A 115343-nucleotide genomic window follows, 5' to 3' on the forward strand; every position below is an offset into this window, starting at 1 on the left:
TATTTGCATAATAGATTGCTTCAATAGCGCCACTTAAATAAAAAGGCTGAGGAATTTCTATGCGTGCGTTACCTCTGTGTCTGTTGGCCCTTTCGCTGACGGGATGCTCCATGCTTCAATCAAAGCCATCCACCACAGAAACTCCGGTTAAGCAACCACCTCCGGTGACTAAAACCAGCCCAACGGTAGCCCCTCGTCCGGCACCGGTAAAACTTTATAAAAGCGCTGAAGAGCTTGTCGGCAAGCCTTTCCGTGACTTAGGAGAAGTGTCCGGTGAATCTTGCCAATCTACGGTTCAGGACTCTCCACCGAGCATTGCTACTGCCCGTAAAAGAATGCAGACCCGAGCCTCTTATATGAAAGCTAACGCGGTCTTGCTTCATCAGTGTGAAATACAAAGTGGCATTCCTGGCTGCTATCAACAAGCAGTATGCCAAGGCTCAGCACTGAGTGTTTCATCAAAATGAGTGCTTTTTCCTTTAATCAGATCGGTGTGATCCGTTCACCCTATAAAGAGAAGTTTGCCGTGCCGCGGCAACCCGGTCTGATTGAAGATGGCGGGGGCGAGTTACAATTATTAGCGCCCTATAATCAGCCGGAAGCCGTGCGGGGCTTATCTGATTTCAGCCACCTATGGGTAATGTTTGTTTTTCATCAAACCATGGATGGCGGCTGGCGGCCGACTGTTCGCCCGCCACGTCTTGGGGGCAATGCCCGAATGGGCGTCTTTGCTACTCGCTCCACTTTTCGCCCTAACCCTATTGGGATGTCCCTGATTGAGCTGAAAGGGGTGCGTTGCCAAGGTGGCGAGGTGATTTTGGAGTTAGGAAGTCTGGACTTGGTTGATGGCACACCCGTTATTGATATCAAACCCTATCTGCCGTTTGCGGAAAGCCAGCCGCAAGCACGCGCGGGTTTTGCGCAATCGGCACCAGATGCAAACATGCCGGTTTGCTTTTCCACCACCGCCGAACAACAGTTAGCACAGCAGCAACAACGCCATCCGAATTTGCGGCGTTTTATCACTCAGGTTTTAGCGCAGGACCCGCGTCCCGCCTACCGCAAAGAAGATAACGAAAGCCGTGAGTATGCGGTTCTACTGCTGGAATTTAATGTGCGTTGGCGGGTTATTGACCGGCAAACGGAAGTGTTATCCATCGACCCACGTTAAATTTCTCCCTGCTCTCTTTTGGCAACCCGTACTCACTGGTAAACTAAACCACTTTTACTTTTTGGCTGCCTCTATTTGTTGCAGTGCTAATGGAACCAAAACATCATGCGTACTAGCCAATATTTGCTCTCCACTCTAAAGGAGACACCTGCGGATGCTGAAGTCATCAGCCATCAACTGATGCTCCGCGCCGGGATGATCCGTAAACTGGCATCAGGTCTCTATACCTGGTTGCCAACCGGGGTTCGGGTGTTGAAGAAAGTCGAAAACATCGTGCGCGAAGAGATGAATAACGCGGGTGCTATCGAAGTTTCAATGCCCGTCGTGCAACCCGCTGACTTGTGGCAGGAGAGTGGCCGCTGGGAACAGTATGGCCCTGAGCTGTTACGCTTTGTTGATCGCGGCGAGCGTCCGTTCGTACTCGGTCCAACGCATGAAGAAGTGATTACTGACCTGATTCGCGGTGAGATTAACTCTTACAAACAACTCCCGCTGAATTTCTTCCAAATCCAGACCAAATTCCGTGATGAAGTTCGCCCACGTTTTGGCGTGATGCGTGCTCGCGAATTCCTGATGAAGGATGCCTACTCTTTCCATACCACGCAGGAGTCATTGCAGGAAACTTACGACGCGATGTATGCCGCTTACAGTAAGATTTTCGAACGTATGGATTTGAATTTCCGTGCGGTGCTGGCGGATACCGGTTCAATCGGTGGCAGCGCATCCCACGAATTCCAAGTCTTAGCGGAAAGTGGCGAAGACGATATTGTCTTCTCAACTGGTTCTGATTATGCCGCTAACATTGAGTTCGCTGAAGCACTGGCCCCTACTGAACCACGGGGCACGGCAACAGAAGAGCTGCGTATCGTTGATACTCCCAATGCAAAAACCATCGCTGAATTGGTTGAGCAGTTCAAACTGCCCATTGAGAAAACAGTGAAAACCTTATTGGTCCATGCTCATGAAGAGAGTGGGCATAAATTAGTGGCGCTGCTGGTGCGCGGTGACCATGAATTAAACGAAATTAAAGCAGAGAAATTGCCGCAAGTTGCCAAGCCATTGACCTTTGCCAGCGAAGAAGAGATTCGTGCGATCATCGGCGCAGGTCCAGGTTCACTCGGTCCGGTTAACCTACAACTGCCGGTGGTGGCTGACCGCTCCGTGGCAGTGATGAGTGATTTTGGTGCGGGTGCGAATATCGATGATAAACATTACTTTGGCATTAACTGGGAGCGCGATTTGCCGTTGCCACAAGTTGCTGATTTGCGTAATGTGGTTGAGGGCGATATCAGCCCTGATGGTCAAGGCACGCTGCAAATCAAGCGCGGGATCGAAGTGGGTCATATCTTCCAGCTAGGGACCAAATACTCTGAAGCGATGAAAGCGACAGTTCAGGGTGAAGATGGCCGTAACCAAGTGATGACCATGGGTTGTTACGGTATCGGGGTTTCTCGTGTGGTTGCTGCGGCGATTGAACAGAACTATGACGACCGTGGCATTATTTGGCCTGATGCAATCGCGCCATTCCAAGTCGCGATTTTGCCAATGAACATGCACAAATCTTTCCGAGTGAAAGAGTTGGCAGAAGAGCTGTACGCCACTCTGCGTTCACATGGCATTGACGTGATTCTCGACGATCGTAAAGAGCGCCCAGGTGTGATGTTTGCCGATATGGAATTGATTGGTGTGCCGCACAATATCGTCATTGGCGACCGCAATCTTGATAGCGAAGAAGTGGAATACAAACATCGCCGCGCTGGCGAAAAGCAGATGATTAAAACCAGTGAAATCATTGAGTTCTTACTGAGTCAGATCAAACGCTAAGTCAGGTATTTTGCTCGAAAGGCCGCTGGTTAATCACTACCAGCGGCTTTTTTATTTCAGCGACAGACTCATTTTATTGGCTATCGCAGCTTTTATTAGCATTGAACTGAATATCATCACCTGCCGGAATCAGCGTTTTATCTGATTGCCCCTCTTCCATTGAAGGTCGAATATCAAAGTGACCATTGAGGGTCAGAAATACAGGTTCACCTACATTTTTACGGGCTTTCAAATAGCCTTTCTCCAGCGCAATATTATTCTCTACGGGGAAAGTTTTGCCCGTTGCGCAATCAGTAAATACAGCGGCATCCGCAAAGTATTTATACATGCCACTTAATGGCATCGGCGTTTTAGGCAAAGATTGTTCGCTCGGCTCCAGCTGATAATTCAATTTAGAGTGGATGGGTAAACCTTGCTGATCAAGCATCACTAGATTTTTACCCACTGGCTGGAAATAACGTTTTTCCCCCTGCCCGTTGGTCAACACTAATTTATCCGCAGTACGCGCCCACTTACCATATTCGGCAAAGGTTTGATCGCCCTCTTTGCTGCCCCTATAAATTTCTTTCAGGACAAATGTGCCGTCACTATCAAGAAACAGTGAGGTATCCAGCCCGCTGCAATCTGCACAGGGTAATACGCCCTGATAACTTTGCTGCATCGGTTGTAAAACCTGCTCAACCGGCTGATGCCGATTATTACAGCCGAAGAGTGACAGCGCACCTACTGCCACAATCAGCGTTATTGCTAATTTACTCACAGCCATTCTCCCATACTGTGTCCGATATATAAGGTTTGAGGCCATTTCGGCATCATGCCTGATGTATTTTTCCGCGCAGCGCTTTTGTTGCCCCTTTACGGACTTTGCTTTCAACTCGCCTTATTTTTGAGCCTTTGGTGGGTTTCGTCGCCCGACGCGTTTTTTCCACCACCATGGCCTGACGAATTAATGCTACCAGCCGCGCTAATGCCGCCTCGCGATTCATATCCTGGCTGCGGTACTCCTGCGCTTTAATAATGACGACACCTTCAGCCGTCATCAAATGGCTATTTAGCAATAATAACCTTTCTTTATAATACTCTGGCAGGCTTGATGCCTTGATGTCAAAGCGCAAATGGATAGCAGTTGAGGTTTTATTGACATGTTGGCCCCCCGCGCCCTGCGCCCGGATCGCGGTCAACTCAATCTCGCTGTCGGGTAGGCTGACACTATTAGATATAATCAGCACACTTATTGCCCATTGCTTTGCCATTCGGCAAAACTAATTTCCAGATTATTCTTATCATCTGATAACCAGATAGTTCCCTCTTGCAGTGTGGCCTGTAGTGACATGTTTCGATTAGAGAGCGCGGCCAACTTTGCCATCTGCTCATCATCAAGGAAGCGCACTTGAAGATTACGGTGCCCAGATAACTTATCCTGAACTTGTGGCCACCACACTTTAGCCGCCCGCTCGCTGTAGGCATACAGCACCACTTGCTGTGACTGATTACAGGCTTTTCGTAGCCGTTTCTCCTCTGGTAGCCCTAATTCCACCCAGAGTTCGATGCCGTTGTGGTCGTTATGACGCCAAATTTCTGGCTCATCATCGGCGCTCAGCCCCTTGGTAAACTGCAAACGTTCATCTGCATGACAAATCCACGCCAACAAACGCAGCATCATACGCTGATCTGTTTCGGAGGGGTGTTGCGCTATCGTCAGGTTAACATCCTGAAAAAAATTACGATCCATATCAGCAATGTTAATCGCGGCTTTATGGATGGTTGCTTTTAGTGCCATGAGTGACCTCTTAATCATCTGGCGGACAGTGTACTTGATTAGGTCGGCCAGCAGCCAGACAACCCTGCGTAAAGAGAGTTATTAGTGGCGTCAATACTAAAAAGAAACCTTATCTCCCACTCTAATATCTCCATCACTCCTGTGCTATAGTCCTTATAAGTTCAGAGTTTATCTTCGTAGGTTAGCAGTGTGCTGTTTCCAATGAGAATCTACCGAGTTAAACTTTTTCAGGAGGATTACTGTGCAGCAATACTGTGAATTAGTACGCCGTTTTTATGCCGAAATAGGAAGTGGTGACCTTGGCTACGTGCCAGACGCCCTGCGTTGTGTATTGAAAGCATTGGACGAAGTTGCGGCTAACGACGCACTCCCGTCCTCCGTTAGGGAACAGGCGGCCTATGCCGCCGCTAACTTATTGGTGAGCGATTATGTCGATGAGTGAAGAGTATCAACCCATCAATTGTGATGACTACGATAATCTAGAACTCGCCTGCCAACATCACCTGATACTGACGTTGAAGTTGAGAGGCGGTGAGATCGTAGAGGGTAAAGCTAGCGATCTGCTGCTGAGAAAAAAGGTCGAGTACCTGATTATTGAACAAGACGGAGCTATGCGCGAGTTACGTCTGGACCACATTGCCAGTTTCAGTCACCCAGAAATCGGGACTGTGGTGGTGAGTGCATCATAGTTTCAATGCTTTATCTGGGCCGTTGAAGAGCGGCCCAGAGCTTAAGGTTTTAAGCTGGTAAATTAAGGTTTAAGACTGGCATAGTAAGCTGCCAAATCAGAAAAATCCTCGTCAGATAAGTTAGAAACATAAGCCCGCATCACTTCAGCCTGCCCCCCTGTACGCCCACCTTTCTTATATGCGGCCAATGATTGCTCCAAATAGAGCGCATTTTGCCCGGCAAGATTGGGGTACATTGGCACCGAGACTTTGCCATTCATACCATGACAAGCCACACAACTGGCCGACTTCACTCTTCCTGCTTCGATATCATTTTTTGCCAATGCTGGAAAACTGCATAGGCCGAGTATGACCGCCATACTGACGACTAATTTCATCATTGCTCCTCACAAAACCTATTTCCAATTGCAAGTATATTGACGACCTTTGTTAGCCGCCCTCCTGCACCATGAAACCTGTTGAATCTATTTATTATTATTTCGCTTTGGCCCAATTAAGGTGCCAGCACGGCTCGCCCTCTTTCACCTGACCTGCCTGAGTCACGAAAACCCCGGCAGCGGCAATCAATTGCTCGCCAAAATAGAGCAACGGAATACGTTCCCGCTGCCAGGGTGGAATGCCTAACTCCTGCCATAGTTTCTTACCTTGGCGCGAATGGTGCCGCCCGACAATTTTGATATCACCATGCAATCCAAAACCAATACTGATTTCGTCACCGAGATCAGCCACTCTTATTGCTTGCTCACCACTCGCTGTCAAACTTAGCACCCCTAAATTGGCAGGTAGAACCAAGGGTTCTGGTGGTTCTGCTTGATCCTTAACTATCGCCCAAAAGAGGTGATCCACACTGATCTCTTTCAACGCTGGTATTAGATACAAATGTTGCCGGAAACGGCGAACCTGATAAGCACCAAGGGTGAGTTGTGGCTCTGCATCCGGCCGTGCCATCGCGACTTCCAGCCACAATCTTTGCAACTGACTCTGCGATGGCATTGAAGCCCCCTCCCCAGCTAACCATCGACGCAATATCGCCCCACGTTTAGCATCTGTAGCCAGTATTAGCCCCTCAATGGAGAGCGCGCTATGGTGATTTTTCAATTGTTGCAAGCTATCAGCCAGCAACTCATCCAATAACTGCTCCTGTTCAGCACACAAACTTGCACTGCGCGCCGTGGCCTGCGCAAAATGCGGCCAGCGATGGTTAAGTAACGGCAAGACTCTCAAGCGCAGGAAATTACGATCGAAACGATCGTCCTGGTTGCTGTCGTCTTCAATCCACTGTAATTGCTGGGTTCGAGCATAGCTCTCTAGCATTTCGCGGGAGAATGTCAGTAAAGGTCGTAATAACTGGCTGTGAGCAAAGGGCATTCTGGCGGCCATTGCGGATAATCCCGCCGGACCACTGCCTCGTTTTAGCGCTAACAGGAAAGTCTCGCATTGGTCATCCAGATGCTGGGCCGTCAGTAACACTTCATTAGCCGCTAAATGTGAAGAGAATGCCTGATAGCGGGCGGTTCTGGCTGCAGCCTCAATACCATTGTGACGGGGATCAATACTCACCCGAACCACTTCGAGCGGAATTTGCCATCGCTCACATTGCTGTTGGCAATGCTTTACCCAGTCATCTGCCAGCGGATTTAAACCGTGGTGAATATGAATGGCGCGTACTTTCAACTCGGGAATGAGTTGGTCACGTATACAGACCAATAAGTGCAGCAATACACTGGAGTCCAGACCGCCACTGAATCCCACCAAAAAGTCGCGATGCCCCCCCAATTGTGCAAACACGGGGTTGAGTAAAATATTTGGCGTAGCAGGGACTGCGTTCATGTTATTCCGGAATCAATTCATAGAGCTCCAGTGGTAAACCATCTGGGTCATTAAAGAAAGTAAAACGTGATTGAGTATAAGGATCAATGCGAACCGCTTCGCAAATCACCCCAGCGGTGTCGAGTTCATTGACGGCCTGCTCAATATCATCAACCTGAAAAGCCAAATGTCGCAAACCACAAGCTTCTGGGCGACTTGGGCGTGGCGTGGGTGAGGGGAAAGAGAATAATTCGATAGTGTATTGACCCTTTAACGCCAGATCAGCTTTCCACGAGTCGCGCTCTGCACGATAAACCTCACTGATCAGCGTAAAGCCCAGCACCTCACAATAGAATTTTTTACTGGCCAGATAATCTGAGCCAATGATCGCAATATGGTGAATCTGACGTATTGCCAACATGCATCACTCTCCTGTCTCATTCTGAATTACAATGGGTATCTGCCATCAATACCATCAGTTAGCGCATACGACCTTATATTACCCCAGATCATGGGTAATGAATGTGCCCTATGATGAGATTTATCTTCACAGTAATAGCTGATTCTTTATCATTCTTTCTCTTATACAAGAGTTAAACGTCAATCTTCCTGAAAAACAATCCATTTATTGATATAGGGCCAATGGTTTTTATATTAAAAAAAACAAATACCACATGATATTTTGAAAAGTAAATTCAACAACAAGGTGTTAACACACGTAAAGGAAACGCCCGTGTTAAAAAATAAAAATGCATACCTTATTGTTACACTATTTATTGTTAATTATGCTTTTGCTATTAATCAAGTTAATATTGTTTATCGTACTGACTCTCGCCCCCCTGAAGAGATTACTCAGGCAGGAGGCATGTTCCCATTTTCCGATTTACCTCAAGATAACGATTTACTGCATCACTTTGAAGGTGAATCTTTAGACGGATATACCAGCGCTTTTGTTTCCACCACAGCATCATTACGCCACGCTATCGACCATGCTGCTTTTACTGCAAGAATAAGTGATACAGAGCCATTTGATCCTGAATTTGAAACTTATCTCTATGTTATTCGCCCAGCAGAAAACTTCTACAGTATTGATGCATCATTTAATCATGCCAGAGAAGAATCAGCCGAAAATACCCGCTTATATGTGAAGCTAAGCAATTTACTGCGTGACTATGGCGGCATGGAAGAGTGGGTAGCATTTGGTGGTTTTGCGAATACTCGTATTATCGCCTATGCACGACTGAGTGGTCCTCAACTGCAACAGCACTACGACTCCGGGCAGATCTTCTCCGAACTTTTTTGGGCTGGGCGCTGGCAGAATAACTATCAATATAGTTCTGCATGGGATCAAGACAACAGCGCATCAACACCTTATTCGAGGCTGGGTGTACCTCGTGGTTATATTTCCATGGCACAAAATTCGACCGGACAGCAGCTACCTGTATCCATCACCTGCTATGGGAAAGCCAGCGCCAGCACATTAAGAATGAAACGAGAAGTGCCCAATAGTCACTGTCATCGGGAGAAAATCCATGTCTCAAGATATTTTTATAATAATGATCTCATTTGGAAGCTATTCAATATATTCGACTAATAACCTTACCCCATAATTAAATCACTAAAAAATGCGGAGATATAATGATTAAATTAACATTATTAAGTGCGGTGATATTTACCGCTTTAAATTCATTTGCTTCTGAACATTATGAGCTAACAGGAAAAGTAAATGGGATTCGTATTTCTAAAGATAGGTGCTATATCTCCTTTGAAGCAAATAACTCTCCATATTATAGTAACGGGTGGCATTTTTCTGATGGTGATACTATCTGTAAAATAGCACAAATGGCCTATGTTCTTGGCAGCCCAGTCAGCGCTACCGGTGAAGTGAATACCGACAATGCTTCTTATGCCAATACGGTAAAAAGTATCATTATGGGGGAAAAAGATATCCATTGGCCGCCTTATCATCAGCCCGACTAGCCATTATACAAAAAAAATCCGGAGCCTATTCAGCTCCGGATTTTTCAAATACGATGACATCATCGAATGTATAAAATCAGCAATAACCGTAGTTCATCAAACGCTGATAACGACGATTCAATAACTCTTCTTCATTCAAGACATCCAAATCACTGAGATCTGCCAGCAATTGCGCCTTCAGTGAAGCGGCAATCGCTAAGTAATCACGGTGCGCGCCACCTAACGGCTCAGGGATCACTGAGTCAATCATCTTCAGCTCTTTCAGACGATGCGCGGTGATGCCCATAGCTTCTGCGGCTAATGGCGCTTTATCGGCGCTTTTCCACAGAATAGAAGCACAACCCTCAGGGGAGATAACGGAATACGTACTGTATTGCAGCATATTCACTTTATCGCCAACACCGATGGCCAATGCACCACCAGACCCCCCTTCACCGATAACAGTACAAACGATAGGCACGTTCAATCGTGACATCTCACGTAGGTTACGTGCGATGGCTTCAGATTGGCCTCGCTCTTCTGCGCCAACCCCCGGGTAAGCCCCTGGTGTGTCGATGAAAGTAATGATTGGCAGCTTAAAGCGCTCAGCCATTTCCATCAGACGCAGTGCCTTACGATAACCTTCAGGCGCAGGCATACCAAAGTTACGGCGGATCTTCTCTTTGGTTTCGCGACCTTTTTGATGGCCTATGATCATCACTGGGCGGCCCTCTAAACGAGCAATCCCTCCGACGATAGCTTTATCGTCAGCATAAGCGCGATCACCGGCCAGCTCTTCAAAATCGGTAAAGATATTAGCGATATAATCCAGGGTATAAGGACGACGAGGATGGCGTGCCAGTTGGGCAATCTGCCATGCGCCGAGGTCCGAGAAAATCTTCCGCGTCAGCTCGAGACTTTTCTCACGTAGACGCTGGACCTCTTCATCCAGATTAATATCTAATTTTTCGTCTTGACGGCTGACTGCAGTCAGCGAGTCAATTTTCGCTTCCAGCTCTGCAATCGGCTGTTCAAAATCAAGAAAATTCAGACTCATAGCATTCCTATTTTAGTCAAATTCCAGTTCCACCTGCTCATTACCTACCAGCGTTCGCAAATCTATCAATAAACGATCGGTGGGCGTCACGCGCCATGTGGCTCCAAACCGCAGCCGGGCGCGAGCATCTTCCCGTTGGTAATAAAGATGCACTGGGATCGTCCCCGCTCGATGGGGTTCCAACGATTGACGGAGACGGTTCAAAAGCTGGTCATCAATTTGCCTGTCGGTCAGCGATATAGCAAGCCCACGGGCATATTTTTCACGAGCTTCACTGATGTCCATTAACTCACGGGCGGTCATTTTAAGTCCACCACTAAAGTCATCAAAGCTGACCTGTCCGGTGGCTATCAGGATACGGTCTTTTTCCAATAAATGCTGATATTTTTCCAACGCATCGGTGAATAGCATCACCTCCAGACGCCCGGAGCGGTCATCCAAAGTGCAAATACCAATGCGATTCCCACGTTTTGTTACCATAACCCTTGCAGCGATAACCAGCCCCACTGCCGTGGTCATTTTGCCCCGGTCCGTCGGATGCATATCTTTTAAACGCTGCCCGCCGGCATAACGTTCTATCTCCTTGAGATATTGGGTGATCGGGTGACCGGTCAGATATAGCCCCAGCGTTTCCCGCTCTCCGTCTAAGACAATCTGTTCCTGCCACGGCGGCACATTAGCATAAGATTGCTCAACCTGCTCAGGTGCATCAGCTAATACGCCAAACATATCTGCCTGACCAATAGCTTCAGCCTTGGCATGCTGGTCAGCCGCTTTTAATGCTTCGCCCAATGAACTCATCAATGCGGCACGGTGCGGCCCCAAGCGGTCAAAAGCACCGGACATAATCAGTTTTTCTAAGATTCGACGATTGAGCTTTTTGGTGTCCACTCTGGCACACAAATCAAATAATTCTTTGAAGTGGCCGCCCTCTTTACGGGCTTCCAGCATGGCCTCAATTGGCCCCTCGCCCACACCTTTGATGGCTCCTATGCCATAAACGATTTCGCCCTCATCATTGACATGGAAATGATACAGCCCGCTGTTGATGTCAGGAGGCAGAATTTTCAGCCCCATACGCCAGCATTCATCGACCAGACCCACCACTTTATCAGTGTTATCCATATCAGCGGTCATTACCGCCGCCATAAATTCAGCCGGATAATGTGCTTTCAGCCAAAGCGTCTGGTAAGAAACCAATGCGTATGCTGCGGAGTGAGATTTGTTAAAACCGTAACCGGCAAATTTCTCTACTAGGTCAAAAATCTTAATCGCCAGCTCACCGTCAACACCCTGATTTTTCGCCCCATCTTCAAATACCGAGCGCTGTTTAGCCATCTCGGCAGGGTTCTTCTTACCCATCGCACGACGCAACATATCTGCGCCACCGAGTGAATAGCCGGACAGAACCTGCGCAATCTGCATGACCTGTTCTTGGTACAAAATGATGCCATACGTCGGCTCAAGCACCGGTTTTAATGACTCATGTTGCCACTCAATATCCGGATATGATATCGCTTCACGGCCGTGTTTACGGTCGATAAAGTTATCTACCATCCCTGATTGCAGCGGGCCGGGGCGGAACAACGCCACCAATGCGATCATGTCTTCGAAGCAGTCAGGTTTCAGGCGCTTGATAAGATCCTTCATGCCTCTGGATTCAAGCTGGAATACTGCTGTCGTTTCCGAACGTTGCAGCATATCGAAACTTTTTTGATCTTCCAGCGGAATAGAGGCGATATCTATTGGCTCTAGCCCCGTTTTAGCGCGCCGAGCGTTAATCATCTCCAGCGCCCAGTTAATGATAGTAAGTGTTCGCAAACCGAGGAAGTCGAACTTCACCAATCCTGCGTATTCCACATCATTTTTATCGAACTGGGTGACGGGGTTGTTGCCTTCCGCATCACAATAGAGCGGCGCGAAATCCGTAATTTTAGTCGGTGCGATAACCACACCACCAGCATGTTTACCGGCGTTACGTGTTACCCCTTCCAGCTTACGCGCCATATCGATCAGCGCCCTGACTTCCTCATCTGCCTCATAAATTTCAGGCAGTTGAGGTTCTGCTGCGAAAGCTTTTTCCAGTGTCATACCCGGATCTGGTGGGACTAACTTGGATATCCGATCGACAAAACCGTAGGGGTGCCCCAGTACACGGCCCACATCTCGTATGACCGCTTTAGCCGCCATGGTACCAAACGTGATGATCTGGGAAACTGCATCACGGCCATACATATCCGCGACATGCTCAATCACCAGATCACGTTTTTCCATACAGAAGTCAACGTCGAAGTCGGGCATTGAGACACGTTCTGGGTTTAGAAAACGTTCGAACAGCAGGTCAAATGCCAATGGATCGAGGTCAGTAATTTTCAGCGCATACGCAACCAAAGAACCCGCACCCGAACCACGCCCCGGTCCTACAGGTACACCATTATCTTTCGACCACTGGATAAATTCCATTACGATCAAGAAGTAACCAGGAAAACCCATCTGGTTAATGACTTTTAGTTCTATTTCTAGACGCTCGTCGTATTCAGCTCTTTTCTGCGCGCGCTCTTCAGGGTCTGGGAAGAGCAGCTCGAGCCGCTCTTCTAAACCTTGTTTCGACTTCTCAACCAGAAAATCTTCTGTACTCATCTCGCCAGTTGGAAATTGTGGTAAGAAATACTCCCCGAGGCGGATGGTCACATTGCAACGTTTGGCAATCTCAACACTGTTGAGCAGCGCCTCTGGGATATCCGCGAATAGCTCACACATCTGCTCTTCGTCGCGCATAAACTGCTGAGGGCTGTAATTTTTGGGCCGTTTAGGATCAACCAGCGTAAAACCGTCATGGATGGCGACACGGATCTCATGCGCATCAAAATCCGATTCATCGATAAAGCGCACATCATTGGTCGCCACTACTGGCAAGCCACGCTCAGTGGCTAAGGCAACGGCGGCATGTAGATAGTTCTCTTCATCCGGGCGACCGGTACGAATCAATTCTAAATAGTAGCTGTCAGGGAAATGCTCTTGGTAAAACTCAAGGCACTGATCAACTTGAGCCTGATTTCCGCGCAAGATAAATCTGCCGACATCCCCCATCCGACCACCAGACAGCAGAATCAGCCCCTCTTTATGCTTAATTAACCAATCACGATCAATGATAGGACCAGCAGCGCCATAACCACGTTGATAGGCTTCGGAGATCAGTAAAGTTAGGTTTTGATAACCTTCGTTATTGCGAGCCAGTACAGTGAGATGGGCTAATTCATCACCCAGAATTTCGCTTTGTACGTAGAAATCTGCACCGATGATAGGTTTAACCCCGGCACCATGAGCGCTACCGTAGAACTTCACCAAGCCGCAAAGATTGGTGAAATCGGTGATGGCCAGAGCGGGCATACCTAGCGCAGCAGCTCTTTTCACCAAGGGCCCAATCTTGGCTAATCCATCGATCATGGAGTAGTCGCTGTGAACACGCAGGTGGACAAAACGAGGTTCGGCCATATCCAGATACCAGAAATTAGTGGATTGAATCATGCCCTCAGCGATTCATTGCTGAGGAGCCATATCTATACGCTACGGGGGTTGCTTTATTTTGTGAATACCACGAGCGGCTTACACCAAACCAAGCACACGTTTAACCGGGCCGAAGCTACGTCGATGATGCTCTGTCGCGCCGAAGGCGTACAATTTCTCCAGATGGACAGCAGTTGGATAGCCTTTGTGTTGCGCGAAACCATATTCAGGAAAATCGCGATCTAACTCGGTCATTTCACGATCTCGCGTCACTTTAGCCAGAATTGAGGCAGCGCTGATTTCTGCCACTCGGCTGTCACCTTTCACAACGGCCAAGGACGGCATCGCCAGTTTCGGACAGCGGTTACCGTCAATCAAAACATAATCAGGGGTGATGTGCAGCCCTGCAACCGCCCTCTGCATCGCCAGCATGGTCGCGTGCAATATATTCAGGCTATCTATCTCTTCTGGCTCTGCGCGACCAAGGCTCCATGATAATGCTTTGTCAGTAATTTCGTCATAAAGTGACAAACGGCGCTTTTCACTCAATTTTTTCGAATCAGCAAGTCCTACGATGGGTCTTTTCGGATCGAGGATCACGGCCGCAGTAACAACCGCACCGACTAAAGGGCCACGGCCAACTTCATCTACACCGGCAATCAGGTTTGCCTGCGGGTATATAAAAATATCAGTCATCGTCCAGCTAACTCCAATACTGCCTGCACAGCTTGCTCATCTGCGCCACAGCGAATGCTCTGATGTAAAATCAGAAAACGCGCTTTTAATGCCTCAACTGCCTCACCACCTTGTAATAATGGCAATAACGCATCGGCTAATTTTTGCGGCTGACACTCTTGTTGCAACAGTTCCGTCACCAACTCTTCGCCCGCTAACAGATTCGGTAATGAAACATAGGGCGTTTTGACTAGGCGTTCTGCTAACCAGAAGGTAAAAGGCTTCATGCGGTAACCGACCACCATTGGGCATTTAGCCAGCATACACTCTAGCGCCGCCGTGCCAGAGGCCAATAGTGTCGCGTCACTGGCGATCATCGCCGCACGTGCATTACCATCGAGTAAATGAACACATAAGTCAGGAGCGATTTCAGCCTTAATTCGCTCAAATTGCTCACGCCGTTTGCTGTTAACGAGAGGAACCAGAACTTCCAGTTCAGGTAGTTGTTCCCGCAGAAGCGCTGCTGTACGCAGAAAATCACCACTGAGCATTTCAACTTCAGAGTGGCGACTCCCCGGTAATAAGGCTAAGCAAGGTACGCTTGCTGCAATACCCAGCTCTGCTCTTGCGGCTTGTTTATCTGGGGTTAACGGCATGGCGTCGGCCATGGTGTGACCAATAAAGCGGCATGGAACATTAAAACGGTCATAAAACGCTTTTTCAAAAGGGAGAAAAGCAAGCACCATATCAGTCGCTTTACCTATTTTGAAAACACGTTTTTGTCGCCAAGCCCACACTGATGGGCTGACATAATGGATAGTTCGGATACCTCGCTGTTTCAAGCGCCCTTCAAGGGTGATATTGAAATCAGGAGCATCGATGCCCACAAAAACATCCGGGGATAGCTCACTAAAACGTTGAGTCAGCTCTTTTCGGATTTTCAGCAGACGTGGCAGGCGCTCTAATACTTCGACAACGCCCATCACTGCCAACTCTTCCATCTCAAACCAGGCTTCACATCCTTCAGCTTGCATCAGAGGCCCCGCGACACCGACAAAGCGGGCATCAGGCACCTGAGCTTTCAGTGCACGAATTAATCCTGCACCTAAAATGTCGCCAGAGGTTTCTCCGGCGACTAAACCTATCGTTAAAGGACGCCCGCCACTTAACGGACGATCAACAGATAATGGGCTATTTTGCATAGGTCAGCGAATAATGCCGCGAGTCGATCGAGCAAAGAAATCACTGAATGCCTTAACTGCCGGATATTGTTCCGCCAATTCGGCAATTTCGGGTTTCACTTCATCCAACGTCCGGCCACTGCGATACAGTAACTTATACGCATTGCGGATGGCATGAAGTGATTCTTTGTCGAAACCACGGCGTTTCAACCCTTCGATATTAATACCGAATGGTGTCGCATGGTTACCCTGAGCAATGACAAACGGAGGCACATCCTGAGCCACGCCAGAACAACCACCCACCATAACATGCGCACCGATCACGCAGAATTGATGAACAGCTGTCATACCACCGATAATGGCATAATCGTCAATTTCGACATGACCACCCAACGTTGCATTATTCGCAAGAATACAACGATCGCCAATGATACAGTCATGGGCAATATGGGCGTTAATCATCAGTAAATTATCGCTGCCTACTTTGGTCAACCCACCACCTTGCACTGTGCCTCGGTGGATAGAAACGCTTTCACGGATACGGTTACGATCCCCGATCTCGACTCGAGTAGGCTCGCCTGCATACTTCAGATCCTGATTCGCCTCACCGATGGAAGCAAATTGGTAAATCTGATTATCGCAGCCGATTTTTGTTATTCCATTAACGACGACATGGGATTTCAGTTCCGTGCCAGCGCCGATTTCCACCTGGGGTCCGACAAAGCAGAAGGGGCCAATATGAACGCCAGCGCCAATAACTGCGCCTTCTTCGACGATAGAGCTTGGATGGATAACGGCCGTTTTGTCAATCACGTATCAAGACTCCTTTGCAACTACAGGTTCTGCTGGCGGTGTCGCTGGCTTGCTACGAGCACACATCATTGTTGCCGTACAAACGATTTCACCATCTACTTTCGCAACACCAGTAAAACGAGTCAGACCACGGCGTTCTTTGACAAATTCAACTTCCATGATCATTTGATCGCCAGGGACTACTGGACGTTTGAAGCGAGCTTCATCAATACCAGCAAAATAATAAAGCTCACCCGGTTCGAGTTTACCACGGCTCTTAAACGCCAAAATCCCGGTAGCCTGAGCCATCGCTTCTAAAATCAGCACGCCAGGGAAGATTGGCTTGCCCGGAAAGTGGCCTTGGAAAAATGGCTCGTTGAAAGAGACGTTCTTCACTGCACGCAGAAATTTTCCTTCCTCAAAATCAAGGACGCGATCTACCAGCAAGAACGGAAAACGGTGCGGGAGTAGATCCAAAATCTCTTCAATATGCAGAGTATGAGTGTCAGTAGTCAAAATACTCTTCCTGTCTAAAAAACTGATGCTATCAACAACACGGCCTGCACTGCCCCAAAAGGGAGGCATTAGGCAGGCCGCAAATTAGGAACTCTGTATACCCTTAGTATTTGAAGCTGCTGAGATGCTAGCTGCAACGCCAATTTCTTTGGATATTTACTTTTGGCATCGATTGCCAATAAGCTTAATTATTTGCTCAGAGTGTCGGGCTTAAGTGATTATTCTTTATCGATTTTACGCTCAATAGCTTTTAAGCGCTTATTAATCCCATCAATATTCATCACTAAAGCAGCTGTCTTGCGCCAAACTTTATTCGGTTGTAGCGGAATACCGGAGGAGTATAACCCAGGTTCAGTGATTGGACGCATCACCATTCCCATTCCGGTTATTGTGACTTTGTCACAAATCTCCATATGACCATTGATCACGCTGGCACCACCTATCATACAATAGCGGCCAACTTTTAGACTGCCTGCCATGATAACACCACCCGCAACTGCGGTATTGTCGCCAATCACAACGTTATGTGCAATCTGACATTGGTTATCAATGATGACGCCATTACCAATAATCGTATTATCCAGCGCACCACGGTCAATGGTTGTACAAGCGCCAATCTCAACACGGTCGCCAATATGTACAGAACCGAGTTGTGGGATTTTTATCCAGTTACCACGATCATTTGCATAGCCAAAACCATCTGCACCAATGACCGTACCGGATTGAATCAGGCAGTTTTGCCCAATCACAACTTCATGATAAACGGAGACATTGGCCCACAAACGGCTACCAGCACCTATGTGAGTATTCTTACCAATAAAGCAGCCAGCACCGATAACCACGTTATCGCCCAGCACAACACCAGACTCTATCACTGCATTAGCACCAACAGAGACATTCTCTCCCAGCGTTGCCTGCGAAGAGATCACCGCACTCGGTGCAATATCCTGCGCAGGTTGAGGTGTGGTATCCATTATCTGCGCCATGCGTGCATAGGTTAAATAAGGGTTTTTAACCACCAAAGCCGCAGATTTGCAGAAAGGTAAGTCAGCCTCAGTCAACACCACAGCACCTGCATGACAAGTGGCGAGTTGTTCCTGATAACGGCTGTTTGACAAAAACGTGATTTGCTCAGGTTGGGCAGAATGCATAGAAGCGATGCCGGTGATGACGAGATCGCCATCACCGTGCACCTGTGCATCCAACTGCTGGGCTAAATCAGCCAGTCGAATTGAAGGCATGTTTTATTTAACCTGTTTCAGCACGTCAGCAGTAATGTCTTTAGAAGGGTCTGCGTATGCAACAGCATTCGCATCAATCACCACATCATAGCCGCCTTTGCTAGCAACAGATTTAACGGCATCCTGAATACGACTCAGAATTTTGTTACGCTCTTCCATCTGGCGACGACGATTATCTTGCTCAAAAGCCTGGGCTTTAGTTGAGAAAGTTTCACGTTGTTTCATTACGTCGTTTTCCAGCTTAGTGCGATCGCTAGCCTTCATGGTAGAACCGTCACGTTGCAGTTTCTGCATTTTAGTCTGCAGATCTTTCTCCATCCCTTGCAATTCGGTTGCACGGCCTTTGAATTCATTTTCCAGCTGCTTAGCTACGGTTTCACGCGCAGGTAATTGTTGGAAAATGCTGGAAACATTAACAATAGCAATCTTGTCAGCGGCTTGAACGCTGGCTGAAGCAGCCAATGCTAAACCAAGACTTGCGGCACACAACCACTTTTTCACTATAAACTCCTTACCATTACCCGTTTGTGTCAGAGACACCTTGAAGTGCACTTAATACTGAATAATGCCTAAAATAGCGCTAGCCTGAGCCAACGCGACTTTAGGTTATTTCAACTACCAGTGCTGTCTTTAAAATTCAGTACTGCTTCGCCAACCAATTACCAAGTTTTACCAATGTTAAACTGGAATTGCTCTGACTTATCGCCTTCGTAATCTTTAACCGGTTTAGCATATGAGAACACTAATGGCCCCAATGGAGACATCCATTGCAATGACACACCGGCAGACACACGAATATTACTCGCTTTACTGTAATCAGGTATGCCAGCAGCACGCGTCTCAGCAGTATTTTCCCAATTGGTATCCCATACAGTACCGGAATCGATAAAGAATGAGGTACGTATAGAGTTCGCGTATTTTTCACTGATAAACGGTGTCGGTGTAATCAGTTCTAAACTGGCCACCGCCATCGCGTTACCCCCGACAGCATCGGTTGAATCTCTGATAGTTCCATTAGCATTATAGTACGCAGCTTTAGGGCCGATGTTATTGGATCGGAAACCACGAACTGTACTAGAGCCACCTGCATAGAAGTTTTCGTAGAATGGCATCTCTTTAGAGCCAATACCGTCACCATAACCCAAGCGACCACGCCCTAAGAGCACCCACGAATGATCTTCATCTAACGGCTGATAAGCAGAAGTATCAAAAGTCACTTTATAGAACTCGTTATCAGAGCCCGGTACAGTCACTTTGGTATTTACTGATGATTTAACACCCTTCGTCGGGAAGAAACCACGGTCAAGGTTGTTATAGGTCCAACCTAGGTTCAGTGTAAAATCGTCTGCAGTGAAACCAGCACGGTCAGTCAGATTAGGATCTTGACCAACAGAGTCAAGATATCGCCACATTGCAACTTGTGGTTCCATATCTGACAGATCGTTATGGACGTAACCTAAGCCGACACGCAATGAGTTATTCTCATTGATTGGGAAGCCTAAAGTACCATCAACACCATAACTGCTGTTGGTATAACCAGACAGGTCTGCGTTATCTGCTTTAAAATCATTGTAGAAGATACGCCCACCCAAACTGACACCATCAACGGTGAAGTAAGGGTCGGTTAAGGTAAATTCAGCATAAGTTTGGTAGTCGTTCTTCGTACCGTTAATACCGACGGTATTACCCGTACCTAACCAGTTATCTTGCTGAACGCCAACCTGGAAGCTCACGCCACTTTCAGTACCGTAACCGATACCAAAGTTTAGGCTACCCGTGTTCCGTTCTTTAACTTTATAGGTCACGTCTACCTGATCAGCGGTTCCTGGAACACGCTGAGTCTCAACATCAACAGTTTCGAAATAGCCTAAACGGTTTAAACGTTCTTTACCCGCTTCGACTTGATCATTACCTAACCACGCACCTTCCATCTGACGCATTTCACGGCGCAATACGGAATCTTTACTGGTGTCATTACCTTCGAAACGAACATTACGGACATAGAAACGGTTGCCCGCATCGACATTGATATGCAGTTTAACTGTTTTATCAGCGTCATTGATTTCAGGCTGAGACACGACACGTGGATAGGCATAGCCATAACGGCCCAACATCTTCTTGATGTCTTCTTCCATTCTCGTGACTTTACTGCCGTTATACAATTCACCTGACTCAATCTTAACCAGCTTGTCAGCATCAGATTGATGGCCTGCAAGATTACCGCTCACAACCACGCTGTTAAGCTTGTATTGATCGCCTTCAGTAATATTGATGGTGATATAGATGCCTTTTTTATCTGGCGTCAGACTCACCTGAGTTGAATCGATATTGAAGCGCGCATAGCCGCGATCCAAGTAGAAGCTGCGTAAGATCTCAAGATCGCCCGCCAGTTTCTGCTTTTGATATTTACGATCGCCAACCACGTTCCACCATGGCACTTCATCACGCAATTGGAAGCGCGAGATTAGCTCATCAGTCGTGAAACTGTGGTTGCCGACGATGTTGATCTGCTGAATTTTTGCAGAAACACCTTCGGTGAAGACTAATTTAAGGTCGACACGATTACGTGGCAGTGGTGTCACAACAGCTTTCACTGAAGCGCTGTATTTGCCCACACTGTAGTAGAAATCTTCGAGTCCTTTTTCAATGCTGGATATAGTGGTACGGTCCAGGGCTTCGCCAATCCGAACGCCAGAGGCTTCCAGATTCTGCTTAAGCATGTCATCTTTCACCGCTTTGTTACCGGAGAAAGTGATGCTGGCAATCGTTGGGCGTTCTTTGACTTGAACAATCAGCGTATCACCATCGCGCAGGACGCGAACGTCCTCGAAGTTGCCTGTAGCAAACAACGCACGGATAGTTTTACCGATGTCATCATCACTGACGGTATCGCCTACGCGAACCGGCATATTAAGTAACGCCGCACCGACGGCGACCCGTTGCAGGCCTTCGAAATGAATATCTTTCACTACGAACCCGTCTGCACCGTATACGGTGGCGCTGCCAAACAGCAGCGACGCTATGAGCAACTTTTTCATCGCCATCGTTGTTATGCGTTCTTCCTAACCTATCCCCTGCCGTTAAAGACGGGAGAAATCATTGAAAAGTGCAAGCCCCATTAATAGCACCAGCAAAATAGAGCCAATGCGATAACTGAAGTCCTGTACTCGCTCAGAAACCGGCCCACCCTTGAGCTTTTCTATCGCCAGGAAGAGCAGATGTCCACCATCTAATACTGGTAACGGGAACAGATTGATAATGCCTAAGTTGACACTAATTAGTGCCAAAAACATCAGGTAATACACCAACCCGTACTCAGCTGAAACCCCAGCGCCTTGTGCAATAGATATCGGGCCACTCAAGTTATTCAGCTTAACATCACCAGTAATCAGTTTACCCAACATGTTTACCGTCAACCGCATCAACTGCCAGGTTTTATCCCCGGCTTGGTAGAGTGCCGTGAACGGGCCATATTGGCGAATCGTTCTATACTCATCCGGAAGCGGTATAACTTTCGGCACTACGCCCGCAAAACCTTCACTGCGGTTTTCTCCAACCGATTTTGTATCTGGTATCAAGGTCAAAGACAAGGGGGTACTTCCCCTTTCAATATCTAACACCAGTGGCTTACCGGGGTTATCACGAACCTGTAAAACAAATGTTTGCCAACGATCCAGTGATTGACCGCCAACTTTAACGATCCTATCACCCGCTTGTAAACCCGCCTTTTCCGCTGCTGATCCTGGTTGCACTTCGGCCAGAACGGATTCAATCTGCGGACCACGTGGAATAATACCCAGTGCGACCACTGGATCTTGCTTATCAGGCTCAAATTGCCACTGACGCAAATCCAATGTCTTTTGCACTACGTTGGCAGAACCAGATGCATCATTGCCAAAACTGAATGGGGCCACGCCAACTTGTGTTTGCTTATCACCAATTTTACTGACTAATGCCAAACGAACAGAATCCCAGTCAGGCGTTTCGATACCATCTACAGACTTAAGTTCCATTCCCGGAGAAATATTGGCTTGTGCAGCAATGGATTGTGGCGAAATATCGCCCACAACCGGACGTACACTTGGTACACCAATGATAAACACCAGCCAGTAAGCAATAACGGCAAAAAGGAAGTTAGCTATAGGACCCGCGCTGACGATTGCCGCGCGTTGTAAAACTGTTTTATTGTTAAAAGATTGATGGCGAAACTCCGGCGCAACAGCCTCTACGCGCTCATCCAACATCTTAACATAGCCGCCCAACGGAATAAGGGCGATAACATACTCTGTACCTTGGCGATCAGTCCGACGCCATAGGGCTTTGCCAAAACCAATAGAAAAGCGTTCGACACGGACACCACAGCGCCGCGCCACCCAAAAGTGGCCGAACTCATGCACTGTAATTAAGATCCCCAGTGCGATAATAAACGCGGCCAGGCTCCAGAGTATGCTCATCATATTCCCTAAACTCCCCGTCAGTGACGGATTAAAACACTAACAGCATTAAGCAGGCAAATACCGGCACAGCTGCGGTCAGGCTATCGATACGATCCAGTATCCCACCATGACCAGGAATCAAATGACCACTGTCTTTGATTCCCGCTTCACGTTTAAACATACTTTCGGTCAAATCGCCGAGTACCGAGGCCAATGCAGCAACCACGGAACAGATTAGCAGCTTTTCTGGGATAATATCCAACGGCGCGTATCGACCAAATAACCATGATATCAGAGCTGATGTCAGTAAACCGCCAATTAATCCTTCCCACGTTTTACCTGGTGAGACTTTAGGCGCTAATTTATGTTTACCAAATAACTTACCGAACATATAAGCGCCAGAGTCTGCGCCCCACACCAAGAGCATCACGTATAACAGCCACCAGGCACCAATATTGTGATGCTGGTCATAGCCGTACTGGCGCAGTGCTACCATGCCCCAGAAAAATGGAACAATCGTCAGAATGCCAAAAATTATACGTAAGGGACGTGAATCGCGCCAGAACGCTGCAGAACGTGGGTAAGTCAGCACCAACAGCAATGCAGCAAGCCACCAGCCCATAGAGAGCCAAAGTGGGACACTCACTTGTGGAAGATGAGCTGAATGCTGGTAAGCCGGGAGGCTAAGCAGCATCAGAACAAGTAGAAAACCACAAAGTATGGCTAACCAAATACGCTGTGAACGACTGGAAAATCCAGCTAATTGCCCCCATTCCCAGGCTGCAAGCATACAGACAAAGAGAGTCACAATAGCAAAACCGATCGGCGGAAGCAGGAACAGTGCACCAATGACAACCGGAATCAAAATCAAAGCAGTTATGAGACGATACTTCAGCAAAAGTTCCCCCTAGGATGCAGTGGCATCGATAGGTGTAGTTCCCCCGAAGCGACGCTCGCGTTGTGCAAATGCATTCAGCGCACCTTCAAAGACATGTTCATCAAAATCAGGCCAGAGTACATCAGTAAAGTAAAGTTCAGCATAGGCAATTTGCCACAACAAGAAATTACTGATGCGATGTTCACCACCGGTTCTGATCACTAAATCCACCTCAGATTGCTCATGTAGGCAGATATGCGAGTTTAGCGATTCTTCATTGATATCTATGGGTTGTAGCTCCCCTCGCTGTATTTGTTCAGCTAAATGGCGCACACCCTGAATAATATCCCAACGCCCACCATAATTGGCAGCAATGTTAAGTTTCAGACCGTCATTATTTACTGTTAGCGCTTCTGAGCGACGGATCCGTTGTTGTAAACGTTCACTAAATCGACTGATATCACCAATAACCGATAAACGAACATTATGTTTATGCAGGCTTTTTACTTCACTGTCCAGCGCACGAACAAAAAGCTCCATCAGGGCGGTGACTTCCTGAGCAGGACGGTTCCAGTTTTCACTACTGAAAGCATAAAGCGTGAGCGCATCCAAATGATGAGTAGCCGCAAAACTGACTGCACGACGAACTGACTTCACTCCTGCTTTATGACCGAAAACCCTTAATTTACCCTGATTTTTAGCCCAGCGCCCATTACCATCCATAATGATAGCAACATGGCGTGGCATCAGGGGGGACAAGTTAGCCCTATCTTCATTTACAGACGACATAATGCGAACTCATTTCCTCAATAAATCAATTGTTCATCCCGAACATTAGGCAGTAAGCGCACAAAAAAAGCCGTGTACCAAGTCACGGCTTCTTAAGTGACAGCCAAAATAGACGGTTTAAATACCTATTGGGCCACTAATCAACAGTCTATCTCTCCATCGACGGTGCAGACTATATCATCTCAGCCTTGCCCTAACAAATTCCCAAATTAGACAGTAACTCTGAATTATTCAATTTTGCAATTGCTTGAACCGCCGTCGTTCGGGCTTTACGATCAATCACCAACACCTCATCCACACTGGTCGGTTCTGGTAGCGATAAATGCTCCACTACCGCCCTATTGATTGCTGCAATGTCAGTGAAACGAATCTGTGAATCTAAAAAGGCCATGACAGAAACTTCATTCGCCGCATTCAGCGCTGTTGTTGCAGCCTGCCCTGCATTACATGCGTCAATTGCCAGTTTCAGGCATGGATAACGTTGATAATCCGGTGCAGCAAAAGTCAGTTCATTTATCTTGCAAAAATCCAGTGGCGCTACGCCAGAATTCACTCGCATCGGGTAGGCCATCGCATGCGCAATGGGTGTGCGCATATCAGGGGCTCCCATCTGCGCCAGAACACTACCATCATGATAGCGTACCATTGAGTGAATGACGGATTGAGGATGTAAAATCACCTCTATCTGCTCTGCGCTAGCGTTGAATAACCAACGAGCCTCAATATACTCCAGCCCTTTGTTCATCATCGTCGCGGAGTCGACCGAAATTTTACGCCCCATAGACCAGTTTGGATGAGCGCAAGCTTGATCCGGTGTGACATCGACAAATTGTGACAAAGGGACTTCACGCAATGGGCCGCCAGAGCCTGTCAAAATGATGCTCGAAACACCATTCTCACTCAATGAAGAGTAGCCTAATTGGCGCTGAATCTTTTCAGGTAAACTCTGAAAAATAGCATTATGCTCGCTATCAATTGGTAGCAGTTGCGCTTTACTGTTCTTGACTTCATCCATAAACAACTTGCCGCAGGTAATTAATGACTCTTTGTTAGCCAGCAATACCTGTTTACCCGCACGGATAGCAGACAGTGTAGAAGATAGCCCTGCAACGCCGACAATCGCCGCCATCACCTGATCAACATCATCTAACGCTGCCAGTTCGCAGGCCGCTTTTTCGCCAGAGTAGACTTCGGTTCTTGACCCCTTTTCAGCCAGTAGCAGGCGCAGTGCTTTAGCTGATGTTTCATCGGACATTGCAGCATAACGGGGAGCGAATTCAAGGCATTGTTGGGCCATCTGCTGGACATTGCGGCCAGCAACCAATGCAGTGACGTTGAATAATTCAGGATTAGTGCGCACAACACCCAAAGTGCTGTTGCCGATGGAACCAGTAGAACCAAGAATAGTCAGTTGCTTCATGAGAGTGCTCTGAATAACTGTTTTTATGATAGGCGAGGTGCTAACCATCCTGCATGACAGGCGGCATTATTAATACCCTCAAGCCCAATTTTATGGCGCTTTATGACTCATAACAGATTGGCCGCTAACATATTTCGCCGATTACGATGGGTATAATAAGATATAGGATCGGCTAAAAATATTGATTCAGCTAAAAGCAGAGCGCCACCTGAGCAGCACTCTGCCATTATGAACGAGGATTAGAAATCCATTAGCTCGGCTTCTTTCGCAGCCAATGCAGCATCAACTTTTTTGATAAAGGCATCGGTCAACTTTTGTACTTCATCTTGAGAACGACGATCTTCATCTTCGCTAATCTCTTTATCTTTCAACAAAGCTTTCACTTTTTCGTTAGCATCACGGCGCACGTTACGAATAGAGACACGGCCCTGCTCTGCTTCTGCGCGAACTACTTTGATCAGGTCCTTACGGCGCTCTTCAGTCAATGCTGGCAATGGAACACGAATAACGGTGCCAGCAGAAGAAGGGTTCAGACCCAAATCAGAGGTCATGATCGCTTTCTCAACAGCAGCGCTCAGGCTACGGTCAAAAACAGTCAAAGCTAGAGTACGGGAGTCTTCAACAACGATGTTAGCCAACTGGCGCAATGGCGTTGCAGTACCATAGTATTCAACCTGAATGCCATCAAGAATACTTGGAGAAGCACGGCCGGTACGAATCTTACTGATATGGTTCTGGAAAGCTTCTAAGCATTTTTCCATGCGCACTTCAGTATCTTTTCTAATTTCGTTAATCACGTTGTTAACCCTTGAAAACTGGTTACTTGGCAGGCCATAACTTCAGTATAGCCAGTGAATATACAAACCAACAGTTGCTGGCGAGAGGGGAAAATCTTCAATCGAAATCCCCCTGGCAATACGGGCAGCCGCTTACTTCACGATCGTTGTCACTTCTTTAGTGATCAACGTCCCTTCATTCTCACCCATCACCACACGACGCAGAGCGCCTGGCTTATTCATGTTGAAGACGCGAATTGGCAGGTTATGATCACGCGCCAGAGTAAAGGCCGCCAGATCCATAACTTTCAGTTCACGCTCTAAAACGTCCTGATAGGTTAGCTGTTCATACAGTGTCGCGTCAGGATTTTTCACCGGATCTGCGGAGTAAACCCCATCAACTTTGGTCGCTTTCAACACAACATCAGCTTCGATTTCGATACCACGTAGACACGCAGCAGAATCAGTCGTGAAGAAGGGGTTGCCAGTACCGGCAGCAAAAATCACCACACGGTTATGGCGCAACAAGCTGATAGCCTCAGCCCAGCTGTAATTATCACAGACGCCATTCAATGGAATCGCTGACATTAAGCGGGCGTTCACATAGGCACGGTGCAGTGCATCTCGCATTGCCAGACCGTTCATGACGGTAGCCAGCATTCCCATGTGGTCGCCCACGACGCGGTTCATCCCTGCTTGTGCCAAACCGGCACCGCGGAATAAGTTACCACCGCCAATGACCACACCGACCTGAATGCCCAATTCGACCAGCTCTTTAACTTCTTGAGCCATGCGATCCAAAACGCTTGCGTCGATACCAAAACCTTCTGCACCTTGCAGGGCTTCGCCACTAAGCTTAAGCAGGATACGCTGATATACGGGTTTTGCATTGGTTGCCATGGTGTTCTGTCCTAAGCAGCAGTAATAATATTGGGGGCTTGACCGTCAGGTATTCAAGGCAGTGCTTCGCGCTGAAAACTGAGCAGACGAAATTCAGAGTGAATAAAATGGAACCGCCTATTGGCGGCCCCATTTTTAGCATTAAGACTGTTTGCTCATTGCTGCAACTTCAGCAGCAAAGTCAGTCTCAGCTTTCTCGATGCCTTCGCCCACTTCGAAGCGGATGAAGTTTACAACGTCAGCTTTGTTCTCTTTCAACAGATCGCCAACAGTTTTGCTTGGGTCCATAACGAAGTTCTGACCAGTCAGAGAAACTTCGCCGGTGAACTTACGCATACGGCCTTCAACCATCTTCTCAGCAATTTCACGTGGCTTGCCGGATTCGATAGCAATGTCCAACTGGATTTGGTGCTCACGAGCAACAACTTCAGCAGGAACATCGTCTGGCTTAACATATTCAGGCTTGCTTGCAGCAATGTGCATAGCGATGTGCTTAACCAGCTCTTCATCAGCGCCAGTTGCAGCAACCATAACGCCGATACGTGCGCCGTGCAGATAAGTCCCCAGAACGTCGGCTTCCAGTGCAGCAATGCGGCGAATGTTGATATTCTCACCGATTTTAGCAACCAGATTTGCACGTTGTTCTTCGAACTTAGCTTTCAGAGCGTCGATATCAACGATTTTGTCAGCCAGAGCTGCATTGATCACTTCTTCGCCGAATGCTTTGAAGCCAGCATCTTTAGCAACGAAGTCAGTTTCGCAGTTCAGTTCCAGAATCACACCGAATTTACCGTCGGCTGAAACTTTAGCCAGAATGATGCCTTCAGCAGCGATACGGCCTGCTTTCTTGGCAGCTTTAGCCTGACCAGATTTACGCATATTGTCGATGGCAAGCTCGATGTCGCCGTTAGCTTCAACCAACGCCTTTTTACATTCCATCATGCCTGCGGCAGTACGCTCACGCAGTTCTTTTACCAAAGCAGCGGTAATAGCAACCATTTCAATTTCCTCGGTTCTCTTGTGAAGACAAGATCTCACATTAGATACGCAAAGGGGGCCTATAAAAGGCCCCCCTAACCAACATATTTCAATACCTGGTTAATAAGGGCTCCAGCGAGCCTGACTTATTATTCAGCTTCTACGAAGCTTTCTTCCGCTTGAACGGCCAGATCTTGAGAACGACCTTCATTGACGGCAGTAGCAACAGCGCTCAGGTACAGCTTAACTGCACGGATTGCATCGTCGTTACCTGGGATGATGAAGTCAACGCCATCTGGATCGGAGTTAGTATCAACGATAGAGAATACCGGGATACCCAGGTTGTTAGCTTCTTTGATAGCGATGTGTTCGTGATCAGCATCAACTACAAACAGAGCGTCTGGTAAACCGCCCATGTCTTTGATACCGCCCAGGCTGTTTTCCAGCTTGTTCAGCTCACGAGTACGCATCAGCGCTTCTTTTTTGGTCAGCTTGTCAAAGGTGCCGTCTTGAGACTGGATTTCCAGATCTTTCAAACGTTTGATGGACTGACGAACAGTTTTCCAGTTAGTCAGCATCCCGCCCAACCAGCGATGGTTCACGAAGAACTGGTCGCAGTTGTTGGCAGCGTCTTTTACCGCTTCGCTTGCTGCGCGTTTAGTACCAACGAACAAGATCTTACCTTTACGGGAAGAGATCTTTTTCAATTCAGCCAGAGCTTCGTTGAACAGTGGTACGGTCTTTTCCAGGTTGATGATGTGAACTTTGTTACGTGCGCCGAAGATGAAAGGCTTCATTTTCGGGTTCCAGTAACGGGTCTGGTGACCGAAGTGAACACCGGCCTGGAGCATGTCGCGCATGGAAACAGTTGCCATGATTAAAACCTCTATAGTATCAGTTGGGGTTATGCCTCCACGTGTCCCATAACGCCGACCCCATAAGCGATTGATATTAATCAAAAACTTTAGGGCACCCCGGCGTATGTGTCGACACGTGTGTGTTATTTACACATATGAGTGCGATTGGTATTACTCAGCTAAACAATGCTTTTGCCTCTAGAACATGCCTAGGAACAGAGTACGGTTCGCCGGCGCGCTTTATACCATAAACAGCCACAACACACCAACTTTTGTTGCAGATAGTGCCGCGACTGCAAACGAAAGTTTGGCAGCAAATTGCAGGGCTGGTAACATTAGCCGCAGATTTTTTATTAATCGACATTCACCTGTTTTTTTCTGCATCTATGACCCGAAAATTTGGAGTCGCAGGTAGTGAGTCAACTTCCCTGTGACGCCAAATACAAAGATCATATTAATAATGGCGGCTGATACTCACAGCCCCTACGGACACTGTTGCATGGCAATCTCAATCAAAACACCTGAAGATATTCAAAAAATGCGCGTTGCTGGCCGCTTGGCTGCTGAAGTGCTGGAGATTATTGAACCGCACGTAAAACCTGGGGTCACCACCGGTGAACTTGACCGCATTTGTCACGACCATATCACCCACCACCAGCAGGCTATTTCTGCCTGCTTGGGATATCACGGTTTTCCGAAATCGGTGTGTATCTCGGTGAATGAAGTCATTTGCCACGGTATCCCAAGTGATGAAAAAGTGCTGAAAGATGGCGATATCGTGAATATCGACGTGACCGTGATTAAAGATGGCTTCCATGGCGACACCTCAAAAATGTTCATCGTCGGTAAACCGACTATTTTGGGTGAGCGCTTATGCCGCGTGACACAAGAGAGCCTGTATCTAGCCATCAAAATGGTTAAACCGGGTATCCGCCTGCGTACACTGGGCAAAGAGATACAGAAATTTGTAGAAACAGAGAACTTCTCGGTGGTGCGTGAATATTGTGGTCACGGCATTGGCGAAGGTTTCCATGAAGAGCCACAAGTGCTGCACTATGATGCAGATGACGGCGGAGTCATCCTGCAACCGGGTATGGCATTCACCATTGAACCCATGGTCAATGCAGGGGATTACCGCATTCGTACCATGAAAGACGGCTGGACAGTAAAAACTAAAGATCGCAGCTTGTCGGCACAGTATGAGCATACTATTGTGGTAACGGATAACGGCTGCGAAATAATGACGTTGCGAAAGGATGACACCATCCCCAACATCATAACGCACGAGTAACAATGACAAGCCGGCATTCGCCGGCTTTTTTATGGGCTGCGTTTTTATCAGGTATACATTCATCGGGTAAACATATGTCTGAAAATCATACCGAGCACTCCGTCTCAACGGCGCTCACTCTTACTATCCCTGAGCAGCCCGCCTCACCCAGTACCTATCTTGATGGCGAGCTTAATTGCCCAATACTCAAGCAGCGGCTTGAAACTTTTCAACTCTGGCTGGCTGAAGCCTTCAACGGCGGAACCAGTGCCGAGACATTAATTGCTGCCCGTAGTGATTACATTGATCGCCTGCTACGGCGGTTATGGACATTCTACGGCTTTGATGATGTGCCAGAAACCGCACTGGTCGCTGTCGGGGGCTATGGTCGTGGTGAACTGCATCCGCTGTCGGACATTGATGTATTGGTCCTAAGCAAGCGGCGTCTGAATGATAAGCATGCCCAGCAAATCGGGCAGTTGATCACGCTACTGTGGGATCTGAAGCTTGAAGTCGGCCATAGCGTACGAACACTGGAGGAGTGCTTGCTGGAAGGGCTAGCCGATCTCACCGTCGCCACTAATATGATTGAATCTCGCTTGATTTGTGGCGATGTAGCTCTGTTCTTACAGATGCAAAAACATATTTTTAGCGATGGATTCTGGCCTTCACCCCAATTTTTCCATGCCAAAGTTACCGAACAGCAAGAGCGACATAAGCGCTACCACGGCACCAGTTACAATCTGGAGCCAGACATCAAAAGCAGCCCAGGAGGGTTGAGGGATATCCATACTCTACTCTGGGTGGCGCGTCGTCATTTTGGTGCTACCTCGTTAGGTGAGATGGTTGATTTCGGTTTTCTGACCAAAGCCGAGCGCAACGAACTGATTGAAAGCCAGAGTTTTTTATGGCGCATTCGTTTTGCACTGCATCTGGTATTGACCCGTTACGACAATCGCCTGCTGTTTGACCGCCAACTGAGTGTTGCTCAGCTTTTGCAATATCAGGGCGAAGGCAATGAGCCGGTCGAGCATATGATGAAAGACTTTTATCGTATGACCCGCCGAGTTAGCGAACTGAACAATATGCTGTTACAGCTATTTGACGAAGCCATACTGGCGCTGGATACCAATGAAAAACCGCGCCCGCTGGATGATGAATTTCAGTTACGCGGAGATTTAATTGATCTGCGTGATGAGAATCTCTTCGTACAGCAGCCCGAAGCGATTATGCGCATGTTTTACCTGATGGTCCGCAATCAGGAGATCAAAGGTATCTACTCCACGACAGTACGCCGTTTGCGTCATGCCCGTCGGCACCTGAAGCAGCCGCTGTGCCAGATTCCTGAAGCTCGTAAGCTATTTATGGCGATTTTGCGTCACCCCGGCGCGGTTTCCCGCGCATTACTGCCAATGCACCGCCACAGTGTGCTGTGGGCTTATATGCCGCAATGGGGCAGTATCGTCGGCCAGATGCAGTTTGACCTGTTTCATGCCTATACCGTTGATGAACACACTATTCGGGTGCTACTTAAACTCGAAAGTTTCGCCGATGAAAAGACGCGACCACAGCACCCTTTGTGTGTAGAACTTTACCCACGCCTGCCTCAGCCTGAATTGCTGCTGCTAGCGGCGCTGTTCCACGATATTGCCAAAGGCCGTGGTGGTGACCACTCAATACTGGGCGCTCACGATGTGCTGGAGTTTGCTGAACAGCATGGGCTTAACTCACGCGAAGCTCAGCTGGTTGCCTGGTTAGTCCGCTGCCATTTGTTGATGTCAGTCACCGCCCAGCGCCGAGACATTCAGGACCCGGATGTCATTCAGCAATTCTCTGCCGAGGTGCAGAGCGAAACTCGCTTGCGTTATTTAGTCAGCCTGACCGTGGCCGATATTTGTGCCACCAATGAAACCTTGTGGAATAGCTGGAAACAGAGCTTGTTACGTGAGCTCTATTTTGCGACAGAGAAACAGCTACGCCGTGGCATGCAAAATAGCCCGGATTTGCGGGATCGCGTCCGCCACCACCGGCTACAGGCCTTGGCGCTACTGCGAATGGACAACATTGATGAAGAGGCGCTGCATCGCATCTGGAGCCGCTGCCGGGCTGATTATTTCCTGCGGCATTCACCCAATCAATTAGCTTGGCATGCCCGCCATCTACTAGCGCATGACTCAAGCAAGCCGTTGGTGTTGGTCAGCCATCAGGCAACCCGTGGCGGAACCGAAATATTCATCTGGAGCCCAGACCGCCCATCGCTATTTGCCGCCGTGGTCGGTGAGTTGGATCGCCGCAATCTGAGTGTTCATGACGCACAGATTTTCACCAACCGAGATGGTATGGCGATGGATACCTTTGTCGTGCTGGAACCGGATGGCAGCCCGCTGGCGCAAGATCGGCACCCCATCATTAGTCATGCTTTAGAGCAGGCCATGACCCAGCCGAATTATCAGCATCCGCGCGTCAGGCGGTTGTCACCCAAACTGCGGCATTTCAGCGTACCCACTGAAACCAATTTCTTGCCGACTCATAATGAGCGCCGGACCTATCTGGAATTGATTGCGCTAGATCAGCCGGGCTTGCTGGCCCGCGTCGGCGAGATTTTTGCAGATTTAGGATTATCGCTACATAGCGCACGTATCACGACGATCGGCGAACGAGTGGAGGATTTATTTGTGTTAGCCGATAAAGATCGCCGCGCATTGAATATTGAAACGCGCCGCGAATTAGCACAGCGGTTGACAGATACCCTCAATCCGAACGATAAACTGTGATACAAATAACTTTTTAGCCATTAATTTACTTACAACCGCTACCCAAATTTATTGGAGTTGTCGCAAAGCCGCTAATACAGCAACAACTTCAAGTAAGAAGGGTAAAAATGTTAGGGAAGAGAACAGGATGCAACAACTACAAAACGTGATTGAAACTGCCTTCGAGCGCCGTGCAGATATCACTCCGGCTAACGTAGACACCGTAACGCGCGAAGCGATTAATCACGTGATTGATCTGCTTGATACTGGCGCACTGCGTGTAGCAGAAAAAATTGATGGTCAGTGGGTCACCCACCAATGGCTGAAGAAAGCAGTACTGCTCTCATTCCGCATCAATGACAACCAAGTCATGGAAGGTGCAGAAACCCGTTACTACGATAAAGTCCCCATGAAATTCGCCGGTTATGACGAAGCTCGCTTCCAGCGTGAAGGTTTCCGTGTCGTGCCGCCAGCCACCGTGCGTAAAGGGGCCTTTATTGCGCGGAATACCGTGCTGATGCCCTCTTATGTGAATATTGGTGCTTTTGTTGATGAAGGCACAATGGTCGACACATGGGCAACTGTCGGCTCTTGCGCGCAGATTGGTAAAAACGTTCACTTATCCGGTGGCGTTGGCATTGGCGGCGTACTGGAACCACTGCAAGCTAACCCCACCATTATCGAAGATAACTGCTTTGTTGGCGCACGCTCAGAGGTGGTCGAAGGGGTTATCGTCGAAGAGGGTTCCGTTATCTCCATGGGCGTCTTTATCGGGCAAAGCACCCGAATTTATGATCGCGAAACCGGTGAAGTTCATTATGGCCGTGTCCCAGCGGGTTCTGTTGTCGTGTCAGGCAACCTGCCATCGAAAGACGGTAGCTACAGCCTATACTGTGCAGTTATCGTGAAAAAAGTGGATGCCAAAACCCTCGGTAAAGTTGGTATTAATGAGTTATTGCGCACCATCGACTAAGATTGAAAATAGCGGGCTAACTCCCCGCTATAATTAGCCGCTGTAATTAGCCGCTATTTTTTGCCTGGTGAGTTCATCACATCTTTTGGCGAAATTTACTGTCATAATCATAAACTGTGGAATATAAAATATTAAAAGGTGGCGCTATGTATGACAATCTGAAAAGCTTAGGAATCACACAACCCGAAGATGTCGATCGCTATAGCCTGCGTCAGGAGGCCAATAACGACATTCTGAAAATTTACTTCCGCAAAGATAAAGGCGAGTTTTTTGCTAAGAGTGTGAAGTTCAAATATCCGCGCCAACGCAAAACCGTGGTGGCTGATAATGCCGGTCATGGTTACAAAGAGATCAATGAAATTAACCCGAATCTACGCTATGTCATTGATGAGTTAGATCAATTGTGCAAACGCGATCAGATTGAAGTTGATTTGAAACGTAAAATTCTGGATGATTTGCGTCATTTAGAAAGTGTTGTCGCCAATAAGATTTCTGAGATTGAGTCTGACCTGGAAAAATTAACCAGCGGCCGTTAATTGGGCGGTGGATATTAAACTGGGGTCGTATTGTGGCGTCACATTGCGCCACAATACGGCCTTATATCTACTACAACTCAAATATGTTGATTCTGATGCACCATTTAGCGGTAAGCGGCGACGACTGACGACATCTTATTCATCGTCAGTACATCATCAAATTTACCGGCTATCCCCATGGGGATGCCGTAATCAGCGGTGTAACGATCTGGTGTGGAATAATAGTCGACCCACATTTGATTCATAATCGTTGCTATTAGTTCACACTCCTGCGTGTCCGGGTCGCACCCATATTTATCATCCGCACCCATATTATGGCCCAGTTCATGGCGCATTACCTCAGGATCACTACTTATTGGGGCGACTGAAACCATATACATCGGATCCATCGGAGATAACACATCATTCAACCACCCATGACCCGTCCCCTCTTCAGTCCCCACATAGTAAATACCGTCAGCTTTTAAGGTATCGCGCCACGCCTGCACTAAAGGATCTTCTCTTAATTTATCAAGCATGCCTGACATATCGATCCAGTCAGCTTTTGCCGCTACCTCCCGTAAACCAACGACTCGATAGCGAAAATTAGCGCCCGAATTTTCCAGTGCTTCATTCGTCATACCAAAGCCTTGCATCATAAAGTCATGCACCTTATCTCTACCCGAATGAGCGACGGCTTTATCGCTGTAAAGTAATAACAGATCAATGGTGATGGTTTCTCGTTGCCAGAGGCCTTGCTTATCCACTTTAAAGGCTACCGTCTCACCATTAAGGACTTTGTAGTGAGTCTCATCGGTGGAGACGGATATATCCCACTCTGCGCTACTATTAATAATGATTCGACTACCAGCTTCCTGCTCTGTCGGTAAGCGTAATTCTGGCTGATAATTGCCATTGGCTGCATTAATGATCGTTCGCGGCGTATGCAATGTGGGTATATTGCCATTGGTCATATCCTGTGCCTGATAAAGCGTATCTGGTGAACTGATTAGTTGCCACTTTCCTTTCTCAGCAATATAGAAAAAATCATATTGTTCCCCCTTACCTAGCGTCATCACCCCCGGTTCATTAACATTAGCAACATCAATATGTGTTACAGCATCAGTTGACGACTTTAGCGTTATTTTATCGCGATCGGCTGCTTGCTCAGGCAGCTTTATATTATCCCGCCAATGACTGTCCGTCATGGTCACCAGTGTCGTTTGTGATGTGGGAAAAGGTATTTCACTCTGAATATGATCAAACTCTACATTTCTTATGGGTGCCGACTCCAGCACCCAGCGATTAAACCTCTTCAGGTATTTGAAAATATACTGGTCACCCGATGTTATTGTGGTAGTACTGGGATATAACAAATTCTCAGCGGAAACTTTTGAATCACGAATTGCGGTAGAATTAATAGTAATCGTCGACTCATCCTCGGCGGTCGGCGGCAGTCTAATCTCAGAGGTCCAGTTATTATTATCCATCATATAATCGGTCACTTTCTGAGGATTCTCAGGAATAAAATAAATAGCGCTGCTATCTTTAGTCCCATAATCTTCAATGACACTTCTGGTGCTTCTATTCTTCACGATTAAGTCAGGTGCATCATCATTAACACCTAACTCTCGGTTATGCCATTGTTGGCGATTTTCGCTATATTCTTCACTTATCCATTCGTTAGAAAACGCATCCACTTCATTGTGATTATCTGTCGTAATAGGTACCATCGTAATATGTACAGTTGAATCAAGTATTTCATGACTCATATTATCTTGTAATTCATAATTATCGATATCACCTAACGTAAAATAATTAAAGTCTGGCCCTAGTATATCCCACCGCTTAATATCTTCGTGATATTCGAGATAGTATTCACTGTTGGATTTTATTCTCAATGAACCAAGAGGCAGATGTAACAAGGAGTCTTTGGCTTCTGCAGAATAAATCGTGACGATACATCTATCAGAGGGTTGATCCGGCAATATAATATCTTTAACCCAATTAGCCTCTGAAAGTTCAAATACAATTTCATCATAGTCGGAAGGCAGCACACCACTGCCAAGTTGATTCGGTGTGGTGGATAAAAAAGAACTACTCATAGTATGACGTCTCTTAAACAAATAAATTAAATCACTGCATTGGCAGTCGCAGCAACTCTACACAGAGACAATTTATGAGACATTTAAACGCGGATTAATTATGAGATAAGAAGAAATATTGAAACTTACAAAGGAATAGCCTCAGTTTTATTATGTATACCTAATAGATTTCAAGTTGCAGGTAGGCGGCAACTGAATGAACCCAAGGAGTTGAGATAACTCAATGACTTGGGTGAATGATGGCAGCCAACAACCCTGCAACTTGAAAGATGACGGGTATAAATTAATTATCTCGTCTGAGGCCAAACCACTGCACTTATGACTAAAGTAAACGACCCCATTGCTCTACCCAAGGTGCTGAAACCGCTTCCGGTTCTGGGTGCTCAATAGCATCAATCTCTAATCTTTCGCCAATCCGTGTTGCGCCTTGTTCTTGCAACAACTCATCAAATACACGCCCAGCGCCGCAGAAATTTTCATAGCTGCTGTCGCCCAGAGCAATGACACCATAACGCAACTCCGGTTGGAAACCGACCTGATCCCGAACCGCGACAAACAGAGAAGCAATGCTATCGGGGAGATCCCCCTGCCCGGTCGTCGAAGTTACCACCAGCACATAATGTTGACGATAATATTGCCAAGCTTCTAAAGTCCCCTCGTCAAATACTTTAACTTCGTGGCCCTGCTCTTTCAGTATGTTCTCGGCCTCTTCTGCTACTAACAATGCGTTACCGTAGACTGTGCCAACAAAAATCCCGATCTGAGCCATAAAATAGATACCTTTTAACTAGAAAAAATTATTCACTATCCTGACTGGCGGTTCCAGAAAACTCAACCCTTTCAAGATGAGGGGCAATGCCCGACCAGCCAAAATGTGACATCAATCCTTGCCAAGACTCATCCCAGCGCGCGGTGAGCGAAAGCGCTTCACCTGTCACCGGATGATTCAGTGCTAAATGGCTGGCGTGCAACATAAGTCTCGAACAATCAAAATGTTGTGCGATTCCACGATTCTGACGCAAGTCACCGTGAGTGCTATCACCGATGATTGGATGGCGGATATGCGCCATATGACGCCGTAGCTGATGCTTGCGCCCAGTTTCCGGTTTCAGCTCTACTAAGCTGAAGCGTGCAGTCTCATAACGGCCAATCGCTACAGGTACTTCCACTTGCGCTAGCGGCAGATAGTGAGTGACTGAAGGTTGTGGTGCCTTATCTGGGCGAGAAAATTTATCCGCAATTTTATCTAGTTCTTCGGTCATCTCGTAATCAACCGTCCCCCCCTCCAGCACATACCCACGAACTACCGCATGATACGTTTTCTGCATTTGGTGCTGCTCTAATTGTAAAGAGAGCGCACGAGCAACATCGCTGGATAGCGCCATCAACAGCACCCCTGATGTTGGGCGGTCTAGGCGGTGCACGGTATAAACATGCTGACCAATCTGGTCGCGCACCGTTTGCATCACAAACACGGTTTCATTGCTGTCCAGCCAACTACGATGAACCAGCCATCCGGCCGGCTTATTCACCGCAACTATGTGTTCATCTTGATAGATTATTTCCAGCATTAGTTACTTTCTTTATTTAGCAGGTCATCGAGGCGCTGCAAGTGTGTCAGCAGTACCGTGCAATCAGGTCGGTCATCGCCACTCAGCGCCTCTTCGAAATAGGGCGTGATAGCAAAACGGGTCGGAAGCGGGCCATTTGATTCCAGCAATGCATACATTCGGGGAATAAGTACCCATTGCAACCACTGCTCAGCATCCATGGTATCAATGCTGAAAGGTTCATTGCTTTCGAAAGCTTCTGCTTGCGGTGGGACTATTTGCCAAAGATCAATAGCTCGCATGGCAAGCTCAATATCCTGAAGGCTCTGACGTACTTGATTTTCTGTATTCATGATTCTGCTCTCAACCAAAAAATAGCCATTTACCGGGCTGATTCAACGGCGGCAAAGCATACCACTGAAGCGGGCTATGCCCAAGTTCACACCCTAGACAATAGATGTGAGTTAAGCAAAATATGAATAAAAAAAGGGGTACTGTTTTACCAGTACCCCTCGATTCGTTTCATAGCGATCCCGCTAAAAGTGATGCTCCCTGCTCAATCCTTGAAAACTTTTCCGTTTGGTTATCCTAACCTGCAATCCGTAGCGTTGTCCTACACCATCCCGGTGCTAATCCTGAAGTTATCCTAACCCACCATCCATCCTGAACCGGCTCTCAATCTCCATCCTGGAGGTGTCCAATGTTTCATCCTGAAACGTCCCTTCACTCGTCCTAAGCAGTCCCTATATTCTTCATCCTGAAGTGGTAGCATCCGATACCATCCATCTCCGCCAGATCCCATCCGGCGAATAGAAGGATCGCTTAAACGACAAAGGGTGACAAGGTACTGTAAGGATATTGATGCCGATACTTTTTCATATAAAAAAATGAATGTTTATAACAAAGTGATTTTATTGAAAATAAATCTGGCACAAGAATTTTACATATGAGGAATAGAAGTGATGTCTCACAGGCCGTGTGCGAGATCTCTCACACGCGCCTGCTTCTAAAAATACGATAACCATTTATTTATTCAGGTAATACGGGGCGTAGTGCATCCAGGAAATGTATGAGGGTCGATGCCAGCAATGTGCGTTTACCGCTGCCAAACTGTTCTAACACCACATTGCCACTGACATTGCACAGTGAAGCCATAGTCATTTCTGACTCAGTGGTGGCCAAAAATAGCGTCGGTGAGAGCTTCAGCCTTTTTTGTGTGACCAAGTGACCAATCAGGTTCTCCTGTAAGCGGATAAAATCATCTTCACTCCACACTTGCAGCAAGCTAAAACGGTGATCACCGAGATCAGCCACCATGTCTCCAGCGAATTGGTAAGTATAAAACTCATGAATATCTGGATGAAGCTGAATCTCCAGCGCCCGCTCAATATTGTTCAAATTGACATCAGCAGCACCCGGCTGAGGTAGCCAAATCACCTGATTATCCTGCGTTTCCACAATACAAGGTGAGGGGACGCCATAGAGTTCTTCACTCGCGGGGGGATGCCCGGTTTGCTGCTGCCATAAATCGATATAGCGTTGAGTAAAACTGTTCAGTGCCGTTGAAACATTCTGGTCCATTCTTCATTCTCAGTATCGCGGCAGCTTGCACTGCACCCAAGACGGGATTGGCCCACTCAGAAATGCAGTTAAACGCGGCATAAATTGATAAACTAGAGTTATTGTACCAATCTCTCACCATGGAAACAGCATGTCTTCATATCAAGATCACAAGGCGCTGGCAGAGTTAACGCTGGGCAAACCGACCGCATACCGCGATCACTATGACGTGACCCTGTTACAGGCCGTGCCACGCAGCATGAACCGCGAACCTCTTGGTTTGTACCCAGATAGCCTGCCCTTTCATGGAGCTGATATCTGGACGCTTTATGAGCTTTCCTGGCTTAACAGCAACGGGCTACCACAGGTTGCGGTGGGCGAAATAAGCCTGAATGCAAATAGTATCAATTTGATTGAATCAAAAAGCTTCAAACTTTACCTCAACAGTTTTAACCAAACCGTTTTTGCGGACTGGGAAAGTGTCCAAGCGACTTTGCAACGTGATTTGGCCGCCTGTGCTGCGGGGAGGGTCAGCGTCAAGCTCTATCGGCTTGACGAAATAACAGACCAACCGATCGCCAATTTTGCCGGCGAGTGCTTAGATCAGCAGGATATTCGTATCGATAGCTATGAGTTCAATGCCGATTACCTGCAAGGCGCAGTGGGTACGAATCGCATAGAAGAGAGCCTCGTCAGTCATCTGCTCAAATCCAACTGCCTGATCACTCACCAACCTGATTGGGGGTCCGTGCAAATCAGTTACAGTGGCCCGCAAATTAATCGGGAAGCACTGCTGCGCTATCTGGTCTCTTTCCGCCATCACAATGAATTTCACGAGCAATGTGTAGAGCGTATCTTCAATGACATCATGCGTTTCTGTCAGCCAGAAACCCTGTCCGTTTATGCCCGCTATACCCGTCGTGGGGGATTAGATATCAATCCTTGGCGCTCCAACAGCGATTTTGTGCCGTCAACAGGTCGTCTGGCACGGCAATAAATGCGCGCATGTGCGCAACATTTTAGCTCAGTGCACGTTAATGTTGGTAAATTACAGGGGACAACGTTAAGGTTAATTGCAGTATCTTCAGGCCATTTTCAGCAGAAAAACAGAAACTGGATGCTGCAAGCTCTCTCTGATATTCCTCGGCAAAATAGAAAGAAGCATTCTGATACACGGGCACTACCCCCTTAGGGGTGTAAAGGAGTAACTTTGATTACACATGTCAGCCCACTCGGCTCAATGGATCTGTTATCACAGCTAGAAGTGGATATGCTCAAACGTACAGCTAGCAGTGATCTGTACCGCTTATTCCGTAATTGCTCATTAGCTGTTCTCAACTCAGGTAGCCTGACGGATAATAGCAAAGAGCTTTTATCGCGCTATGAAACCTTTGATATCAACGTACTGCGCCGTGAGCGCGGGGTTAAACTCGAACTAGTGAACCCGCCAGAACATGCCTTTGTTGATGGTAAAATCATCCGCTCTTTACAGGCGAACCTCTTTGCCGTACTGCGCGATATTCTATTTGTGAATGGCCAAATTGTTAGCGCAGAGCATGACCAGCATTTGAATATGGGAAGCTCCAGCCATTTGACCAATCTGATTTTCTCCATTTTACGTAATGCTCGTGCCCTGCATATTGATGAAGAACCGAATATGGTTGTTTGCTGGGGCGGCCACTCAATCAATGAAAACGAGTATCTATACGCCCGCAAAGTCGGTAGCCAACTCGGTTTACGTGAACTGAATATCTGTACGGGGTGTGGGCCGGGCGCGATGGAAGCCCCGATGAAAGGGGCCGCTGTTGGACATGCTCAACAGCGCTACAGAAATAGTCGTTTTATCGGTATGACCGAGCCGTCAATCATTGCCGCAGAGCCACCAAACCCACTGGTTAATGAACTGGTTATCATGCCAGACATTGAAAAACGGCTAGAGGCCTTCGTCCGTATCGCGCACGGGGTCATTATTTTCCCAGGCGGCGTAGGGACAGCCGAAGAACTACTCTATTTGTTAGGCATTCTGATGAATCCAGAAAACAGTGAGCAGGTATTGCCACTGATTTTGACCGGGCCAAAAGAGAGTGCAGATTACTTCCGCGTTGTGGATGAGTTCATCATGAATACGCTGGGTGATGAAGCACGTAAGTACTACCAAATCATTATTGGCGATCCGGATGAAGTGGCGCGCCAGATGAAAAAAGCGATGCCATTAGTGAAAGAGAATCGCCGTAATACCGGTGATGCCTATAGCTTTAACTGGTCAATTCGCATCGAACCTGAATTGCAGCACCCATTCGAGCCAAACCATGAAAACATGGCGGATCTGAATTTATCCCATAATCAGTCCCCTGAGAAACTGGCCGCAGCGCTACGCCGTGCTTTCTCCGGCATCGTGGCGGGTAATGTGAAAGAAGTAGGGATTCAAGCGATTGAAGCTCACGGGCCATTTAAATTACACGGTGACCCGCAATTGATGAAGCAAATGGATAGCCTATTACAAGGCTTTATTGCTCAACAGCGAATGAAATTACCGGGCAGTGATTACACCCCTTGCTACGAAATTTGTCGCTAAAAGAGAAGAACTCAACCATCGGGCAGCGTTGATATCCAGCGCTGCCCAACTCTATTCTGGCTTAATCCTCATATAAAAACAGGCTATGCAAATTCACCTTCTTATCGTTGATGCCCTTAATTTAATTCGCCGCATTCATGCGGTGCAGGGGTCGCCTTGCATTAAGGCTTGCCAACATGCATTACAACAATTGATTCAGCACAGCCAACCCACTCACGCCGTGGCGGTTTTTGATGAAGATGACCGCTCAGAGAGTTGGCGTCATCAATGCCTACCTGAATACAAAGCGGGCCGCTCACCCATGCCGGACAACCTACAACAAGAAATGCCCTTTATCCGTGAGGCTTTCAATTCACTAGGTATCGCTTGCTGGCATTCACCGGGTAATGAAGCCGATGATCTGGCTGCGACACTGGCAACTAAAATTGGCGACGCAGGGCATCAGGTAACGATTGTTTCGACCGATAAAGGTTACTGCCAGTTATTAGCACCCCATGTGCAGATTCGTGATTATTTTCAGAAGCGCTGGCTGGATATGCCGTTTGTAAAACAGGAGTTCGGCGTATTACCGCACCAACTGCCGGACTACTGGGGCCTTGCTGGGATTAGCAGCAGTAAAATTCCCGGCGTCGCGGGCATTGGGGCAAAAACGGCCGCACTGTTACTACAACAAGCCAACACGCTGGAAGCACTCTATCAGGAGTTGGAGTCAGTACCGGAGAAATGGCGTAAAAAGTTGCAACAGCACCAAGAGATGGCGCTTATTTGCAAACAAATCGCCACATTGAAAACTGATTTGCCCTTGAGCGGCAACTTGCAGCAGCTTCGGTTACAGAAAGATTAAGGGGCCCAAAGGCCCCTTAAACATCAGGTTAGACGCGATAATACTTATCTCTACTCGCGTTCATCACGGCGGCCCGGAGCACCCGACCAAATACGGCGCACATGCACAGTTACTTCTTCACGGTCATGGTAAAGCTGCTTAGCTTGAATATGGGCATTGATACCGTTTTCTCTCAGCTGCTCATCCATCATTTCCAGATTTTCCGAAACAATCTCAAAACGTTTTTTCATCGGCAATTTCAGGTTAAAAATCGCCTCACGGCACCAACCATTAACCAGCCACTTGGTGATAAGTTCGGTGACCTTGGCCGGTTTCTCCACCATATCGCACACTAACCAGTAGATATTGCTGCGCGTTGGCTCATATTTAAAACCATCAACACGGTGATGTGTCACCTGCCCAGTATCCATCAGACTTTGTGCCATAGAACCGTTATCAATGGCCTGAATCATCATGCTGCGTTGCACTAACTGATAGGTCCAACCGCCGGGGCATGCCCCTAAATCAACAGCATGCATACCACTGGCCAAACGCTCTTCCCACTCATCCGCTGGGATAAACATATGGAAAGCCTCTTCCAATTTTAAGGTTGAGCGACTTGGTGCATCCGATGGGAATTTCAGACGCGGGATACCCATATAGAATGGAGAGTTGTTATTGCTATAAGAGTAACCGACATAACAACAACCTGGCGCGATAAAGAACACATGTACCACTGGGCGATGAGCATTTTCACGGGCGGACAATATTTTTTGCTCGCGCATGGCGCTACGCAAAGGGACGGTCAATTTGCGGCAAAACTTAAGTAACTCTTTGCTTTCATTAGTATCAGGGACTTCAACCCGCAGCTCACCCGCTTTTTCAATCACGCCGGTCAACATACCAACAATCGGTGACACACGATCTTCCGGCGGTAAGTCTTTCAATAACTCCCCCACCACCATCATCTGACGGGCAAAAATCAGCTCACGGAAGGGGACTTCACGGATCAAACGATCGGCATCTTCCAACTGATAACACTCAAACAGCACATAGCCACTGTTATCTTTCACTCGTGCGAAACCAAAAATTTCGAGCTGGGCTGCTTTCGCAGTAATTTCTGCCGCACACTCTTTTTCAAAGCCAGAGCGGCAATATAAAGCAATTTTATTATTCATGGCGTTCTGCCCTTTTTCTTAGACGCAGCGCGCCAATCAACATCAAAATCCATCCCGCCAAGAAACATACTCCGCCAACTGGCGTGATATAGACCCACAGTTTCAGGTGCGATAGAGCCAGGCAGTATAAACTGCCGCTAAAGAGTAGCGTTCCGAGCGCTAACAAGGCTCCACTCCAGTAAAACCAAATACTTATCTGCCGTTGCATCGCAACAGCCAATGCCAGAATTGCCAATGTATGGAACCCTTGGTACTCCAGCCCGGTACGGATCCAGGCCATCTCATTCGGCCCCAATGCGGCGCTCAATACGTGGGCACCAAAGGCACCTAAAGCCACATAGACAAAACCGCTCAGCGCGGCAAATATCAGCATTAAACGACTGTTCATCGCCATTAACCTTGAATTAGAGAGAGTTATACCCTAGCTAGTTGATGCTGCAAGCAGGTTAGCTGCATCGCCAATCACTTTAGGTATGTCGTTATATCAGGCAATAACCTATTTTATCGTAGCCAGCCACCATCGTGAATGGGTTGTCATGACTGCGCAGAGAGGGTGATCGCTAAACATGATCATTGGTCATAGCGAAAGCGCAACTTCTCCTGCTCACTGGCCGCTCTTGCCAGTATCCACTGACGAAAGGCGGCTATTTTACCCAGTTCTGCCTGACTGTCATGACAAACCAGATAAAAAGCATTTTTACTCACCAATACATCATTAAATGGGCACACCAAACGCCCAGCTTCAATCTCAGACTGCGCCATCACGTTATTCACCAACGCAATACCTTGCCCATGAACGGCAGCCTGAACCACCATAGCGCTATGACTAAATATCGGCCCTTGTTGCACATTAATCTGCGGTACGCCCAGTTGACGGGTATACGCCATCCAGTCTCGGCGGGAAGTATCATGCAACAGCGTGTGATAAGCCAGATCTGCTGGTATTTTTAATCCATGCTCACCCATTAACAAGCTGGGAGCACACACGGGGAGCAAGAATTCGGCATACAGACGTTCAGTGCGCAAGCCAGTCCAATTGCCCCGCCCATAAAATATCGCCACATCGACGTCATCAGCGAGTTTATCCTCTTCCCGATCTACCGCCTGAATCCTGACATCAATACCCGGATAAGCAGCATTAAATCCAGAAAGACGTGGCACCAGCCATTGGATGGCAAAACTCGGAGGCAGACTGACCGTCAGTGCGCCTTTTGCACTGCGGGCCTGTAACTTGCGGGTGGCTTCATTGATTGAGGTGAAAATCTCTTTGATGTCGAGGTAATAACTCTGCCCCTCTTCGGTCAGTAACAAAGAGCGGTTACGGCGGCGGAACAATTTTAGACCGAGAAAATCCTCCAGAGACTTTATCTGGTGGCTGACAGCGGCTTGGGTGACAAATAACTCGTCAGCCGCTTTAGTAAAACTTAGGTGGCGTGCGGCCGCATCGAAAACCCGCAAGGCATTCAAGGGTGGTAATCGTTTTGACATGAGTTGGATACTTTTTTATAACGGCTCATCCTCAGATGAAACCCTTTGTTTACTTATTAGTTTTTGTAATCCGAGGCATTATAATTTGTCCGTTGATGATGTGCCAGCAAATACCTATAGTGGCGGCACTTCCCAAGCCGGAACGAAAAGTAGGTTTAGTATCCAGGTACTGAAATGCTTTTGGCTTTGTGGTTGTGATGTTGTGTTTGCAAATGGTCTGGTGTGCCAGACATAGTAGCTAAGCTACTGTTTTTTTTCACTTCCTGTACATTTACCCTGTCTGTCCATAGTGATTTTATGCAGCACCGCCATTTTCGCGGTGCTTTTTTTTACCCAATTTTTAGCGTTTACTTATTTTTTAGAGCTTAAATATAAGCGCCACTTTGTATCGCACTTCAGTCAGAGCTTATATTTAAGTTGTTACTCAAGTTTATTAAGCCGTGCCAAACAGTATTTCAACGACGACTTAGCGTAAAGCTAATTGCCCTCAGCCATCTCTTTGACTTCTGAACGATTAATTTGCAGCTCGGTGCCATTCGCATCGGTGTAGCTTATCATCCCTGTCTCATCATCGACTTTAGGTTTACCATCAGCAACGATAGTGCGACCATCATTAGTATGCATAACATAGTTGCTTGAACAGGCAGCGAGAGTAAAAGTGAGCATAAGGGCAGAAATTACGGCAGCTGTCTTTTTCATGGATGACTCCTTGCAGATTAAAATGCTGAAAAACTCAGTTTCATTACCAGACAAATGGTTGTGCCCGTTACTATTTAGCATAACCCGCTTATGACATATTTCCAGCCATCAGGGCCATTAATGGGTGATTTATGAGCAAAAAACACCAGAATGAGACAGTTCCGAAGTGAACCAAAGGATGCAAAAAACGGTATGAAGGCTTTTAATCCAACGGATTTTCGTCAGGAATTTCCGGCAATTAGCGATGAGATAATCTATCTGGACAGCGCAGCAACTGCCCTAAAGCCCCGCGCCATGATTGAGGCAACACAGCTGTTTTATCAGCAGGATGCGGCAACAGTGCATCGTAGCCAACATCAATCCGCATTATCATTGACGGTCCGCTTTGAAGAGACCCGCCAACAGGTGGCTGACTTTATCAATGCCCCCGCAGCAGAAAATATCGTTTGGACGCGCGGCACGACCGAAGCGATTAACCTTGTGGCACAAAGTTTCGCTCGCCCTCGCCTGCAAGCTGGGGATGAAATTATTGTTAGCGAAGCGGAACATCATGCGAACCTAATCCCCTGGCTTATGGTTGCTGAGCAGACCGGTGCCAGAATCATTAAGTGGCCTATCGGTCTTGACCATCTGCCTGATTTACAACAACTGCCACAATTGCTGAATGACAAAACGCGCATCTTAGCGCTGGGGCAGATGTCTAATGTGACTGGCGGCAGCCCTGAGTTGGCGAGCGCAATAGTACTGGCTCATCAATATCACTGTGTTGTTGTGGTGGATGGCGCGCAGGGCATTGTTCACAGCCCGGCGGATGTTCAAGCGCTGGACATTGATTTTTATGCTTTTTCTGCCCATAAGCTGTATGGCCCGACCGGCATTGGGGTGCTGTATGGTAAATCAGAATTACTGGAAGAGATGCCCGCCTGGCAAGGGGGCGGTAAAATGCTCACTCATGCTTCATTCGGTGGTTTCACCCCCCATGAAGTGCCTTACCGCTTTGAGGCTGGCACTCCCAATATCGCGGGTGTTATTGGTTTATCGGCGGTGCTCAGTTGGCTCGAACAGGTTGATCTAGAAGAGGCCGAGGCGTATAGCCAAAGTTTAGCGACCTTGGCTGAAAATCAGTTAGCTAAATTGCCGGGCTTTCGCAGCTTCCGTTGCCAACAATCCAGTTTGTTGGCCTTCACTTTCGATGGCATTCATCACAGCGATTTGGTGACACTGCTGGCGGAACAAGGTATTGCGTTACGCGCCGGGCAGCACTGTGCACAGCCACTCATGGCCGCGCTGGGGATCAGTGGCAGCCTGCGAGCCTCATTCGCGCCTTACAATAGTGCTGACGATGTTGAAGTACTCTGCTCCGCAATCACTAAGGCGCTGAAGCTGTTGCAAGATTAAGTGCTAACAGCTGATAATTCCGATAAATATCAACCAGCAATAAGACGAGAAGATGATGATTGCGCCGCACCCATTTGGTCACGATATTACTGTAGCTCAGCTTATTGAGACATTCAGCGCCCACAAACAGTGGGAAGATCGTTATCGCCAGTTAATTTTGCTGGCTAAACAACTCCCACCATTACCGGAATCATTGAAGCAAAATGAACTGGAATTGACTGGGTGTGAAAACCGAGTATGGCTGGGGCATCAACATCTACCCGATGGGAGCTTACATTTCTACGGCGACAGTGAAGGGCGCATTGTTCGTGGATTACTGGCGGTAATCTTGACTGCGGTAGAGGGGAAAACACCGCAACAGGTCTTGGGTGAAGATCCATTGGATCTGTTTGATAAGTTAGGTTTACGCCAGCAATTAAGCACTTCGCGCGCCAGTGGTTTACAAGCACTGGCGCAAGGTGTGCAGGCGATCGCTGCCCAATACATAATATGATTTTTATTACGCCTGACGTGCCGCTTTCGCCATCATTTTTTTCAATGCATGGGACACCGCAACAAAACCAAAGGTCGCGGTGACCATGGTTGCCGAACCGAAACCTGAAGTACAGTCCATTTTCTTTGGCCCCTCAGCGCTACTGCGAGATGCACACACCGAACCATCAGCCTGTGGGTAAACTAAAGGTTCGCTAGAGAAAACACAGTCGATCCCCAGTTTACCTTTGCTGTTTTTCACCACATTAAAATCATTTTTTAACCTTTCGCGTAGCTTCGCCGCCAGCGGATCCTGAATGGTTTTCGCCAGATCCACCACTTCAATGCGCGTTGGATCGATTTGCCCACCCGCACCACCGGTGGTAACAACCGGGATTTTATAGCGGCGACAGTAGGAGAGCAGCGCCGCTTTCGGGCGAACACTGTCTATCGCATCAATGACATAGCTGAAATTATTATTTAAAAGCTCCGCAACATTATCTGCGGTAATGAAATCATCGATACAAGTCACTCGGCATTCAGGATTGATAGCCAGAATACGCTCCGCCATCACATCCGTTTTTGCCTGCCCCACATTGTGCCGCAACGCATGGATCTGGCGATTAGTATTGGTGACGCAAACATCATCCATATCAATCAGCGTGATCGCACCAATGCCAGTACGTGCCAGTGCTTCCGCAGCCCATGATCCCACGCCGCCAATGCCGATAACACAAACATGCGCCTGCGAAAAAAGTGTCAGCGCCTGCTGCCCATAAAGGCGCGCAATACCACCAAAACGCTGTTGGTAAGCGTCGGAAAAGGCTGTGCTCATAAACTTGTTACCTTAATAACTTAGAAATAATAAATGGTTTTAATAAAATTGATGAAGCAAATACAAAAGCGGCCAGTTGGCCGCCAGATAAAGAGTGAATCTATGGCATAAAAAAACCGCCTACTGGCCTTGATTACTCACCAATAACGATGAACCATTGCCAGCGGGGGCTGTTTTTGCGCCACCTTGGTAGGCTGTAAACAGTGGCCCGTTACTTTGGGCATTTTTCAGCACCCAAACACGACCATAATGATTGTAGAAACCGGCCGCTTGCCCTGCTTCATGACCAATCCCCTGATAGATATCAAAGTGTTGGCCTTTAATCGCGCCCCCCACATCCAATGCAACCATTAGACGCATCTGATATTGGCCGGTGAATTTCCCCTGACTATCCAGCAAGGGAACTTCAGCTAACAGTGTTGTCCCCGGCGGGATCAGCGAACGGTCAGAAGCAACCGAGGCTTTAGCGATCAAAGGCACCGCACTGGCCCCTTTCACTGGGGCATACATTTCCGGTTTAAAGAAGACAAAGGAGGGATTCTGCTCTAATAACTCTCTGACTTCCGCTTCGCTGTGAGTTTCAGCCCAGTGCCGAATAGCCTGCATCGACATATCGGCTTTAGCGACTTCTCCGCGATCAATCAGCACCTTACCGATACTGCGGTAAGCATGGCCATTTTTACCCGCATAGCCGAAGAAGGTCAGCGGTCGCCCATCGCCATAATCAACATACCCGCTGCCCTGCACTTCCATCATAAAATTATCCACCAATGAATTGGTGTACGCGATAACTAAGTTACGGCTATCCAACGCCCCAGCATAGATTGAAGCACGATCAGGTAAGCGCCCCTTTTTTCCTTTAGCTGGCATACGATAAAGTGGATGACGGAATTCACCTTGTGGGGTATAGCGCGCCTGAAGCACTGGGGTGTAATAACCAGTAAATTGCACATTACCGAAGTTATCCACGCCCTCCATCTGGTAGGCATTCAGGCCAAATAGATTTAACTTGCTGGTGTCAGCACCGGCCAACATCCAGTTTTCTACTGCATTGAATGTACTACTATTACGTCCATACAGACCCGGTGAAGATTGGTTAATCACTTTCACCTGATCAGAATAATCTTTTGCGTTGACTGGCTTACCTGTCGCATTTGGCTCATTTACCAACTCCAGTGGCTGCTCCAGATGCCCATCCTTATATTGCTGTCCACGATCAGTTGGCCGCGATTGGCAACCAGCCAGAACAGCAATCATTATCCCACTCAATAGGTATTTGCCCCAACGACTTGTCATTTCACGCCTTCTCTTACTTATTTTATCTACTGGCGAACGATAACAAACGCCTATAGATAAAGGAATCAGCAGGTGGAAAAAAATCCCCTGATGCTGTTGTGGGGAAAAAGGAAACAGATAGTTGATAAATTAATCGAAAAAACCTATTTACTTAAATTAAGTGGCAAAACTACTTGCAACAGATCTCATCCAGAGTATAGTGCGCTCAATCGGACGCGGGGTGGAGCAGCCTGGTAGCTCGTCGGGCTCATAACCCGAAGGTCGTCGGTTCAAATCCGGCCCCCGCAACCAACCGATACTGGCTACCAGCAGTATCAAATGTCGTCCGATAGTCTTGAAAGTTAAGACTAAATAGGTAGAATAGATGTTCAGCTGTGAAAACAACAACAGCAGTAAAAATGTAATGACGGACGCGGGGTGGAGCAGCCTGGTAGCTCGTCGGGCTCATAACCCGAAGGTCGTCGGTTCAAATCCGGCCCCCGCAACCAATTACATGATTAAGCAGTAAGATAGAAAATAGCATTAAGACGGACGCGGGGTGGAGCAGCCTGGTAGCTCGTCGGGCTCATAACCCGAAGGTCGTCGGTTCAAATCCGGCCCCCGCAACCAATTCTTAATCATTTTCATATCAACATCAGACACCCTAAAGGGTGTTTTTTTGTTTCTGGCTTTCAATAAATGATAAGCTTTCTCCCAGCAAGGGCCATCTAACCCCTGCTGCATATCAATAATTAACCTCCCAACTGATTACACCCGTGCCATTGTCCCACCATTCGCAAAATACGCTTTGATACCAGCAAAAATAGATTCAGCGACTTGCTGCTGAAAATGACTGGTGCGTAATTTTCGCTCTTCTTCCAAATTGCTGATAAATGCCGTTTCAACCAAAATTGATGGGATATCAGGTGCCTTCAGAACAGCGAAGCCCGCTTGATCAACACGGTTCTTATGCAGCTTATTAATTTTACCCATCCGGTTAAGCACTTCTTTGCCAAACTTTAGGCTGTCATTGATGGTGGCCGTTTGCAGTAAATCAATCATGGTATGGTCTAGATAGCGATCCCCACTTTTGCTGACCCCACCAATTTGGTCGGCTTCATTCTGCGTTTGGGCCAAGAAACGCGCAGCGGTACTGGTTGCTCCCTTGGTCGAAAGCGCAAATACGGATGAACCTCTGGCGGCCTGACTGGTGAATGCATCAGCATGAATCGAGATAAAGAGATCGGCGCGCTGTTTACGGGCTTTTGCCACTCGCACTTTCAGCGGGATAAAAACATCTTCATTACGGGTCATAAACACCCGCATATTCGCCTCTTTCTGAATCAGCGCCCGTAGCCGGCGGGCAATTTGCAGCACAATATCTTTCTCGCGAGTTTTGTTTCGACCAATAGCACCGGGGTCTTCACCGCCGTGACCAGGGTCCAACATAATAACAATCGGTCTATCCCGCCCAGCTTTACCCACTTTAGGTGTCTCTGCGGGTAAATTGCGCTCTACATTGCCTTTATTATAATCTTCCAATAATGCCAGTAAGGGATCGTCTTCAATCGAGGTACTTCCCTGTTCAGGGTATAAATCCACTACCAAACGGTTACGGAACTTAGCAAAGGGTTTCAGCGTAAATAGTTGTGGGCTGATGCTTTGTTTCAACTCCAATACCAGACGGACGGTGTTTTTATCAAACTGCCCAACTCGCGCCTGCTTAAGGTAAGGATCGCCGGACTGCACCTGACTACTGATCTCTTTCAGTACGCTATCCAGATGCACATCTTCAATATCAACCACAATGCGGTCAGGATTTTTCAGCGCAAATTGACGATATTTCAGCGGCGTATTGGATTCCAGCGTCACCCGGGTATAAGTTGAAGAGGGCCAGACCCTGACTGCAATGATATGTGAAGAAGCAGCAAATCCAACCCGGCTGACACTCAGCATCCAGGCTGCGGCGGCACCTTGCAGTAGACGGCGACGCCCAGAATTATGATTTGAATCTGCCATGTAACTCCAAAGTAACTACCAATATATGAATAAAAAACAAACAAAAAGTTTTATGGGGAAAAACTTTAACGAATCAACTCCATGCTGTCATTAGAAAAACATTTTTTATGTTATTCAATTTATTAATAGCCATGCACCATACATATGCATTTGATCGTAATTTGTTGCTTGCCATCTTGGTCAAAAAAGAATAAAAATACAAAAATAGCGAATAAAAATTCAATGAGGGTCTACCGTGAAGGAACGTAGTACTGAACTGGTCCAGGGATTTCGTCACTCAGTTCCCTATATCAATGCACACCGTGGCAAGACGTTTGTCGTCATGTTGGGTGGTGAGGCGATTGAACATGAAAACTTCTCTAGTATTGTTAACGATATCGGTTTACTGCATAGCCTTGGTATCCGGCTGGTCGTGGTATACGGCGCACGCCCACAAATCGATAGCAATTTGGCGCAGCATCACTACGAACCTATTTATCACAAGCATACCCGAGTCACTGATGCCCGAACGCTGGAAATGGTTAAGCAGGCAGCGGGTCTATTGCAACTGGATATCACTGCCAGATTATCAATGAGTTTGAATAACACCCCGCTACAAGGTGCGCATATTAATGTGGTTAGCGGCAACTTTATTATTGCTCAGCCGTTAGGCGTTGATGACGGTGTAGATTATTGCCACAGCGGACGCATTCGGCGCATTGATGAGGAGGCTATCCATCGTCAATTAGATAATGGCGCTATTGTGTTGCTGGGGCCAGTTGCCGTATCGGTGACTGGCGAGAGTTTTAATCTCACCTCCGAAGAAGTAGCGACACAATTAGCCATCAAACTCAAAGCAGAAAAAATGATCGGTTTCTGCTCATCCCAAGGGGTGACCGATAGCGAAGGCAACATTATTTCAGAGCTGTTCCCAAATGATGCCCAAAAACGGATTGAGGATCTTGAACAAGAAGGGGATTACAACTCAGGCACAGTGCGTTTTCTACGTGGGGCAGTAAAAGCTTGCCGCAGCGGCGTACGTCGCAGCCATTTGCTGAGTTATCAGGAGGATGGTGCACTCGTTCAAGAGCTATTCTCCCGTGATGGTATCGGCACCCAAATTGTCATGGAGAGTGCGGAACAAGTACGCCGAGCAACCATTAATGATATTGGCGGCATACTGGAGCTGATTCGACCGCTAGAGCAGCAAGGGATTTTAGTGCGCCGCTCACGGGAACAGCTTGAAATGGAGATCGATAAGTTCACCATCATTGAGCGAGATAATCTGACCATTGCCTGCGCCGCACTTTATCCATTCCCTGAGGAGCAGATTGGTGAAATGGCCTGTGTGGCAGTGCACCCAGACTATCGCAGCTCCTCCCGAGGGGAGATGCTTCTTAAGAGAGTGGCAAATCAGGCACGCCAAATGGGCCTTAAAAAGCTGTTCGTGTTAACGACCCGCAGCATTCACTGGTTTCAGGAACGCGGTTTTACTCCCGCTGAGGTCGAGGTTTTACCGATTCAGAAGCAGGAGTTATATAACTATCAGCGGCGCTCAAAGATTTTATTGGCTGATCTATAGCAGTTTATCTGTAACATCATGGGGGCTATGGCCCCCTCCGTTTTACTTCGTCAATTCATTCAAACGATCAACCAATCCGCTGCGGCGCTGCGTGGGTGTCCGTATCGCATTGCTCAATACAGCCTCACTGCAATAGAGTGTTAACCGCTGGCGAGCGCGGGTAATCGCGGTATAAACCAGTTCACGAGTGAGCACGGGCATAAAAGTGTTAGGTAACACCAGCGCGGTATGCTCAAACTCCGATCCTTGAGATTTATGGACGGTCATGGCATAAGCCGTTTCATGGCTGGGAAGCCGGCTAGGTTGTACCGACTTGATACTGCCGTCAGGTAATTGGAAATGCACCCGAAGTTCGCCTTCCGGGTCATATAACGCGATACCAATATCACCATTGAACAGACCCAGAGCACTGTCATTAAGCCCAATCATCACGGGTCGGCCGACATACCAGCGCCCTACTGGGCCGGAGGCTCGCTCAATTAACCTCTTGCGATGCAGTAACTGCTCAATCCGTTCATTTAAACCGCTGACCCCAAAAGGTCCGGTTCGTAATGCACACAACAATTGATAGCGGCCAAATGCCGCCAACACATCGACAGCGTGAGCACCTGATGACGCCAACTGGAGATAATGTTGATAGCCAGAGGCACACTCCTCCAGCAATACCTGATAATCATCTGAATCGGCCAGAGAGAAGCATTCAACATCAGAGTAGGTGCCGTTTAAAACTGATAATGCATGGTGATACTTCCCGGCATTCACCGCCAAAGCGAGCTGCCCAATACCTGATTTTTCATCAAAACGGTAGCTTTTACGCAGCAAACATAAGCTATCACGGACATTGACTGTATCTGTCGGCACGTCACCAATGGGGATGATTCCGGTCAATGTACACCCGGTTAAGCGCGCTAATTGTTCAGCCCGTGATTCGCTGTAACCCCATTCAGCAAACCGACAAATATCACCCAATACCGCTCCGGCCTCAACCGAAGCCAATTGGTCACGATCACCAAGAAAAATAACCTGAGCTTTAGCGGGCAAGGCTGCAATGAGTCGCGCCATCATCGGTAAATCCACCATCGATGCTTCATCGACCACCAGCACATCAAGATTTAACGGATTGCCACGATGGTAACGCAAGCGCTGACTATTAGGCTGCGCCCCTAACAAGCGGTGCAACGTGGATGCCTGATCTGGAAATAGCCGACGCTCATCATCGGTTAGCGCGAGTTGTCGAATGGCATTACCTAGTGACTCCGTTAGTCGCGCGGCTGCTTTGCCAGTTGGTGCGGCAAGTTGGATACGCAACCGTTGCCCCTGATTCAGCTGTATCAGCGCGGTCAATAATTTTGCTACCGTCGTGGTTTTCCCCGTCCCCGGTCCACCGGAAATCACGGAGATACGACGGGTCGCAGCAACGGCAGCAGCCACTTTCTGCCAGTCAACCTCATCACCAGCCAGACCGAACAATTGATCTAGCGTCACTCTTAATAGTGTTTCGTTTACTTCTCGAGGTTCATTAACCCATGCAGCCGTACTGTCGCTGGCAATAAATCGAACCACATCCCCTTCGTACTGCCACATGCGTTGCAGATACAAGCGGCCATTTTGCAGGACTAATGGCGTTGGTTTGGAGCCATCGCTTACTGCAGCAGAGTTATTGAATGCCGCTATCCAATGAGACTCATCTGGCGCGCCCGCTGCCTGCCACAAAGCCTGTGATAACGCCGACTGCCGTCCACCAAATAGTTGATCTGGCTGCAAGTAATTTAATGGTAGGCAGACATGCCCAGCCCCCGTTTCAGCACTGAGAATAGCGGCGGCCAACTGCAACATGGGGTCATTATCGCCTGCTATCATTCGTGAAAACTGAAGATCCAGCGGGCGCAGTAAGTGGTCACCAACCGCTTGGTTCAGTAACGCCATCATAGTGACCCCTCCTCATCTGCATGGGTAGCGCCACTATTTATCGCACGGCCACTGAACAAACAATCCATTCCTTCAACCAACCCCTGTTCAGGGCGACAACTAAAAATACCGTTACCCGGATATTGCTTATCGACACCCCGTAGGAAGAGGTAAATGACGCCGCCAAAGTCGCGCTGATAGTCATAATTAGGTAATCGGTGGCGTAAATAGCGGTGTAATGCCAGCGTATAAAGCTGATATTGCAGATCATAACGATGCTCAGCCATGGCGTGAGTCATCGCCTCTAAGGTATAGGCACTACTCTCTGCCCCCAACCAGTTTGATTTGTAATCCAATAAGTAATACTTACCCTCCCAGCAGAAGACCAAGTCAATAAACCCTTTAAGCATCCCTCTCACTTGCTGAAAATCCAGTACCGGACACTGCCGCGAGAGGGGATCATAGTGTTTGATTAAGCTGTCTAATTCACTGGCCCGAAGTAGCGTGTCAATTGGCAGATAAAATTGTAATTCTGCCTGCTTGCTCTGGGGGGATAATCCCGCCAACGTTACGCCGGTGGTATTGAGTGGAACTTGTAAAATGTCATTTATCCACTGAGACAACATGGGCAGCCATTGATCACCAAAACCCTGTCTCTGTAACTGTTCTGCCAACCAACTTTGGTCGATAGGCTGGCTAAAATCCATTGACTCGAGCAAATCATGCAGGAAAGTGCCCGGTGCTGCGCCGCGTGGGAAAGTGTGGGGAGTTAAAGAGATTTCGGTGGCCAATGCCTGCTCACCAACAGCATCGGTGTCCAGCCGTGGAAGTAACTCTTGTAGTGGCACACTCAGTGACTGTGATGCACCACTTTTACTTGAGCCATGCTGCTGTAAGCCAGAATAGCTGGTCACACGCCAATAATCCTGTACTTGTCGGTTAAACTGGCGTGCAGCAAGTGCTGGCACAATTTCTGGCTGTGGTTGCCAAGGGGTATCATCTGGGCGTTCTGCCAATGAAACAGAAATATCACCGCCTGAGGACGCCGTTAACTCGGCGAGCTTATCGGCCAAATATTGTGCATCACCCGCCTGACCTTGCTGTAACAAATAACCTAGCGCACTACGGTGCACATCACTATCACCCTGCTTTTTTCGCCCACCTTTGATCAGCGGTGCAATACCGACACTGCAATGGTAAACCGCACGGGTCAGAGCAACATAGAGTAACCGTAAATCCTCCGCCAGCCGCTCCTCTTCTGCCAGAGCCTGACTCTCTTCATCAGCATTCAGATCAAGCAGAGCCTCAAAGCTGTGGCGATCGTGATATAGCACATCCTGCTGCTGGCGAAAATTACCGACGAAGGGCAACCAAACCAGTGGATACTCCAGCCCTTTTGATTTATGGATTGTAATAACCTGCACCAAATGGCGGTCACTTTCCAAACGCAGCTGCTGATTATCTAATTGATGATTTGGTTGTGCTATTTGTTGGGCCAACCAGCGGATAAGTGCGTGCTCGCTATCAAGCTGTGATGCAGCTTCTTGCAATAGCTCCCCTAAATGCAGTAGATCCGTCAGCCGACGCTCTCCACCCGGCGTCGCGAGCAGGTTTTCAGCCAAATGGCGGCAAGCCATAATCTCCCGCAACATAGGCAATACACCACGGCGCTGCCAATGCTGCCGATAGCGATCGAACTCCTCGACCAAAGCATCCCAAGCACGTTCATTGTGGTTCAATGCATCCAACATTTTTGCATCCAGCCCGAGCACTCCTGTTGCCATGGCACTACGCAATGCCCGCTCCTGTTCAGGGGCCAGTACTGCCTGCAATAACCACAGCAGATCTTTGGCTTCTGCGGTATCAAAAACACTGTCACGATTGGATAAATAAACCGATGGGATGGCCAATGCACTTAGTGCATCACGCACTAATGCGGCCTCTGCCCGGCTGCGTACTAGAATGGTGATATCAGACGCTTGAACCGGCCTTGAACCATCGACTGTCACTAATTGAGCCAGCCCATTTTGGCCTGCGGTTAACCAGTCACGAATTTGGGCCGCACACTGCCGCGCCATCAATTGTTGGTACTCACTAACTCCGATACCCTCCCCTGGCTGTAACCAAAAAGAGATAGCTGGCTGTTTGTCCCCTTTAATTTCAAAGGATAAATGGCTGTTTTTTTCCGCAGCAGATACCGCTATAAAGGGGATTTGTTCAAACAGGAAAGGCACATCGACCAAACTAAACAACCGGTTCACTGATTGCACCATCGGGAAGGAGGAGCGCCAGTTTGTCTCTAGTGTGTAGTGGGCGCTTACTTCTGAACGGGCGCGGATATAGGTAAAGATATCTGCGCCACGGAAAGCATAAATTGCTTGTTTAGGGTCACCAATCAGTAATAGGCCACACTCTTCTTGCCCACCATAAAGCGTGTGGAAGATGCGGTATTGTTGGGGGTCGGTATCCTGAAACTCATCAATCATTGCGACGGGATAACGGGTGCGAATAGATTTAGCCAGTAATTCGCCACCCGATTGCTGTAATACCGCATCCAGTTTGCTGAGCAGGTCATCAAATCCCAGCTCCGCCCGTTGCCGTTTTTCCTGCTGGACAGATGTTCGTATCTCGCTGATCGCTCTGGCTAAAATCAAATCTCTTAGTGTCAGCGGTTGTTCGAATATGCGGTCTATGACACTGAACAGTGCATGTTGCGGAGCGGCACCCTTTTTGGTTTTTTCAAATAAAACTGACTGGCGGAATTTTTCCAGCTCTTTAGGTAGCTGGTAATCGCCTGTTTCCTGCTCTGCCCATGCACCGACTTTTTCCAGCCAGTTGGGTAAATGTTTGGTGCTGTAGCTACGCTTATCAACACCAGAGCTGCTAATCAATGCCTCTAGCTCTGATGCGGCTGCGCGCCATTGCGCTTTGACAGTGTCAATTTGCACGACAATCTGTTGATGCCGACTGAGTATCGTCTCATCGTCACCGGGTGCCTGCCGAAATTTTGGCATCTCGCCCTGTAGATAGGCAGAGAGATCTTTGAGTAATGCCTCTGGTCCACTCCACTGCTGACTAATAGCTCGAGCTACCGCTAAGGGGAGCGGGTAGCAGTGACGCCGCCAAAAATCGGCACAAGCTTGCCTGCGTAATGGCAGCTCATCTTGCACCAGTGTTTGTTCAAATAAAATGCCAGACTCAAAAGCATTATTCGCCAACATTCTCTGACAGAAGCCGTGAATGGTATAAATTGCAGCTTCATCCATCTGACGCTCAGCCGCCAGCAGTTGTGCTGCGGCTTCGCTCAGATCAACGATTTCAGCTAATAAAGCCCTATGCATAGGGTTATCGCTGACTCCACGCACGCAAGCGATACGCAACTCATGAATATTGTCGCGGATTCGCCCTCTTAGCTCTTCGGTTGCTGCTTCGGTAAAGGTCACCACCAAGATCTCCTCTACAGTGAGAGGGCGACTAAATGCAGCCCTCCCACCCAAACCAAGCAGTAACCTTAGATAGAGCACCCCAATGGTAAAAGTCTTACCAGTACCCGCAGAAGCTTCAATCAGCCTCTCGCCATATAGAGGTAGCGTCAGCGGCTCCAGCCGCTGGGGAGTCATTGATATCATGGAGCCAAGACCTTCTGCGGCAAGGTCGCCTGCAAGGCGGAGGCGGTTGGATAAGTGGTCCACCCTTTAAGTACAGCATAGCTACCTGTCGTTTGCCCTTGACCTTTAACCTGAGAGAGCAGCGCCAGACCTTGCGGCTTAATGACCGCTTGCTGGAAGAAATCAGCCAGCATAGTGCTATTCAGCAATTTCACTTGGGCAATCATTTTTTCACGACTATCAAAGGCAAAATTATTACGATTAAAATCATTACTATAACGGCTAGCTTCTTCATCCAATGTTTGCGGGCGTTGCAGCAATTGGTTGATTAGCCCCTGCTTATATTGTTCAAAATCAGCCGGTTTCATTTCACGTAGACGCTTTTCAGCCTGTGGATAGAAAGCCAGATATCGCTGATAGAGGTAATCAGGTTGTTTGCTATTACTTTGCAGTAAGAAACCTAAGCCCCACTGACGGCCAACTGACATTGGGAAGGCAAATACCGCATAACCGAGTTGCTCCTCGGTGCGCAGTTGATCATAGAACCACGGTTGAACAATTTGGCCTAGCAAGGCACTGTGCGCCATACCATCAATTTCCGAATAACCGATAGGGACATAGACTGCCGCCAGCGCAGCATCAGAACTGCTGCCAATCCGTTGCATATTCGCTAACTGGGCCTTATCGACGACAACATCTTCGCCAGTCCACCAAGTTACCCCCGTCAAGCCCAGTTGTTTCTTCAACGACTCTGTCAGTGAAGTGACCTGAGGGGCTGTCATATTACCCACCGCCAAGACTTCAATGGCGGATTGCTTGAGCATATTATTACGGTAGGTCACGACATCTTGTACGCTAATGGTATCAAGCAGTTCACGGCGCTCACTGCGCTCAAAATAAGGAACATGAGAGAGTAACTTGGCAGGCTGAATCGCCAGTTCATAAGCTTTGCCCTTTTCGGCAACTTCCAATTGCTCACGATACCAAGACTTGGCTTGCGCCAGTTGATCCTCCGTTGGCGTGAAACTGGAGTAGCCTTCAACCAGTGAAGTTAACAACTGCGGCATCCGCTGCGTAAAGCCATTAGCACTCACATACAAACCGTTGTTGGGTGCCGTTGAAAAGCTAATCCCACCAATAGAGGCTTGGTAACTCAGTTCATCGAGTGAAAGGCCCGCCAGATAGTCGGTTAGGGCAAATAGAACCTGGTTACGGGCGGTATCCAAGGCGTGTTGATTACGAAAAGCCACCGAAATATCAGCTTTCGGTTCATCAGCAAAGTACTGGCTTGGCATGTAAAACACCCGTAAGCCCGGCTGTTCAGCGACTTTTTGCGGATGGGTGATACTTTTATCTGCTTTAATCAGCGTGAAATTATCCGGAATGTAAGGGTTAAGTGCCGGTAGACTCAGCGTGATATCCCCCCCTAATTGTTGCCACTCTTTCATCTCTTTCGGGCTAATTTTATCGACCTTATAAGGCGCATCGACAAAATAGGCCACTTTGTTGTGAGGCTCTTCAGGACTAACAAACCAGATTCGCGCATTTTCAGGGGTCATTTCAGCCAAGCGGGCAGCAATGGCTTGTGGATCATAGTGATCAGCCAGATAAGGTGCATCAAGCACATGTGCGACAGGCACTCGCAGCATCATATCCACCAGCCACTCGATGTAATCCATATCTCGCGTGATTGAGGGATAGCGAAAATCAAGATTTAAGACATGAGCGATTTCATCAAAATAGCTCTTCTTAATGCCGTCTTTGTGCAACATATTGATGTAATCGAAGATGGCTGCTACCACCACATCACGTTTGGCCAAGCCTTTATCGGTGAGTGACACTGAAATGGAGAATACCCCCCCATTGCGGTCTACCATCGGGTCAGCACCAGCATTGATTGCATCTGCCAAACCCTGCTTTTGTAACCAGTCAGAGAGTGTGTCTTTGCTACGATTGCCAATCAAATAACTAATATAGGTATCTGTTTTACTGCGAAACTCTGCACTGTTGTTCTCAATGCGAAACTCAACTTTGAGCTGTTTACGAGGTTGCGCTGGAACATAATGAATAATAATGCCGGTTTGATCCGGGGTGACTGCCGGTACCGTAATCGGCGGCACTTTTGCGTCCCGATTAGGGATTCGGCCAAAGGTATCAGCCGCTAATTGTGCTAACTGCTCCAGTGACTGGTTGCTATACAGCACGCCTACCATCAGGTTGGCGGAATAGTAGCGATGATAGAAGCTCAGTAACTCATCGTGTAACTTGCCATCAGGTTTGTCTTTGAGTGTATCCAGATTACCGCCCGAGAAACGTGCACTCGGATGCGCCGGATTAAGGGTTTCAGCATTAACCTGCGCCATACGCATCCCATCGCGGGAGCGGGCCATCGTCAATTCTGCATTGACTGCGTTACGTTCACGGTCAGCATTAATCGGGTCTAGCAAGGGTTCCGCGATAGCATCTGCCAGTCGGTCAACCGCAGGAGCCAATGCATCATTTTCAATTTCAAGATAAAAGGCGGTTCGATAAGAAGCGGTACTCGCATTATGACTGCCGCCATGTTTCTTTAGGAATTCAGAGAAACTTCCCGGTTCTGGGAAACGTTTAGAACCCATCAACAACATGTGTTCCAAATAATGTGCCAAACCTAACTGATTGTTAGGATCCTCCAGTGATCCGACAGGCAACGCCAGTGCAGCCAAGGATTTAGGTGCCTGTGCATCAGAAACTAATAACACGGTCATACCATTTGGCAGCTTTATTGCCTGATATTTGCGTAGGTCATGTTCACTTTTGTGAATAGCTTCTGCCAGTGGTTGCCATGCAGGTGCCGCAGCCCAACTCAGTGGCGTCAGCAAACCCAATAAGAAAAATATGCCAATGATGCGGGTAAACTGTTTATGCATTCCGTTTCTCCCCTAACCCTTTAAAATTTCTGCTAAAACACATATCCGGATTGCTTGTCTTGATATGTACGATCATCTGGTTGAGTGACGCGTAGTTTTCACGCCTTATTATGGCGGGCAATCGGTAATAAATAACGTTCCGTTTCGTGTAATAACATGTCGAGATGTTGGTTATTCATCAGGCGGATCACTCTCTGAACGTAGTGGTCTTCCCCCTCTCCGGCCACTCGTTGGTCACCTTGCCAGACCTGTAAAAGTTTCATTCTTGCTTTAGTCTGCGTTTCGTCATCCCACAGAATCTGACCAGACTCGCGATCAAAGCACTGACTCAGCCATGCCCAACCACTTTTACTCAACAGTAGCAGAGGTTCACACATCCCTTGCTGATATCCAGTAATGAGCTGCTGTAAATATTGCCGTGCCTCATCACAATCTAAAGCATGATAGCGCCATGCGGTCCCTTTGCGGCCATACATTCGGCTTTCACCCTCACCTCCTGCGGCGCAATACACCAGATGTTCAATCCACAGTAAAAGCCCATCAACTGCCGTCAAGGCTGCAGGCCTCCAACGAATTAAACCATCCTCCTGAACCTGATGAATCCACCCTGTGAGGGTGGTGTCACCAAACTCCATATTAAGCTCAATACTGTGGCTCTCTTTACGTTCTTCACGGATCTGGTCAGCTAATGGCACCATTTCTTCTTGCTGGCTTTCCCAGTAAAGCTCACCGAAGGACCCATAAGGCAAACTGCCAGCCGCTCGGGCACGAGTAAATACAGCGCTAATATCGCCATCCTCTATCAGTGTATTTAGCAACTGAGTATTAAATTGATAGCGATTGAGGTTATCTAAGGTAAATGGCTCTTCATCTGGTAATTCTGTCTCTTCAATGACAAAATTTACCCCTAGCCGTAGCTGGAAGAATGCCCTCACCGGATGGCGATAGAAACGAATTAACTCATCTAAGGTCATTTCAGGTAAGGGTTCAGGCGACAAGGACTGATTAAACTCAGGATGCGCCACCCCTTTGGATTCAGCGGAGGGCAGCCACTCCGCAGCATAACTCTGTAGTTCGCTGTCTTCGAAAAAGTTTTCTGCTGAAAATGGCATGCGAGCATGTAAACAGAGCAAGTGTTGAATAACCCGTTTGGCGCTCTCATCAGCGCTGAGACCCTCATCTCCCGGCAAGTGATAACTCTGTGAAATGTATTCAATCAATTCACTCACCAGCACTGAAGGATAGCGCTTACTGTTATCTTGAATTGAACGCCCGATATAGCTGATATAGAGCTGTTGCTGGGCAGAAAGTAGTGCTTCAAGGAACAGATAACGGTCATCATCGCGGCGGCTACGATCACCACGACGAACCTGTTTTGCCATCAAATCAAATCCCAGCGGCGGAAGGGTTCGTGGGTAAATACCGTCGTTCATACCCAATAAGCAAACAACTTTAAACGGGATGGATCGCATTGGCATCAGGGTACAGAAGTTAATTGGCCCTGCGAGGAAGCGCTGACTGATACGCTCATTGTCTAAACGTGAGGCCAGCTCATCACGTAACAAATTCAGCGGCACGAGATCCGGATATTGGGCGGCAATACCATAGCCGATAACCTTCTGCCACTGCTGCTCGATCAGTACCAAAACGGCTTCAGTTTCACTATCGGATTCAAAGAAGGTATCCAACAAACTGCGACACAGTGGTAACCAGTCACTGAGTGATCGCGATTCACTTAATAACAGCCGCCATTGGCTCAGTTGCATCAACATATCGGCTAATTGCCCGGCAAGTTCAGCCGCCAAGCCACTCGATTCATCATAGGGCAAGACCCCTTGCCAATCCCCAGCCGCACTGTCCATGGCATAACCGAGCAACATGCGGGTGAGACCAAAATGCCAGGTATGCTGCCCCGTTGCAGGCAAAGATAGCTCTCGAACATTGTCATCATCCAGCCCCCAACGAATACCAGACTCCCCCACCCATTGCCGCAAACGGCGCAACCCATCTTCGGTAATACCAAATTTATTCGCTAAGGCAGGGACTTCCAACAGCGCCAAGACTTGTTCGGAGGTAAAACGGCTCTGGGGGAGATCAAGTAAGGCAATAAAAGCCTGTAACGCGGGATGGGCCTGACTGGCTTTACGGTCAGAAATCGCAAAGGGTAGATAACGCTCTCCCGTCGCATTACCCAATGTGGCCTGAATGTAGGGAGTATAGCTGTCAATGTCTGCGACCATCACAATGATATCGCGTGGTGTGAGTTCAGGGTCGGCGGCTAATAATCTCAACAGGTTATCTTGCAGAACCTCAACCTCCCTTTGAGGGCTGTGACAAACATGCAAACTCAGCGACCGATCCGCCGGATCTAATAGCCGTTTTTGGTCGCTATGGGCTAAAGTTTCCGGCGTAGTCCCCATAATCGCGTGATCTTCCAACTCCAGCATATCGTGCTGAATACCATGCAATAAGTTATCTGGCTCGATATCGACAAAAGCATGTACCTCTTGGATATCATCAACTTGTGACAATAAGTACATGTGATCTCGACCTAGTCGCCCCCAAGAGGCTAATAGCGGGTTACTGAGGTCCTGCTCTCCGTCAGCATTGAATAGTTGTTCAGCCTGTTCAGGATGACGAAACAGGCTTACTTCTACCGACTCACCTTCAAGCGACTCACCTCTTAGCAATTTACCCTCAATCGATTCGCGATAGTGCTTGCGCTTGCGGCTTTGTAATTTAGCTAAAAAAGCATAATCCTGAATATCACCCCAAAAATAGCGGCAAGGGTTAGTAAACATAAGATGAATATCAATATGCTTACCCAGTGCTTGCAGCGCCTGTAAATAGATGGGGGGGAGTGCTGATATGCCGCAAATAAATACCCTTTTGGGTAGCCCTGCGGGGCAAACATCCGAGTCGAGTAGCGTGCGGATAAAGCGCTGATAGAGATTGGCGCGGTGCCATTCAGGTTGTTCCAATTCGCGGGTATAGCGCGTGAGTTCAACCCATAACTTGGCTTGCCACTGCTGGGCATCATCTAGACTTTCAATGAGTTGACCTCGTTCCCAAGCCTCAAGCCATTCAGGACGATACACCAAATACTGGTCGAAAAGGTCGGCAACGCGTGCCGCAAGTTGGTGAATTTTACGTTTATCGCCGTCGTCACTTAAGTAACGTTTCATCGGCAAAAAAACAGGGTCATCCAGTAAATCTGGTAGTAACCACATGAGTTTCCACGTCATCGCATCTTTGCTGAATGCACTCTCTTTAGGGATTCCCGGCAAGACACGAGTAAACATATCCCAGATAAAAGTGGCAGGCAGCGGAAACTCAATATTGGCGGCAATGGTGAATTGTTGTGCCAGTTGCATTTGCAACCACTGGGCCATACCGGGGCTTTGAACTAACACCACTTCTTGCTGGAAAGGGTTATCCAACGGCTCTCGTTCTATCAGCGCGGTGGTTAGCGCTTTGAGTAAATCCAGTTGATTAGAATGATAAACCGTGAACATGATGACTCCCTAAAGGCACTATGGATAATATTCATAAATGATTAAACCAACTGATTATCACTTGTGAATAAATCCTGAGGTTTAATACTCTAACTTGATAATGAGTGAGTGCAATAGGTTATCGTCATTATCACCCGTGGTACTTAATGTTGCAGGGAGCTAGCTCTCACTCACTGAGCAAAACCAACGGCTTAGTTCAGCTTGCAGGTTGTACCGTACAGCAAGAGTGAAACGATGCTCGGTGCACTCCCCTTCGACTCTGCCGACAGATTGGTGATATGACCAGTGGGGTTTCATTCCAATGATAAGTGGCCTATTAGGCGTATCATCTCCAATACTCTCAATATGTTGATGAAGCAGAGACCAAGCCTGACGTTGTTGCCACAAAGTAGAAAAACCCTGTAAAAGTACCTGCTGATATTGCAGTAATCCCAATAGCGAAACCGAAAAGAACAGTGCCGCGATTAAGGCTTCCGGCAGGCTAAATCCTAACGGTTGTCGGGAGATAGCTTCCCCCTCGGTAAGTTGTTGTTTATGGCAACATCTTAATAAATGCAAAATTGTGCATCCTTATCTGGGCAAAAATCTAACCAGCCATGAGCGGCTTTAACCAATTGATGGTCTTCCCTCTCTCTTTTATTAGCCTTCAGTTTGACGCGCTGATAAAGCAGCAAGGGTGGCTGTATCCCATGAGGCTGACTCTCTCCTCTCAGGATAAAGAAACCGCTCAGCGCTGCCGGTTTAATACAGGCTTTTAAGCCATAAAGTGGGTAGTCATGGCAGTGCCATACGGCTCCCCCACGCCACGGCAGAGTGAATGTCCAATGCTGATTGATTCCCCACGACAATGATGATGCCGCCTGATTAAAAGCCCGCAAATGGTGTTGTTCCTCCGCTGTGATTTGTTGAATATTGTCTAATTGACGATGTAAAGCTGACAGTAGAAATAAGCCAAGAGCAAAAAGTGTGGCAACTGCCGCTAAGGTGCTAGCCCCCTGTTGGCGATGCAGCTTCATAGATTATTCCCACGAATCTTATAAATAAGCTGATGATGGACTGCTGCATTGCTGGTGCTTTGCCCAGCCAATTGCACTCTGTAAATCTGCGCAGATGCTGGCTCGGATAAGAGTCGAACAGAAAAATGCGTTACGGTGACCTCTTTTGGGTCAAACACTCTTTCCCAACCACCACCAGCGCAATTCAGCTCCCCACGTTGAGTTTCCAATGCTTTATTGCGCAGACGATAGCCAAAGTATTCGGACTCCTGATGCTTTTCCCCCTCCCATCGGCCATTACGGTTAAGGTCATACGCAACGATCAGGCAAGAATCCGTAGTTTCACCCGGATATTGCTGTGTAGTGACCGCTTTTCCTTTGCACTCTCCGTGGCAAAAACCAGCTCGTCGCAAATCCTTCTCCAGCGTTGCCATCGCCTGACTGAGTACCAGTTCCAGATGGTAGTGCTGCTGCAAAGTTGATATCTGCTGGCGTAATTTAGGGAAAACCTGTGCCGAGCCAAGCATAATGATGCTGCCAATACTTAATGCCAGCATCATTTCCGGCAGTGTAAAACCTGAAATATCTTTATGCCAAAAGTGTTCCGATAGTGGCCCTATTGGTTTTTTGATCACTCTTGGCATACGTAGATACCTGATATTGACTGGCCTTCACTGCACAACCTCATTCGCCCCCGACTGGAAATAATCAGCCGGATACGCCCTGCGGGGCTATTGAGTAGAATACTTCCTGCTTGGGCCGTGTTTCTTACCCCGTAAAAACCCACATCTTTTTGCAATGAAATAGCGATAGTGACATCAGGATAAGGCAGAATAAACACGTTGCCGGCTAATGCAGAGCAAGGCGTTGCAGGGTTATTGCCACTGCCTAAGCAGCCCAGCCTATTTTTCTGTATCCACAATAATGCCGTGTCGTTGTTACGATTCACCTGCACCTGCAAATGTGTTAAGTAGGCCAGTAATTGACGTGCGCTATCAGCCAGTTTTTCCCGTTGCCGGTAATGGTGCCAACTTTGCGCCCCCCATGTCGCCATCACGCCAACCAATGCAATAACCAGCAACACCTCAATCAGGCTGATACCTTTTTGTTTTATCAGGCGATTATTATTTATTCGCCCTATTTTATTTGGTGCGATGTCAATTTTCATGCCGCAAGTTTACGTCGCTAGAATTTGAGGTCTAGCGGCTAATTATCAGGGCTGGAAACGGTGCGCAAAACTTTATTTACGACGACATAAATACAGAAAAAAGTACGGCACGGTTCGCATTTTTAGGGTTAGGGGATGGCTGCTGTGAGGGCGTTTTTTGGGGGGCAGGGGTTGCAGTAGAGAAGATGACAGAGATAAAACCGGAGCCATTATGGCTCCGGTCAGAAGATTAGATAGCGATCGGGGCTTTAATTCCCGGATGCGGATCATATCCTTCAATTTCAAAATCATCGAAGTGGTAATCAAACAAAGAGTCAGGCTTACGTTTGATGATCAGTTTCGGCAATGCCCGAGGTTCGCGGCTCAATTGCAGGTGCGTTTGCTCTATATGGTTGCTGTATAGGTGAGTATCGCCGCCCGTCCAGACAAAATCGCCAACCTCCAAATCACATTGTTGCGCCATCATATGTATCAATAAGGCATAGCTGGCAATGTTAAATGGCAAGCCGAGGAAGACATCACAAGAACGCTGGTATAACTGGCAGGACAACTTGCCATCAGCCACGTAGAACTGGAAGAAAGCATGGCAAGGTGCCAGTGCCATTTGGTCCAGCTCACCGACATTCCAAGCAGAGACAATAATGCGACGTGAATTGGGATCTTGCTTAAGCTGCTTAACCACATTGCTCAGTTGGTCAATCTGACGCCCATCGGCAGCGCCCCAAGCACGCCATTGCTTGCCATAGACTGGGCCAAGATCGCCGTTTTCATCTGCCCATTCGTCCCAGATTGAAACACTGTTTTCCTTCAGATAACCAATATTGGTATCACCGTTGAGGAACCATAACAGCTCATGGATGATAGAGCGCAGATGGCAACGTTTGGTGGTTACCAGCGGGAAGCCATCTTGTAAATTGAAACGCATCTGATGCCCAAAAATCGACACTGTCCCAGTCCCGGTACGGTCATCTTTAGGAGTGCCCTCTTCCAGCACTTTTTTCATCAAATCCAGATACTGTTTCATGTTACCTCACGAAAGTTGTTGCGCAGGACGGCGATACGCCCAAATCATCATAATGATACCGGCCAGAATCATAGGTATAGATAGGATCTGCCCCATGCTGATCACGCCGTCGAACAAGCCGAGCTGAGCATCTGGCTGGCGGAAGTACTCCACGATGATGCGGAATGCACCATAACCAATCAGGAACAGGCCAGAAACACTGCCCATAGGGCGCGGCTTACGAATAAACAGATTCAGGATGATAAACAGCACCACCCCTTCGAGAAGCATTTCGTACAGTTGCGAAGGGTGACGCGGTAATACGCCATATTGGTTGAATATCGCCTGCCATTTCGCCGGGTCAGCGGCAACAATCGCAATATCTTCGCCACGGGAGGTCGGGAATAGCATGGCCCACGGGGTATCAGTAGTGACCCGCCCCCATAACTCGCCGTTGATGAAATTACCGAGACGACCCGCTCCTAAACCAAAGGGGATCAGAGGCGCCATAAAGTCGGCAACTTGGAAGAAATTGCGCTTGGTGCGACGAGCGAACCACAGCATTACGCAGATAACACCAATCAAACCGCCGTGGAATGACATGCCGCCATCCCAGACTTTAAATAGGTAGAGGGGGTTATCGAGGAATACTGGCAAGTTATAGAACAGAACGTAACCGACTCGGCCACCAACAAACACACCGAGGAAACCGGCATAAAGGAGATTTTCGACCTCTTCTTTTGTCCAGCCGCTGCCTGGCTTATTGGCCCGACGAACCGCTAGCCACATGGCGAAGACAAAGCCCACCAAGTACATCAGGCCATACCAATGAAGGGAAACCGGGCCAATGGAGAAAATGACCGGATCGAATTTAGGAAACGCCAGATAGCTATTGCTCATCTATCACCACGGAATGTCTATTGTTTTTGGGAAAACAGGTGTTCTCGCCCGGTTAGGGCTACAGGTTGCGCATAATAGCATAGGCAGGGGTCACTCAGGGGCGCATGAGAAGGAAAAGTTCTGTAAACGAACCTGCATCTATTTACCCCCTCGGATCAACCCACCCAGACCACGGCGCTCCATAAATGCCGCCGTTAAATGACGCACATCCGTGGTCATTTGGGCGGTTAATACCCGTTCAGCCAATGCTTGCGCGTCCGCCAAATCAATATTGCGCAGCAGGTATTTAATTCTCGCCACACTGCGGCCATTCATACTGAGATTGCGATAACCCAACCCAACCAGCAGCAACGCCCCCATAGGATCGCCAGCCATTTCTCCACACAAACTCACCTGCAAACCTGATTGTGTCGCTTGCGTCAAAATGTGGCTAAGCACTTGCAGCACTGCTGGATGCAAGCTGTCATACAGCGAGGCAACACGGGTATTGTTACGATCCACCGCCAACAGATATTGTGTCAGATCATTGGTGCCAACCGAGATGAAATCCACCCGCGACTTCAGGTAAGGCAGCATAAAGATCATGGCAGGCACTTCAATCATCACACCCAGTTTCGGCTGTGGTAGCCCATAGCCCAGCACTTCCTGAACTTCACGTCCTGCGCGATCAATCAGGCGTTTGGCTTCATCGACCTCTTCCAGACTGGTGATCATCGGCAATAAAATGCCCAGATTACCCGTGCTTGCATTGGCGCGAAGCATCGCCCTGACTTGGATCAAGAAGATTTCCGGCTGATCCAAGGTGACACGGATGCCGCGCCAGCCCAGACAAGGATTCTCTTCACTGATGGGCATGTAGGGCAGTTGTTTATCTGCACCAATGTCCAAGGTGCGCAAGGTCACCGACTTGTTGGGATAAAGCTGCAACATGCCTTGATATTGTGAAACTTGCTCCTCTTCTGAGGGGAAACCACTTTGCAGCATGAAAGGAATTTCAGTGCGATAAAGACCCACGCCATCGACTCGTCCCCCCAGCAGTTTTTCATGTTCCGGGCTAAGACCGGCATTCAACATCACCTGAATCCGTTCGCCACTTTTCAGGGCCGCAGGTTGCTCGACATCGTCCTCAGCTAATTTGCTAAGTTCAATCTCTTCGGTCACCAGCCGCTGATACTCTTTGACCAGCACTGGCTCAGGATCGACCAGCACTTCGCCACGGTAGCCATCGACAATCAATAGCCGCTGATTCAGCAGCGCTGGCTGGATATCCGCGCCCATCACCGTGGGGATACCCATGGCGCGCACCAAAATGGCGGCATGGGAGTTAGCGGCACCGTCACGAACGACCACACCCACCAGACGATCCTGTGGCACTTCAGCCAATAGGGTGGCGGTCAACTCATCAGCGACCAGAATAAATCGCTCCGGCCATTGGCTGGCCCCAGACGTGCTGTCATCGAGGTGGAACAGCAAGCGCAGACCTAATGCCCGCAGATCACTGGCACGCTCGCGCATATAGGTGTCTTGCAAGTTGGCAAATTGCGCGGCAAATTGTTCAACCACCTGTTTAACGGCCCATTCTGCCACCGAACCGGCATCAATTTGGGCAAAAAGCTCGCGCTTTAAGCGGGCATCATTGAGCAAGTGGGAGTAGAGGTCGAAAATTGCCGCGCTCTCTTTTTGTGAGCTGGCGGCAAAACGTTTACTGAAGCGGCGGAATTCAGCCGCAGCCTCTTCCAGCGCCTGAGTCAGGCGTTCGCGCTCCTGAACAGTATCGAGCGTTGAGGCTTCATAAACCAGATCAAGGGAGGGCTGGGAGGTGTCCTGCCACCCTTCAGCAACAGCCACGCCGGGTGCCGCAGCCAGAGCACGAATTCGTGTTTGTCGATACTGACCAAAAATAGCATTAAGCTGAGATTGAGAAAGGATACCTGCTAGCTGTGTTGCCAGCGTGACCATGAACGACTCTTCGCTCTCATCAAACTGACGATGCTCACGTTGCTGAACCACCAGCACGCCGAGTAACTGGCGGCGATAGATAATAGGCACCCCGAGAAACGCGCGGAAGCGGTCCTCTTTGACTTGCGGAACATATTTAAAACTGGGGTGGCTCTGAGCATCAGCCAGGTTAATTGGCTCGGCCAAACGACCCACCAGCCCGACGATACCTTCGTCAAAAGCCAGTGTAATGATGCGACCACGCGGCTTTTTCAAACCTCGTGTCGCCATCAGGTAGTAACAACGGCGGTCATTATCTGCCAGATAAATCGAGCAGACTTCCGTGTCCATCGCAACACAGGTTTCATTGACCAACAGCTCTAACGCATCCGTCAGGCTGGTTGCCATCGCCACTTTCTCAACTATTTCTCGCAAACGCATGAGCATGATCGGCTTAACTTAACCTCTTTTACGGCGATAAGCAGGCGGCACCCGTGGCGGAGCAACCTCCTGCACAGGCATGACGGTTGGAGCAAATTCTTTCATTACGCGACGATAAACATCACGCTTAAAAGAGACCACCTGACGCACCGGATACCAATAACTGACCCATCTCCAGCCATCAAACTCCGGGGTACTGCTGCGTTGCATGTTGATATCGGCTTCATTGCACATTAACTGTAGCAGAAACCATCGTTGCTTTTGGCCGATGCATACCGGCTTTGTATCCCAACGCACCAAACGTTTCGGTAATTTATAACGCAACCAGTTACGGGTTGAAGCCAGAATTCGGACATCCTTTTTGCTAAGTCCTACCTCTTCAAAAAGTTCGCGATACATAGCCTGCTCTGGTGTTTCACCGGGGTTTATCCCCCCTTGGGGAAACTGCCAAGAGTGCTGACCGTACCGTCTGGCCCACAACACTTCGCCCTGCCGATTACAAATTACGATACCCACGTTCGGGCGGTAGCCATCATCATCGATCACCGGACTACCTCGATAAGCTTAAAAACGCAAAGATGCCCTGATTGTTTCACACTAGCAACAGGCGGTAAACCACTGCTTATCAGACAGTAAAACCTGATAACTCGGGGATAACTCACAGATATTCGCAAAGTTATAAACACCCTAAGGGAAGCACACGCTGTTTTATTCACTTTTTCTGTGGATATAGGTGTGCAGAACTCTAGGGTAAAGCGGGTACAACTCATTTGAAACTAATAATACGGCAAAAATATATAAAAAAATAAATGATTAATTTCAATTAAATAACAGGTTTCCCACAGGTATCCACAACACAAAAATGTGATCTATAACCGTTTTGGATCTGGCGTTGGCTAAAGATCCATCAATGCAGTTTTTATCCACAGATAATGCGTCAAAGTTATGCAAAAAATAGCAAAACTCGCAAAAAAAACGATCGTCAAGGCTGTAAATTGAACCAGTGATCGTGAATTACTGAGGTTATCCAATAAATCTGTGGATAAATAGGTGTAAGATCCTGTTCATTATTACTGTCAGCAGGTGCACAAGATAGTCAGAATAAAAGTATTCCCTTCGCGGAAGGAAAGAAAACTTACGTTAAATCATGCTATTATTCATTTCTACCCTACTGAACAACAACACAGATAGCGTCACTTTTAATTCAGTTTGTTTTTTAACCGACTTTAGCAGGTTGCCATCAATGTCTGTTTACTCACTGCCACCCGCCCCTCCTACCGATGAACATCAACTTTTTCAACGCGCTCAAGCTTTGTCAGGTTTTACTTTGGGTGAGTTGGCGACACGTGCGCAATGGGTTATCCCGGCGGACTTAAAACGCGTCAAGGGTTGGGTGGGTATGTTGCTGGAATTCTATTTGGGGGCCAGTGCAGGCAGTAAACCTGAACAGGATTTTGCGGATATTGGCATTGAGCTGAAAACTATTCCGATCAGCGGTCAGGGCAAACCGCTGGAGACCACCTTCGTCTGCGTCGCACCATTGACCGGTAATAGCGGCATCACGTGGGAAAATAGCCATGTGCGGCACAAATTGGCTCGCGTTTTGTGGGTGCCGGTCGAAGGAGAGCGGCAAATTCCGCTGGCTGAGCGTCGGGTCGGTGCACCTCTATTGTGGAGCCCAAATGCGGAAGAGGAAGAGTTACTACGCCGCGACTGGGAAGAGTTAATGGATCTTATCGTTTTGGGTAAAGTCGAGAGTATCACTGCGCGCCATGGCGAGGTGCTGCAGTTACGCCCGAAGGCCGCCAATAGTCGCGCATTAACCGAAGCTATCGGCGAGCAGGGGCAGCCTATCATGACCTTACCCCGTGGATTTTATCTGAAAAAAACCTTTACCGGCCCTATGCTGGCTCGCCACTTTTTGTTGTAAAACATCACCGAAATTGATACCGCTGACAGCAAAGCCACCACGCCAATTGCGTTAGCTATGTTCCGATTAATAAATAAAAGCGTATAATTGTATTTTTGTGTTTCCGTAACGTAATTTCCGTAAGGTGTAAGGCGCAATGTTTGAATGGATTGCCGATCCAAATGCCTGGTTGGCGCTGGGCACGTTAACTATCCTCGAGATTGTTCTTGGGATAGACAATATTATTTTCCTCTCTTTGGTGGTCGCAAAATTACCTAAAGCACAGCAGAACAAAGCTCGCCGTATCGGCTTGGCAGGGGCGATGTTAATGCGTTTGGCATTGCTAGCGTCTATAGCTTGGGTGATTCGCCTGACCGAACCGCTATTTACCTTGGCGGGCCATGGTGTCTCCATGCGGGACTTAATCCTGCTGTTAGGTGGGTTATTCCTGATCTGGAAAGCCAGTAAAGAAATTCATGAAACCATCGAAGGCAGTGATACTGAGCACAGCAGCAACGTCAGCTCTTTCTTCGGTGCTATCGTGCAAATCATGCTGTTGGATATCATCTTTAGTCTGGATTCAGTCATCACAGCAGTGGGATTGTCGGACCATCTGTTCATTATGATGGCGGCGGTGATTATCTCTGTGGGCGTGATGATGTTTGCTGCCAGACCGATTGGTGAATTTGTTAACCGTCATCCATCAGTCAAAATGTTGGCGCTCTCTTTCCTGATTCTGGTCGGCTTCACGCTGATGCTGGAAAGTTTCCAGATCCACATTCCAAAAGGCTACATCTACTTCGCCATGTTCTTCTCGATGGGGGTTGAAACCCTGAATCTAATGCGCGGAAAGAAAAACAAGCCTGCGGATAAAAAAGCATAATCACCTCCGGGTGCGGTTCAACGCACCCGTTTCCCACTTTTTTCTGCACTTTCGCCTTACACGCTTCCCCCTACTGCCGTGCTTCGTTATAGTCGAATAAGGCGGGTTTGACTTATACCCAACATCATTGGCAAGAGAGCAAAGCCAAGTACACAGGGTATGGCCTGATAATTTCAGACATTAAGGAAGGTCGGCAATGCAATATCATCGTATCCCCCACAGTTCACTAGAAGTCAGCCTGCTGGGTTTGGGCACCATGACTTTTGGTGAGCAAAACAGTGAAGCCGATGCCCATGCTCAACTGGATTATGCCGTTGCAGCCGGTATTAACTTAATTGATACCGCAGAGATGTACCCCGTTCCCCCAAGGCCAGAGACCCAAGGGTTAACCGAGCAGTACATCGGCAACTGGATCAAAGCACGCGGTAGCCGAGATAAGATCATTTTAGCCAGCAAAGTCTCCGGGCCATCTCGAGGGAGCGATCAGCCGATCCGCCCCAATATGGCACTGGACCGGAAAAATATCCGCATCGCGCTGGAAGATAGCCTTAGACGGCTAAATACCGATTATCTCGATATTTATCAATTACATTGGCCGCAGCGGGACACCAACTGCTTTGGCAAGTTGAATTATCGCTACAGCGAACAGACCGCCGTTGTGACTCTGCTTGAGACACTGGAAGCGCTTAATGAGCAAGTGCGTGCGGGTAAAATCCGTTATATCGGTGTCTCGAATGAAACGCCGTGGGGGGTAATGCGTTATTTGCAACTGGCAGAGAAGCATGACTTACCGCGTATTGTTTCGATTCAGAACCCCTACAGCCTGCTAAACCGCAGCTTTGAGGTGGGTTTAGCCGAGATTAGCCAGCACGAAGGGATTGAGTTGCTGGCCTATTCCAGCCTCGCTTTCGGCACCCTCAGCGGCAAATACCTTAATGGCGCTAAACCTGCTGGCGCGCGCAATACCTTGTTCAGCCGTTTCACTCGTTATACCGGCCCACAATCTCAATTGGCGGTGGCTGAGTATGTGGCACTGGCAAAACGTCACGGTCTTGATCCGGCGCAGATGGCACTGGCTTTCGTTCGCCAACAGCCTTTCGTCGCCAGCACATTGTTAGGCGCAACCTCGCTGGAACAGCTGAAAAGTAATATTGATAGCCAGAATGTGGTGCTGAGTCAGGAAGTGCTGGAGGCATTGGAAGAGATTCACACGCGCTTCACCTTCCCTGCGCCTTAAATTCCTTCTTGTTCAAATAGCCAAAAGGCCGCATCTGCGGCCTTTCGTTAGTGATCAAATCACTCCACCGCTTTGCTGCGCAGTTGCCGCCACTGCCAACCCCAGAGCAGTGCGATAGCCAAAGCAAAGATCACACCGAAACCCACACCGACGGCGATCACTGGGACACCTAGTTTCACCACCACCGAGAACAGCCCGAGCATCAGCAGCATGGCGGTGTTCTCACCCAGATTTTGCACGGCAATGGCATTACCCGCACCGACACTCTGTTTACCGCGTTCCTGTAGCAACGCATTGAGTGGCACAACAAAGAATCCGCCCAAAATTCCGATGATAATCAACAGTAAATAGGCCATAGGCATACTGTGTTGCAGGGCAAAAATCGCCACCATCACCCCAATCAACACCCCAGCGGGTAAACAGCGCTTCACGGTTTTGAGGGTGACAAAGCGCGCGGCGGCCCCTGCCCCCACCACAATCCCTATCGCCACCATCGCATTGAGTAAAGTTGGGGTGGCGTTATCAGCAATCCCTAACGCGATGGGCACCCAGAGTACCAGCAGGAAGCGCAGCGTGACCCCTGCCCCCCAAAACAGGCTGGTTCCCGCCAGTGAGAAGCGGGTTTCACCATCACGCCATAGGAGGCGGCAAGCGGTAAAAAAGCTGCCGGTCATTGCCCGAGGCCGCCATGAACTGCCTGAGCGGGCCGCCGCTAAGCGCGGAATAAATAAATTGGCGACCACGGCAATGGCATACACCAGCGCACAGACACCTAAAGCCACCATCAAATGCCAGTCGGCCAGCACACCGCCCGCCACTGATCCGAGTAAAATGGCGGCGATGGTTGAGGCTTCCATCATGCCATTCGCTTTCACCAGTTGCTCGCCAGAAGTGATCTCACCCAAGATGCCATATTTAGCTGGTGAATAAGCCGCAGCGCCTACGCCCACCAGGCTGTAGCCCAAAAACGGATTAAAACCAAAGCAAATCACCAGTGCGCCCGCCAGCTTCAAGCCGTTTGCCACCATCATCACTCGCCCTTTGGCGAAACTGTCAGCAAACTGCCCGACAAAGGGGGCTAGAATGATATAGGTCGCGACGAAAGCCATTTGTAGGATGGGCTGGCTCCAGTCGGGGTATAACTGCTGCTTAATCAGTGCCAGAGTGGCAAAAAGCAGGGCATTATCGCCAAACGCCGAGAAAAACTGAGCGCAAAGAACCGCGACCATTCCCCGGGATAACAAAGGTTTATCGGCTATTATTTGCTGACTCATAGGCTCATCTCCGGGTCTTCCGCCATTTTGCTTAATGTCACAAAGTCAGGTTTGCCACTCCCCAGTAACGGCAAGGCATTCACCACCCGAATATCACGTGGCACGGCCAGTTCAGGCACGCCGCTTTCTCGTGCGGCTTTAATTAATTGCTCGCGGGTGATGTGGCTGTCGGTGGTAAACAGCACCAAGGCTTCACCTTTGGCACTGTCGGTTCTCGCCGCCGCCGCATGTTGCCCCTCTGGCGAAACGCGCAGCGCCAGTTGCTCCACACTCTCCAGTGAAACCATTTCGCCAGCCAATTTGGCAAAGCGCTTCACTCGACCACGAATAGCGCAGAAGCCCTGTACATCAATAGCCACAATGTCACCGGTGTCATACCAGCCCTCTTCGCGTTCGCCCTGCGCATTTTCAGCGGAGGGTTGTTCCAGCACGCCGGGGTTTTCTACCCGCAGGTAGCCGCGCATGATATTGGGGCCGCGCAGTTGCAAACGCCCCCCCTGCTCGATGCCCGGCACCTTAATCAATCGAGATTCCATCCCCGGTAGAATGCGGCCTACGGTGTTCACTTTCGCCGCCATCGGCACATTGATTGCCACGACGGGCGCGCATTCAGTCACGCCATAGCCTTCCAGAATGCGGATGCCGAATTTGTCCTGCCAAATCTGTTTGGTGCTATCGGCTAACTTTTCAGCCCCGGCCACCACATAGCGCAAGCGGGCAAAATCATAAGGATGCGCAAAGCGGGCATAATTACCAAGGAAGGTTGAGGTGCCAAACAGCACAGTGCAGTTGCGGTCATACACCAGTTCAGGGACCACGCGGTAATGCACCGGACTGGGGTAAAGAAAGACACGGCTGCCGGTCATCAGCGGAGTGAATAACCCAACCGTCAGACCAAAAGCATGGAACAGCGGCAGGCACGACATAAAACGATCACGGGGCGTAAAGTCCGCAATGGTGCGGATCTGCTCGACATTCGCCAACAAGCTGGCGTGGGTGTGCACCACCCCTTTCGGATTGCCTTCGGAACCGGAAGTAAACAAAATCAAGGCGCTGTCGTCTGCCTGTTGTGGCAGCATCGCCCGACGTGGGCAGCATAAGTGGAATAAAATCCATAACTTATCCGCTAGCGTCACGGTCTCTTTTAAGTCTTCCAGATAGACCCAGTTGGCTTCAGTGACCTGTTCCGGCAGATGTGTCAGCTTGCCTTTTTCCAAGAACTGGCGCGAAGTGACGATAGTTTTCAATGAGGCCGCAGTGATGGCACTCTTCAGCCCTTTAGCGCCCGAAGTGTAGTTCAGCAGCGCTGGAATGCGCCCGCGCACGGAGGCACCGAAAATCGCTGCCGCCGTGATAGTCGCGTTGGGCAGCAGCATACCCACATGCTCCCCTTGCGCGGTAAAACGTTGCAGAATGCGGCTGACGCCAAGGATTTTCTTCAGCAGCGTCAGGTAGCTATCCTCTTTAAAGCCGATATCTTCGATGCAGGGCTTAAAGCGCCCATAGCGAGTTTGTGCCGCCAGCAGCGCTTCAAACAGGGTTTCTCGTGGCACGATAGCCATGCGAGCCGCCATCATAATGGCATGTAAGCGCTCACCTGCCAGCACCCGGCGCTCACGGGCGCGCGGCGCTTGCGGCATCGGTAAGGTGGTAGCCGGTAAGACATAAATGCTGATTTTTGGGAACCAGCGGACTTTGAGTACACCCGCCAATCGGCCAAAGCGGCTAAATTCTGGGCCTTCCAAGCGGATAGGAATCACCGCCGCACCAGATTTAGCGGCAACAAATGCGGCTCCATCGTAGATTTTCATTAGTGAGCCGGTCACGGTAATGCGCCCTTCAGGAAAAATCACCACTGGCCTGCCCTGCTCGACCATCCTGACCAAGTGTTTGATTGCCATAGGCTTGGTCGGATCGAGGGCGACAAAATCCACGTAAGGTTTTAGCCAGCGCATAAACCAGCTCTCCGTGACACTGGAGTAGACCGCAAAAACCGGTTTGATCGGCAGAAATAGCGCTAACAAAATACCGTCGAGGAAAGAGACATGATTGGGCGTAATGATCAGTTTCTGATGTGTAAACTGGTCAGTTACCCCCTCAATGGTGACACGGAATAACCCACGAAAAAGAGTGCGCAGCAAGCGATAAACCATGACTGTCTCTCTATAAGCCAATGAATATGATAAAGAGAGAATACTATATTAGTGACGGATTTATCTGTAGGGAGAGACTGAAAGTGCGGGGAGGCGGGAAAATAAAAAAAAACCTACGCATCTGCGTAGGTCGGTGTAAATCAAAAACTGGCTTTTAACACACAGCGTATGTTGATTACTCACCAATTAATACCTCTGGGACAATCAGAGTATCCGTTTGTGTTGCCTCACAGCTAGTGAGCAATCGAAACATTTGCGTGCAAAGTGTAACCAGCAGTGAACATTGTCAGCAAGGCGAAAAGGTTTGTAATTCATTGCCGTAGAGCCACCCATTAATAGAGCGCGACCTCAACTAAACAACTCATCGCATTCGGTCCTTGGGTCAAGCGAGAGGTTCCGATATCCAATGTCAGGACATTGGGATTACCCGATTGCTCAACGTTATGCTGCTTGCCACCAAAACCGGGATCAAACCAAGCTCCGGTTGCCATCAGCACCACGCCACGGGTCACACCGTCAGTAATCCGCACCCCCGCCAGACAATTGCCCCGTAGATTGCTGACTTGCACCTGACTGCCCTCGGTAATCTCGCGGCTAGCCGCATCTTGTGGGTGCATATAGAGCGTTTCACGTCCGGCGGTTTTATTCCCCTGCGCCAATGGCGCGGGATCGAGTTGACTGTGCAGACGATCGGCGGGTTGGATTGAGATCAGATGCAGCGGCCACTGCTGCGCCTCGGGAGCCCCCAACCACTCCACTGGCGGTTTCCACTCAGCGTGCGGGGCAAAATCGGCATAGTGGTAACTGGCAATTTTCTCACTGAACAGCTCAATCTTGCCACTGGGTGTCTGAAGTGGATGCGCCTGTGGGTTCTCGCGGAAACGATCAAAGAATACGAACTCTTTCTGTGGTGCCGGAAGATCAACATGGCCTCGTTGCCAGAATGTCTCAAAATCGGGCCACTCAACGCCGTGCGGCTGTTGAGCCACACCACACTCTTGGTAGATATGCCGAATCCACGCCATCTCATCGCGACCTTCGGTAAAGTCGTCGCGATAGCCCAGCCGCTCAGCCAGATCGGCGAAGATATCAAAGTCGTTACGGGCCCGATGTTGTGGGGCAATCGCCTGATGCATCGCCAGTACATAGCGATCCCGCGACGATCCGCCAATATCATTACGCTCCAGCGAACTGGTCACGGGCAGCACAATATCCGCCATTTTCGCGGCGGGTGTCCACCAGATATCCTGCACAATCACCGTGTCCGGCTTTTGCCATCCCTCCACCAGTCGATTTAGCTGTTGATGATGGTGGAACGGATTGCCACCCGCCCAATGCACCAAATGGATATCGGGATAGGTGTGGGTTTCGCCCTGAAACTGATAAGGCTGCCCCGGTTGCAGCAGCATGTCACAAATCCGCGCCACCGGAATCGCCAGCCCAGAGGGATTTTTACCCACCGGCATCATTGGCCCTGGAGTGTCTATGCGCGGGTTACCGACCCCATTCATCGAGCCGTGACCAAATGAGAAGCCGCCACCGGGTAGCCCCACTTGCCCTAACATGGCTGATAACGCAATCACCATCCAGTAAGGTTGCTCGCCGCGATGGGCGCGCTGTACTGAATAGGAGCAGGTCATAAAGCTGCGCACACCAATCAGTTGCTGGGCTAATTGGCTAATTCTTGCCGCCGGAATGCCGGTAATCTCACTGGCCCACGCTGGCGTTTTCGCCACGCCGTCATTCACGCCACGGATATAATCCGCTAATGGCTCATAGCCCACGCAATGAGTGGCAAGGAAAGATTCATCCTGCCCATCAACGCGTTGAATTTCATAAGCCAACGCCAGCATCAGTGCCACATCAGTATTTGGGCGGATCGGTATCCACTCCGCGTTAACAAAAGCGGGGCAGTCGTCCCGCATTGGGCTGATGTTGATCACTGGGGTGCCTTTTTGCGCCAGTTTCTCCAGCCAAGGTTTCAGCGAGTGTTCCGCCGAACCGCCGGAGGAGACTTGGGCATTTTTCAGTGCCAGCCCACCAAAGGCGATAAACAGTTCGCAATGCTCGACTACACTCGGCCATGACGTCACCCTGCCGGTCAGCGGGCTAAAAGTCCCAATCACATAGGGCAGGAAAAACTGTGCCGACCCCCAACTGTAGTTGCCCAGTTGATCGACCCCCCCACCGCCACCGAAATAGAAACGCCGGACTAATGAGCGCGCATGATGTAAACGCCCGGCAGAAGACCAACCGTAAGAGCCGGTAAATAGCCCTGAAGGGCCATAACGATCACGGACCCGACGATTCTCTTCGGCCACTAAATCCAGAGCGACATCCCACTCCACCTCGACAAAATCTTCTCGCCCACGCAGGGTGCGATCACTTTTTTCTCTCTGCTGTAGCCATGAGCGCCGTATCGCGGGTTTGCGAATACGTTTGTCGGAATACACCATCGGCGTGATGGATTCCAATAACGGCGAAGGGTTTGAGTCATCGGCAAAGGGTTCGCAGCGGATCAACTTGCCATCTTCAACGACAGCAGTATAAGCGCCCCAGTGGGCAAGCTGGGGATAACGGATGATGGACATGGGTATCTCAGACGATTAAATAGAACATAAACGTAACATTCATCGGGCGAAAAAACCAAAGCACAATTTCAACTAAATAGATTCCTTTGGCACTAAGAGCTTATCCCAGTAGGCGTGATTGTTGCAGCCAGTTTGAACGCGGACAGCGCGGAAGATCCGGAGCGTACACGGAGTACGTGAGGATTCTGAGCACTGCCCAGGTTCAAAATGGCAAATAAAATAGCCCTAATGGGATAGGCACTAAGGAAAATGCAGACGATAGAGGCGTAATAAGGGTGCGCTAACGGCCAAAAGCAACAGCTAATCCGCCTAATTATCTTTTCTTTAGTTTTTTCTCACCAAGTTGCGATCATCCCCCCTTGCGGGCAAGGCGGTTTTCCGCAAAACTGGGTGATGTAAGCGATTACCCTGAAAATTTCTGGAAGAAAAATGGCCACTATTAAGGATGTTGCCAAGCTGGCGGGTGTTTCCGTCGCGACGGTATCTCGTGTTATCAATAATTCGCCTAAGGCCAGTGAGGCATCACGCGTGGCGGTATCTAGCGCCATGGAGCAGTTGCAGTACCACCCCAATGCCAATGCCCGTGCGCTGGCCCAACAATCCACCGAAACTGTCGGCATGATTGTTTCTGATGTGTCAGATCCCTTCTTTGGCTCCATGGTAAAAGCGGTAGAACAAGTGGCCTATGCCACTGGTAATTTCCTGCTAATTGGTAACGGTTACCATGATGCCGAGCGAGAGCGCCAAGCTATCGAGCAGCTAATTCGCCACCGTTGCGCCGCCTTGGTAGTTCACGCCAAAAAATTGTCCGATGAAGAATTGACCTCGTTAATGGAACAGATCCCCGGCATGGTGCTGATCAATCGCACGCTGCCCGGCTTCGAAACGCGCTGTGTGGCGTTAGATGATCGCTACGGCGCTTGGTTGGCGACTCGCCATCTGATTCAGCAGGGCCATAAACGGATAGCGATCATTTGCTCTAACCATCAGATTTCCGATGCCATTGACCGTCTGCAAGGCTATCTGGACGCCTTAAAAGAGTTTGATATCGCCGTCGATGACCGCTTGATCTCCTACGGCACGCCGGATGAGATTGGTGGTGAACAGGCAATGACCGACCTGCTTGGTCGTGGCAAACACTTCACCGCCGTCACCTGTTATAACGACTCCATGGCTGCTGGCGCGTTGTCGGTGCTCAGTGATAACAGCATCGAAGTGCCGCAAGAGATCTCACTGATCGGTTTTGACGATGTGTTGATCTCCCGCTATTTGCGACCACGGCTGACCACCATTCGTTACCCGGTAGTCGCGATGGCCACACAAGCGGCGGAGTTAGCACTGGCGCTAGCCAACCATACCCCGTTACCAGAGATCACCAATATGTTCAGCCCGACACTGGTGCGCCGCCACTCTGTCGCCAGCCCGCAAGCCGCGACAGAGGAGTGAAGCTGTGGGTGACCGCCGTTAAACCAACTCTAGCGCGATCAGCTCTTCGATGGTTTGCTTACGGCGGATTAAACGCGGCTGCCCTTGCTCAAACAGCACCTCCGGCAACAGTGGGCGGCTGTTGTAGTTGGATGACATCGACGCGCCATAAGCGCCGGTATCATGGAACACCAGATAGTCGCCAATTCGCGCCGCAGGCAGGGCGCGAGTCTCTAGCCCACCTCCCGCTTCCTGAGTAAAGACATCCCCTGACTCACAAAGCGGGCCACCGACCACTGTCTCAATCAGCGGCTCAGCAGTGAGTGAGCGCCCATCCGCAGGCAGCAGCGAAATATGGTGATAACTGCCATACATCGCGGGCCGCATCAAATCGTTAAAGCCCGCATCCACCAGCACATAGTGCCGGCTGCCCATCTCTTTCACCGCCCGAACCTGCGCGATTAACACACCGGACTCTGCCACGAGAAAGCGGCCCGGCTCAATTTCCAGACTGACCGGATGGCCCAAATGGGCGGCAATGCGCTCACGGGCGCTGTTCCATAGGCCATAGTAATGTTCGGTATCAATCTCATCATCGCCAACTTGATAAGGAATCGACAAACCGCCGCCCGCCGAAATCGCGCTGATATCCTGCCCCAGTGTGATCACCTGCTCAACCATGGCGTCACAGACCTGCTCCAGATGTTGGTAGTCGACACCCGAGCCAATGTGCATGTGAATCCCCACCAAGGTTAAGCCGTATTGCGCGATCTTCTCAATCGCCTGCGGCAAGTCTTGATACCAGATGCCATGCTTGCTGTTTTCACCGCCCGTGTTGGTTTTCTGGCTGTGACCATGACCAAAACCGGGATTGACCCGCAGCCAAACCGGGTGGCCCGGCGCGTGTTGCCCCAGTTGATCCAGCATATCAATTGAACCGGCATTGACCGGAATCCTTAACTCCGTCACCCGCAATAAGGTGGCCTGATCCAGCAGATCCGCAGTAAACACGATTTCAGCCGGCTCCTGCCCTGGCTGAAAACCGGCCACTAAGGCGCGCTCAATCTCACCCAAGGAGACGGAGTCCACTTTGACACCTTGCTCGCGCATCAAGCGCAGAATATGAATGTTCGAACAGGCTTTTTGCGCAAAACGGATCACATCAAAGTGGCGCAATTGATTGATACGCTGAGCAATAATATCGCCATCATAGGCCCACACAGGGCAGCCAAAGCGCTCAGGCAGTGCAATCAGGTTTTGGGCAGTCAGGGCCGAAGAGGTGTCGTTCAGTGCACGCGGCATAGGGCTTTCCTAATAATTGGGTCAATCAATATGTTGGGCGAGCATTGTTTGGTAAGCATAGCTGTCTCGCTGATACCTTATTATTAACAATCACGCACTTGTTATGAAAATATCTATTTAGCCTGAGTCTATTCATTTATGATATGGAATAGATGATGTTTTCGCCACCGCAGGAGCATGATAATGCCCGCTATTTCCCTACGACAAATCGAAATTTTTCATGGCGTTATGACCACGGGAAACTTGACGGAAGCGGCATCACTGCTCCAAACATCACAACCCACCGTCAGCCGCGAACTGGCCCGCTTTGAACAATTAGTCCAATTAAAACTCTTTGATCGCGTGCGGGGCCGCCTTTACCCCACAGTACAGGGCTTGCGGCTATTTGAAGAGGTGCAGCGCTCCTATTACGGCCTTGACCGCATCCGGCAAGCCGCCGAAGGGATTCGCCAATTCCGACAAGCACAACTGTCGATTGCCTGCCTGCCGGTCTTTTCACAATCACTGCTCCCCGCCGTGTGCAAACCCTTTATTGCCAGCTACCCGGAAGTGAGTCTGAGTGTGATCCCGCAGGAGTCCCCCCTATTGGAAGAGTGGCTTTCGGCCCAGCGCCATGACTTAGGGCTAACCGAAAATACTCAGACGCCAGCAGGTACACTGCGCCATGCACTGATGACGGTAAACGAAGTCTGTGTCTTGCCCAGTGACCATCCGTTGCGGGAAAAATCCGTGCTGACACCACAAGATTTCCAAGGCGAGAACTTTATCAGCCTGTCAGTCACCGACAGCTATCGCCAACTGCTGGATAATCTGTTTGCTGAACAAGGCATTCATCGCAGGCTGGTGCTGGAGACGCACAGCGCCGCGTCGGTTTGTGCCATGGTGCGTGAAGGGGTGGGTGTGTCAATCGTTAACCCATTGACCGCATTGGAATATTTCAGTAAAGGGGGCGATGAGGGGGTTTGTGTGCGGCCTTTTAGTGTCGAGATTCCCTTTACCATCAGCCTGATACAGCCGATACATCGGCCATCATCAACCTTGGTCGAGACCTTTATCGAGCACTTAAAACAGCAGGCAATCACCTTCCAGCAGCGGCTGGCAACAGTGATTGCCCAGTAATAGTCAACTTACGATCATTTAGCTAAGCGGCCTTCACCTTACCCGGCCGCGCACGGGAGAAGGTAAACAGGCACAACAGCAGTCCAATAACCGCCAGTCCCGCCGCCGCCAGCGGGACGGCTGTCAAACCTAGCCCACGCGCAATGACCATCCCCCCCACCCACGCGCCCAAAGCATTGCCAACATTAAACGCCGCAATATTCAACGTCGAGACCAGATTAGGCGCTTTCTTGCCATAGGCGACCACGTTGATTTGCAAGGCAGGCACCGCCGAGAATGCCGCCGCCGACCACAGAAACAGTGTCACTTCCGCCGCCAATAAGGAGTAGCTGGTCCAACTGAACAGGGCAGAAAATACCGCGATCAGTAAGAATGTCATCGTCAAACTGACGGATAAACGCCAGTCGGCCAGCCGACCCCCGACAATATTCCCCAGTGTCAGACCCACGCCCATCAGCAGTAATGTCCAACTGACCCCCTGTTCAGAAACTTGTGTCACGTCGGTCAAAATAGGTGCGATATAGGTAAAGAGGGCGAACATTGCCGCCGCAAAAAAGACCGTCATCAACAGAGAGAGCCAAATACCGCCCCCGCGTAACGCCGCAATCTCCTTGCGTAATTCGGTCGGTGCCTCCTCATGAGAAGAGGGTAATTTGCGGTAAAGCGCGGCCAGTGAGAATAAGCCGATAACCGAAACCACCCAGAATGTGGAGCGCCAGCCAAAAGTCTGCCCCAGCGCGGTGCCCAATGGCACGCCGAGCACATTGGCGAGTGTTAGGCCAGTAAACATCAACGCCACCGCCGAGGCCCGCCGATTTGGCGCGACCAGATTGGAGGCCACCACGGCACCAATACCAAAAAAAGCCCCGTGGCACAGCGCAGTAATCACCCTCGCCAGCATCAGGAAATCATAGCTGTAGGCCATAGCGCACATCAGATTACCGATGATAAAGATCACCATCAGCAGCAATAATGTCTTTTTACGCGGTAGCTTAGCCGTCAGAACCGCCATGATAGGTGCGCCAATCGCCACCCCCAGCGCATAACCACTGATTAACCAACCGGCGGTTGGAATCGAAATCTGTAAATCTCCCGCCACTTGAGGCAGCAGCCCCATAATGACAAATTCGGTGGTCCCAATAGCAAACGCACACAGTGCCAATGCCAACAGCGCTACAGGCATAATACAAGCTCCCAGTCAGACAATATCCACCCGTCATATAAGTAGCAGGCGAATCAAATTATTACCAGCAATGGTTATTACCGTTGCAACTTCAGTTCGGCAGGGGATGTGCGGCAAACCACGCCACCAGAAAATCGAGCATTGTTCTTAATGTGGCGGGCATTTGCCGCCGTGAAGTATAGATACCGTAAATACCCATAGCCTGCGGTTGATAATCAGGTAATAACTTTATCAGCTCGCCACGGGCAATATAGGGCGCAGCAGAGTAGCTGGGCTGCAAGGCGATACCCGCCCCTTCCAACGCCCCACTGAGTAAAACGACGGACTCATTGGCACTCAAATTCCCCCCCACGGCGACAGACGACTTCACGCCCTGCTGGTCAAAATGCCATAAACTTTTGCCGAAATAGGAGTAGGTCAGGCAGTTGTGTACCGCCAGATCAGGTGGGCCTTTGGGCGTTCCCTTAGCGGCTAAATAAGCTGGCGAGGCGCAGACCACGGAATGACAAATCGCCAGTGGCCGCGCTATCAGGTTCGGGTCTAGCTCATTGGTAATCCGTAACGCCAGATCAATACGTTCTTCGACTAAATTGACGGCGCGATTATTCATCTGTAAATCCACCGCGACCTGCGGGTGCTGGCGTAGATAGTCAGTGACGGCAATCACCAACGCGCTCTGCCCGAGGGACTGAGAACAACTGATGCGCAGTAAGCCACGCAGCTCGTTACTCTCCTGCCCCGCCACCGCATCCATATCCTGCGCAAACTCCAGCATCCGACGGCAGCGCTCAAGTGTCGCCTCGCCCGCATGAGTCAGACTCAACTTGCGGGTGGTCCGGTGCAGTAATCTCACCCCCGCCCACTGCTCCATCTGCGCCAGATAGCGTGTCACCATGGCGCGAGACATCTCCAATGCCTCAGCGGCAGCAATCATACTTCCCCGCTCAACAATCGCGACAAAGACCTCAGCAGCGGTGATTCTATCCATGATTAGCTCGATTTACGCAACAAACAATTGTCTATTATCGGGTTTTTCTATCGATATATGCAATCTATTATCTACCCCATACCCAGTCACCCTCAGGACAACTAACATGACTAACAAAACGCTATTACAAATGACCGTCGCCGGCATGGCTATTTTTGCTGCAATATCAACCGCTAACGCGGCTGAACCCCTGAAAATGGAAGTCTACAACCCCGGCGAAAAAAGTATCTTCCCGGTGTCGTCGGAAATTATCAGCGGTGAAACGGAAGTCGCCTTAATTGATACCCAATTCCAGCGCAATGACGCCGAAGTACTGGTGAAGAAGATCCAGCAAAGTGGCAAGAAGCTGACCACCATTTATATCAGTCAGGCCGATCCTGACTTCTATTTTGGCTTGGATGTGATTACTAAAGCCTTCCCACAAGCCAAAGTACTCGCGACACCACAAACTATCGAAGAGATCGAGGCCACTAAAGCGGGTAAAATAGCCTATTGGGGACCCATTCTGAAAGAGAATGCGCCGACTCAGGTGATTGTTCCACAGCTGTTGCAAGGCAAAAGTTTCACCATTGATGGGCACAAAATAGAAGTTGAGGGCTTAGACGGCCCATCACCGGAAAAAACGTTTGTCTGGATTCCCTCATTAAAAGCGGTTGTCGGTGGGGTCGCGGTCTCCGGTAATATCCATCTATGGGTTGCGGATAACCAAACCGCAGAATCACGCCAACATTGGCTGACCACATTGGAAAAAATTAAAGCGCTAAAACCGGTGACCGTCGTGCCGGGCCATTATCTGGGTAACGCACCACACACATTGGCATCAGTGACTTTTACTCAAAACTATTTAACCACGTTAAATACAGAGATTCCTAAGGCAAAAGATTCAGCGGAACTGATTTCGACGATGAAAAAACATTATCCCGAACTGAAAGATGGATCGAGCTTGGAATTAAGTGCCAAAGTGCTGAAGAACGAGATGAAGTGGCCTCAGTAGAAGCAACTAAAATTAATCGACGCTGAACTGTCATATCAGTCAATGTTATTGAGGAAGCCATAATGGCCGGTACAAAGTTACATTACATTTTCGATCCATTATGTGGCTGGTGCTATGGTGCCGCGCCATTAGCCCAAGCCGCACAAGATATTCCTAATCTGACGCTGGTATTACACGGTGGCGGTATGATGTCTGGGCCAAATCGTCGCCAGATTGATAGTCAGTGGCGCGGTTATGTGATGCCCCATGACCTACGTATTACCGAGTTAACCGGGCAAGTCTTTGGTGACGCCTATTTTAATCATTTACTGAATGATACTTCGGCCGTCATGGACTCCACGCCGCCCATTGCCGCCATTCTGGCAGCAGAAGCACTGGCTGGGCGCGGAGCCGATATGCTGCATCGCATTCAGCAAGCGCATTATGTTGAAGGCCGCCATATAGCAAACCCAGAAGTGTTGGCTGAACTCGCTACGGATATTGGCCTGAGCCGTGATCTGTTTATCGACGCATTCAGCACTGCTCAGGCAGCAACCACCCAGCATATTGCGGAAAGCCGTACTCTACTGACGAAAGTGCAGGGTCATGGTTTCCCGACATTTATCCTGCAAGACGAGCAGGGAAAGATGACGGTTCTCCCCGCCAGTGAGTATTACGGTAATCCATCAGCTTGGACCAAAATGCTGAAAAGCAGCATCACGTATTAAAAATTGACCGCGACCTGCTCATTACCTTGTTGAGCAGGTCGCGTCATGACAGGCAAACAGAAACGGGCCACGGATTGATTAAGCTGAAACGTCTGCTTTTGCAGTGCTTCGGAGGCCCGCGTTGATTGCTCAACTAACTCCGCATTCATCCTTGTGACTTCATTTATCACACCCACTTGCTGGGTGATATTTTCGATACCTTCGCTCTGATCGTGTGATGCAGCCGATATTTCTGCCATCAAATCCGTCACTTTTTTTACTGCATCTATGATTTCCATTAAATTATCACCAGAACGCGCGACAAGGCTGGAACCGGCGGATATTGAGCTAGAAGAGTTATGGATAAGCTGCTTAATATTCAGCGCAGAATTGCCACTTTTGTGCGCTAACATACCCACTTCTCGCGCAACAACAGAGAATCCCCGACCGTGCTCACCGGCATGTGCCGCTTCAATGGCAGCATTTAATGCCAAAATATGGGTTTGAAAAGCCACCGATTCAATCAACGTGATAATTTCGGTTATCTCCCTCGATCCGCTAGAGATATCAGCCATGGAACTCACCACACTCGACATCATCTCCCCCCCCTGACTGGCGATAGATTTTGTTTTATTTGCCAGATAATTAGCCTGATCGGCGCTGATCGAGTTCTCTTTTACACGGAGAGTGAGCTGATGCATACTCTGTGTCGTCGCGGCTAGCGATTGGGTCTGTGACTGTGTTTGCTCCGAAAGACGATGACTATCCACCGCAATTTGATTAATGCCCGTCAGAATCACTTCCGCACCTCCACGCACCTGACTGACAAGTGCCACCAATCCTTGCTGCATTTGGCAGATGCTTGCCGCCAGTTGGCGGACTTCTCGGCTGGTAAATGACTGATGTTCAATCGGGCGAGACAAATCTCCGGCAGCAATGACGTTAATATGTAAAATAAGGTTGTTGAGTGGCTTGATTATCCAGCGGGTAACCCCTAACCAGACGGAGAAAGCGAGGCACAGTAATAGCACTAAGGCAGCAATAACAGTTTGTTTTGCCGATGAGAGCGAAGATAATAATTGAGTATCCATTAATGTTCGCTTGTTCTCGCTCGCCTGCAAATAGTGATAATACTTCTCGGTAAAATCACTCTGAAAACCCTGAATAGGTACTTCAAAAAAAACATCTATATTATTGTTTTTTGATAACCCTTGCGCAATCTCGGCTAACCCTTGATACAACTGCTGATAACTCTCCTTTAATGCGATGAATTCCGGGCGATCATCATGGGCAGAGAGTCGCGAGAGTTGGCTATAGTTTTCCTGTGATTGTTGCATGGATTGCAGTGCTTCACTCAAAAGACTATTCCAGCTGCCTTCAGAACCTGTTTCTTTATCAACCATATAATAGATTCCAGCACGATTAAGCTTATCACTGGCAATTAATAGCTCCATCCTCGCACGATCCATTAATAGTTCCTGTTGATGGTTATAATTCGCACGTTCAACATTAACTTTCGTATTACCTGATATATAAGACAAATACCCTATTGAAAATAGCTGTAGTGTAGAGAAAAGAGTAATAACCACTATCAGGCCAGACAATATACCCAATCTTCCGTCAGTAAATAGCCCCAGACTTTTAACATTTGATGCAACTTTAATAACAAAATACCGAATGCGAGAGAACATTATTTTCACACTTAGCTATGGCTGATATAGCAATATTACCTATAAAGTATGACAAAGATATTTCAAAAACGATACAATGATTGCTTACAACATAGACATGTTATTATGGATAGCTAATAACACCCCCATATAAAATCACTTATTGATACGTGTTAATAAACGCAAGTTATTAACCGGATGCCCTTGGGGATGATCTATAAAAATAGTGTTTTCATTTAACTTATAGATAGATGGATTGTTTATTGTATAAGGTGTATTAAGGAAATCATTTAGATTATGGACGTCATTATCCACGATTGATGCAGACAGTATTTTCCCAGTTAAAATATTATTATCGACATCCACAATATCAAAAACAACTCTACGCTGGGCCTTTACATGGTGATTATCATCATAAACATCAACAAATGAATTGACCTCTCTATTCATGATACTGAGTCGTGAATAAACATGATAAGCACCGAGTTCATGGCTAAGAGTGCTGTTCATCTCCCAATATCCCTCTATATCTTTCATTGGGTGAATATAAGAGTACACTCGGCCAAAGACATATCCAAAGCACACACCTAAAAACAGAAAAAAACATACCGAGGCGACTATTTTTTTTCGCATAATAACTCTCCATTATTATATTTGCATATAATATACTCACCATCACTCCATTTTTTCAAAAAAATATAGGGTTCTTTCTGATATAAGGATAGAAAATCTTTATCTAAAACCTGATCTAAACCCACTAATATGGGTAAGGTTGTCACTTCATTAATTTTAATTTGATGAGAGTTTGAGGTTAATTCAAATGAAATAAAGAAACCAACAATCGAAACTATCAATCTGATAATTTTATAATGGAAACTTAACGACTTGGACACTAAAGAGGTAGATTTAGGCTTGACACTTACCATCGAATCATCTTGGGTGAGTATCAAATCTTGCAGGGAATTGGATGAAGTGAAATCAGGCTTAATACCAATACAGTATCCTTTTTTTGGAATTGTCGTGACTAACTCACGAGCTTTATCATCAAGCGCATGACGTAAATTACTAATAGTCTGTGTTAATGTATTATCAGTAACGTAGCTCTCACCCCATATTTCCCTCTCAATTTCCTCACGAGAAAGTGAGGAAGGATAATGGTGACACAATAAAGATAGCACCTCAGATTCTTTATTCCTTATTTTCACAACAGCTCCCCCTTTATTAATCGTTCTTTTTGAAGGAGTAAATATAATGTTGCCAATGATTATTTCATCCATTTTTTTGTACCCTACAGTTATCACTGATGAAGATAACAGAGATAGCACTAATAGAGTGTCATTAACAAACATGAATAAAATGAAAAACAATAGTTTTCAGGTAAAGTTGATAACTAGCGCAAAAATTAACACATTGAGATAAAAAGCTATAAATAAAAATAGGTTACTAACAAAAAAGAAATTAAACGATCCTTTATGACATCAAAAAAAATGATAAGAACAAAGAATGAATAATATCATTTAAAAAATCGATCCATAATTGATTTGTTTAAAATCACTGATTATAAGAAGATAAATCACTCCAGACAAAGCAATGTAGGGACCAAATGCAATATATTTTACTTTATTTTTTGATGTTTTATGAATAACAATATAAGCCATAATACCAAAACAAGAAGATAGCAAGATCAAGACAGGAATGGCGGACAAACCAAACCATGCTCCCAATGCAGACATTAATTTAAAATCGCCATATCCCATCCCCTCAATACCCCTAAAAAATTTCAGTAGCCAATAGGGTAACCATAAAAAAAGATAACCCACTACCGCACCAATGACGGCAAAAGGCAGAGAAGATAGCCCATTATTTATATTAAAAAGAAGTCCGCACCATAACAATGGAAATGTAATACAGTCAGGAAGAAGATAGCAATCAAGATCTATGAATGACAGTACAATAAGCGCCCAAACTAAAAATAGGCTGGCAATAGTAATATAATCACTTTTAATAGAGTAAATGACAGCCAATGTTAATATTGCTGTTAATAACTCCACGATTAAATAGCGGGGACTGATCCTTTGATGGCAACAATGCGTTACACCTCTTAAAAACAACCAGCTAAAAACAGGTATATTATGCTCAACCCGCAAAGGATTAAAACAGCCGGGACAAAATGATCTTGGGAATAAGAGGTTGATTTTACTCTTAAAAACATCCGACTCTTTATATTTTACTGAGTTTTTTGACACCATACCTGTCAGTATGATTGGCAGACGATAGATTATAACATTCAAAAAACTCCCAACACATAATCCAATGATGATGAAAAGAAATACATACCCTAACCTATACACATCCATCATGATTTATTTATATTCCTTTATATAAATTTGCAGGGTGTTATTTCTATCCTTTTAAAAAATGATAACACCCGCATATCTCATTCATAATCGAGTCAACATAGAAAATAACACTTGCGTGTGTTTTCCGCTAATACCCCAGAAACCGGTCACTCATCTTATTCGAAGCCATCGCCTTTAAGATCCCAGAGTCGAGCCTAAGACCATATCTGTTTATCGTTTTAACTATTCCGTCAGGTATGCCTGCACTTTTTAGGTGGGCTCTGAACTTATGTATTAATTGGTGATAATTATTGTCAGATATGCTTTTATGATTTTCGTACCATACCACTTTTATAATATCCTGCTTACGATTGACATCATTAAACAAGCACATGACCAATCTCTTTTGCTTTTCATTAATATCCACAGTGAGTTTCTTTGTATGGAAATGGATTTTGTTCATACAACAATCCAGTGATATCTCTTTCTCATAATCAATCACACCTTTCCCATTGATATCAATGAATTTACTACCCGAAACAACAGAGACTGTATCGACATACATAGATAAACCCTCAAACATATTCACTCAGTTAATAAAAACCAATCACACGTCAGATGTGATAAAGTAACGAGTGATTATTATTACTTTCACTTAATGAATAAAACAAATTAAATTATATATTTTAATTATATTTTACATAAGAAAACTTATTTACATAAACAATTATATATATAAGCATTGATATGTATAAGTAAACAAATTTAATGGTGGTTAATTAAAAATCGACAAGCTAAGAGTAATGTATTATTTAAGTGAATCACTTATATTGATAGTACAGCTAACATCAATATAATTTCCATCCGTGTTCTTAACATTCAAGATTCGTTTTATTCATCCATAAAAGCATAAGTCATCACCGGAGTTAAAATACAATAATGATAGAAAATTTCAAGGAAAATATCTTTTCATAGTCTCAGAGACATCATTCGCTAAAAAACACATTAATAACATTTATATGTACTATCTGTGCAGCAACCAATAAGTCACCATCGATTTTATATAGCTCATATCATCACTAATGAATTCACCTTTTACTCATTGGCATACGGTCAGGTTAATCTGTCGCGTTATTGTTAGTTTTGTTTTAGTCATATAAACACAAATGTAAATTTCTACCAAGCATAAACAGGCAATAAATAAAATAAGGGGATATATAAAGTAATGTTATCTAATCGCTTGAACATAAAGTCTCCCCTTGAGTCAATATCAAGGGGAGTTGTATATAACTGAACAGGTTACATTAGAAACTCAACGACCCCGCCGTTTAAGTTGTACATACTACCGACTATTTTTATTTTCCCATCTTTTTCTAATGTTCTAATAATTTCACTATTTTTACGTATCTCATCAATAGTGTGCTTCACATTTGTTTTCGCAACGGCATCAACATATTTTTCATTTTTACTGCTTTTTTCACCATCAAATTGAGTTGACTCAACTGCTGGCTTAATTTTATTGAGAAGACCCGTTAGATTACCCAGCTCAACATTATCAATAGCGCCTTTTATCGCACCACAAGCAGTGTGCCCCATAACCAAGATGACTTTAGCACCCGCTGCCGCACAGGCAAACTCCAGGCTACCTAATAAATCATCATTGGAGATGTTACCGGCGATTCTGGCATTGAATGTTTCACCAATCCCGGTATCCAGAACAATTTCTGCCGGCGCGCGGGAGTCAATACAACTCAGGATGACAGCCGCTGGGAATTGCCCTTCTGCGCTACCACGTTTCTGCGCAAGATAATCGTGTTGCTGCATTTTACCGGAAACAAAACGTTTATTGCCCTGTTTTAATCCTTCAATAATTTGATCTGGCGTTAATTTATCTCTTTCTTCTTTAGTCAGGGCCGCTGCATAGGCGATTTGTGGCAGCCCCAGCCCAATCCCACCGATAACAGTGGCAGCAGTGATGCCTAATGCAGCTTTTAGCACGTTCCTTCGGCCATTAGGATGATTATCCTCCGAACAACAACCGGTTATCTTGCTCATACTCTCTCCTTGACGCTATTGTAGCCATTTTTTAATACTGCATAATTAGTGAGCAGCATATTAAATGTAGTACATACTTATCCTATTTTGCGACAACCTTAAGTATTAATTAAGAAAATCAGTCATTTCTCAATGCAATCATGATCAATATTACAAGCCATTATCGAGATCTTTATGGTGATCTCTCATCCATTGAGCCAATGAGTCCAGTGTTGGCTTCAATGTTTTACCCAGAGGGGTAATTTCATACTCCACCCGTGGTGGGACTTCCGCATAGACTTGACGATTGACCAAGCCACGTTGCTCGAAGGCACGCAGTTGTCGGGTAAGCTCTTTTTGGGTAATAGGTACAATCGCCCGTTGCAGCTCACCGAAGCGAATCGGTGCCGCTGTCACTATCAAGCGATAGAGAATGGGAATGGCCCACTTCCCGGCGATAAGTTCAACAAATTGCACCATTGGGCACCTTTCTGCCGCTGTCTCGCGATCAGATACCAATTTATTTTTTGCTGTTAATGGCTGATGAACTGTCATTGCTTTCCTGTTTCATCCTTAGTATCTAATAGGTACCTACTATACTTTAGATACTTTTATACTAAAAATGGCCCTTCACTACTATGAATAAGAAGGCTCACTATGAATCGCTTAAGCCATAAATATGCACTCATTACCGGAGGAACCAGCGGCATCGGCTTGGAAACAGCTCGCCAATTCCTCGCCGAAGGGGCAACGGTCGCGATCACCGGTAGAAATGCTGCTGCTTTGCAGGCAGCGAAAACCGAACTGGGGGAATCTGTTTTGCTGCTAAAGAGTGATGCCAGCCATATCACCGACCAATATCAGTTAGCGGCACAACTTACGAAAGTCTGGCCTCGTTTGGATATCGTCTATATCAATGCCGGTGATGTTACTCACAATCCAATTGATAGGTGGGATGAGTCTAGTTTTGACCGGGTTCTCGCCACCAATCTGAAAGGCCCTTTTTTCTTGCTGCAATCGCTATTGCCGCTGTTGGCTAACCCCGCGTCAGTCATTCTTTGTGGCTCTGCCAGTGTCCATATCGGTTTACCTCAAAGCAGTGTTTATGCCGCCAGTAAGGCAGGATTACTCTCTCTAGCACGAACTTTATCCGGCGAATGGGCGGAAAGAGGAATTCGAGTCAATGGCTTAAGCCCCGGCCCGACACAAACTCCGGCGCTGCAAAAACTGGGGCTATCGGGTGACGAGCAACAAAAAATGGCCGAGCAGATACGCCAACTGGTGCCGATCAAACGAATGGGGACATCGGCTGAACTTGCCCACGCGGCGGTTTTTCTTGCTTCGGATGAATCCAGTTTTGTTGTCGGGACTGAATTGCGGGTCGATGGTGGTGTTAGCAGCCTTTAACACCTTGATTTACAGTCTATTTATGCCATTCATCGTGCTGGGGGATATCAAGCAGAATATGTCTGTATTGGGTTGGCTGACCCTGCCAGCCAACCCATATCACTCGCTTCAGGAAGTTTGCAAAAAGCGATCAAGCTGCCTGCGCAGTTGCTCGTTCTCTTTCTTTAGCTGCTCAACTCTCTCAAGTAGCGTTAAGGTCATCGCGACACCAGACCAGTCCAGATCCAACTCATTTTGCAGGCGTTGAGCGCGTTTAAGACTGCTCAATGCATCAACATCAAAAACCCAGACACTGTCTGTGGATTCCAACGGCACAATCAGGCCCAGCCCGACCACCTCGAGCAGCTCTTCCTGCATCATGCCCGTCGACTGGCACAGTTCAGTCACAGTGTAGGTGATTTCTATTTCAGCCATAATCGATTACTCCCACCCAGTACGAGGATTAAATGCTGCCTGCTCTGACAGTTGCTGCCAAAGCGCCCGTGTTTTCTCGTCTGGCTTCGGTGGCATCACCACCTTGAGGATCGCATACAAATCGCCAGTCGCTTTTTTGCTCACCAGCCCCTTGCCTTTGATGCGCAGTCGTTGACCACTTTGGCTGCCTGCTGGGATGGTTAAGTTGATTTTACCCGTCAGGGTCGGCACCTCGACGCTCGCCCCCAATGCCGCTTCCCATGGGGCTAGCGGCACGACAATCTGCAAATTATGACCCTCAATATCAAACAGTGGATGCGGTGCAAGGCGAATAATCAGGAAGAGATCGCCATTGGCCCCCCCTGCAAAACCCGGTGCTCCCTGTCCTTTAAGACGGATACGTTCGCCATCGCCCACCCCAGCAGGGATTTTCACTTTCAGGGTCTTAGTGGTCTCTGCACCCGGAAAGCCCGAAGCATCAACAGTGGGGATCTTGTAAGAGATTGAGCGCGTCTGCTCTGCCAGTGTCTCTTCTAAAAAGAGGGGCAATTCCATCTCAAGATCTTGGCCCCGCACCCCATGAGAGGCTCGGTGAGATGCGTGGTGAGCTGAAGCGCCACGATTGGCAAAGAAGGATTCGAAGAAATCCGAAAAATCCCCCGCACCCGCACTGCTGTGCCACTGTTGGCCGCCTGATTGATAGGCGGCTTGCTGCTGACCAAAACGAGGATCGTCGCGATGCAGCCTTAATTCGTCATATTCAGCGCGCCGTTCAGCATCTTTCAATACTTCGTAAGCCTCCGCGACCTCCTTAAACTTGCTTTCAGCATCGGGTTCATCGCTGACATCTGGGTGATATTTACGCGCCAGCTTACGGTAGGCTGTTTTAATCTCTTTCAGGGAGGCGGTGGGTTCTAGGCCCATCACGGCATAATAGTCTTTAAATTCCATGCGGCAATATCCTTAAATTCAATGTGCTATAAGTTATCCCCATTCGACTTATATAAAACCTGTTTGTGCATATTTCAACCTTCGAAAGCCTAAACCAAACAAATCTAAACTATAGCGGCAATGGCCTGTTCATGGGCTTTATATTGTCATCCTGACTATTTACCGCATAAATATTACAGATCATATAGCTGATCCAGCGGCTTATTTGCGGCAGACATCGCCCTTTTATGATTGACCTGCTTCACTGAGGAACGCACCACCAATCGCCCCTGCAATAAGGTATTACTCAGGGGCGCATCTGGGCGTAATAAGCGTCGTTGCAAGAGCTGGATGGCCTCTGCCCCCAACTCGTCACGAGGAACATGCACCGCCGTGAGCGGGACATCGTGAATCTCAGCCAGATTGAAGCCATCCATGCTCATCACCGATATGCTATCGGGCACACTTATTTTCAATTTATTCAGCGCATTAACGGCCCCCACCGCCATATAGTCACCACCGGCTAAAATGGCCGTCGGCCACTGCTGTTTGTCCTGACAAGCCGCAATAAAATGGGTGACCGCCAGCTCGGCCTCTTCCGCACCAAAACCGTGGGTGGTAATCAGATGTTGGTTATCATCAAAACTCATATTATGGCTGGCGAAAGCTTCTTTAATCCCCACTAACCGCAGCTCCATGGTGTTACGGCGTAAACATTGCAGTGTCAAAATTTGCCGATGCCCCTGCTGAATCAGATAGTTGGCAGAGAACTCACCAATCAATTGATGGTCTGGCGACACACTATCCAGTGACATCTCTTTATCGCGGCAATTAACCAGCACCGAGGGTTTATGCACCCCAGCCGCCAAAGCATGGATACGGGGATCATCAATACCGATGATAATGGCAGCCTCCGTCTGCGGATGGGTTATTTTCTCTAAAAATAGCGAGATATCACTTTGAGTTTCCGATAATCCGCAGTAGCGAATCATCACCTCATGACGGCTGACCGCCTCGGTAATCCCCTGAATGACTTTGTAGTAAAAAATGTCGGTACGAACATCGAAAGCCCGGTGCGGCGCAAAGACCATAATGTTATTGAGCATCAGTCGCCCACTGGACAAATTCTGCAAAATTCCCTGTGATTGCGCATAAGCCATCACCTGCTGTTTGGCTTTCGCGCTGGTGTTGGCTTTACCGGCTAAGACTCTGGATACCGTGCTAATTGAAAGGCCCGTCTGATTGGCTATTTCTTGTATTTTTAGCTTTCCATTCATTTTGTGATCTCTCTCAAATTAGCAAATGAAAAAATTTTCATAGCCGGTGAATGCCTTATTCAGGCCATGACTCAATATAAATGCTGAAATATTATCCAACGTATGAAAATTCTTTCAAAAAAATGGATATTAAAGCCAATTTAAGCTCGCTACCTTGTTTTGGTAAACCAATTTTAAAAACTTATCAGTCCGGTTTATTTTGATGAAATATAAAAATACGATAAAAATCAATTAAGTATATTTTATTGGCTGATTTAATGTGAACAGGGTCACATTAAAACTCAGCGAAATCTTAATAACCGAAAATGGATCATACCAAAACAATTTGTTGGCCCGGTTAATTTGCTACCGGCTAACACCAGGAGGCTTGGATGAGTGTTGAGATTAATCAATCCGCAAAGGTTATCGGGCGGCGGAAAATAAAGTCACTGCGTTGGTGGATGCTGGCACTATTTCTACTTGGGGTCACAGTTAACTATATTACCCGTAACTCTCTGGGTATCCTCGCCCCCGAACTGAAAACCAGCCTGAATATGACCACTGAGCAATATTCATGGATCGTGGCCTCTTTTCAGTTGGCTTACACCGTTTTCCAACCGCTCTGTGGCTGGCTCATTGACGTCATCGGCTTAAGGATGGGGTTCTTGATCTGTGCCAGTGTTTGGGCCGTGGTGTGCATGATGCATGCTGGTGCGGGAACGTGGTTCCAGTTGGCTGTGTTGCGCTTCTTTATGGGCAGTGCCGAAGCGGCCGCAACCCCCGCGAACGCGAAAGCGATTTCTGACTGGTTCCCGAAAAAAGAGCGGCCCATTGCTGCGGGTTGGGCGGGCGTCGGTTTCTCTATCGGTGCAATGTTAGCTCCGCCGATTATTGTGCTGGCGCATGTGGCACTCGGCTGGCAAGGTGCGTTTTTATTCTCCGGTGCCCTAGCTATGATTTGGGTGCTGTTGTGGTGGCGCTTCTATCATTCGCCGGATACCCATCCCAATCTGAGCAAAGAAGAGTTTGAACTGATTCATCAGGACAATGAGCCCGTGCTGCCACGGCTACCCTTCCTGAAATCATTAGCCATTCTGAGCAAGAATAAGAAATTTTACGGCATTGCGATCCCCGCATTTCTGGCGGAACCCGCTTGGGCTGTTTTCAGTTTCTGGGTACCACTATATCTGGCTACCGAACGCGGCATGGATCTGAAACAGATTGCCATGTTCGCTTGGCTCCCCTTCTTGGCCGCAGATATCGGCAGTGTTGCCAGTGGTTATTTGACTCGGTTGTATCAGAAGTGGTTCGGCTTCAGCCGCATCAATTCAGTGGTCGCCAGCTCGGTAACCGGTGCCTTTATGATGGTTTCACTGGCCTTTGTGGCTATCACTAAAGACCCTTATTTGGCGATTGCGTTAATCTCCATTGGCGGCTTCGGGCATCAGGTTATCTCCTGCATGTTGAGCGCATTAGTGGTTGATTCATTTGATAAAAACCAAGTTGCGACCGTCAATGGCCTACGGGGTTCCTCCGCTTGGATCGCCAGTTTCCTGTTTACCTTACTCATCGGTGCGGTTTCCGACACCATCGGCTTTAATCCGCTGTTTATTGCCATGGGCTTCTTTGATTTGATTGGTGCCGTGTTCCTGATTGCGCTGTTTGCTGAGCGCCGTAATAAAGCCCAACCGGCAACCTGATTCTATCCCTAATTTTCTCTGCAACCGTGCCGCTGCGCGGTTGCCAAAAAAGATGAGCTGTGATGAAAACATTAAAAAACTGGCAGTTAATAAATCAATTCCCCGACCATTTGGAATTACTCGTCGATGACCGTCATATATTTTGCCTGTATGTATTAGAGCAAAACCTCTGCCGCGTACTGATTAAACAAAATGGTGAACTGGCACTGAACCGCACCTGGAGTATTGCGCCGGAAGGGGATGTACCGTGGTCAGGGCGCGATCGCCTCAGTCTGGCAGGATTTTCTATTCCGGGTTATCAGTTGGAGCAGCATGAGCAACAGTTGATCGTCACCACTGACTGTCTGAGGGTCACGATTCACCAGCCGTTGCATCTGGAGTGGCAGTACAAAAATCCGCAGGGTGAATGGCAGCCACTGGCCGCCGATCGTCCCACCAGCGCTTATTTACTCAGTCCACAAGGCGAAGCGATTGCTCACTATCAACGCCGTTATCCCAATGAGCAATATTATGGGCTGGGCGAAAAAGCCGGTGACCTTAACCGGGCTGGCCGCCGCTTTGAAATGCGTAATTTAGATGCCATGGGTTATAACGCCGCTAGCACTGACCCGCTCTACAAGCACATTCCGTTTACCATCACCCGCCGTGATGAGGTCAGTTTTGGCCTGTTTTATGACAACCTCAGCAGCTGCTGGCTGGATTTGGGTAACGAGATTGATAACTATCATTTGGCTTATCGCCGTTATCAAGCTGAAGCTGGTGACCTCGATTACTACCTGTTCCTCGGCCCCAAAGTACTGGATGTCACCAAAGCCTTTGTCCGCCTGACGGGCAAGACCCAATTTGGCCCGAAATGGAGTCTCGGCTACAGTGGCTCCACGATGCATTACACCGATGCCCCTGATGCACAGGTGCAATTACAAAAGTTTATTGCGCTGTGTCAGCAACATGATATTCCCTGCGACTCTTTCCAGCTCTCTTCTGGCTACACTTCCATCAAAAACAAGCGCTATGTCTTTAACTGGAATTACGACAAAGTGCCTCAGCCAAAAGTGATGAGCCAAGCTTTCCTGCAAGCAGGCATTAAGCTGGCAGCGAATATCAAACCTTGCTTGTTGCAGGATCACCCAAAATATCAGCAGGTTGCGGAACGGGGGTTGTTTATCCGTGACGGCGAAACGGGCCTGCCTGAGCGCTCCTCATTTTGGGATGACGAGGGTTCCCACCTTGACTTCACCAACCCGGCAACTGTGGATTGGTGGCAGGAGAATGTGACTAAACAGCTTCTGGAGATGGGGATCGGCTCAACTTGGAATGATAATAACGAATACGAAGTGTGGGATGGCGAAGCACAGTGTCATGGATTCGGTGAATCGATCGCCATCAAACATATCAGGCCGGTAATGCCTCTGCTAATGATGCGGGCTTCAATGGAGGCTCAACAAACATTCGCACCAGATATGCGTCCTTATCTGATATCACGATCCGGCTGTGCCGGTATGCAGCGCTACGCTCAGACTTGGAGTGGTGACAACCGCACCAGTTGGCAGACGCTGCGCTATAACATCCGTATGGGGCTGGGGATGAGCCTGTCAGGGCTGTACAACCTCGGCCACGATGTGGGCGGTTTCTCTGGCGACAAACCGGAAGCTGAGTTATTTATTCGCTGGGTACAAAACGGCGTAATGCATCCGCGATTTACCATTCACTCATGGAATGATGACAACACGGTAAACGAGCCTTGGATGTACCCCGCCGCGACGCCGATGATTCGTGATGCCATGACATTACGTTATCGATTATTGCCCTATTTCTACACACTGCAATGGCAGGCGACACAGGATGATGAGCCGATGTTGCGCCCCATTTTTCTCGATCATGAGCACGATAGCCGCACGTTCAAAGAAAATGATGACTTTATGCTGGGCCGTGACCTGCTGGTTGCCAGTGTCGTGGAGGCGGGCCAACGTCACCGTCAGGTCTATTTACCGGATAATAATGTCGGCTGGTATTGTTTCCATACTGGGCAATGGTACAGCGGCGGACAGACCATCACGCTAGATGCACCACTGGAACGTTTGCCACTGTTGGTGCGAGCAGGTGCCGCGCTGCCGCTATCACGGCGCATTGCCTCGGTGAATGCCAAACTGGATTCCCAACGCGAGCTGGCGCTCTACCCAACCAAAGGCGCAGATCAATCCAGCGGCATGTTGTTTGAAGATGACGGCGAAAGCCACCGCTGGCAGCAAGGCCACGCGCTATGGCTGAGCTGGCAGGTGAAGAGCGATAATCACCGGATTGATATTACCTTTAGCCGCACGGGGAGCTATCAACCGGCATGGCAGGAATTGAGGATTAACCTGCCCATCGATGAGCAGCGCGAGTTGGTGATCAATGGTGTTGCAGGCCATACATTACGGCTAAATCAGCTTATTTAATGTGCTGAAATCAGGCGGCAAAGCGGGTTCCAGACCAGAACCCGCTTTGTTTTACCGCCACTCTTTTGGTGGCGGAAGACCTTGATAGTTTCTCCACCTTTGCGATGTCGGTTATTCGCCGGCTATCGGGAATTAAAGAGATGCAAACCACCTTCGTGTTGCGTGAAGTCAAACCCTTGGATCACTTACCACTGGCGTAAATTCCTGCAGGTGCTTTGGTCATCAATTTAGGCCGCCAGCACTCGGTTTCGTCCCGATGCTTTTGCACGGTAGAGTGCCTCATCCATGCGCTTAAACAGGCTATCGGTGTCTTCACCCACCTGATGTTGCGCGACGCCGATACTGACCGTGAGCTGTGGCAGATTAGGTTGACATATCATCTGAATAGTTTCTCTAATAGATTCAGCCAGTTGCAATGCCCCTTCCAGATTGGTTAACGGCAGGAGAATTGCAAACTCCTCGCCTCCCCAACGGAAAACAATATCGCTTTCGCGAATGATGGATTCCAAGGTTCTTGCCAACAAAATCAGAACTTCATCACCCTTATTATGCCCAAGCTGATCATTAATCGATTTAAAATGATCGACATCCAATAGAATCAAACTGAAGTTGTGGCCATAACGTTGGCTCTGAGTATGCGCATGTTCGACTAAGGGGAAGAACTGGCGTCGATTGCCTAAATCCGTCAGCGGATCTCGTAAAGCAGCATGTTCCAAGGCCTCTTCAAGGCGCTTTTGCTCGGTAATATCATGAATGACGCACAGCATCAATCGAATACCATCCAACTCGACTGGACCCGCATAGGTTTGCACGTGACGGGTATTGCCATCAGCTAATTTATGAATAAAGTTTAGCGGCTTATGCCCCCCCGGTAGTTTAGCGACCTCATTCATGACGGGCAAAACATCCCTCCCCATGGTATTGATTTCCCAAGTGTGCTTCATGCACAACTCATCCCGCGAATAACCATAGAAACGGGTTGCTGCCTGATTAGCATCCACGATTTGCCCTTCTCTCGAGGGATCAATGAGTAGCATCGGGGCCGTATTGGTATTGAACAATTGCTCATAAAAACCCAGCTCATCTCGTTGATAGGGTTTTGAGCAAAGTTGCCCCATATGGGGTTGAGTGAGCATCCTTTCGGAGATATAGAGCCCTTCAAAAACAATCACGTCACCATAGGGCTCTAGCTGAGTGAGGGAGAGTCGGCAGCTCAAGGGGAAGATATTTCCTGCGCTCTGAATTGTCCAGATCTCGACAATCTGATCATGACCCGCTAACGCGGGGAGGTAGGCATCTAACTGTTGCTGCGCATGGGCTGAAAATCGGCCATGACGCATTAATGGTAATGGGCAGTCACCTGCAATTTTTCGGGCTTCCTTGTTAGCAAATAACAATTCTTGAGTTTTAGGCACAGCAACCCAAACCGGCGTACTCAAAATATTTAATGCATCTAAGTAAGCTATCAACATAGGAATACCGATAGATATTTGGCATGTGGACAGAATACAGTTAATTGCCCTAGATTCACTACATTTCGATTTCTAATAAATTCAATGACATGTATAACCATCAAAAAAGAGAAATGTCGAGGGGAGATAGCTCAGATGATAAACCCGCAGAGTGGCTCAATGAACGTGGGTCAACAGGTCTGCGGTAAAGGCTACAGTGATACATCCGCCGTATTAGCCGTTAACTATAACTTCTAATTTAGCCATTATTGTTAATTTATCGACTATATTGCGGGCCACCATCAGTGTGGTCGGTTTCAATCACGGATTACAAAAGACTTCGTTCGACAGAGTGAGCAATCTGATGGGGAATTTGAGCTGACTGTCAAAAGGTACAATTTTATACCCACATATCCCCCGCGACAAACAGACTTCAACAGACGAGCGCGTCTATAGGAAAAATTAATATTAGCCTGATAAGTATAGATTTACTGGGTTTGATGTACTTCGGGAGATACTGCGAGACGTTAGATTGGAGCGGGTGAAGGGAATCGAACCCTCGTATAGAGCTTGGGAAGCTCTCGTTCTACCATTGAACTACACCCGCTTCGGTGTGCGGTTTGCATTATAACCGGTTCTTTGGCCTGGGCAAGCGAAGATATAGTCTAAGCGCCGGTATTTTAAGCGATTAGATTAAATAAGGTATAAGCGCGGCTGTTTTCTGGAAGAGTTTTGCTCAATAAAAAGGGCGCCGTAGCACCCTAAGAGGTTTACCGTTAACCGATGTTGCTTATTTTACCGGGCGCATTGCCGGGAATAAAATAACATCGCGGATAGTATGACTGTTGGTAAACAGCATTACCATGCGGTCAATACCAATGCCCAAGCCAGCCGTTGGCGGCAAGCCATGTTCCAGCGCAGTGACATAATCTTCATCATAGAACATCGCTTCGTCATCACCTGCTTCTTTGGCGCTAACTTGATCAGCAAAGCGCTGAGCTTGGTCTTCAGCATCATTCAGCTCAGAGAAGCCGTTACCAATTTCACGGCCACCAATGAAGAACTCGAAGCGGTCAGTGATAAATGGATTATCATCATTACGACGAGCCAGCGGAGAGACTTCTGCTGGGTATTCAGTGATGAAGGTTGGTTGAATCAGGTGGCTCTCTGCGGTCTCTTCGAAGATTTCGCATTGAACGCGGCCCAAGCCCCAGCTCTTCTCAACTTTGATGCCAAGTGACTCAGCAATCGCCAAGGCTTTATCCATATCGTCTAAATCTGCCACATTGGTTTCAGGGCGGTATTTGCAAATGGCTTCTTTCATGGTCAATTTGGCAAAAGGTTTACCGAAATCAAATGTCTGCTCACCATACTGCACCACACTGCTGCCCAAAATATTTTCAGTCAGGGTGCGGAACAACTCTTCCGTCAATACAATCAGATCTTTGTAATCTGCATACGCCATATAGAGTTCCATCATGGTGAACTCTGGGTTATGGCGCGGTGAAACACCCTCATTACGGAAGTTACGGTTGATTTCAAACACGCGTTCAAAACCACCGACAACCAGACGTTTCAAATACAGTTCTGGCGCGATACGTAAGTACATATCGATGTCCAGCGCATTATGATGTGTCACAAATGGGCGTGCAGATGCACCACCTGGGATCACTTGCATCATGGGGGTTTCGACTTCCATGAAGCCTTTTTCCACCATGAAGCTACGGATGCCAGACATGACTTGTGAACGCACTTTGAACGTATTGCGAGACTCATCGTTAGCAATCAGATCCAGATAGCGCTGGCGGTAACGGGTTTCCTGATCAGCCAGACCATGAAATTTATCTGGCAGCGGGCGCAGTGCTTTGGTCAGCAGACGCAGTTCGTTACAGTGGATAGACAGCTCTCCGGTTTTGGTTTTAAACAACTTACCGCGTGCGCCTAAGATATCGCCCAGATCCCACTTTTTGAACTCTTCGTTATAAACGCCTTCCGGTAGATCATCACGGGAAACGTACAACTGAATACGGCCACCGACATCTTGCAGCGTCACGAATGATGCTTTACCCATGATACGGCGAGTCATCATACGGCCGGCAACGGTCACTTCGATATTCAGCGCTTCTAATTCTTCGTTCTCTTTGCTGCCATACTCAGCATGCAACTGGTCAGAGAGGTGTTCACGACGGAAATCATTCGGGAAGGCAATTCCCTTTTCCCTTAGCACGGCCAGTTTTTCTCGACGAGCTTGTAACTCACTATTGAGTTCTTGCGCTTGCTCAGCGACTTGTGTTTTTTGCTCTGACATCTCAGTTCCTTATAACCCGGCTTTCAAACTTGCTTCGATGAATTTGTCCAGATCACCATCCAGTACCGCTTGCGTATTGCGTGTTTCCACACCGGTACGCAAATCTTTGATACGGGAGTCATCCAGTACATAAGAACGGATCTGGCTGCCCCAACCAATATCGGACTTGTTATCTTCCAGAACCTGTTTATCAGCATTTTTCTTTTGCATCTCAAACTCATACAGCTTCGCTTTTAGCTGTTTCATCGCTTGATCTTTGTTTTTATGCTGAGAACGGTCATTCTGGCACTGAGTCACAATATTAGTTGGAATGTGGGTAATACGTACCGCAGATTCCGTTTTGTTAACGTGCTGACCACCCGCACCGGATGCACGGTAAACGTCAATACGCAAGTCTGCCGGGTTGATTTCGATATCAATATCGTCGTCAACTTCAGGATAGACGAAGGCAGAGCTGAAAGAGGTATGACGGCGACCACCGGAGTCAAATGGGCTTTTACGGACCAGACGATGTACGCCAGTTTCAGTTCGCAACCAGCCAAATGCATACTCACCGATGATTTTGATCGTGGCAGACTTCAGGCCAGCAACATCACCATCCGACTCTTCAATGATTTCAGTTTTGAAACCCTTGGATTCAGCCCAGCGCAAATACATGCGCAGCAGCATGCTGGCCCAATCCTGAGCTTCTGTGCCGCCGGAACCGGCTTGCAGGTCCAGATAGCAGTTGGCGCTATCATATTCACCAGAGAACATACGGCGGAATTCAAGCTGGCCCAGTTTGCCATCGAGGATATCTAACTCAGCAACCGCTTCGTTAAACGTCTCTTCGTCGTCAGCTTCAATTGCCAACTCTAGCAAACCAGTCACGTCTTCCATGCCTTGATCCAATTGATCAATGGTGGTGACAATTTCTTCCAACGCAGAGCGCTCTTTACCCAGTGCTTGGGCGCGCTCAGGCTCATTCCAGACGTCGGGCTGTTCCAGCTCGGCGTTTACTTCTTCCAGTCGCTCTTTCTTGGCATCATAGTCAAAGATACCCCCTGAGAACGGCTGTCCGATCAGACAGGTCCTGAATTCGGTTTTTTACCGGGTTTATTTCAAACATGATTTAAAGTCTTACGTTGAGTCGTCGATGACGGAATGTCATTAGAACCGATAATTCTAACGGATCTCAACGACGGTTTATAGCAAGTTGACTATATTTCCTGCTTACTGAGAACGACAGCCACGTTAACCGCCCGCTTGACTCCGAATCACTGACAGATGCCAGCCATTCGGGCGGTGTTGAGTGGTGAATTAATAGGGCCACAAGTGCTGAATCAATAACTGGACACTTCGGTTACCGCGATACTCATTAATATCGAGTTTATAAGCGAGTTTGACTTCACGCACACTGCTGTCCGGCCATAAGGTGGTATCGATATTAAAGGCAATGCCATCCAGCAACGGCCCGCCATTCAATGGCTCAATCATGAGTTTCAAGTGGCGCTCACCCACCAGCCGCTGTTGTAAAATGCGGAATTTGCCGTCAAATGTCGGTTCTGGGAAGGATTGCCCCCACGGACCACCATCGCGCAGCAGCTCTGCTGTTTCGATTGATAAGTCGTTGCCTTGCAGCTCGCCATCAGACCAGATAACACCTTCCAATTGGGAGGCATCCATCCATTCACCGACTAAATCTGCAAAGCACTGGCGGAATTCATCGAATTTATCCTGCTCTAGCGATAATCCGGCCGCCATAGCATGTCCGCCAAACTTCAGAATCAATCCTGGGTTCAAGGTGTCGAGGCGCTCAAGGGCATCACGCATATGTAAACCAGCAACACTACGGCCCGAGCCTTTCAGTAACCCCTCCCCCGCCGGAGCAAAAGCGATAACCGGCCGGTGAAAACGCTCTTTAATCCGTGAGGCCAGAATCCCCACTACGCCCTGATGCCACTCAGGATGATACATCGCGATACCGTAAGGTAATTCAGTGCTGGTGCGCTCCAATTGGTCACACAGTTGCAGGGCTTCGACCTGCATACCTTGCTCTATCTCACGGCGCGTCTGGTTTAGTGTATCAAGATCGATTGCCAGTGCGCGGGCCTGAGCAATATCGTCACTGAGCAGCAGTGCCACTCCAATAGACATATCATCCAGACGCCCAGCGGCATTTAGCCGTGGACCGAGGGAGAAACCCAAATCGTTCGCCGCCAGTTGACGAGCATCACGATTGGCCACTTCCAGTAACGCGCGAATTCCCGGACGGCATTTTCCCGCACGGATGCGGCTAAGACCTTGGTGTACCAGAATTCGGTTGTTGGCATCCAGCGGCACCACATCTGCCACGGTGCCGAGTGCCACTAAATCCAGCAATTCAGCCAAATTGGGTATGGCTAGCGCACGTTGTTCAAACCAGCCGCTCTCTCTGAGACGGGCGCGCAACGCTAACATCAGATAGAAGGTGACTCCTACCCCCGCCAGCGATTTGGAGAGAAAATCACATCCGGCCAGATTTGGGTTAATAATGGCTTCAGCCGCAGGCAAGGTTTCGCCCGGTAAATGGTGATCGGTAACCAACACCTGAATGCCCTTGGCATGGGCCAAGTCCACTCCCGCATGGGAGGAAATTCCGTTATCGACTGTGACGATCAGTTCCGCGCCACGGGCAGCAACTTGCTCGACGACTTCAGGGCTAAGCCCATAGCCATCTTCAAAGCGATTTGGCACTAGGTAATCAATATTGCTGCCGCCCATACTACGTAACGCTAGCACCGCCAATGCCGTACTCGTCGCGCCATCGGCATCAAAATCACCGACAATCACGATACGCCGCCGATCGGCCAGCGCTTGTTGTAGTAAGGTAACACCGACATCAATGCCGTCGAGTTGCTGCCATGCCAACAACCCTTTAACGCCGCGCTCCAATTCCTCGGCACTTTTTACGCCACGACTGGCGTAGAGACGGCGCAGCAGCGGGTGCAATTGTGGCGGCAGATGGCTGTCATCTGCCACCTCACGACGACGAAGTTGAGTTTTCAGTGTCACGGGTGATTAACCCGCTGCTTTTACGGAAGCTTGATGCTTATTCAGCATCTGTAACATCTCTTTTGGCTCCATATATCCCGGAACCACAGTGCCATTTTGCAGCACAATGGCAGGTGTTCCCTGAATACCAAACTGCACACCTAGCTGGTAATGCTTGCTGATATCGGTTTTACAAGTCGCCGGTGAGATCTCGGTCCCTTTCATCGCGTCATCGAATGCTTTGTTGCGATCCGCCGTACACCAGATGGAGCGCATATCTTTTTCCGCTTGAGAGCTTAACCCCTGGCGCGGGAAGGCCAGATAGCGCACGGTAATCCCCAGCGCATTATAGTCTTTCATCTGTTCATGCAATTTATGGCAGTAGCCGCAAGTGATATCGGTAAACACGGTAACAACATGTTTTTCCTGCGGCGCTTTATACACGATCATTTCGCCGCTCAATGCTTCCAGCCGTTTAACCAGCGACTGATTGGTCACATTCACTGGCTGAGTCCCACTCACGTCATACAGTGGGCCTTGCAACAGATGTTTGCCGTCTGCAGAAATATAAAGCACACCACTTTCAGTCATTACCGTACTCAGACCGGGGATCGGCGACGGTTGGATATCCGCTTGCTGAATATCGAGTTTTTTCAGTGTCTGCTGGATAGCAGTATCGTCAGCATGAGCCAAACCAGTGAGGGCCGCGATTAACATCGGCAGCAGTAATAAACTTCTTTTCATATAAAAATCCTATCCTTTTCCACACGATAATTATGCGCGCGGATGATGCTGTTGGTGTAGCTGCTTCAAACGTTCAGTCGCTACATGGGTATAAATCTGGGTCGTCGACAGATCACTGTGGCCCAGTAACATTTGTACCACACGCAGATCCGCACCATGATTCAACAGATGCGTGGCAAAAGCATGCCGCAATACGTGGGGCGAAAGCCGTTCACTATCAATACCCGCAAGGATCGCATAGTGTTTGATTCGATGCCAGAAAGTCTGGCGGGTCATTTGCTGGCTGCGGTTGCTGGGGAACAGCACATCCAGCGCCTGACCATTGATAAGCCACGGCCGCCCGTGCTCCATGTAATTCTCAATCCAGTACACTGCTTCTTCGCCCAAAGGCACAAGCCGCTCTTTATTGCCTTTACCAATGACCCGCACCACGCCTTGGCGCAAACTGACGTCGCTGATGGTTAGCCCGACCAGTTCAGACACCCGCAAGCCCGTGGCATAAAGCACTTCCAGCATCGCTTTATCACGCAACTCCAGCGGGATATCGACATTGGGGGCGTTGAGCAATGCATCAACCTGCGCCTCACTGAGATCTTTCGGTAGTCGCTGCGGCAGCTTAGGCGATGAAAGCGCGGCTGTCGGATCATCATCGCGTAACTTTTCGCGATATAAGTATTGGAATAGCCGCCGCATCGCACTGAGCAAACGGGCGGAACTGGTGGCTTTATATCCACCCTCAATGCGCTCAGCAAGGAAAGATTGCAACTCCTGCGAACCGGCGCGCAATAAATCACTGCCGTGATGATCTAGCCATCCAGTTAATGCATGTAAGTCCAAACGGTATGACGCCAGCGTATTCTCCGCCAGATTTCGCTCCAGCCACAAAGCATCAAGAAACTGCTCAATCAGCGGATTATTTTGCTGTTGCATTGCCGTCGCTCTCTTTGATTGAACTCAGCGGCCATTATGCCTGATGACGAGACAAATCTGGTACACTCGATGCTATTCCTTATTAGTAATGCTATGGCTATACATCATGAAGATTGGTCTCTTTTACGGCTCCAGCACCTGTTATACCGAAATGGTAGCAGAAAAAATCCGCGATATTCTCGGCGAAGATTTGGTTGATTTACACAATCTAAAGGATGTTAGCCCCCGCTTGATGGAGGAGTATTCCATCCTGATTTTGGGTATTCCTACCTGGGATTTTGGTGAGTTACAGGAAGACTGGGAAGCCATTTGGCCACAGTTAACTGAGCTTAACCTCAAGGGAACGATTGTCGCCATGTATGGTATGGGAGATCAATTCGGTTATAGCGAATGGTTCTTGGATGCCCTCGGCATGTTGCATGACCATATTGCGCCGCTGGGCGTGAAATTTATCGGTTTTTGGCCAACTTCAGGGTTTGAATTTACCAGTCCCAAACCTCTCAGCGCCGATGGTAAACACTTTGTCGGTCTGGCGTTGGATGAGGTTAACCAATACGACCTGAGTGAAGCGCGGATCGAGCAGTGGTGTGAACAAATTCTGTTAGAGATGGACGAACTGCTTTAATTCAGCGGGTACTGAAGATCAAACAAACGGGCACAAATGTGCCCGCTTCAACCCAATTTTACTTCCACAACCGGAATTTATCTTGAGAGCCGCCCCCCGCAGGCAGGGCTTCGATCGACATATCCTCAGTTTTAGCGTCGGTTTCCATCGTCGTTGATTCACTGTTTTTTGCGCCGGTAAAACGGGGTGGTGAGGCCACTTGATACCAGTCCAGCCGCCGCGTCAGCAACATCACTGCCGCCAGCACAATAAACAGTAATCCAGCCCCGAGTAACAGTGCATTGTCTTCCGATTGCAGCAAGCCAAACAACACCCCGTACAGCAGCAATAAGCCGCTGGCAAACAACACACCACGTAACCAGCCGCCCAAAACCGCACTCAGATAGACAGCAATTAATGTGCTGCAACTCAGACTGGCGATCAGATAAGCCCACGTGAACCCCAGATGTTCAGAGAACGCCAGTAACATCAGATAGAACAATACCAGCGCCGCGCCAACCAATAAATATTGAATCGGGTGTACCCGCAGTGAGGTCAGGCTTTCAAACAGGAAGAAGCTGAAAAATGTCAGGCCAATAAATAAAATAGCGTATTTGATCGCGCGCTCAGTTAACTGATAGTGGTCAACCGGCTCCATTAGGCTGGTGGTGAATGCAGGTAACTCATTGAAATCAAAAAGTGCTCCATCGCTGGCAAAGTTAATATTCATGCTATTAGCCAGCCAGTTACTGCTCCAGTGCGCACGGAAGCCATTTTCATCTACTTTGCGCTGCATCGGGAGGAACTCGCCGACAAAATTAGGGTGCGGCCAGTTACTCTGCAAGGTCAGCTCGCTACTACGCCCAACCGGTACTACCGAGAGGCTATTGGTTCCCGTCAGAGTCAGCTTAAAGTCGATATCAAATTTGCCCTGCTGAATTTGTGCCCGTGTCAACGGGGCATGCACTCCTTGCGCCGATCGCCCCAGAAAAGCCCCCGGCTCAAAGTTGATTTTTTCACTGCCTAGCGTCAGCGGCGAAATCTGTTGGATACCTCGTGAATCACTTAGTGCCAATACCAGCGACGGTGTGCCAATGATGACGCCCTCGCGATCCAAGTCATCCAGCGAGGAGACTTCAAATTGGCTGTGGAAATAAAGCTCCCCCTGATATACCTGCGCTTTATAAATGCCCAGTTGGCGCACTTCAACATTTGGCGCACCTTTGACTGTCATGACCTCGGGCAGTAAGTAGCGATGGCGGCTAACCCGCTGCCCCTGCTTCTTGCCATCCACTTCTGTTTCCACCCATTCGCTATAAGGCACCACAATCAGCGGGCCAAGGATCTTCTGAGATCGGCTGGTGCTGTCACTCACTTTATCAATCACACTCTGCCGATAGCCGCTGCGCTCATCGATGACATTCAGCAACATCTCTTTCGGGACCATCATCAACAAAATTAAGCCCAGCAGTGTGGCTATTTTCCAAAACAGTACAGATTTGAACATGACTTGCGCTCCTTTTAAGGTCAGGAGAGCAGCTTAAGCCAGTGAAGTGAAAGGGGAATGAAGCTATGTGAAGCGAGAGTGAAGTCAGCCGATCAAGCGCTGTCGAGCGGCAGTGCCAAACGGGCACAAACCCCTTGCGGCAGGCGGTTCTCCAGAGAAATTGTCCCTTGATGAATCGCCGCCACTTC

Annotated in this window: 99 protein-coding genes, 4 tRNA genes and 1 pseudogene (1 of these 104 only partly in view); 32 read left to right on the plus strand and 72 right to left on the minus strand. The window is 48.3% G+C overall.

Annotated elements, in window-relative coordinates:
• The first annotated feature begins 59 nt into the window (after positions 1-59).
• The 3 genes from rcsF to proS all read left to right on the plus strand — a co-directional run bounded on the left by rcsF (position 60) and on the right by proS (position 2995).
• A complete protein-coding gene (gene rcsF, locus HRD69_RS00260; RefSeq protein WP_032813817.1) occupies positions 60-467 on the plus strand; it encodes an Rcs stress response system protein RcsF in 408 nt (135 codons plus the stop codon).
• Positions 464-1171: a tRNA (N6-threonylcarbamoyladenosine(37)-N6)-methyltransferase TrmO gene (gene tsaA, locus HRD69_RS00265; protein WP_032813816.1), complete on the plus strand. Its 708-nt coding sequence runs from the start codon at positions 464-466 to the stop codon at positions 1169-1171. The genes rcsF and tsaA overlap by 4 nt, the downstream gene beginning before the upstream one ends.
• 105 nt (positions 1172-1276) lie before the next feature.
• Positions 1277-2995 carry a proline--tRNA ligase gene (gene proS, locus HRD69_RS00270; RefSeq protein WP_004874518.1) on the plus strand — a complete coding sequence of 573 codons (1719 nt, stop codon included), beginning with the start codon at positions 1277-1279 and terminating at the stop codon, positions 2993-2995.
• A gap of 73 nt (positions 2996-3068) precedes the next feature.
• On the opposite strand, the gene nlpE is transcribed toward proS, so the two are convergent.
• The 3 genes from nlpE to HRD69_RS00285 are packed head-to-tail and all read right to left on the minus strand — an operon-like array spanning position 3069 to position 4775.
• Complete coding sequence (nlpE, locus tag HRD69_RS00275) at positions 3069-3755, minus strand: envelope stress response activation lipoprotein NlpE (protein ID WP_032813828.1); 687 nt, start codon at positions 3753-3755, stop codon at positions 3069-3071.
• 52 nt (positions 3756-3807) lie between these two features.
• Positions 3808-4224, minus strand: coding sequence for an alternative ribosome rescue aminoacyl-tRNA hydrolase ArfB (gene arfB, locus HRD69_RS00280; protein WP_004874516.1), 417 nt, complete (start codon positions 4222-4224; stop codon positions 3808-3810).
• Positions 4225-4226: 2 nt separating this feature from the next.
• Entirely contained in the window at positions 4227-4775 is a 549-nt protein-coding gene (locus HRD69_RS00285) for a YaeQ family protein (protein ID WP_004874515.1), read from the minus strand.
• A gap of 241 nt (positions 4776-5016) precedes the next feature.
• On the opposite strand from HRD69_RS00285, the gene HRD69_RS00290 reads away from it, so the two are divergent.
• Both HRD69_RS00290 and rof read left to right on the plus strand, forming a co-directional pair.
• Positions 5017-5217, plus strand: a complete 201-nt coding sequence (locus HRD69_RS00290; protein WP_002212152.1) for a YaeP family protein — start codon at positions 5017-5019, stop codon at positions 5215-5217.
• The gene (rof, locus tag HRD69_RS00295; protein WP_032813813.1) at positions 5204-5464 is read left to right on the plus strand and encodes a Rho-binding antiterminator; all 261 of its coding nucleotides are present in this window, start codon (positions 5204-5206) and stop codon (positions 5462-5464) included. The genes HRD69_RS00290 and rof overlap by 14 nt, the downstream gene beginning before the upstream one ends.
• Before the next feature lie 62 nt (positions 5465-5526).
• On the opposite strand, the gene HRD69_RS00300 is transcribed toward rof, so the two are convergent.
• The 3 genes from HRD69_RS00300 to HRD69_RS00310 form a co-directional block, all read right to left on the minus strand.
• On the minus strand, positions 5527-5844 hold the full coding sequence (locus tag HRD69_RS00300) for a c-type cytochrome (RefSeq protein ID WP_004874513.1): 318 nt from the start codon (positions 5842-5844) through the stop codon (positions 5527-5529).
• Between the two features lie 94 nt (positions 5845-5938).
• Positions 5939-7294: a tRNA lysidine(34) synthetase TilS gene (gene tilS / locus HRD69_RS00305; RefSeq protein ID WP_032813811.1), complete on the minus strand. Its 1356-nt coding sequence runs from the start codon at positions 7292-7294 to the stop codon at positions 5939-5941.
• A gap of 1 nt (position 7295) precedes the next feature.
• A complete protein-coding gene (locus HRD69_RS00310) occupies positions 7296-7694 on the minus strand; it encodes a VOC family protein (RefSeq protein WP_004874511.1) in 399 nt (132 codons plus the stop codon).
• 312 nt (positions 7695-8006) lie between these two features.
• Between HRD69_RS00310 and HRD69_RS00315 the strand changes: the two genes are divergently transcribed.
• Together HRD69_RS00315 and HRD69_RS00320 are read left to right on the plus strand one after the other, a co-directional pair.
• Complete coding sequence (locus HRD69_RS00315; RefSeq protein ID WP_004874510.1) at positions 8007-8867, plus strand: enterotoxin A family protein; 861 nt, start codon at positions 8007-8009, stop codon at positions 8865-8867.
• A gap of 44 nt (positions 8868-8911) precedes the next feature.
• The gene (locus HRD69_RS00320) at positions 8912-9253 is read left to right on the plus strand and encodes a hypothetical protein (protein ID WP_004874509.1); all 342 of its coding nucleotides are present in this window, start codon (positions 8912-8914) and stop codon (positions 9251-9253) included.
• Between the two features lie 76 nt (positions 9254-9329).
• Here the strand turns inward: HRD69_RS00320 and accA are convergent, their stop codons facing one another.
• The 17 genes from accA to rpsB form a co-directional block, all read right to left on the minus strand.
• Positions 9330-10289: an acetyl-CoA carboxylase carboxyl transferase subunit alpha gene (accA, locus tag HRD69_RS00325; RefSeq protein WP_004874508.1), complete on the minus strand. Its 960-nt coding sequence runs from the start codon at positions 10287-10289 to the stop codon at positions 9330-9332.
• Between the two features lie 12 nt (positions 10290-10301).
• Complete coding sequence (dnaE, locus tag HRD69_RS00330; protein WP_032813827.1) at positions 10302-13784, minus strand: DNA polymerase III subunit alpha; 3483 nt, start codon at positions 13782-13784, stop codon at positions 10302-10304.
• Between the two features lie 111 nt (positions 13785-13895).
• Positions 13896-14492 (minus strand): ribonuclease HII, encoded by a 597-nt coding sequence (gene rnhB / locus HRD69_RS00335; RefSeq protein ID WP_032813807.1) that lies wholly within the window; start codon positions 14490-14492, stop codon positions 13896-13898.
• Positions 14489-15673 carry a lipid-A-disaccharide synthase gene (lpxB, locus tag HRD69_RS00340; RefSeq protein WP_004874505.1) on the minus strand — a complete coding sequence of 395 codons (1185 nt, stop codon included), beginning with the start codon at positions 15671-15673 and terminating at the stop codon, positions 14489-14491. Before lpxB ends, rnhB begins: the two co-directional genes overlap by 4 nt.
• Positions 15674-15676: 3 nt before the next feature.
• A complete protein-coding gene (gene lpxA / locus HRD69_RS00345; protein WP_032813805.1) occupies positions 15677-16465 on the minus strand; it encodes an acyl-ACP--UDP-N-acetylglucosamine O-acyltransferase in 789 nt (262 codons plus the stop codon).
• A 3-nt stretch (positions 16466-16468) separates the two neighbouring features.
• Positions 16469-16960 (minus strand): 3-hydroxyacyl-ACP dehydratase FabZ, encoded by a 492-nt coding sequence (gene fabZ / locus HRD69_RS00350; RefSeq protein ID WP_004874503.1) that lies wholly within the window; start codon positions 16958-16960, stop codon positions 16469-16471.
• Positions 16961-17178: 218 nt separating this feature from the next.
• Positions 17179-18201, minus strand: a complete 1023-nt coding sequence (gene lpxD, locus HRD69_RS00355; protein ID WP_004874502.1) for a UDP-3-O-(3-hydroxymyristoyl)glucosamine N-acyltransferase — start codon at positions 18199-18201, stop codon at positions 17179-17181.
• Between the two features lie 3 nt (positions 18202-18204).
• Positions 18205-18702: a molecular chaperone Skp gene (gene skp / locus HRD69_RS00360; protein WP_032813803.1), complete on the minus strand. Its 498-nt coding sequence runs from the start codon at positions 18700-18702 to the stop codon at positions 18205-18207.
• Positions 18703-18860: 158 nt separating this feature from the next.
• Positions 18861-21245 carry an outer membrane protein assembly factor BamA gene (gene bamA / locus HRD69_RS00365; RefSeq protein ID WP_004874500.1) on the minus strand — a complete coding sequence of 795 codons (2385 nt, stop codon included), beginning with the start codon at positions 21243-21245 and terminating at the stop codon, positions 18861-18863.
• A 36-nt stretch (positions 21246-21281) separates the two neighbouring features.
• Positions 21282-22658, minus strand: coding sequence for a sigma E protease regulator RseP (gene rseP / locus HRD69_RS00370; protein ID WP_004874499.1), 1377 nt, complete (start codon positions 22656-22658; stop codon positions 21282-21284).
• 28 nt (positions 22659-22686) lie between these two features.
• Positions 22687-23535 carry a phosphatidate cytidylyltransferase gene (gene cdsA / locus HRD69_RS00375; RefSeq protein ID WP_032813801.1) on the minus strand — a complete coding sequence of 283 codons (849 nt, stop codon included), beginning with the start codon at positions 23533-23535 and terminating at the stop codon, positions 22687-22689.
• 9 nt (positions 23536-23544) lie between these two features.
• Complete coding sequence (gene ispU, locus HRD69_RS00380) at positions 23545-24303, minus strand: (2E,6E)-farnesyl-diphosphate-specific ditrans,polycis-undecaprenyl-diphosphate synthase (protein WP_032813799.1); 759 nt, start codon at positions 24301-24303, stop codon at positions 23545-23547.
• Positions 24304-24496: 193 nt separating this feature from the next.
• Positions 24497-25723, minus strand: a complete 1227-nt coding sequence (gene ispC, locus HRD69_RS00385; protein ID WP_004874496.1) for a 1-deoxy-D-xylulose-5-phosphate reductoisomerase — start codon at positions 25721-25723, stop codon at positions 24497-24499.
• Positions 25724-25962: 239 nt separating this feature from the next.
• Complete coding sequence (gene frr / locus HRD69_RS00390) at positions 25963-26520, minus strand: ribosome recycling factor (protein WP_004874494.1); 558 nt, start codon at positions 26518-26520, stop codon at positions 25963-25965.
• A gap of 132 nt (positions 26521-26652) precedes the next feature.
• Positions 26653-27399: a UMP kinase gene (gene pyrH, locus HRD69_RS00395; protein ID WP_004874493.1), complete on the minus strand. Its 747-nt coding sequence runs from the start codon at positions 27397-27399 to the stop codon at positions 26653-26655.
• Positions 27400-27540: 141 nt separating this feature from the next.
• A complete protein-coding gene (gene tsf, locus HRD69_RS00400; RefSeq protein WP_004874492.1) occupies positions 27541-28398 on the minus strand; it encodes a translation elongation factor Ts in 858 nt (285 codons plus the stop codon).
• A 128-nt stretch (positions 28399-28526) separates the two neighbouring features.
• On the minus strand, positions 28527-29252 hold the full coding sequence (gene rpsB, locus HRD69_RS00405; protein WP_004715071.1) for a 30S ribosomal protein S2: 726 nt from the start codon (positions 29250-29252) through the stop codon (positions 28527-28529).
• A 481-nt stretch (positions 29253-29733) separates the two neighbouring features.
• Here rpsB and map point away from each other — a divergent pair, with 481 nt between their 5' ends.
• From map to HRD69_RS00425, 4 genes are all read left to right on the plus strand, one after another.
• Complete coding sequence (gene map, locus HRD69_RS00410) at positions 29734-30525, plus strand: type I methionyl aminopeptidase (protein ID WP_004874490.1); 792 nt, start codon at positions 29734-29736, stop codon at positions 30523-30525.
• Positions 30526-30599: 74 nt separating this feature from the next.
• Positions 30600-33278 carry a bifunctional uridylyltransferase/uridylyl-removing protein GlnD gene (glnD, locus tag HRD69_RS00415; protein WP_004874489.1) on the plus strand — a complete coding sequence of 893 codons (2679 nt, stop codon included), beginning with the start codon at positions 30600-30602 and terminating at the stop codon, positions 33276-33278.
• A gap of 127 nt (positions 33279-33405) precedes the next feature.
• Positions 33406-34230, plus strand: coding sequence for a 2,3,4,5-tetrahydropyridine-2,6-dicarboxylate N-succinyltransferase (gene dapD / locus HRD69_RS00420; RefSeq protein WP_004704369.1), 825 nt, complete (start codon positions 33406-33408; stop codon positions 34228-34230).
• 146 nt (positions 34231-34376) lie between these two features.
• Positions 34377-34766, plus strand: coding sequence for a DUF3461 family protein (locus tag HRD69_RS00425; RefSeq protein ID WP_005276087.1), 390 nt, complete (start codon positions 34377-34379; stop codon positions 34764-34766).
• 104 nt (positions 34767-34870) lie between these two features.
• On the opposite strand, the gene HRD69_RS00430 is transcribed toward HRD69_RS00425, so the two are convergent.
• The 5 genes from HRD69_RS00430 to syd form a co-directional block, all read right to left on the minus strand.
• Entirely contained in the window at positions 34871-36850 is a 1980-nt protein-coding gene (locus HRD69_RS00430; protein WP_004874487.1) for a hypothetical protein, read from the minus strand.
• Positions 36851-37172: 322 nt separating this feature from the next.
• Positions 37173-37619: a flavodoxin gene (locus tag HRD69_RS00435; RefSeq protein WP_004874486.1), complete on the minus strand. Its 447-nt coding sequence runs from the start codon at positions 37617-37619 to the stop codon at positions 37173-37175.
• A gap of 28 nt (positions 37620-37647) precedes the next feature.
• Entirely contained in the window at positions 37648-38421 is a 774-nt protein-coding gene (truC, locus tag HRD69_RS00440) for a tRNA pseudouridine(65) synthase TruC (protein WP_004874485.1), read from the minus strand.
• Positions 38421-38753 carry a YqcC family protein gene (locus HRD69_RS00445; protein WP_032813796.1) on the minus strand — a complete coding sequence of 111 codons (333 nt, stop codon included), beginning with the start codon at positions 38751-38753 and terminating at the stop codon, positions 38421-38423. Before HRD69_RS00445 ends, truC begins: the two co-directional genes overlap by 1 nt.
• A gap of 676 nt (positions 38754-39429) precedes the next feature.
• Positions 39430-39981, minus strand: coding sequence for a SecY-interacting protein (syd, locus tag HRD69_RS00450; protein ID WP_004874484.1), 552 nt, complete (start codon positions 39979-39981; stop codon positions 39430-39432).
• 130 nt (positions 39982-40111) lie between these two features.
• On the opposite strand from syd, the gene queF reads away from it, so the two are divergent.
• From queF to xni, 3 genes are all read left to right on the plus strand, one after another.
• On the plus strand, positions 40112-40957 hold the full coding sequence (queF, locus tag HRD69_RS00455) for an NADPH-dependent 7-cyano-7-deazaguanine reductase QueF (protein ID WP_004874483.1): 846 nt from the start codon (positions 40112-40114) through the stop codon (positions 40955-40957).
• Between the two features lie 213 nt (positions 40958-41170).
• Complete coding sequence (gene ppnN / locus HRD69_RS00460; protein WP_004874481.1) at positions 41171-42535, plus strand: nucleotide 5'-monophosphate nucleosidase PpnN; 1365 nt, start codon at positions 41171-41173, stop codon at positions 42533-42535.
• Positions 42536-42620: 85 nt separating this feature from the next.
• The gene (gene xni / locus HRD69_RS00465; protein ID WP_004874480.1) at positions 42621-43379 is read left to right on the plus strand and encodes a flap endonuclease Xni; all 759 of its coding nucleotides are present in this window, start codon (positions 42621-42623) and stop codon (positions 43377-43379) included.
• A 50-nt stretch (positions 43380-43429) separates the two neighbouring features.
• On the opposite strand, the gene rlmM is transcribed toward xni, so the two are convergent.
• The 4 genes from rlmM to HRD69_RS00485 form a co-directional block, all read right to left on the minus strand.
• Positions 43430-44536, minus strand: a complete 1107-nt coding sequence (rlmM, locus tag HRD69_RS00470) for a 23S rRNA (cytidine(2498)-2'-O)-methyltransferase RlmM (RefSeq protein ID WP_032813794.1) — start codon at positions 44534-44536, stop codon at positions 43430-43432.
• Complete coding sequence (locus tag HRD69_RS00475) at positions 44529-44924, minus strand: DUF423 domain-containing protein (protein WP_072079800.1); 396 nt, start codon at positions 44922-44924, stop codon at positions 44529-44531. Before HRD69_RS00475 ends, rlmM begins: the two co-directional genes overlap by 8 nt.
• 182 nt (positions 44925-45106) lie before the next feature.
• Positions 45107-46024 carry a transcriptional regulator GcvA gene (locus tag HRD69_RS00480; protein ID WP_032813792.1) on the minus strand — a complete coding sequence of 306 codons (918 nt, stop codon included), beginning with the start codon at positions 46022-46024 and terminating at the stop codon, positions 45107-45109.
• 477 nt (positions 46025-46501) lie between these two features.
• Positions 46502-46723: a YgdI/YgdR family lipoprotein gene (locus tag HRD69_RS00485; RefSeq protein ID WP_032813790.1), complete on the minus strand. Its 222-nt coding sequence runs from the start codon at positions 46721-46723 to the stop codon at positions 46502-46504.
• Positions 46724-46915: 192 nt separating this feature from the next.
• Between HRD69_RS00485 and csdA the strand changes: the two genes are divergently transcribed.
• Both csdA and csdE read left to right on the plus strand, forming a co-directional pair.
• A complete protein-coding gene (csdA, locus tag HRD69_RS00490; RefSeq protein WP_004874474.1) occupies positions 46916-48121 on the plus strand; it encodes a cysteine desulfurase CsdA in 1206 nt (401 codons plus the stop codon).
• Positions 48122-48173: 52 nt separating this feature from the next.
• Positions 48174-48614, plus strand: a complete 441-nt coding sequence (csdE, locus tag HRD69_RS00495) for a cysteine desulfurase sulfur acceptor subunit CsdE (protein WP_004874473.1) — start codon at positions 48174-48176, stop codon at positions 48612-48614.
• 6 nt (positions 48615-48620) lie between these two features.
• Here csdE and tcdA read toward each other — a convergent pair whose 3' ends face one another.
• Positions 48621-49427, minus strand: coding sequence for a tRNA cyclic N6-threonylcarbamoyladenosine(37) synthase TcdA (tcdA, locus tag HRD69_RS00500; RefSeq protein ID WP_004874472.1), 807 nt, complete (start codon positions 49425-49427; stop codon positions 48621-48623).
• 120 nt (positions 49428-49547) lie between these two features.
• The gene (gene mltA, locus HRD69_RS00505; protein ID WP_032813788.1) at positions 49548-50723 is read right to left on the minus strand and encodes a murein transglycosylase A; all 1176 of its coding nucleotides are present in this window, start codon (positions 50721-50723) and stop codon (positions 49548-49550) included.
• 214 nt (positions 50724-50937) lie between these two features.
• On the opposite strand from mltA, the gene HRD69_RS00510 reads away from it, so the two are divergent.
• From HRD69_RS00510 to HRD69_RS00520, 3 genes are all read left to right on the plus strand, one after another.
• Positions 50938-51014: transfer RNA gene (locus tag HRD69_RS00510), tRNA-Met, on the plus strand.
• Positions 51015-51134: 120 nt separating this feature from the next.
• Positions 51135-51211: transfer RNA gene (locus HRD69_RS00515), tRNA-Met, on the plus strand.
• 44 nt (positions 51212-51255) lie between these two features.
• Positions 51256-51332: transfer RNA gene (locus HRD69_RS00520), tRNA-Met, on the plus strand.
• Between the two features lie 138 nt (positions 51333-51470).
• Here HRD69_RS00520 and amiC read toward each other — a convergent pair.
• Complete coding sequence (gene amiC, locus HRD69_RS00525; RefSeq protein WP_004874469.1) at positions 51471-52721, minus strand: N-acetylmuramoyl-L-alanine amidase AmiC; 1251 nt, start codon at positions 52719-52721, stop codon at positions 51471-51473.
• A 235-nt stretch (positions 52722-52956) separates the two neighbouring features.
• Here amiC and argA point away from each other — a divergent pair, with 235 nt between their 5' ends.
• Positions 52957-54282 (plus strand): amino-acid N-acetyltransferase, encoded by a 1326-nt coding sequence (gene argA / locus HRD69_RS00530; RefSeq protein ID WP_032813786.1) that lies wholly within the window; start codon positions 52957-52959, stop codon positions 54280-54282.
• Positions 54283-54324: 42 nt separating this feature from the next.
• On the opposite strand, the gene recD is transcribed toward argA, so the two are convergent.
• The 12 genes from recD to rppH all read right to left on the minus strand — a co-directional run bounded on the left by recD (position 54325) and on the right by rppH (position 73213).
• A complete protein-coding gene (gene recD / locus HRD69_RS00535; protein WP_032813784.1) occupies positions 54325-56211 on the minus strand; it encodes an exodeoxyribonuclease V subunit alpha in 1887 nt (628 codons plus the stop codon).
• Positions 56208-59819: an exodeoxyribonuclease V subunit beta gene (recB, locus tag HRD69_RS00540; RefSeq protein WP_032813782.1), complete on the minus strand. Its 3612-nt coding sequence runs from the start codon at positions 59817-59819 to the stop codon at positions 56208-56210. Before recB ends, recD begins: the two co-directional genes overlap by 4 nt.
• On the minus strand, positions 59816-62707 hold the full coding sequence (gene ptrA / locus HRD69_RS00545; protein WP_004874466.1) for a pitrilysin: 2892 nt from the start codon (positions 62705-62707) through the stop codon (positions 59816-59818). The genes recB and ptrA overlap by 4 nt, the downstream gene beginning before the upstream one ends.
• 98 nt (positions 62708-62805) lie before the next feature.
• Positions 62806-66222: an exodeoxyribonuclease V subunit gamma gene (gene recC / locus HRD69_RS00550; RefSeq protein WP_004874465.1), complete on the minus strand. Its 3417-nt coding sequence runs from the start codon at positions 66220-66222 to the stop codon at positions 62806-62808.
• A gap of 159 nt (positions 66223-66381) precedes the next feature.
• Entirely contained in the window at positions 66382-66780 is a 399-nt protein-coding gene (locus HRD69_RS00555; RefSeq protein ID WP_032813780.1) for a prepilin-type N-terminal cleavage/methylation domain-containing protein, read from the minus strand.
• Positions 66768-67238 (minus strand): YgdB family protein, encoded by a 471-nt coding sequence (locus HRD69_RS00560; protein ID WP_032813778.1) that lies wholly within the window; start codon positions 67236-67238, stop codon positions 66768-66770. The genes HRD69_RS00555 and HRD69_RS00560 overlap by 13 nt, the downstream gene beginning before the upstream one ends.
• The gene (locus HRD69_RS00565) at positions 67235-67861 is read right to left on the minus strand and encodes a prepilin peptidase-dependent protein (RefSeq protein ID WP_032813775.1); all 627 of its coding nucleotides are present in this window, start codon (positions 67859-67861) and stop codon (positions 67235-67237) included. The genes HRD69_RS00560 and HRD69_RS00565 overlap by 4 nt, the downstream gene beginning before the upstream one ends.
• The gene (locus HRD69_RS00570) at positions 67849-68385 is read right to left on the minus strand and encodes a prepilin peptidase-dependent protein (protein WP_004874462.1); all 537 of its coding nucleotides are present in this window, start codon (positions 68383-68385) and stop codon (positions 67849-67851) included. The genes HRD69_RS00565 and HRD69_RS00570 overlap by 13 nt, the downstream gene beginning before the upstream one ends.
• A 229-nt stretch (positions 68386-68614) precedes the next feature.
• Entirely contained in the window at positions 68615-69409 is a 795-nt protein-coding gene (gene thyA, locus HRD69_RS00575) for a thymidylate synthase (RefSeq protein ID WP_004874461.1), read from the minus strand.
• 6 nt (positions 69410-69415) lie between these two features.
• Entirely contained in the window at positions 69416-70288 is an 873-nt protein-coding gene (lgt, locus tag HRD69_RS00580; protein ID WP_004874460.1) for a prolipoprotein diacylglyceryl transferase, read from the minus strand.
• A gap of 138 nt (positions 70289-70426) precedes the next feature.
• Positions 70427-72673, minus strand: a complete 2247-nt coding sequence (ptsP, locus tag HRD69_RS00585; RefSeq protein WP_032813774.1) for a phosphoenolpyruvate--protein phosphotransferase — start codon at positions 72671-72673, stop codon at positions 70427-70429.
• Between the two features lie 12 nt (positions 72674-72685).
• A complete protein-coding gene (gene rppH, locus HRD69_RS00590) occupies positions 72686-73213 on the minus strand; it encodes an RNA pyrophosphohydrolase (RefSeq protein ID WP_004874458.1) in 528 nt (175 codons plus the stop codon).
• Between the two features lie 697 nt (positions 73214-73910).
• Here rppH and mutH point away from each other — a divergent pair.
• From mutH to HRD69_RS00605, 3 genes are all read left to right on the plus strand, one after another.
• Positions 73911-74597, plus strand: coding sequence for a DNA mismatch repair endonuclease MutH (mutH, locus tag HRD69_RS00595; RefSeq protein ID WP_004874457.1), 687 nt, complete (start codon positions 73911-73913; stop codon positions 74595-74597).
• Between the two features lie 136 nt (positions 74598-74733).
• Complete coding sequence (locus tag HRD69_RS00600; protein ID WP_004874456.1) at positions 74734-75459, plus strand: TerC family protein; 726 nt, start codon at positions 74734-74736, stop codon at positions 75457-75459.
• 196 nt (positions 75460-75655) lie between these two features.
• Positions 75656-76696 carry an NADP(H)-dependent aldo-keto reductase gene (locus tag HRD69_RS00605; protein WP_004874455.1) on the plus strand — a complete coding sequence of 347 codons (1041 nt, stop codon included), beginning with the start codon at positions 75656-75658 and terminating at the stop codon, positions 76694-76696.
• A 59-nt stretch (positions 76697-76755) separates the two neighbouring features.
• Here the strand turns inward: HRD69_RS00605 and lplT are convergent, their stop codons facing one another.
• The 3 genes from lplT to HRD69_RS00620 all read right to left on the minus strand — a co-directional run bounded on the left by lplT (position 76756) and on the right by HRD69_RS00620 (position 82714).
• Entirely contained in the window at positions 76756-77970 is a 1215-nt protein-coding gene (gene lplT, locus HRD69_RS00610; RefSeq protein WP_032813772.1) for a lysophospholipid transporter LplT, read from the minus strand.
• Entirely contained in the window at positions 77967-80123 is a 2157-nt protein-coding gene (gene aas / locus HRD69_RS00615; protein ID WP_004874453.1) for a bifunctional acyl-ACP--phospholipid O-acyltransferase/long-chain-fatty-acid--ACP ligase, read from the minus strand. Before aas ends, lplT begins: the two co-directional genes overlap by 4 nt.
• 332 nt (positions 80124-80455) lie before the next feature.
• Complete coding sequence (locus HRD69_RS00620) at positions 80456-82714, minus strand: molybdopterin guanine dinucleotide-containing S/N-oxide reductase (protein ID WP_004874452.1); 2259 nt, start codon at positions 82712-82714, stop codon at positions 80456-80458.
• 429 nt (positions 82715-83143) lie between these two features.
• On the opposite strand from HRD69_RS00620, the gene galR reads away from it, so the two are divergent.
• Positions 83144-84160, plus strand: coding sequence for an HTH-type transcriptional regulator GalR (gene galR / locus HRD69_RS00625; protein ID WP_004874451.1), 1017 nt, complete (start codon positions 83144-83146; stop codon positions 84158-84160).
• A gap of 18 nt (positions 84161-84178) precedes the next feature.
• On the opposite strand, the gene lysA is transcribed toward galR, so the two are convergent.
• Positions 84179-85441: a diaminopimelate decarboxylase gene (lysA, locus tag HRD69_RS00630; RefSeq protein WP_004874450.1), complete on the minus strand. Its 1263-nt coding sequence runs from the start codon at positions 85439-85441 to the stop codon at positions 84179-84181.
• A 183-nt stretch (positions 85442-85624) separates the two neighbouring features.
• Here lysA and HRD69_RS00635 point away from each other — a divergent pair, with 183 nt between their 5' ends.
• Entirely contained in the window at positions 85625-86560 is a 936-nt protein-coding gene (locus HRD69_RS00635) for a LysR family transcriptional regulator (protein ID WP_004874449.1), read from the plus strand.
• 22 nt (positions 86561-86582) lie between these two features.
• Here HRD69_RS00635 and HRD69_RS00640 read toward each other — a convergent pair whose 3' ends face one another.
• Together HRD69_RS00640 and HRD69_RS00645 are read right to left on the minus strand one after the other, a co-directional pair.
• A complete protein-coding gene (locus HRD69_RS00640; RefSeq protein WP_004874448.1) occupies positions 86583-87743 on the minus strand; it encodes an MFS transporter in 1161 nt (386 codons plus the stop codon).
• Positions 87744-87834: 91 nt separating this feature from the next.
• Positions 87835-88731: a LysR family transcriptional regulator gene (locus tag HRD69_RS00645; RefSeq protein ID WP_004874447.1), complete on the minus strand. Its 897-nt coding sequence runs from the start codon at positions 88729-88731 to the stop codon at positions 87835-87837.
• 106 nt (positions 88732-88837) lie between these two features.
• Between HRD69_RS00645 and HRD69_RS00650 the strand changes: the two genes are divergently transcribed.
• Both HRD69_RS00650 and HRD69_RS00655 read left to right on the plus strand, forming a co-directional pair.
• The gene (locus HRD69_RS00650; protein ID WP_004874446.1) at positions 88838-89725 is read left to right on the plus strand and encodes an MBL fold metallo-hydrolase; all 888 of its coding nucleotides are present in this window, start codon (positions 88838-88840) and stop codon (positions 89723-89725) included.
• 62 nt (positions 89726-89787) lie between these two features.
• The gene (locus tag HRD69_RS00655; RefSeq protein ID WP_032813771.1) at positions 89788-90432 is read left to right on the plus strand and encodes a DsbA family protein; all 645 of its coding nucleotides are present in this window, start codon (positions 89788-89790) and stop codon (positions 90430-90432) included.
• On the opposite strand, the gene HRD69_RS00660 is transcribed toward HRD69_RS00655, so the two are convergent.
• From HRD69_RS00660 to HRD69_RS00690, 7 genes are all read right to left on the minus strand, one after another.
• Positions 90429-92102, minus strand: a complete 1674-nt coding sequence (locus tag HRD69_RS00660; protein WP_004874445.1) for a methyl-accepting chemotaxis protein — start codon at positions 92100-92102, stop codon at positions 90429-90431. The two genes, HRD69_RS00655 and HRD69_RS00660, sit on opposite strands and share 4 nt — an antisense overlap.
• Positions 92103-92237: 135 nt before the next feature.
• Positions 92238-92714 carry a hypothetical protein gene (locus HRD69_RS00665; RefSeq protein ID WP_032813769.1) on the minus strand — a complete coding sequence of 159 codons (477 nt, stop codon included), beginning with the start codon at positions 92712-92714 and terminating at the stop codon, positions 92238-92240.
• Entirely contained in the window at positions 92699-93358 is a 660-nt protein-coding gene (locus HRD69_RS00670; protein ID WP_032813767.1) for a winged helix-turn-helix domain-containing protein, read from the minus strand. Before HRD69_RS00670 ends, HRD69_RS00665 begins: the two co-directional genes overlap by 16 nt.
• 240 nt (positions 93359-93598) lie before the next feature.
• Complete coding sequence (locus HRD69_RS00675; protein ID WP_004874442.1) at positions 93599-94441, minus strand: prepilin peptidase; 843 nt, start codon at positions 94439-94441, stop codon at positions 93599-93601.
• A 127-nt stretch (positions 94442-94568) separates the two neighbouring features.
• Entirely contained in the window at positions 94569-94985 is a 417-nt protein-coding gene (locus HRD69_RS00680; protein WP_032813823.1) for a winged helix-turn-helix domain-containing protein, read from the minus strand.
• A 734-nt stretch (positions 94986-95719) separates the two neighbouring features.
• Positions 95720-96475 (minus strand): carbonic anhydrase, encoded by a 756-nt coding sequence (locus HRD69_RS00685; RefSeq protein ID WP_032813765.1) that lies wholly within the window; start codon positions 96473-96475, stop codon positions 95720-95722.
• A 150-nt stretch (positions 96476-96625) separates the two neighbouring features.
• Positions 96626-97009, minus strand: coding sequence for a winged helix-turn-helix transcriptional regulator (locus HRD69_RS00690; protein ID WP_032813762.1), 384 nt, complete (start codon positions 97007-97009; stop codon positions 96626-96628).
• Between the two features lie 102 nt (positions 97010-97111).
• On the opposite strand from HRD69_RS00690, the gene HRD69_RS00695 reads away from it, so the two are divergent.
• Positions 97112-97861, plus strand: coding sequence for an SDR family oxidoreductase (locus HRD69_RS00695; protein ID WP_004874439.1), 750 nt, complete (start codon positions 97112-97114; stop codon positions 97859-97861).
• A 108-nt stretch (positions 97862-97969) separates the two neighbouring features.
• Here HRD69_RS00695 and cbpM read toward each other — a convergent pair whose 3' ends face one another.
• From cbpM to HRD69_RS00710, 3 genes are all read right to left on the minus strand, one after another.
• Positions 97970-98275: a chaperone modulator CbpM gene (gene cbpM / locus HRD69_RS00700; protein WP_004874438.1), complete on the minus strand. Its 306-nt coding sequence runs from the start codon at positions 98273-98275 to the stop codon at positions 97970-97972.
• A 6-nt stretch (positions 98276-98281) separates the two neighbouring features.
• A complete protein-coding gene (cbpA, locus tag HRD69_RS00705) occupies positions 98282-99226 on the minus strand; it encodes a curved DNA-binding protein (protein ID WP_004874437.1) in 945 nt (314 codons plus the stop codon).
• Positions 99227-99399: 173 nt separating this feature from the next.
• Positions 99400-100482, minus strand: coding sequence for a LacI family DNA-binding transcriptional regulator (locus tag HRD69_RS00710; protein ID WP_004874436.1), 1083 nt, complete (start codon positions 100480-100482; stop codon positions 99400-99402).
• Between the two features lie 371 nt (positions 100483-100853).
• Between HRD69_RS00710 and HRD69_RS00715 the strand changes: the two genes are divergently transcribed.
• The 3 genes and pseudogenes from HRD69_RS00715 to HRD69_RS00725 all read left to right on the plus strand — a co-directional run.
• Positions 100854-102161, plus strand: a complete 1308-nt coding sequence (locus HRD69_RS00715; RefSeq protein ID WP_004874434.1) for an MFS transporter — start codon at positions 100854-100856, stop codon at positions 102159-102161.
• Between the two features lie 62 nt (positions 102162-102223).
• Positions 102224-104599, plus strand: a complete 2376-nt coding sequence (locus HRD69_RS00720; protein ID WP_032813760.1) for a glycoside hydrolase family 31 protein — start codon at positions 102224-102226, stop codon at positions 104597-104599.
• 65 nt (positions 104600-104664) lie between these two features.
• Positions 104665-104799 (plus strand): annotated as a pseudogene (locus HRD69_RS00725) (Lrp/AsnC ligand binding domain-containing protein); the annotation flags it as partial.
• 27 nt (positions 104800-104826) lie between these two features.
• Here the strand turns inward: HRD69_RS00725 and HRD69_RS00730 are convergent.
• From HRD69_RS00730 to xerD, 7 genes are all read right to left on the minus strand, one after another.
• A complete protein-coding gene (locus HRD69_RS00730; RefSeq protein WP_004874431.1) occupies positions 104827-106071 on the minus strand; it encodes a sensor domain-containing diguanylate cyclase in 1245 nt (414 codons plus the stop codon).
• 512 nt (positions 106072-106583) lie between these two features.
• Positions 106584-106657 (minus strand) — tRNA-Gly (locus HRD69_RS00735).
• 183 nt (positions 106658-106840) lie between these two features.
• Entirely contained in the window at positions 106841-108358 is a 1518-nt protein-coding gene (gene lysS / locus HRD69_RS00740; RefSeq protein ID WP_004874429.1) for a lysine--tRNA ligase, read from the minus strand.
• Between the two features lie 9 nt (positions 108359-108367).
• Positions 108368-109466, minus strand: a protein-coding gene (gene prfB / locus HRD69_RS00745; RefSeq protein ID WP_099460520.1) for a peptide chain release factor 2 whose coding sequence is annotated in 2 segments (ribosomal slippage) — positions 108368-109390 and positions 109392-109466 — 1098 coding nt in all. Because the reading frame shifts where the segments join, the coding sequence is not laid out codon by codon here.
• 191 nt (positions 109467-109657) lie between these two features.
• Positions 109658-111391: a single-stranded-DNA-specific exonuclease RecJ gene (gene recJ, locus HRD69_RS00750; protein ID WP_004874427.1), complete on the minus strand. Its 1734-nt coding sequence runs from the start codon at positions 111389-111391 to the stop codon at positions 109658-109660.
• A 6-nt stretch (positions 111392-111397) separates the two neighbouring features.
• Positions 111398-112114: a bifunctional protein-disulfide isomerase/oxidoreductase DsbC gene (gene dsbC / locus HRD69_RS00755; protein ID WP_172984583.1), complete on the minus strand. Its 717-nt coding sequence runs from the start codon at positions 112112-112114 to the stop codon at positions 111398-111400.
• 30 nt (positions 112115-112144) lie between these two features.
• A complete protein-coding gene (gene xerD / locus HRD69_RS00760) occupies positions 112145-113044 on the minus strand; it encodes a site-specific tyrosine recombinase XerD (protein WP_004874425.1) in 900 nt (299 codons plus the stop codon).
• A gap of 106 nt (positions 113045-113150) precedes the next feature.
• Here xerD and fldB point away from each other — a divergent pair, with 106 nt between their 5' ends.
• Entirely contained in the window at positions 113151-113669 is a 519-nt protein-coding gene (gene fldB, locus HRD69_RS00765; protein ID WP_004874424.1) for a flavodoxin FldB, read from the plus strand.
• Between the two features lie 58 nt (positions 113670-113727).
• On the opposite strand, the gene creD is transcribed toward fldB, so the two are convergent.
• Positions 113728-115155, minus strand: a complete 1428-nt coding sequence (gene creD / locus HRD69_RS00770) for a cell envelope integrity protein CreD (protein WP_004874423.1) — start codon at positions 115153-115155, stop codon at positions 113728-113730.
• Positions 115156-115247: 92 nt separating this feature from the next.
• On the minus strand, positions 115248-115343 hold the end of the coding sequence (creC, locus tag HRD69_RS00775) for a two-component system sensor histidine kinase CreC (protein ID WP_004874422.1). 1332 nt of this gene lie beyond the right edge of the window; the window shows 96 of its 1428 coding nt (coding positions 1333-1428); its start codon lies off the right edge, out of view — the gene reads right to left on this strand; the stop codon is at positions 115248-115250.

Source organism: Yersinia mollaretii ATCC 43969 (assembly GCF_013282725.1).
Taxonomy (GTDB): domain Bacteria; phylum Pseudomonadota; class Gammaproteobacteria; order Enterobacterales; family Enterobacteriaceae; genus Yersinia; species Yersinia mollaretii.

Coding starts and splice junctions, on each gene's coding strand:
- syd (WP_004874484.1), bottom strand. CDS start 39,981: ATGGACCAGAATGTTTCAACGGCACTGAACAGTTTTACTCAACGCTAT.
- glnD (WP_004874489.1), top strand. CDS start 30,600: ATGTCTGAAAATCATACCGAGCACTCCGTCTCAACGGCGCTCACTCTT.
- HRD69_RS00485 (WP_032813790.1), bottom strand. CDS start 46,723: ATGAAAAAGACAGCTGCCGTAATTTCTGCCCTTATGCTCACTTTTACT.
- ptsP (WP_032813774.1), bottom strand. CDS start 72,673: ATGCTCATGCGTTTGCGAGAAATAGTTGAGAAAGTGGCGATGGCAACC.
- rseP (WP_004874499.1), bottom strand. CDS start 22,658: ATGATGAGCATACTCTGGAGCCTGGCCGCGTTTATTATCGCACTGGGG.
- HRD69_RS00560 (WP_032813778.1), bottom strand. CDS start 67,238: ATGAAGCTGCATCGCCAACAGGGGGCTAGCACCTTAGCGGCAGTTGCC.
- HRD69_RS00715 (WP_004874434.1), top strand. CDS start 100,854: ATGAGTGTTGAGATTAATCAATCCGCAAAGGTTATCGGGCGGCGGAAA.
- ispU (WP_032813799.1), bottom strand. CDS start 24,303: ATGTCGTCTGTAAATGAAGATAGGGCTAACTTGTCCCCCCTGATGCCA.
- HRD69_RS00475 (WP_072079800.1), bottom strand. CDS start 44,924: ATGAACAGTCGTTTAATGCTGATATTTGCCGCGCTGAGCGGTTTTGTC.
- cbpM (WP_004874438.1), bottom strand. CDS start 98,275: ATGGCTGAAATAGAAATCACCTACACTGTGACTGAACTGTGCCAGTCG.
- HRD69_RS00430 (WP_004874487.1), bottom strand. CDS start 36,850: ATGAGTAGTTCTTTTTTATCCACCACACCGAATCAACTTGGCAGTGGT.
- fldB (WP_004874424.1), top strand. CDS start 113,151: ATGAAGATTGGTCTCTTTTACGGCTCCAGCACCTGTTATACCGAAATG.
- HRD69_RS00660 (WP_004874445.1), bottom strand. CDS start 92,102: ATGTTCTCTCGCATTCGGTATTTTGTTATTAAAGTTGCATCAAATGTT.
- HRD69_RS00730 (WP_004874431.1), bottom strand. CDS start 106,071: ATGTTGATAGCTTACTTAGATGCATTAAATATTTTGAGTACGCCGGTT.
- lysA (WP_004874450.1), bottom strand. CDS start 85,441: ATGCCGCGTGCACTGAACGACACCTCTTCGGCCCTGACTGCCCAAAAC.
- cbpA (WP_004874437.1), bottom strand. CDS start 99,226: ATGGAATTTAAAGACTATTATGCCGTGATGGGCCTAGAACCCACCGCC.
- csdE (WP_004874473.1), top strand. CDS start 48,174: ATGATGATTGCGCCGCACCCATTTGGTCACGATATTACTGTAGCTCAG.
- rnhB (WP_032813807.1), bottom strand. CDS start 14,492: ATGACTGATATTTTTATATACCCGCAGGCAAACCTGATTGCCGGTGTA.
- lgt (WP_004874460.1), bottom strand. CDS start 70,288: ATGAGCAATAGCTATCTGGCGTTTCCTAAATTCGATCCGGTCATTTTC.
- HRD69_RS00320 (WP_004874509.1), top strand. CDS start 8,912: ATGATTAAATTAACATTATTAAGTGCGGTGATATTTACCGCTTTAAAT.
- proS (WP_004874518.1), top strand. CDS start 1,277: ATGCGTACTAGCCAATATTTGCTCTCCACTCTAAAGGAGACACCTGCG.
- lpxB (WP_004874505.1), bottom strand. CDS start 15,673: ATGCAAAATAGCCCATTATCTGTTGATCGTCCGTTAAGTGGCGGGCGT.
- HRD69_RS00665 (WP_032813769.1), bottom strand. CDS start 92,714: ATGCGAAAAAAAATAGTCGCCTCGGTATGTTTTTTTCTGTTTTTAGGT.
- rof (WP_032813813.1), top strand. CDS start 5,204: ATGTCGATGAGTGAAGAGTATCAACCCATCAATTGTGATGACTACGAT.
- rpsB (WP_004715071.1), bottom strand. CDS start 29,252: ATGGCAACTGTTTCCATGCGCGACATGCTCCAGGCCGGTGTTCACTTC.
- dsbC (WP_172984583.1), bottom strand. CDS start 112,114: ATGAAAAGAAGTTTATTACTGCTGCCGATGTTAATCGCGGCCCTCACT.
- HRD69_RS00310 (WP_004874511.1), bottom strand. CDS start 7,694: ATGTTGGCAATACGTCAGATTCACCATATTGCGATCATTGGCTCAGAT.
- recB (WP_032813782.1), bottom strand. CDS start 59,819: ATGATATCAATGACTCCCCAGCGGCTGGAGCCGCTGACGCTACCTCTA.
- HRD69_RS00445 (WP_032813796.1), bottom strand. CDS start 38,753: ATGAATACAGAAAATCAAGTACGTCAGAGCCTTCAGGATATTGAGCTT.
- queF (WP_004874483.1), top strand. CDS start 40,112: ATGTCTTCATATCAAGATCACAAGGCGCTGGCAGAGTTAACGCTGGGC.
- xerD (WP_004874425.1), bottom strand. CDS start 113,044: ATGCAACAGCAAAATAATCCGCTGATTGAGCAGTTTCTTGATGCTTTG.
- HRD69_RS00645 (WP_004874447.1), bottom strand. CDS start 88,731: ATGGATAGAATCACCGCTGCTGAGGTCTTTGTCGCGATTGTTGAGCGG.
- ispC (WP_004874496.1), bottom strand. CDS start 25,723: ATGAAGCAACTGACTATTCTTGGTTCTACTGGTTCCATCGGCAACAGC.
- lpxD (WP_004874502.1), bottom strand. CDS start 18,201: ATGCCTTCAATTCGACTGGCTGATTTAGCCCAGCAGTTGGATGCACAG.
- thyA (WP_004874461.1), bottom strand. CDS start 69,409: ATGAAACAGTATCTGGATTTGATGAAAAAAGTGCTGGAAGAGGGCACT.
- rcsF (WP_032813817.1), top strand. CDS start 60: ATGCGTGCGTTACCTCTGTGTCTGTTGGCCCTTTCGCTGACGGGATGC.
- HRD69_RS00570 (WP_004874462.1), bottom strand. CDS start 68,385: ATGAAAATTGACATCGCACCAAATAAAATAGGGCGAATAAATAATAAT.
- HRD69_RS00710 (WP_004874436.1), bottom strand. CDS start 100,482: ATGAATGGAAAGCTAAAAATACAAGAAATAGCCAATCAGACGGGCCTT.
- HRD69_RS00635 (WP_004874449.1), top strand. CDS start 85,625: ATGCCCGCTATTTCCCTACGACAAATCGAAATTTTTCATGGCGTTATG.
- HRD69_RS00655 (WP_032813771.1), top strand. CDS start 89,788: ATGGCCGGTACAAAGTTACATTACATTTTCGATCCATTATGTGGCTGG.
- HRD69_RS00480 (WP_032813792.1), bottom strand. CDS start 46,024: ATGTCAAAACGATTACCACCCTTGAATGCCTTGCGGGTTTTCGATGCG.
- HRD69_RS00285 (WP_004874515.1), bottom strand. CDS start 4,775: ATGGCACTAAAAGCAACCATCCATAAAGCCGCGATTAACATTGCTGAT.
- HRD69_RS00690 (WP_032813762.1), bottom strand. CDS start 97,009: ATGACAGTTCATCAGCCATTAACAGCAAAAAATAAATTGGTATCTGAT.
- rlmM (WP_032813794.1), bottom strand. CDS start 44,536: ATGAATAATAAAATTGCTTTATATTGCCGCTCTGGCTTTGAAAAAGAG.
- HRD69_RS00695 (WP_004874439.1), top strand. CDS start 97,112: ATGAATCGCTTAAGCCATAAATATGCACTCATTACCGGAGGAACCAGC.
- tilS (WP_032813811.1), bottom strand. CDS start 7,294: ATGAACGCAGTCCCTGCTACGCCAAATATTTTACTCAACCCCGTGTTT.
- accA (WP_004874508.1), bottom strand. CDS start 10,289: ATGAGTCTGAATTTTCTTGATTTTGAACAGCCGATTGCAGAGCTGGAA.
- recC (WP_004874465.1), bottom strand. CDS start 66,222: ATGTTCACGGTTTATCATTCTAATCAACTGGATTTACTCAAAGCGCTA.
- HRD69_RS00600 (WP_004874456.1), top strand. CDS start 74,734: ATGTTTGAATGGATTGCCGATCCAAATGCCTGGTTGGCGCTGGGCACG.
- truC (WP_004874485.1), bottom strand. CDS start 38,421: ATGCTGGAAATAATCTATCAAGATGAACACATAGTTGCGGTGAATAAG.
- HRD69_RS00435 (WP_004874486.1), bottom strand. CDS start 37,619: ATGGCTCAGATCGGGATTTTTGTTGGCACAGTCTACGGTAACGCATTG.
- HRD69_RS00720 (WP_032813760.1), top strand. CDS start 102,224: ATGAAAACATTAAAAAACTGGCAGTTAATAAATCAATTCCCCGACCAT.
- creD (WP_004874423.1), bottom strand. CDS start 115,155: ATGTTCAAATCTGTACTGTTTTGGAAAATAGCCACACTGCTGGGCTTA.
- dnaE (WP_032813827.1), bottom strand. CDS start 13,784: ATGGCCGAACCTCGTTTTGTCCACCTGCGTGTTCACAGCGACTACTCC.
- mutH (WP_004874457.1), top strand. CDS start 73,911: ATGTCTGTTTACTCACTGCCACCCGCCCCTCCTACCGATGAACATCAA.
- HRD69_RS00425 (WP_005276087.1), top strand. CDS start 34,377: ATGTATGACAATCTGAAAAGCTTAGGAATCACACAACCCGAAGATGTC.
- bamA (WP_004874500.1), bottom strand. CDS start 21,245: ATGGCGATGAAAAAGTTGCTCATAGCGTCGCTGCTGTTTGGCAGCGCC.
- lplT (WP_032813772.1), bottom strand. CDS start 77,970: ATGAGTCAGCAAATAATAGCCGATAAACCTTTGTTATCCCGGGGAATG.
- HRD69_RS00670 (WP_032813767.1), bottom strand. CDS start 93,358: ATGGATGAAATAATCATTGGCAACATTATATTTACTCCTTCAAAAAGA.
- xni (WP_004874480.1), top strand. CDS start 42,621: ATGCAAATTCACCTTCTTATCGTTGATGCCCTTAATTTAATTCGCCGC.
- HRD69_RS00675 (WP_004874442.1), bottom strand. CDS start 94,441: ATGATGGATGTGTATAGGTTAGGGTATGTATTTCTTTTCATCATCATT.
- ptrA (WP_004874466.1), bottom strand. CDS start 62,707: ATGCATAAACAGTTTACCCGCATCATTGGCATATTTTTCTTATTGGGT.
- aas (WP_004874453.1), bottom strand. CDS start 80,123: ATGGTTTATCGCTTGCTGCGCACTCTTTTTCGTGGGTTATTCCGTGTC.
- HRD69_RS00300 (WP_004874513.1), bottom strand. CDS start 5,844: ATGATGAAATTAGTCGTCAGTATGGCGGTCATACTCGGCCTATGCAGT.
- lysS (WP_004874429.1), bottom strand. CDS start 108,358: ATGTCAGAGCAAAAAACACAAGTCGCTGAGCAAGCGCAAGAACTCAAT.
- pyrH (WP_004874493.1), bottom strand. CDS start 27,399: ATGGCAACCAATGCAAAACCCGTATATCAGCGTATCCTGCTTAAGCTT.
- map (WP_004874490.1), top strand. CDS start 29,734: ATGGCAATCTCAATCAAAACACCTGAAGATATTCAAAAAATGCGCGTT.
- HRD69_RS00685 (WP_032813765.1), bottom strand. CDS start 96,475: ATGAGCAAGATAACCGGTTGTTGTTCGGAGGATAATCATCCTAATGGC.
- HRD69_RS00650 (WP_004874446.1), top strand. CDS start 88,838: ATGACTAACAAAACGCTATTACAAATGACCGTCGCCGGCATGGCTATT.
- HRD69_RS00605 (WP_004874455.1), top strand. CDS start 75,656: ATGCAATATCATCGTATCCCCCACAGTTCACTAGAAGTCAGCCTGCTG.
- mltA (WP_032813788.1), bottom strand. CDS start 50,723: ATGACAAGTCGTTGGGGCAAATACCTATTGAGTGGGATAATGATTGCT.
- HRD69_RS00565 (WP_032813775.1), bottom strand. CDS start 67,861: ATGCCAAGAGTGATCAAAAAACCAATAGGGCCACTATCGGAACACTTT.
- tsaA (WP_032813816.1), top strand. CDS start 464: ATGAGTGCTTTTTCCTTTAATCAGATCGGTGTGATCCGTTCACCCTAT.
- csdA (WP_004874474.1), top strand. CDS start 46,916: ATGAAGGCTTTTAATCCAACGGATTTTCGTCAGGAATTTCCGGCAATT.
- HRD69_RS00680 (WP_032813823.1), bottom strand. CDS start 94,985: ATGTATGTCGATACAGTCTCTGTTGTTTCGGGTAGTAAATTCATTGAT.
- recD (WP_032813784.1), bottom strand. CDS start 56,211: ATGATGGCGTTACTGAACCAAGCGGTTGGTGACCACTTACTGCGCCCG.
- galR (WP_004874451.1), top strand. CDS start 83,144: ATGGCCACTATTAAGGATGTTGCCAAGCTGGCGGGTGTTTCCGTCGCG.
- tcdA (WP_004874472.1), bottom strand. CDS start 49,427: ATGAGCACAGCCTTTTCCGACGCTTACCAACAGCGTTTTGGTGGTATT.
- HRD69_RS00640 (WP_004874448.1), bottom strand. CDS start 87,743: ATGCCTGTAGCGCTGTTGGCATTGGCACTGTGTGCGTTTGCTATTGGG.
- tsf (WP_004874492.1), bottom strand. CDS start 28,398: ATGGTTGCTATTACCGCTGCTTTGGTAAAAGAACTGCGTGAGCGTACT.
- amiC (WP_004874469.1), bottom strand. CDS start 52,721: ATGGCAGATTCAAATCATAATTCTGGGCGTCGCCGTCTACTGCAAGGT.
- dapD (WP_004704369.1), top strand. CDS start 33,406: ATGCAACAACTACAAAACGTGATTGAAACTGCCTTCGAGCGCCGTGCA.
- HRD69_RS00620 (WP_004874452.1), bottom strand. CDS start 82,714: ATGTCCATCATCCGTTATCCCCAGCTTGCCCACTGGGGCGCTTATACT.